Origin of the sequence: Paenibacillus plantiphilus (genome assembly GCF_927798095.1) — a bacterium.
In the GTDB taxonomy this organism is placed as follows: domain Bacteria; phylum Bacillota; class Bacilli; order Paenibacillales; family Paenibacillaceae; genus Paenibacillus_Z; species Paenibacillus_Z plantiphilus.
In genome coordinates this window covers 7,052-122,394 of sequence record NZ_CAKMMF010000006.1, presented here as the reverse complement: position 1 = coordinate 122,394, position 115,343 = coordinate 7,052, and the positions used below count along the sequence as shown (strand labels likewise).

At 48.9% G+C, this 115,343-nt stretch carries 91 protein-coding genes, 1 tRNA gene and 4 pseudogenes (1 of these 96 cut by a window edge); 72 read left to right on the top strand and 24 right to left on the bottom strand.

From position 1 onward, the window contains the following. The 4 genes in view from L6H65_RS07105 to L6H65_RS07090 are tightly spaced (at most 47 nt apart) and all read left to right on the top strand, a layout consistent with a single transcriptional unit that may run on beyond the window. Positions 1-1,905: the 3' portion of a glycoside hydrolase family 3 N-terminal domain-containing protein gene (locus L6H65_RS07105; RefSeq protein ID WP_236339799.1), read on the top strand. 411 nt of this gene lie to the left of the window's left edge; the window shows 1,905 of its 2,316 coding nt (coding positions 412-2,316); the start codon falls outside the window, past its left edge; it ends in the stop codon at positions 1,903-1,905. After that, positions 1,892-5,104: an alpha-mannosidase gene (locus L6H65_RS07100; RefSeq protein ID WP_236339798.1), complete on the top strand. Its 3,213-nt coding sequence runs from the start codon at positions 1,892-1,894 to the stop codon at positions 5,102-5,104. The genes L6H65_RS07105 and L6H65_RS07100 overlap by 14 nt, the downstream gene beginning before the upstream one ends. A gap of 47 nt (positions 5,105-5,151) precedes the next feature. Then, positions 5,152-6,471 carry a glycoside hydrolase family 125 protein gene (locus L6H65_RS07095; protein WP_236339797.1) on the top strand — a complete coding sequence of 440 codons (1,320 nt, stop codon included), beginning with the start codon at positions 5,152-5,154 and terminating at the stop codon, positions 6,469-6,471. Continuing rightward, positions 6,468-9,671 (top strand): alpha-amylase family protein, encoded by a 3,204-nt coding sequence (locus L6H65_RS07090; RefSeq protein ID WP_236339796.1) that lies wholly within the window; start codon positions 6,468-6,470, stop codon positions 9,669-9,671. The genes L6H65_RS07095 and L6H65_RS07090 overlap by 4 nt, the downstream gene beginning before the upstream one ends. A gap of 342 nt (positions 9,672-10,013) precedes the next feature. On the opposite strand, the gene L6H65_RS07085 is transcribed toward L6H65_RS07090, so the two are convergent. After that, positions 10,014-10,595: a hypothetical protein gene (locus L6H65_RS07085; protein WP_236339795.1), complete on the bottom strand. Its 582-nt coding sequence runs from the start codon at positions 10,593-10,595 to the stop codon at positions 10,014-10,016. A 250-nt stretch (positions 10,596-10,845) separates the two neighbouring features. On the opposite strand from L6H65_RS07085, the gene L6H65_RS07080 reads away from it, so the two are divergent. From L6H65_RS07080 to L6H65_RS07065, 3 genes are all read left to right on the top strand, one after another. Then, entirely contained in the window at positions 10,846-11,955 is a 1,110-nt protein-coding gene (locus tag L6H65_RS07080) for an ABC transporter ATP-binding protein (RefSeq protein WP_236339794.1), read from the top strand. Positions 11,956-11,971: 16 nt separating this feature from the next. Further along, entirely contained in the window at positions 11,972-13,540 is a 1,569-nt protein-coding gene (locus tag L6H65_RS26550) for a glycine betaine ABC transporter substrate-binding protein (protein ID WP_290370325.1), read from the top strand. A gap of 291 nt (positions 13,541-13,831) precedes the next feature. Next, positions 13,832-14,407, top strand: coding sequence for a GrpB family protein (locus L6H65_RS07065; RefSeq protein ID WP_236339793.1), 576 nt, complete (start codon positions 13,832-13,834; stop codon positions 14,405-14,407). An 11-nt stretch (positions 14,408-14,418) separates the two neighbouring features. On the opposite strand, the gene L6H65_RS07060 is transcribed toward L6H65_RS07065, so the two are convergent. Then, positions 14,419-15,255: an Rpn family recombination-promoting nuclease/putative transposase gene (locus L6H65_RS07060; RefSeq protein ID WP_236339792.1), complete on the bottom strand. Its 837-nt coding sequence runs from the start codon at positions 15,253-15,255 to the stop codon at positions 14,419-14,421. Between the two features lie 264 nt (positions 15,256-15,519). On the opposite strand from L6H65_RS07060, the gene L6H65_RS07055 reads away from it, so the two are divergent. From L6H65_RS07055 to L6H65_RS07040, 4 genes and pseudogenes are all read left to right on the top strand, one after another. Beyond that, positions 15,520-16,461: an alpha/beta hydrolase gene (locus L6H65_RS07055; RefSeq protein ID WP_236339791.1), complete on the top strand. Its 942-nt coding sequence runs from the start codon at positions 15,520-15,522 to the stop codon at positions 16,459-16,461. Between the two features lie 714 nt (positions 16,462-17,175). Further along, positions 17,176-20,295, top strand: a complete 3,120-nt coding sequence (locus L6H65_RS07050; RefSeq protein ID WP_236339790.1) for an ATP-binding protein — start codon at positions 17,176-17,178, stop codon at positions 20,293-20,295. A 3-nt stretch (positions 20,296-20,298) separates the two neighbouring features. After that, complete coding sequence (locus tag L6H65_RS07045; RefSeq protein WP_236339789.1) at positions 20,299-21,411, top strand: response regulator; 1,113 nt, start codon at positions 20,299-20,301, stop codon at positions 21,409-21,411. A gap of 35 nt (positions 21,412-21,446) precedes the next feature. After that, positions 21,447-21,548, top strand: a pseudogene (locus tag L6H65_RS07040) (VOC family protein); the annotation flags it as partial. Positions 21,549-21,893: 345 nt separating this feature from the next. Here the strand turns inward: L6H65_RS07040 and L6H65_RS07035 are convergent. After that, positions 21,894-22,766, bottom strand: a complete 873-nt coding sequence (locus tag L6H65_RS07035) for a helix-turn-helix domain-containing protein (RefSeq protein ID WP_236339788.1) — start codon at positions 22,764-22,766, stop codon at positions 21,894-21,896. Between the two features lie 124 nt (positions 22,767-22,890). Between L6H65_RS07035 and L6H65_RS07030 the strand changes: the two genes are divergently transcribed. From L6H65_RS07030 to L6H65_RS06985, 10 genes are all read left to right on the top strand, one after another. Beyond that, positions 22,891-23,718 (top strand): phytanoyl-CoA dioxygenase family protein, encoded by an 828-nt coding sequence (locus tag L6H65_RS07030; RefSeq protein WP_236339787.1) that lies wholly within the window; start codon positions 22,891-22,893, stop codon positions 23,716-23,718. Between the two features lie 63 nt (positions 23,719-23,781). Then, positions 23,782-24,588 carry a sugar phosphate isomerase/epimerase gene (locus L6H65_RS07025; protein WP_236339786.1) on the top strand — a complete coding sequence of 269 codons (807 nt, stop codon included), beginning with the start codon at positions 23,782-23,784 and terminating at the stop codon, positions 24,586-24,588. 335 nt (positions 24,589-24,923) lie between these two features. After that, positions 24,924-25,802 (top strand): hypothetical protein, encoded by an 879-nt coding sequence (locus L6H65_RS07020; protein WP_236339785.1) that lies wholly within the window; start codon positions 24,924-24,926, stop codon positions 25,800-25,802. A gap of 165 nt (positions 25,803-25,967) precedes the next feature. Further along, the gene (locus L6H65_RS07015; protein WP_236339784.1) at positions 25,968-26,414 is read left to right on the top strand and encodes a DUF1801 domain-containing protein; all 447 of its coding nucleotides are present in this window, start codon (positions 25,968-25,970) and stop codon (positions 26,412-26,414) included. A 23-nt stretch (positions 26,415-26,437) separates the two neighbouring features. Further along, positions 26,438-27,115, top strand: a complete 678-nt coding sequence (locus L6H65_RS07010; protein ID WP_236339783.1) for a TetR/AcrR family transcriptional regulator — start codon at positions 26,438-26,440, stop codon at positions 27,113-27,115. 183 nt (positions 27,116-27,298) lie between these two features. Next, positions 27,299-28,084 (top strand): ABC transporter ATP-binding protein, encoded by a 786-nt coding sequence (locus L6H65_RS07005; protein ID WP_371877674.1) that lies wholly within the window; start codon positions 27,299-27,301, stop codon positions 28,082-28,084. 110 nt (positions 28,085-28,194) lie between these two features. Then, positions 28,195-29,205: an aliphatic sulfonate ABC transporter substrate-binding protein gene (locus tag L6H65_RS07000; RefSeq protein WP_236339781.1), complete on the top strand. Its 1,011-nt coding sequence runs from the start codon at positions 28,195-28,197 to the stop codon at positions 29,203-29,205. Between the two features lie 39 nt (positions 29,206-29,244). Then, positions 29,245-30,096, top strand: a complete 852-nt coding sequence (locus L6H65_RS06995; RefSeq protein WP_371877673.1) for an ABC transporter permease — start codon at positions 29,245-29,247, stop codon at positions 30,094-30,096. Next, positions 30,093-30,905, top strand: coding sequence for an ABC transporter permease (locus tag L6H65_RS06990; RefSeq protein ID WP_236339780.1), 813 nt, complete (start codon positions 30,093-30,095; stop codon positions 30,903-30,905). Before L6H65_RS06995 ends, L6H65_RS06990 begins: the two co-directional genes overlap by 4 nt. Before the next feature lie 32 nt (positions 30,906-30,937). After that, the gene (locus tag L6H65_RS06985) at positions 30,938-32,272 is read left to right on the top strand and encodes an LLM class flavin-dependent oxidoreductase (protein ID WP_236339779.1); all 1,335 of its coding nucleotides are present in this window, start codon (positions 30,938-30,940) and stop codon (positions 32,270-32,272) included. Between the two features lie 185 nt (positions 32,273-32,457). Here L6H65_RS06985 and L6H65_RS06980 read toward each other — a convergent pair whose 3' ends face one another. Then, positions 32,458-33,174 carry an alpha/beta fold hydrolase gene (locus tag L6H65_RS06980; protein ID WP_236339778.1) on the bottom strand — a complete coding sequence of 239 codons (717 nt, stop codon included), beginning with the start codon at positions 33,172-33,174 and terminating at the stop codon, positions 32,458-32,460. Between the two features lie 88 nt (positions 33,175-33,262). Then, positions 33,263-33,805 carry a PadR family transcriptional regulator gene (locus L6H65_RS06975; protein WP_236339777.1) on the bottom strand — a complete coding sequence of 181 codons (543 nt, stop codon included), beginning with the start codon at positions 33,803-33,805 and terminating at the stop codon, positions 33,263-33,265. A 182-nt stretch (positions 33,806-33,987) separates the two neighbouring features. Here L6H65_RS06975 and L6H65_RS06970 point away from each other — a divergent pair, with 182 nt between their 5' ends. Together L6H65_RS06970 and L6H65_RS06965 are read left to right on the top strand one after the other, a co-directional pair. After that, positions 33,988-35,268 carry a phytoene desaturase family protein gene (locus L6H65_RS06970; RefSeq protein WP_236339776.1) on the top strand — a complete coding sequence of 427 codons (1,281 nt, stop codon included), beginning with the start codon at positions 33,988-33,990 and terminating at the stop codon, positions 35,266-35,268. Between the two features lie 80 nt (positions 35,269-35,348). After that, positions 35,349-36,503, top strand: coding sequence for a sigma-70 family RNA polymerase sigma factor (locus tag L6H65_RS06965; protein WP_236339775.1), 1,155 nt, complete (start codon positions 35,349-35,351; stop codon positions 36,501-36,503). A 1,210-nt stretch (positions 36,504-37,713) separates the two neighbouring features. Here L6H65_RS06965 and L6H65_RS06960 read toward each other — a convergent pair. Continuing rightward, positions 37,714-38,245 (bottom strand): annotated as a pseudogene (locus L6H65_RS06960) (cupin domain-containing protein); the annotation flags it as partial. Positions 38,246-38,552: 307 nt separating this feature from the next. Here L6H65_RS06960 and L6H65_RS06955 point away from each other — a divergent pair. The 7 genes and pseudogenes from L6H65_RS06955 to L6H65_RS06925 form a co-directional block, all read left to right on the top strand. Next, a pseudogene (locus tag L6H65_RS06955) lies at positions 38,553-39,068 on the top strand (TerD family protein); the annotation flags it as partial. Between the two features lie 72 nt (positions 39,069-39,140). Then, positions 39,141-39,812, top strand: a complete 672-nt coding sequence (locus L6H65_RS06950; RefSeq protein WP_236339907.1) for a vWA domain-containing protein — start codon at positions 39,141-39,143, stop codon at positions 39,810-39,812. A 195-nt stretch (positions 39,813-40,007) separates the two neighbouring features. Beyond that, positions 40,008-40,424, top strand: a complete 417-nt coding sequence (locus tag L6H65_RS06945) for a VOC family protein (protein WP_236339774.1) — start codon at positions 40,008-40,010, stop codon at positions 40,422-40,424. A 152-nt stretch (positions 40,425-40,576) separates the two neighbouring features. Beyond that, on the top strand, positions 40,577-40,996 hold the full coding sequence (locus L6H65_RS06940) for a hypothetical protein (protein ID WP_236339773.1): 420 nt from the start codon (positions 40,577-40,579) through the stop codon (positions 40,994-40,996). 17 nt (positions 40,997-41,013) lie between these two features. Next, positions 41,014-41,358 carry a hypothetical protein gene (locus L6H65_RS06935; protein ID WP_236339772.1) on the top strand — a complete coding sequence of 115 codons (345 nt, stop codon included), beginning with the start codon at positions 41,014-41,016 and terminating at the stop codon, positions 41,356-41,358. A 146-nt stretch (positions 41,359-41,504) separates the two neighbouring features. Beyond that, positions 41,505-42,038: an RNA polymerase sigma factor gene (locus L6H65_RS06930; RefSeq protein WP_236339771.1), complete on the top strand. Its 534-nt coding sequence runs from the start codon at positions 41,505-41,507 to the stop codon at positions 42,036-42,038. Beyond that, positions 42,035-43,000 (top strand): hypothetical protein, encoded by a 966-nt coding sequence (locus tag L6H65_RS06925; RefSeq protein WP_236339770.1) that lies wholly within the window; start codon positions 42,035-42,037, stop codon positions 42,998-43,000. Before L6H65_RS06930 ends, L6H65_RS06925 begins: the two co-directional genes overlap by 4 nt. Before the next feature lie 94 nt (positions 43,001-43,094). Here the strand turns inward: L6H65_RS06925 and isdG are convergent, their stop codons facing one another. The 3 genes from isdG to L6H65_RS06905 are packed head-to-tail and all read right to left on the bottom strand — an operon-like array spanning position 43,095 to position 46,187. Then, entirely contained in the window at positions 43,095-44,231 is a 1,137-nt protein-coding gene (isdG, locus tag L6H65_RS26545) for a heme oxygenase (protein WP_290370324.1), read from the bottom strand. Next, positions 44,228-45,226 (bottom strand): FecCD family ABC transporter permease, encoded by a 999-nt coding sequence (locus tag L6H65_RS06910; RefSeq protein ID WP_236339769.1) that lies wholly within the window; start codon positions 45,224-45,226, stop codon positions 44,228-44,230. Before L6H65_RS06910 ends, isdG begins: the two co-directional genes overlap by 4 nt. Positions 45,227-45,236: 10 nt before the next feature. Next, entirely contained in the window at positions 45,237-46,187 is a 951-nt protein-coding gene (locus L6H65_RS06905) for an ABC transporter substrate-binding protein (protein ID WP_236339768.1), read from the bottom strand. A gap of 523 nt (positions 46,188-46,710) precedes the next feature. Here L6H65_RS06905 and isdC point away from each other — a divergent pair. From isdC to L6H65_RS06875, 6 genes are all read left to right on the top strand, one after another. Beyond that, positions 46,711-47,850: a heme uptake protein IsdC gene (gene isdC, locus L6H65_RS06900; protein WP_236339767.1), complete on the top strand. Its 1,140-nt coding sequence runs from the start codon at positions 46,711-46,713 to the stop codon at positions 47,848-47,850. Positions 47,851-47,926: 76 nt separating this feature from the next. Continuing rightward, complete coding sequence (locus L6H65_RS06895; RefSeq protein ID WP_236339766.1) at positions 47,927-52,117, top strand: NEAT domain-containing protein; 4,191 nt, start codon at positions 47,927-47,929, stop codon at positions 52,115-52,117. Between the two features lie 83 nt (positions 52,118-52,200). Next, a complete protein-coding gene (isdE, locus tag L6H65_RS06890; protein WP_236339765.1) occupies positions 52,201-53,142 on the top strand; it encodes a heme ABC transporter substrate-binding protein IsdE in 942 nt (313 codons plus the stop codon). Continuing rightward, the gene (locus tag L6H65_RS06885; protein ID WP_236339764.1) at positions 53,139-54,125 is read left to right on the top strand and encodes a FecCD family ABC transporter permease; all 987 of its coding nucleotides are present in this window, start codon (positions 53,139-53,141) and stop codon (positions 54,123-54,125) included. The genes isdE and L6H65_RS06885 overlap by 4 nt, the downstream gene beginning before the upstream one ends. Further along, positions 54,115-54,894 carry an ABC transporter ATP-binding protein gene (locus L6H65_RS06880; RefSeq protein WP_236339763.1) on the top strand — a complete coding sequence of 260 codons (780 nt, stop codon included), beginning with the start codon at positions 54,115-54,117 and terminating at the stop codon, positions 54,892-54,894. Before L6H65_RS06885 ends, L6H65_RS06880 begins: the two co-directional genes overlap by 11 nt. 212 nt (positions 54,895-55,106) lie before the next feature. Next, positions 55,107-56,192 (top strand): hypothetical protein, encoded by a 1,086-nt coding sequence (locus L6H65_RS06875; protein ID WP_236339762.1) that lies wholly within the window; start codon positions 55,107-55,109, stop codon positions 56,190-56,192. A 212-nt stretch (positions 56,193-56,404) separates the two neighbouring features. On the opposite strand, the gene L6H65_RS06870 is transcribed toward L6H65_RS06875, so the two are convergent. The 3 genes from L6H65_RS06870 to L6H65_RS06860 are packed head-to-tail and all read right to left on the bottom strand — an operon-like array spanning position 56,405 to position 57,435. Further along, positions 56,405-56,659 carry a helix-turn-helix domain-containing protein gene (locus L6H65_RS06870; protein WP_236339761.1) on the bottom strand — a complete coding sequence of 85 codons (255 nt, stop codon included), beginning with the start codon at positions 56,657-56,659 and terminating at the stop codon, positions 56,405-56,407. Continuing rightward, a complete protein-coding gene (locus tag L6H65_RS06865; RefSeq protein ID WP_236339760.1) occupies positions 56,649-56,831 on the bottom strand; it encodes a YvrJ family protein in 183 nt (60 codons plus the stop codon). Before L6H65_RS06865 ends, L6H65_RS06870 begins: the two co-directional genes overlap by 11 nt. Then, positions 56,824-57,435 (bottom strand): sigma-70 family RNA polymerase sigma factor, encoded by a 612-nt coding sequence (locus L6H65_RS06860; RefSeq protein ID WP_236339759.1) that lies wholly within the window; start codon positions 57,433-57,435, stop codon positions 56,824-56,826. The genes L6H65_RS06865 and L6H65_RS06860 overlap by 8 nt, the downstream gene beginning before the upstream one ends. A gap of 452 nt (positions 57,436-57,887) precedes the next feature. Here L6H65_RS06860 and L6H65_RS06855 point away from each other — a divergent pair, with 452 nt between their 5' ends. The 12 genes and pseudogenes from L6H65_RS06855 (at position 57,888) to L6H65_RS06790 (ending at position 76,390) form a co-directional block, all read left to right on the top strand. Beyond that, a complete protein-coding gene (locus L6H65_RS06855; protein WP_236339758.1) occupies positions 57,888-58,340 on the top strand; it encodes a VOC family protein in 453 nt (150 codons plus the stop codon). Between the two features lie 53 nt (positions 58,341-58,393). Next, the gene (locus L6H65_RS06850) at positions 58,394-58,993 is read left to right on the top strand and encodes a TetR/AcrR family transcriptional regulator (protein WP_236339757.1); all 600 of its coding nucleotides are present in this window, start codon (positions 58,394-58,396) and stop codon (positions 58,991-58,993) included. 403 nt (positions 58,994-59,396) lie between these two features. Further along, positions 59,397-64,553 (top strand): carbohydrate binding domain-containing protein, encoded by a 5,157-nt coding sequence (locus L6H65_RS06835; RefSeq protein WP_290370323.1) that lies wholly within the window; start codon positions 59,397-59,399, stop codon positions 64,551-64,553. 316 nt (positions 64,554-64,869) lie between these two features. Beyond that, entirely contained in the window at positions 64,870-66,795 is a 1,926-nt protein-coding gene (locus L6H65_RS06830; RefSeq protein ID WP_236339756.1) for an AAA family ATPase, read from the top strand. After that, positions 66,792-67,799 carry a hypothetical protein gene (locus tag L6H65_RS06825; RefSeq protein WP_236339755.1) on the top strand — a complete coding sequence of 336 codons (1,008 nt, stop codon included), beginning with the start codon at positions 66,792-66,794 and terminating at the stop codon, positions 67,797-67,799. The genes L6H65_RS06830 and L6H65_RS06825 overlap by 4 nt, the downstream gene beginning before the upstream one ends. A 441-nt stretch (positions 67,800-68,240) precedes the next feature. After that, positions 68,241-69,287, top strand: a pseudogene (locus L6H65_RS06820) (IS1595 family transposase). A 35-nt stretch (positions 69,288-69,322) separates the two neighbouring features. Next, positions 69,323-69,856 carry a 2'-5' RNA ligase family protein gene (locus L6H65_RS06815; protein WP_236339754.1) on the top strand — a complete coding sequence of 178 codons (534 nt, stop codon included), beginning with the start codon at positions 69,323-69,325 and terminating at the stop codon, positions 69,854-69,856. A gap of 141 nt (positions 69,857-69,997) precedes the next feature. After that, positions 69,998-70,354, top strand: coding sequence for a helix-turn-helix domain-containing protein (locus L6H65_RS06810; protein WP_236339753.1), 357 nt, complete (start codon positions 69,998-70,000; stop codon positions 70,352-70,354). A 599-nt stretch (positions 70,355-70,953) separates the two neighbouring features. Continuing rightward, a complete protein-coding gene (locus L6H65_RS06805) occupies positions 70,954-71,664 on the top strand; it encodes a response regulator transcription factor (RefSeq protein WP_236339752.1) in 711 nt (236 codons plus the stop codon). A 19-nt stretch (positions 71,665-71,683) separates the two neighbouring features. After that, positions 71,684-73,138 (top strand): sensor histidine kinase, encoded by a 1,455-nt coding sequence (locus L6H65_RS06800; protein WP_236339751.1) that lies wholly within the window; start codon positions 71,684-71,686, stop codon positions 73,136-73,138. A 97-nt stretch (positions 73,139-73,235) separates the two neighbouring features. Continuing rightward, complete coding sequence (locus L6H65_RS06795) at positions 73,236-73,991, top strand: ABC transporter ATP-binding protein (protein ID WP_236339904.1); 756 nt, start codon at positions 73,236-73,238, stop codon at positions 73,989-73,991. A 5-nt stretch (positions 73,992-73,996) separates the two neighbouring features. After that, a complete protein-coding gene (locus L6H65_RS06790) occupies positions 73,997-76,390 on the top strand; it encodes an FtsX-like permease family protein (RefSeq protein ID WP_236339750.1) in 2,394 nt (797 codons plus the stop codon). A gap of 56 nt (positions 76,391-76,446) precedes the next feature. Here L6H65_RS06790 and L6H65_RS06785 read toward each other — a convergent pair whose 3' ends face one another. Together L6H65_RS06785 and L6H65_RS06780 are read right to left on the bottom strand one after the other, a co-directional pair. After that, positions 76,447-77,250 (bottom strand): WYL domain-containing protein, encoded by an 804-nt coding sequence (locus L6H65_RS06785; protein WP_236339749.1) that lies wholly within the window; start codon positions 77,248-77,250, stop codon positions 76,447-76,449. After that, positions 77,225-78,553, bottom strand: coding sequence for a helix-turn-helix transcriptional regulator (locus tag L6H65_RS06780; protein ID WP_236339748.1), 1,329 nt, complete (start codon positions 78,551-78,553; stop codon positions 77,225-77,227). Before L6H65_RS06780 ends, L6H65_RS06785 begins: the two co-directional genes overlap by 26 nt. 169 nt (positions 78,554-78,722) lie before the next feature. Here L6H65_RS06780 and L6H65_RS06775 point away from each other — a divergent pair, with 169 nt between their 5' ends. From L6H65_RS06775 to L6H65_RS06765, 3 genes are all read left to right on the top strand, one after another. Beyond that, entirely contained in the window at positions 78,723-80,138 is a 1,416-nt protein-coding gene (locus L6H65_RS06775; protein ID WP_236339747.1) for an RtcB family protein, read from the top strand. A 176-nt stretch (positions 80,139-80,314) separates the two neighbouring features. Then, positions 80,315-80,401, top strand: a tRNA-Ile gene (locus L6H65_RS06770). A 233-nt stretch (positions 80,402-80,634) separates the two neighbouring features. Further along, a complete protein-coding gene (locus tag L6H65_RS06765; protein ID WP_236339746.1) occupies positions 80,635-81,747 on the top strand; it encodes a slipin family protein in 1,113 nt (370 codons plus the stop codon). A 580-nt stretch (positions 81,748-82,327) separates the two neighbouring features. Here L6H65_RS06765 and L6H65_RS06760 read toward each other — a convergent pair. Next, the gene (locus tag L6H65_RS06760) at positions 82,328-82,891 is read right to left on the bottom strand and encodes a hypothetical protein (protein ID WP_236339745.1); all 564 of its coding nucleotides are present in this window, start codon (positions 82,889-82,891) and stop codon (positions 82,328-82,330) included. Positions 82,892-83,378: 487 nt separating this feature from the next. On the opposite strand from L6H65_RS06760, the gene L6H65_RS06755 reads away from it, so the two are divergent. The 7 genes from L6H65_RS06755 (at position 83,379) to L6H65_RS06725 (ending at position 91,396) form a co-directional block, all read left to right on the top strand. Beyond that, entirely contained in the window at positions 83,379-83,828 is a 450-nt protein-coding gene (locus L6H65_RS06755) for a GNAT family N-acetyltransferase (RefSeq protein WP_236339744.1), read from the top strand. 95 nt (positions 83,829-83,923) lie between these two features. Continuing rightward, positions 83,924-85,066: a cysteine protease StiP family protein gene (locus tag L6H65_RS06750; protein WP_236339743.1), complete on the top strand. Its 1,143-nt coding sequence runs from the start codon at positions 83,924-83,926 to the stop codon at positions 85,064-85,066. After that, positions 85,063-85,878 (top strand): HAD family hydrolase, encoded by an 816-nt coding sequence (locus tag L6H65_RS06745; RefSeq protein WP_236339742.1) that lies wholly within the window; start codon positions 85,063-85,065, stop codon positions 85,876-85,878. Before L6H65_RS06750 ends, L6H65_RS06745 begins: the two co-directional genes overlap by 4 nt. Positions 85,879-85,922: 44 nt before the next feature. Beyond that, positions 85,923-86,954 (top strand): ATP-grasp domain-containing protein, encoded by a 1,032-nt coding sequence (locus L6H65_RS06740; RefSeq protein ID WP_236339741.1) that lies wholly within the window; start codon positions 85,923-85,925, stop codon positions 86,952-86,954. A 166-nt stretch (positions 86,955-87,120) separates the two neighbouring features. Next, complete coding sequence (locus L6H65_RS06735) at positions 87,121-89,238, top strand: MMPL family transporter (protein ID WP_236339740.1); 2,118 nt, start codon at positions 87,121-87,123, stop codon at positions 89,236-89,238. Positions 89,239-89,300: 62 nt separating this feature from the next. Then, positions 89,301-89,972, top strand: a complete 672-nt coding sequence (locus L6H65_RS06730) for a response regulator transcription factor (RefSeq protein ID WP_236339739.1) — start codon at positions 89,301-89,303, stop codon at positions 89,970-89,972. After that, complete coding sequence (locus L6H65_RS06725; protein ID WP_236339738.1) at positions 89,969-91,396, top strand: sensor histidine kinase; 1,428 nt, start codon at positions 89,969-89,971, stop codon at positions 91,394-91,396. The genes L6H65_RS06730 and L6H65_RS06725 overlap by 4 nt, the downstream gene beginning before the upstream one ends. A 77-nt stretch (positions 91,397-91,473) precedes the next feature. Here L6H65_RS06725 and yhbH read toward each other — a convergent pair whose 3' ends face one another. Further along, complete coding sequence (gene yhbH, locus L6H65_RS06720; protein WP_236339903.1) at positions 91,474-92,628, bottom strand: sporulation protein YhbH; 1,155 nt, start codon at positions 92,626-92,628, stop codon at positions 91,474-91,476. A gap of 265 nt (positions 92,629-92,893) precedes the next feature. Then, complete coding sequence (locus L6H65_RS06715; RefSeq protein WP_236339737.1) at positions 92,894-93,343, bottom strand: hypothetical protein; 450 nt, start codon at positions 93,341-93,343, stop codon at positions 92,894-92,896. Between the two features lie 82 nt (positions 93,344-93,425). On the opposite strand from L6H65_RS06715, the gene L6H65_RS06710 reads away from it, so the two are divergent. After that, complete coding sequence (locus tag L6H65_RS06710; RefSeq protein WP_236339736.1) at positions 93,426-93,809, top strand: DUF423 domain-containing protein; 384 nt, start codon at positions 93,426-93,428, stop codon at positions 93,807-93,809. On the opposite strand, the gene L6H65_RS06705 is transcribed toward L6H65_RS06710, so the two are convergent. Then, a complete protein-coding gene (locus tag L6H65_RS06705; protein ID WP_236339735.1) occupies positions 93,806-95,815 on the bottom strand; it encodes a methyl-accepting chemotaxis protein in 2,010 nt (669 codons plus the stop codon). The genes L6H65_RS06710 and L6H65_RS06705 overlap by 4 nt on opposite strands. A gap of 211 nt (positions 95,816-96,026) precedes the next feature. On the opposite strand from L6H65_RS06705, the gene L6H65_RS06700 reads away from it, so the two are divergent. Then, positions 96,027-97,925 carry a putative bifunctional diguanylate cyclase/phosphodiesterase gene (locus L6H65_RS06700; RefSeq protein WP_236339734.1) on the top strand — a complete coding sequence of 633 codons (1,899 nt, stop codon included), beginning with the start codon at positions 96,027-96,029 and terminating at the stop codon, positions 97,923-97,925. Positions 97,926-98,435: 510 nt separating this feature from the next. Here the strand turns inward: L6H65_RS06700 and L6H65_RS06695 are convergent. Further along, positions 98,436-98,966: a hypothetical protein gene (locus L6H65_RS06695; protein WP_236339733.1), complete on the bottom strand. Its 531-nt coding sequence runs from the start codon at positions 98,964-98,966 to the stop codon at positions 98,436-98,438. A 251-nt stretch (positions 98,967-99,217) separates the two neighbouring features. Here L6H65_RS06695 and L6H65_RS06690 point away from each other — a divergent pair, with 251 nt between their 5' ends. Next, a complete protein-coding gene (locus L6H65_RS06690; RefSeq protein ID WP_236339732.1) occupies positions 99,218-99,523 on the top strand; it encodes a YunC family protein in 306 nt (101 codons plus the stop codon). Positions 99,524-99,603: 80 nt separating this feature from the next. Here the strand turns inward: L6H65_RS06690 and mtnA are convergent, their stop codons facing one another. Both mtnA and mtnK read right to left on the bottom strand, forming a co-directional pair. Next, entirely contained in the window at positions 99,604-100,662 is a 1,059-nt protein-coding gene (gene mtnA, locus L6H65_RS06685) for an S-methyl-5-thioribose-1-phosphate isomerase (protein WP_236339731.1), read from the bottom strand. Between the two features lie 17 nt (positions 100,663-100,679). Next, positions 100,680-101,900: an S-methyl-5-thioribose kinase gene (mtnK, locus tag L6H65_RS06680; protein ID WP_236339730.1), complete on the bottom strand. Its 1,221-nt coding sequence runs from the start codon at positions 101,898-101,900 to the stop codon at positions 100,680-100,682. Between the two features lie 214 nt (positions 101,901-102,114). Here mtnK and L6H65_RS06675 point away from each other — a divergent pair, with 214 nt between their 5' ends. From L6H65_RS06675 to map, 8 genes are all read left to right on the top strand, one after another. Beyond that, positions 102,115-102,699, top strand: coding sequence for a DUF1802 family protein (locus L6H65_RS06675; protein WP_236339729.1), 585 nt, complete (start codon positions 102,115-102,117; stop codon positions 102,697-102,699). Between the two features lie 157 nt (positions 102,700-102,856). Next, the gene (gene sufC, locus L6H65_RS06670; RefSeq protein WP_236339728.1) at positions 102,857-103,636 is read left to right on the top strand and encodes a Fe-S cluster assembly ATPase SufC; all 780 of its coding nucleotides are present in this window, start codon (positions 102,857-102,859) and stop codon (positions 103,634-103,636) included. Between the two features lie 20 nt (positions 103,637-103,656). Further along, complete coding sequence (sufD, locus tag L6H65_RS06665; protein ID WP_236339727.1) at positions 103,657-104,964, top strand: Fe-S cluster assembly protein SufD; 1,308 nt, start codon at positions 103,657-103,659, stop codon at positions 104,962-104,964. Beyond that, positions 104,961-106,187, top strand: coding sequence for a cysteine desulfurase (locus L6H65_RS06660; RefSeq protein ID WP_236339726.1), 1,227 nt, complete (start codon positions 104,961-104,963; stop codon positions 106,185-106,187). The genes sufD and L6H65_RS06660 overlap by 4 nt, the downstream gene beginning before the upstream one ends. Then, entirely contained in the window at positions 106,174-106,611 is a 438-nt protein-coding gene (gene sufU, locus L6H65_RS06655; protein ID WP_236339725.1) for a Fe-S cluster assembly sulfur transfer protein SufU, read from the top strand. Before L6H65_RS06660 ends, sufU begins: the two co-directional genes overlap by 14 nt. Before the next feature lie 59 nt (positions 106,612-106,670). Continuing rightward, positions 106,671-108,068: a Fe-S cluster assembly protein SufB gene (gene sufB, locus L6H65_RS06650; protein WP_236339724.1), complete on the top strand. Its 1,398-nt coding sequence runs from the start codon at positions 106,671-106,673 to the stop codon at positions 108,066-108,068. A 471-nt stretch (positions 108,069-108,539) separates the two neighbouring features. Further along, positions 108,540-108,734, top strand: coding sequence for a hypothetical protein (locus tag L6H65_RS06645; protein WP_236339723.1), 195 nt, complete (start codon positions 108,540-108,542; stop codon positions 108,732-108,734). Positions 108,735-108,849: 115 nt separating this feature from the next. Continuing rightward, positions 108,850-109,596 carry a type I methionyl aminopeptidase gene (map, locus tag L6H65_RS06640; protein ID WP_236339722.1) on the top strand — a complete coding sequence of 249 codons (747 nt, stop codon included), beginning with the start codon at positions 108,850-108,852 and terminating at the stop codon, positions 109,594-109,596. Between the two features lie 185 nt (positions 109,597-109,781). Here the strand turns inward: map and L6H65_RS06635 are convergent, their stop codons facing one another. From L6H65_RS06635 to L6H65_RS06625, 3 genes are all read right to left on the bottom strand, one after another. Then, a complete protein-coding gene (locus tag L6H65_RS06635) occupies positions 109,782-110,831 on the bottom strand; it encodes an HD-GYP domain-containing protein (protein ID WP_307728308.1) in 1,050 nt (349 codons plus the stop codon). Positions 110,832-111,066: 235 nt separating this feature from the next. Then, positions 111,067-112,110 carry a ThiF family adenylyltransferase gene (locus tag L6H65_RS06630; protein WP_236339720.1) on the bottom strand — a complete coding sequence of 348 codons (1,044 nt, stop codon included), beginning with the start codon at positions 112,108-112,110 and terminating at the stop codon, positions 111,067-111,069. A gap of 14 nt (positions 112,111-112,124) precedes the next feature. After that, positions 112,125-112,865: a molybdenum cofactor biosynthesis protein gene (locus tag L6H65_RS06625; RefSeq protein ID WP_236339719.1), complete on the bottom strand. Its 741-nt coding sequence runs from the start codon at positions 112,863-112,865 to the stop codon at positions 112,125-112,127. A 103-nt stretch (positions 112,866-112,968) separates the two neighbouring features. On the opposite strand from L6H65_RS06625, the gene moaA reads away from it, so the two are divergent. From moaA to L6H65_RS06610, 3 genes are all read left to right on the top strand, one after another. Then, a complete protein-coding gene (gene moaA / locus L6H65_RS06620; RefSeq protein WP_236339718.1) occupies positions 112,969-113,970 on the top strand; it encodes a GTP 3',8-cyclase MoaA in 1,002 nt (333 codons plus the stop codon). Between the two features lie 31 nt (positions 113,971-114,001). Continuing rightward, positions 114,002-114,472: a hypothetical protein gene (locus L6H65_RS06615; RefSeq protein WP_236339717.1), complete on the top strand. Its 471-nt coding sequence runs from the start codon at positions 114,002-114,004 to the stop codon at positions 114,470-114,472. A 24-nt stretch (positions 114,473-114,496) separates the two neighbouring features. Next, positions 114,497-115,343: bifunctional metallophosphatase/5'-nucleotidase (locus L6H65_RS06610; protein ID WP_236339716.1), on the top strand; the 847-nt coding region annotated here is incomplete at its 3' end.

The window sequence follows — 115,343 nt, the reverse complement described above, 5'->3', positions numbered from 1 at the left end:
AATCCGGAGCTGTTCCGGACCATCTGCCAGGCGATTGCCTTGGAGACAAGAGCACAGGGCGGGGCTGCTACCTATTCGCCGGTACTGGACGTAGTCCGCGATCCGCGCTGGGGCCGGACTGAGGAATGCTTCAGCGAGGACCCTTTCTTGATCGGGGAGATGGGGGTTGCCGCTGTCGAAGGATTACAGGGAGAACGGCTGGATGGAGCGGATAGCGTTATTGCGACCTTGAAGCATTTTGCAGGGTACGGCAGCTCCGAGGGTGGACGCAACGCGGGACCTGTGCACATGGGACTGAGAGAGCTGCATGATATCGAACTGTATCCGTTTAAAAAGGCGGTTGACGCAGGAGCCGCTTCCGTTATGACCGCTTATAACGAGATCGACGGCGTTCCCTGCACCTCCAGCGATTATTTGCTGAGGGAGCTGCTGCGTGAGCAATGGGGCTTCGACGGATTCGTTATTACTGATTGCGGAGCCGTGGATATGCTGGCCTCCGGCCACGATGTGGCGGAGGACGGAGAGGAAGCGGTGGCGCTGGCGCTGCATGCGGGTGTAGACATGGAGATGTCGGGCCTCATGTTCGGCAAGCATCTGGCTGCTGCTCTGGAGCGGGGCGATGTCAGCATGGCGGCAATCGATGAGGCTGTGAAGCGGATTCTGCGGGTGAAATTCCAACTGGGCTTGTTTGATAATCCGTATGTTGATCCAGACCGTGCGGAGGCTGTTATCGGCCGTCAGGAGCATATCGAGCTGGCGCGGCAAGCGGCCCGCGAAGGCATTGTTCTCTTGAAGAATGAGGGCGGGGTACTGCCGCTTGGCAAAGGGACGGGCAAGATTGCCGTTATTGGACCCAATGCAGACAACAGCTATAATCAGCTGGGAGATTATACCTCCCCTCAGCCGCGGGGCAATGTTGTTACAGTGCTGGACGGAATCAGAGGTCTGCTCGGCGGTGACGAGAGTCGTATCTTGTATGCGCCGGGCTGCCGTGTGATTGATCCGTCGAGGGAAGGCTTCGAGCAGGCGCTGCTGTGCGCGGCGGAGGCGGATGTCGTCATTATGGCGATGGGCGGCTCCAGCGCCCGCGATTTCGGGGAAGGCACGATTGATTTGCGAACCGGTGCATCTGTTGTAAGCGGGGATGCGCGTAGCGATATGGAATGCGGCGAAGGCATTGACCGTACAGGTCTCGGGCTGGCAGGCGTGCAGTTGGAGCTGATCCAGGAGGTGCACAAGCTGGGCAAGCCGCTCGTGATCGTCTACATTAACGGCCGTCCAATTGCCGAGCCGTGGGTGGACGAACATGCGGACGCCATTCTTGAAGCGTGGTATCCCGGACAAGAGGGCGGCGGCGCCATTGCCGAAATTATATTCGGCGATGTGAATCCTTCCGGCAGGCTGCCGGTATCCGTGCCTAAGCATGTCGGACAGCTGCCGATCTATTACAACGGCAAGCGGACCAGAGGCCGGAGATATCTGGAGATGGATACGAAGCCGCGTTATCCGTTCGGCTTCGGCCTGAGCTACACAGAATTTACTTACTCGGACCTGCGTGTATCGCCAGAGGAAATAACAGCGGATGGGGAAGCTGTCGTTCAAGTGCGTGTAACGAACACAGGAGCAGTCCGGGGCGCAGAGGTGGCGCAGCTGTATGTCACTGACGTTGCATGCTCGGTCGCAAGGCCGGCGAAGGAGCTGAAGGGCTTCCGCAAAGTGAAATTGAATCCGGGTGACTCAACGGTGGTGTCGTTCAAGATAAGCAAGGAACAGCTGATGTTTATGAATCAGAACTATGTGCAGACAGTGGAAGCCGGAGCTTTCATCATAGGAGTCGGCGGCAATTCCGAGGAGCTGCTGAGCGCCAAGCTATATGTAAAGGAGACTGGCCATGGAACGGATTAATCGCTTGATTCGTGAGCTTTCGGGGCGGCAGTGGCTCGACAGCATCGAGCTGAAGGAATGGGATATCCGAATTGCGGAATATGTGAAGCCTGGCGAATATGTCTATAAAGGCGAGCCTGTAAAGGGTGATGTTACCGATTATTTGACCGGAACGGCAGGCACAACCTATTTCCTCCGGCTGACGCTGGACATTCCTGAAGGCTGGAGCGGCGATCCGGTCGGTCTCATTGTGGAAGCAGGCGGTGAAGGGCTGGTACGGCTTAACGGCATTCCCTATCATGGCCTGGATTCCAATCATACGTATGTTCCCCTGTTTATAGATAAAACAGGTGCCAATCCGGTCGTAGAGATCGAAATGTTCGACCCCATCTCCGAGCCGAAGGACCCGCTGAACCGTCAAGCTACGCTGCGCGATCCGATCCGGGCGATCCGCAGCCGCCTTGTACACGGCAGCCGTCCGCTGCAAAGCCTGATCCTTAGTCTGACGGTCGTCAGGGATATGGTGCTGCTGCAGCCAAGCCAGAATTTGACGAGGATCGGCTTGCTTGAAGCGCTGTATGAGGCTATGGATGCGGTCGAACGGAATTTGCATAATGCGAACGCGGGCTTGGAGTGGCCGATCTCTGTTGAGGAGACATTGACAGGCAAGGTTCGGACGCTGTCTCCTGACCGGGATTCCAACGGGACGATGCATATGGTCGGCCAATCGCATATCGACGTAGCCTGGCTGTGGCCCGTGCGGGAGACAGTCCGCAAGAGCAGCCGGACTTTCTCCACTGTATGCACGCTGATGGATGAGTATCCGGAGTTTCGTTATACGCAGAGCCAGCCTTTGCTCTATGCCTTCGTCAAGGAGCATTATCCGGAGCTGTACGAGAGAGTGAAGGCGCGAATCGCCGAAGGACGCTGGGAATTGGTTGGCGGTATGTGGGTAGAGCCGGATTTGAACCTGCCAAGCGGGGAATCGCTAATTCGCCAGCTGCTGCACGGCCAGCGCTTCTACCGCGAAGAATTCGGGCAGACGTCAACGATTGAGTGGCTGCCCGATACGTTCGGCTACTGCGCATCATTGCCGCAAATAATGAAGCACGCGGGCGTGCAATATTTTATGACGACTAAGCTGAATTGGAATGATACGAACGTCTTCCCGCATGATCTGTTCCAATGGACGGGCATCGACGGTACTTCCATGCTTACCTATCTTAACCATGGTGTTAACGAGCATACCCATCCTAAGGATGTTCACGAGCATTGGGAGTCCTTCCGCCAGAAGGACAGGCATGAGGAGCAGATGCTGCTGTATGGTCATGGAGACGGGGGCGGCGGAGTAACCCGGGAAATGGTGGAGTATGTGAACCGCGCGGAGCTGATGCCGGGTCTGCCTGCGGCACGTTTCAGCACGGCGCTCGATTTCTTCGAGGGCGTCGGCGCGGACCGCACCGATCTGCCAATCTGGCGCGGCGACCTGTATCTGGAGCTGCACAGAGGAACATATACAACACATGCCCGCAACAAGCGATGGAACCGGAAGGCTGAGATTATGTACCGCGAGGCAGAGGTGTGGAATAATCTGGCGTTCCCGTTCGGGTCGCCGGAGATGAGGGATTCCTTCAAAACGGCGATGGAGGAAGGCTGGAAATTGATTATGCTGAATCAATTTCACGACATTATCCCCGGCAGCTCGATAACGGAGGTGTACGAAACCTCGGAGAAGGAGTACGAGACGATATTCGCCATCGGTGGAGATAGTCTGGACAAGGGCCTGGAGTCCATCACGCAGGGAATCGCAGCGGCTGGCGAAGGCCGTCCTTACGCTGTCTTCAATAGCCAGGGCTGGGAGCGGGAAGAAATTGTAAGCATTAAGGGAGGAGCGGAATTGTCTGGCATGGCCGCTTATAATGAAGCGGGACAATTGCTGCTGAGCGACTTGTACACGGACTTTGATACGGAAACAGGGGCGGCGTTCCATGAGCTATCCGTCCTTGTGCCGTCGGTGCCGGCCTTTGGATATACGACGATATGGCTGAGAGAAGCAGACGCGGGTGTGGGTGCAGGTGTTAGTGCGGGTATGAGTGCTGCTGCGATTGCAAATGCAAATGCAAATGCAAATGCAAATGCAAATGTTCAGGCTTCGCCTGCACAGCAATTTGCTTTCGACGGAAATTGGGAGACGGGGCAGTATGTGCTGGCATTCAACGAACGGGGCGAAATTGTACGCTGGTATGACAAGGAGGCAGGCAGAGAGCTGCTGAAGCCAGGAGCGAAGGCGAACGAGCTTCAATTTTTCCATGACAAGCCGACACTATGGGATGCCTGGGATATCGACCCGCGTTATGAGGAGCAGCCCGCCGGGGCATCCGAACTGCTGAGCGAGAAGGTTGTTCTTAGAGGCAGGACGAAGGATGTTCTGCGCTTCGAATGGCGTCTGAATCATTCGCTCATTCAGCAGGACCTGATTCTGTATCATCACGACCGTCGCGTTGATTTCCGTACACGGGTGCGTTGGGAGGAGTCCCACAAGCTGCTGAAGGCCGCATTCCCGCTTGATCTGGTGACGGATAAAGCGACCTACGAAATTCCATTCGGGGCGCTGGAGCGCGTAACGCACCGCAATACAAGCTGGGAGCAGGCGCAGTATGAGGTCTGTGGACACCGCTGGGCGGATATGTCGGAGAACGGCTACGGCGTTGCTTTGTTAAACGATTGCAAGTACGGCTATGACGCCAAGGAAGGGCTGCTCCGTCTGTCGCTGCTGCGCGCGCCTAAGTGGCCTGATCGGGGGGCAGACCAAGGTAGTCATGAGTTTACTTATTCGGTCTATCCCCATCAGGAGGATTGGCGGAATGCCCACACCGTTCGCAAGGCGGCTGAGCTGAACGCTCCCCTTCTTGTGAAGTCGATCCACGAAGGGAAGGCGGATGGCACGTTGCCTCTCCGGTATTCTTTTATTGGATTAGATAGCAAGCATGTCATTCTGGATACGGTCAAGCCTTCCGAGGATGGAGCGGACACCATTCTCCGTCTCTATGAATCATCGGGTGGACGGGAACGGGTCTTCATCAGTTGGCCGTCTCCGATCGGCAAAGTGATGCTGGTCAATGCGCTGGAAGATGAGATCGAGGAACTGGCTTTGGAGAATGGCGGACTGTCACTTGAATTCCGTCCATATGAAATTAAATCTATTAAACTCATTGGTTGATTCCAACCATTACTATATCCCCGTGGGGATGCGGGAGGACATACAAAATGAAGCAATTTCGATTACCGGTCATTTCACTGCCGAAGCTTGCGCTGCCGGCCGCTGTCCAAGCAGTGCTGGAGGAGGCGGATGTGAATCTTGCGCACCGCCCCAAGCTGCTCCGTCTGTTCAATAATTGTTTTCCGAATACGCTGCAAACAGCGGTCAAGCTTATGGATGACGGAACGACATTCATCCTTACCGGCGATATTCCGGCTATGTGGCTGCGCGATTCTGTCGAGCAGGTCATTCATTATGTGCCGTTGGCGAAGAATGACCCTGCTCTTCAGCGGATAATCGGCGGGCTGATCAAACGGCATATGGCCTGTATTCGCATAGATCCGTATGCCAATGCTTTCAATGAGTCGGCCAATGACTGGCACTGGAATGCAGAGGATAAGACGGACATGGGACCATGGGTCTGGGAACGCAAATTCGAGCTGGATTCCATCTGCTTTTCGATTCGGCTGGCTTATATGTATTGGAAGGAAACGGGACTTACTGACATATTCGATGCGGGTTTCAAAGAAACGATGCGCATCATTCTGGATCTGTGGAGAACGGAGCAGCGACACCTTGAGCTGTCGCCGTACAGATTCACCAGGGATATCGAGATTCCAACAGAAACGCTCTACAATGACGGACTGGGGATGCCGGTCAACTACACGGGCATGATCTGGTCCGGATTCCGCCCAAGCGATGATGCCTGCGATTTTCACTACAATATTCCGGCTAATATGTTCGCAGCGGCGGTTCTTGGGCAAATGTGCGAAATTGCCGAGTGGGTGTTCCGCGACCTGGCATTCGTTCAGGAGCTGCGCAAGCTTGAAGCGGATGTCCGTCACGGCATAGAGCTGTATGGCATCTACCGCCATCCGGAATTCGGTCCGATATATGCCTATGAGACAGACGGCTTCGGCAACTACTGCTTGATGGACGATGCCGGAACGCCGGGGCTGCTCTCTATTCCTTATCTGGGCTTCACGTCCAAGGATGATCCGATTTATCAGAATACGCGCCGCTTTGCATTAAGCGCCGCCAATCCATACTATTACGAAGGCAAGGTCGCAAGCGGAATCGGCAGTCCTCATACGCCGCCCCAATATATTTGGCATATGGCGTTGTCGATGCAGGGCTTGACCGCCTCCACGGATGAGGAGAAGCTGGCGATGATCGCGGTGCTGGAGTCGACGGATGGAGATACTGGATTTATGCACGAAGGATTCCATGCGGATGATCCTTCCGTGTATACGAGAGACTGGTTCGTATGGTCGAACAGCTTGTTCGCCCAGCTTGTACACGGAGCAATGAAGGATGGGCTGCTATGAGCGGATATATCGTATTCTATGACAGCTCCTTTCCCGTCGCAGGCAACAAGGAAACGATAGATTCGCTCGCGGCGGCGCTGCGGGAGCAGGGCGGCTTGCCCGGCGAGCCGGGTGTGGGGAACAGGCTGATTGCGGCTGATGCCTCACAGCTTGCCGAAGTGCTGGAAACTATCGCAGCGGATTGCCTGATCAATCTTCATGCGCCGTATTTTCCCAAGGCTGCGTGGCCTGCTATTCTCGCTTTTCTTAGAGGCGGAGGCGGCTTGATCAGTCTTGGCGGCGCACCATTCAAACATCCTGTCCGTCATTCGGACGATGGCGCATGGCATATTGAAGCGGAGCAGACGGCTTATCACCAGCAGCTTCATATACACGAGGCGCTGCGGGTAGATTCGGGACCGGTGGCCTCTTTGCTCGCATCGTCCGACATACCGTTGTTTGCGGGAGCGGAAGCTTTGTTCGAGGTGGCAGATACGTGGAATTTGGTGCCTCATGTGACGAAAAGCAGCGATTTGCCCCATCAGATGGGCTCGTCCGGACCTATGGACACCCGGATCTACCCGCTGTTAAAGGGGATCTCCACTGATAGCCGCGAGGTGGCAGCCCCTGCCGTTCTGTGGGAGAACAACGGAGGTCCGTTTGCCGGCAGCCGCTGGTTGTTTATCAACCAGCCATTGACGGCATCGTTCCTTGCCGGAGGCGGTGCCGAGGCGCTTGCTCAATGGGCGGCCTTCTGCGCGAAGGGCATCACCGAATTGTGGCTGAAGACAAGCTATGCTTCCTATCTTCCTGGCGAGAAAGCCATACTAACGCTGCAACTGCAGCGGATCAGCGGCAGGAAGCGGCGCGCTGCGCAAAGCTGGCGGTTCGCGGTATCGTTAGTTAGCGAGAACGGCAATGACAAACGAGCCAGCAACGAGAGCTCCAGTTCCAGCTTCAGCTCCAGAAATAGCACCAAAGGCGGGCAGATTTGGACAACATCATTCGAGGCCGTGGTCGGCGGCGAGCTGCAGGTGGAACGAATGGTTATTCCACTGGAACTTGATAAAGGGCAGTATCGGGTGGAATGCCGGGCTGAAGCCGCCGATGGCGAGGTGCGTCTACTGCATCAAGGCTTCTGGTGCTTTGATGAACGTCTGCTTGCAGAAGGAAGTCCGGTAGCTTGCGGGCGGGATTATTTCGTCAAGGACGGCAGGCCGCTTCCCGTCGTAGGCATGACATATATGACGTCGGATACGTCGCGCAAGTTTCTGTTTCTCCCCAATGTGAGCGTGTGGGACAGAGATATGGCGCAGATGCATAGAAGTGGAATCAACTGGATTCGGACAGGCATATGGACCGCTTACCGCAACATTATGCAGGTGGATGGACACGCATCAGAGGAGGTTCTGCGTTCTATCGACGCTTTCCTGCTGACGGCAAGCAAATATGGCTTTCAGGTCACCTTTACGTTCTTTTCCTTCACGCCGGAGACGTGGGAAGGGGTCAATCCGTATCTCGACCCGCGCAGCGTCGAAGCCCAGAAACGGTTCATCCGGCTGATCGTCTCGCGCTACCGCAATGCAGCCAACATAGATTGGGACTTGATCAATGAGCCGTCCATGTTCGATCCTAAACGTATTTTCTCCGATGGTCCTCGCAGCTGCGGTGATCCGTTCGAGCGTGCCGCTTATGTGAAATGGCTGAGGAAGAGGCATGGATCTATCGACGTGCTGCAGGAGCGCTGGAATATGTCGCCTGAGCAGTTGAAGGATTTTGAAACGGCAGCGCTGCCAGAGCCTGAAGAGATCAACTTCGATGTGCAGGATATGCATCAGGCCAAAAGAGGGACCCGCTGGCTTGATTATGTGCTGTTCTCTATGGACATGCATAACCGTTGGGCGGCAGAGTTATACGGCACGATTAAGCAATTATGTCCGGATCATCTTGTAACCGTAGGACAGGATGAAGCGCTGGGAGCGCAGCGGCCTTCGCCGTTCTTTTATGCGGAAGCGGTGGACTATACGACTGTCCATTCATGGTGGCTTAACGACCAGCTCGTATGGGATGGAGTATTCGCCAAGACGCCGGATAAGCCCAATCTTGTTCAGGAAACCGGGATTATGTACGTGGAAACGCCAGATGGCCGCGCTAAAAGGTCGGAAGCAGAGCTGCGCAATATACTGGAGAGAAAATATGCCTATGCCTTTGCCACAGGCGGAGCTGGCGCGGTGCAATGGATATGGAATACCAACTTCTATATGGACAATGCCAACGAGTCGCATATCGGAGCGCTGCGTGCGGATGGAACGGAGAAACCGGAGGCAGAAGTATCCCGGGATTTTGGACGGTTTATGGATGAGATTCGGGACCTGTTCCATGATCGTGTGCTGGAGGAGACCGCTGTTATATTCCCGTACTCCAATGATTTCTCCAACCGAAAGCTGGCCTTCGATGCTACAACGAAGGCGGTGCGTGTGCTCGCTTATGAACTGAATCAGCCGTTCCGGGCTGTCGGGGAATATCATCTGGATGCTCTGGAGTCCTCTCCAGCCAAGCTGATTATATTGCCGAGCGCACATAATATCGATGATGCCGCTTTTGAGCGGCTGCTCGATATCGTACGGAAGACGGGAGCGGTTCTGCTCGTCACCGGACCTGCCAGCCTTGATGCCTATTGGCGTCCGAATGGTCGGCTAGCTGAGCTGCTTGGACCAAGAGAGCTTGCCAATGTGCTGCGCGAGGAACAACTCATTGTAGACGGTCGAACACTGCCTGTCTCATTCGGCGCTCGCCGGATTGCGGAGGTGTTCAAGGAAGTAGGCTCAAACGGGAGCCATTCTATCGTTGACGTACCGCTAGGTGCAGGACTGTTGTTATGGTGCCCGCTGCCTGTCGAGCTGAATGAGCGGTCCGAGACGATTGCGGCCTTATACCGATATGCTGCATCAGCGGCAAAATGCTCCTCAGAGATGGAATGGATTAGCGGCGGCGAGCTGCTCGGTATCTATGGCAATAAGCTGACATTCGCTGGCGGCTCGCTTTATGTGTTCGTCTCCGAGTTTGCCAGGGATGCCGAGATTGCCATCAAGGATTCGCGAACAAATAAGATGTATTCCTTCAAGCTGGCGAGTGAACGATCCGTTCTGTTTGCGACCGATGCGGAAGGCTGTATAGCGTCCGTGTACCGCCCGGATGAAGTACGCGTCGTGTGCGTGTAAGTGACATTGACGAACGCTCGTTAACGATTCCAACAACTCCCTTGTCCGCTTACCGCTAAACTGGCCGATTTGGGGAGTTCGATTTGGTGGCAGTAGGTCGCGCCTTGCTCACTTATCCTGAATGGGCAGCCAAGCGAGCCGGGCTTGTCAGCAAACATAATATTAGCCAACTACAAAGAAGAGGAGCCAGTAATAATCAGGCTCCTCTTCTTTGTAGTTGAATGTTGAATCATCTGCAGCAAGCAAGTACCAACTCGCGGCAGACCTTGTCGTACCCGCGTCCTAGTATGGGTTTGAGGTTCCCTTCGGCTGCTAATGATGATTCCAAGCAGCAGTTCTTCCTCAGATGCCCTGCTGTTGCCTTATGTATTCCTTTGCTTTCTTAATACAGGCGGCTCGCTGCTGCTCGGCGTAAAGCTGTGTATTAATCGCCTGTTCATATACATCTGATGGGAATTTCTCTTTGATTGACGACGTGTAGTAGGAGCCATCCGACGCTTCCCAATACTCTGTAAGTGCATAAACTCCGCTATCATCCTTGGAAAAGGTCAGAGAAACGGGGATATGGCTGCCGCTGACCAGCTCAGGTTTTCCCTCTGGAAAATCGTACACGGCATAGTAGGCCATCAAATAGACCATTGTCGTGTTTTCATTCTCAATGGTTTTGAGTGTGACGTGAGATTCAGTTTGGAACGCTCCCTCCTGATAGTAGTCTGCGTTGTGGGCAAGAATTGCTTCCGACACATAGGAATCAAGTGTTGGCGGCAATGCTATGTCATCCTTGATCAGCGATGATTCCGTGGTCAATACCCTATCAAGCTTTCCTTCGGTTCGCAATTGTTGAGGTGCAAGAAGTTTATAGCTTAAAAAGCTGATGACGAATATGAGGAAAAGAAGCCCGATATAATTAATTGGTTTTTTCATTACTGTTCCGCGCCTCCTATTAGTGGGCCTATCTAGCCTAAACACCAAACTGAAAAATATTTTTCATGATGCCAATCCCCCAATTAGATTCGTTTATTCCTTATTTGTAATCGCGATCCACTATTCCATTATAGCACATACTTTGTCATTGATTCCTTCTCGATTGCTTTCCTCCTTCGCATTGTGAATGAAGATGTTGGGTAGAATAACGGATAAATCTATTTTATCCTGACTGACATGAGGTGCTGGATTGATACAGTTTATAAATGTGACGAAACGCTACAATGACGGCATGACTGCGCTGAAAGGCATCGATCTGGAGATCAAGGCGGGAGAGCTGATAACGTTGATTGGACCGAGCGGCTGTGGAAAGACGACGACGATGAAAATGATCAATCGTCTTGTCGAACCAAGCTCTGGTCAAATTCTAATTGACGGCAAGGATATTTCGGGCATTAATCCGGTTGAGCTGCGCAGAAATATCGGCTATGTCATTCAGCATATTGGGCTGTTCCCGCATATGACCATCAAGGATAATGTAGCCGTTGTCCCTAAGCTGAAGGGGATGAATAAGAGCTCCTATGAGCAGAAGATTGATGAGCTGATGGAAATGGTGGGGCTGAATCCCGATGAATACCGGGATCGTTACCCTTCAGAGCTGAGCGGCGGCCAGCAGCAGCGAATCGGAGTTATTCGCGCGCTCGCTGCTGAGCCATCGATTATTCTGATGGATGAGCCCTTCAGCGCACTTGATCCGATCAGTCGGGAGCAGCTGCAGGATGAATTGATCCGGCTGCAGGAGGAAGTGAAGAAGACAATCGTCTTCGTCTCTCACGATATGGATGAGGCGCTGAAGATCGCCGACCGCATCGTTTTGATGCAGGGCGGGGAAATTGTACAGGCGGATACCCCGGATCGTATCCTTCGCCGTCCCAAAAATGATTTTGTGCGAACCTTTATCGGAGGCGGCCGCTTGTACGATTCAGAGCAGCTGACGGTGGATGATGTCATGGTGGCGAATCCTGTGACGGCCTCGATGACGCGAGGGCTGGCTCACGGGGCGAAGCTCATGAAGGTGTATCGTGTAACCAGCCTGCTCGTTATCGACAAGAATCGTATTCTGAAAGGCATTGTGACGAAAGAGATGCTCGAAGAGAAGTTTCGGTATGAGGATTTGACGCTGCAGGATATTATGAACGCCGAAATTACAATTGTTCAAACTGGAACAGGTGTAGCGGAGGCGGTAGAGATAATGAGAGAAAATGGCTTGTACAGCCTGCCTGTCGTTCATCCGAATGGCTTACTGGCCGGATTAGTGACCAATTCCAGTCTAATTGACGCTCTGCTTAAGCAGATTTAACAGGAGGGAGGCAACCGTGAATCTCTGGGATGTAATGATAAGCCGGCAAGAGGACATTTATCGCGCGACAATGGAACATATCGAGCTGTCGTTTATCTCTCTGCTCATTGCGATCGTCATATCGATTCCGACAGGACTGCTGCTGACCCGATTCCCAAGGTTTGCTTCGCCGGTAATTGGCGTGGCATCCTTGTTCCAGACGATTCCGAGCCTGGCTTTGCTGGGGTTCATGATTCCGATACTCGGCATTGGGATGGTCCCGGCTATTGTCGCCCTGACCGTCTATGCTCTGCTGCCGATTCTAAGAAATACATATACAGGCATCATGAACGTGGAGAAGCCGATTAAAGAAGCCGGCATCGGCATGGGCATGACGAGTCTGCAGGTGATGCTGAAGGTGGAGCTGCCGCTTGCTCTTAGTGTCATAATGGCCGGCATTCGGACGGCGACCGTCATGCTGATCGGTGTCGCTACGCTCGCATCGCTTGTCGGAGCGGGCGGGCTGGGCGATCTGATTTTCCGGGGCATCTCGACGGTTAATACAGAATTGATATTGGCAGGTACGATACCGTCGGCGTTATTGGCGGTGATCTTCGACTACTTATTGGGACGTATGGAGAGAGCGGTCACCCCTAAGGGTATGAGGAAAGGCCGCAATGGTCGCAGCTCCAAGCTGCTCCGAGGCTTGCAGATCGGATTGGGCGTCGTTCTCGTTATCGCAATACTTGCGGGCATTGTGGCTCAAGGCAATCCTTTTGGCGGCTCTGATTCTATAGTGGTCGGAGGGAAAAATTTTACCGAGCAGGATATTTTGGCGCATATGATGGCCTCTTTAATAGAGGCGAAGACGGATCTGAAGGTCATCCGCAAGCCTTTTCTCGGTGGATCGCAGGTCACGCACAGTGCGCTTCTGAGCGGTGACATTGATATTTACCCCGAGTATACGGGTACGGGCTGGACCTCTGTCCTGAAGGAGCAGCCGGTCGGAGGCGGACCGGAGGAAACATACAAGCGGGTGAAAGCAGCCTATGAGCAGAAATTCAATGTCGCCTGGCTGCAGCCGATTGGCTTCAACAACACCTACACGCTTGCTATGAGAAGAGATCGAGCCGAGCAGGAGGGAATCGAAACCTTTACTGATTTGGCGCGCAAATCTCCTGAATTGCTGCTTGGTGCGACTCATGAGTTTCTGGAGCGGCCTGACGGTTATATGGGCTTAAAGCAGACATACGGTATGAAATTCAAGGAAGTGAAGGGTTTGGACCCCGGGCTGACCTACAGCGCTGTCAAGGAAGGGACTGCGGATGTGAATGACGCCTTTTCCACGGACGGGCGCATTGAAGCATTCGATCTTAAAGTAATTAAGGACGATAAGCAGTATTTTCCACCCTATTACGCGGTTCCCATCATTCGTATGGAAACCTTGAAGGAGCATCCCGAGCTGGAAGAAGTGCTCAATCTGCTGGCTGGCAAAATCGATGATCGAATGATGTCGGCGCTGAACGGCAAGGTGGATCTGGAAGGCATGCAAGCGCGCGAGGTTGCAGAGCGGTGGTTGAAGGAGGAGGGGCTGATGGGTCCCTAATCGTAAACGGTTGGTGAGAGTACCGCTGAATTAGCCATGCTTGCGGCTGCGCTGCTGCAAAAATGCAGGTAACATCGCGGGAAAGGATCATTTCAACCCCCTCACCTGCAAAAGTACAGAAAAAAATCATAAAAATGCCGAATTCGCCGGGTTCTGACGTCTTTAGATGTATTATCGCAGTTGATCCGGCTGAGAACTGCTATAATGAATGGAGGAGATGTACTTTTGCAGGTATGTGCGGATTGGATGCAGGTCTAGTACACGATGACGGCCATATAAGGGGGATGCAGATTGACCTATGAAGTAACTGTCGTGAATTATAATCCACAGTGGTTCGAGCAATTTGAACAAGAAAAGGAACGAATCCAATTAGCTTTGGGTGACTACGACATTACTGTTGAGCATATCGGCAGCACCTCCATAGTAGAGCTGCCAGCTAAGCCTATTATTGATATCGCTGTTGGGGTTAATGAGCTTTGTCAGGCGGATGTGTTCATTGAACCGTTATCCATAATTGGCTATGAATATGTTCCGAAGGAAGAGTTTCCAGCTCGTCGATTTTTCAGAAAAGGTGAATGGAGAAAGGGTACTCATCATTTGCATGTGTATGAATTAGGCAGTGATGAATGGATGAATAACCTGCTGTTTCGCGATTATTTGACAGAGCATCCAGAGACACGCCGCCAATACGCACAATTAAAGGAACAGCTGGCGAAACGGTATCCTGACGATAGAATCACATACACTAGCTTAAAAGGCCCCTTTATTCAAGCGGTTATTGAAAAGGCGAGAACGCATATTGAAATGAGTATTGAAATGAGTATTGAAATGAGTATTGAAAAAGGCTGCCAAGGAGGATTTCCTTGACAGCCGCTAGATTAGTGAGACTGATTTAATTTCTTTAATTCCTCCATTGGAAGTCCAGTGAACTCCGCAACGGAACCCATGTCCATTCCTTTAGCCAGCATCTTGGCGGCTACTTCAAGCTTGCCTTTTAACTCGCCTTCTTCTCTTGCGCCTTCTCTTAACGAAGCCTCATCATGCAATGCCTTTTGTCTCATTTCATAAAGTCGTCGAGCTTCCGCATTCTGACTTAGGAATTCCAAGGCTGTCATAGCTTTGCCGAGTCCAGGTTCCTGCATTTTAAGCACCTCCCAATTCTCTATATTGTCACTTTTAAGGAAAAGGAGCCAGTTCAATAACCCGCCTGAGTGGCTAGTCTTGTGATCATTCAGTTTGGAGAGCTCAAGAAAGTGAATTTCCAGGTCATCCGTCAATGGGATGCCGCTGTCCTTCTCCCGCAAATGAAACACATTGTGATAGCGTGCATTAGGCAAAATAGTGAAATTAACAATATTGATGGTGACACATTTCTTTAGTTTCTTATAGGACTGTCCTTCTTCAAGCTGGCTGGCATACTGCTTACTCCAATAATACAGCGTGCGCTTCTCGTTATCATAGCGGTTAAATAGCTGCATCTCGATGTTTATAAGCTTGCCTTCTGTTGTCTTAGCTTGAATATCAAAGATTGATTGCTTATCTTGAGGTGAATCTTTATCCGTGTAAGGGTTCATGAGTAAGATCTCAGTAAGCGGCGGTTCTCCGGCTTCATGAAAAGTACAGTTTAGGAAAGCCAACAGCACATCCTTGTTCTCTTCACTACCAAATATGCGTTTAAAGACAAAATCGTTTTTAGGGTCAAGCAGGTCTCTCATGAGAATCAACTCCAATCCTTCTTTTATTATATCATGAACCTTCCTAAGGCTGCATGATATGTCAGCTTTAACAGCTATCAAGCGCCAGGTGTTGATTGGTTACTAAGCATTTTGTTTAATCATTCATAAATGGCGCCGCTTTAGTCGACGAGAATGGCGTGTTCGGGGAGCTTGTCTATTAACAATGGTCAGGATACAAGTAGCGAAGGCTGCCGAGCATCCGATTAATCAATTAACCGATTAACCAATAAGGAGATGTTGCCAATGGAAAAGAAAGTTGTATTGGAAGCAGCGGCTTTGCAGTTCGCAGAGGATACTGCCAATCCCCCTTATCTGTTCCATCATGGCCCGGAAAAGGGACGTGAAGTCGTTGATTCCGTACAGGCAGGCGACGTTCATAAGAAGCCCGTACATATTCAAGAATTGAATATAGTAGGCGGTCCGACAGGACAGGTATCGATCAGACTGCTTCGACCGGAGGACGAAAAAGACACATTGCCAGTCGTTCTCTATATTCACGGTGCGGGTTGGGTATTTGGCAATGCACATACGCATGATCGTCTTGTTCGCGAGCTTGCTGTCGGAGCGCGGGCCTGTGTTGTTTTTCCGAATTATAGTCTGTCTCCTGAAGCCAAGTATCCGATCGCTATTGAAGAAATCTACACGGTGCTGGAATGGCTTGCAGATAACGGTCATGAGCATGGCTTGGATACAGGGCGTCTCTATATAGCGGGGGATAGTGTAGGCGGCAATATGGCTGCTGCTGTCACACTTCTGTCTAAGGAGCGGCAAGGGCCGAGGATACACAAGCAGTTGTTATTTTATCCAGTAATGGATGCGTCATTTGATACGGAATCCTATCGTATGTTTGAAACAGGGTATTTTTTGCGCCGAGATGCCATGAAATGGTTCTGGGATCAATATACGACGGACCCAAGCGAAAGAGCGCAGATTACGGCCTCACCGCTCCGCGCAACCAAAGAGCAGCTCGCGGGCTTGCCGCCTGCTCTGGTGATTACTGCGGAAGCGGATGTGCTGCGGGATGAAGGCGAGGCCTACGCCAATAAGCTCCGAGACGCCGGCGTTGAGGTTACAGCAGCACGTTTTCAAGGCATAATCCATGACTTCGTCATGCTCAATGCTTTGGCAGATACAGCTGCCGCTAGAGGAGCCCTATCATTAGCCAATGCATGGTTGAAGAAGTAAGCCATAGCAAACTAAAGCACGTTCTCCATTTGAGAACGTGCTTTAGTTTGCAGCCATCAGCGGTGTCCATATTGGACCCGGCGCCACGGCATTCACCCGAATTCCGCAGTCTGCTAATTGAAGCGGCAGGGAGACTGGGGCGGAAAAGCGAGCGGTACCTGCTTGCACTTCGTTTCCTGACCATAGTAAGGGTATATCGGTATCATAGAAGAACCTCCATCATCTTATCCCATCGCAAGCTGATACAGGATTTTCACCCATTCGGCTAAAGGTGTGAGAAGAGCTCTGTTCGCACCGCTTGCAGCCCCCAGTATACGGTACGGCGTTGCGTTGCATGGCGGTGAGGAAATTAGTTGAACCGCGCTTCCCTTTCATGTTATTTTGGAACAAGCTGAATAGATGGTTCGTTTGGCGGAAAATATACTATACTGCTCGGGGATGTGGGAATGTGACTGGCTATCAAAAGCTTTGCTGAAGCGACTCTCAATGGCGTCTCGGAAAGTGGGAAGGGGTAACCCCTTCGGCTGTCTGTACGCGCTTCTTCCGTATCTATCTTCCAACGATCCCCGTTATTGCGCCATGCGCCTCGTCCATTGAGCATCCCACGCCTCAGAATAATATAATCGGGTATTTCAGCAGCCGCCTGTTCCCATGCATGCGATAAGAGCCAGAGAGAACCGAATGATTGATCTCATCATGTAAGGAGCGGATATTGTGCTTGGAAGGACCATTGTTATTTGTCTGATCGGCTTGCTGTCATTGTCGTTTATTCCGCTGTCCATCATGCTGGGAAGCGATGAACGAATAGATGATTTGCAGGTTCGGGACGGCGTCATGGACCTCTCCGCTTGGGATTATGGGAACAACCAGAAGAGAATAGCATTGGACGGCGAATGGGAGTTTTACTGGAACCAGCTATTGACCCCTGAGAATTTCAGGCAGGAGGGGGGCGCAGTGCCCGCCTATACAACCTTAATGATGGTCCCCTCCCAGTGGAATGGAACCCTCGTTAATGGAAATCCACTTCCAGCCTATGGCTCAGCCACATATCGGATGGTGCTGAGAAACCTGCCCGTCGGCGGCATGTTTGCCCTGAAGAAGCCGAATATACGTTTTTCGAGCGTCGTTTATATAGATGGGCAACGGCTTCTGGAGGACGGCAAGACTTCTATGGATGAGGCGACTTATGAGCCGGGCAATATCCCGCAAATCGGCTTCTTTTCCTCCGACCAGCGAGATGTCGAAATTATTATTCAAGTTTCCAATTACGACTATATCAATTCGGGTATTCCGGTATCGCTCTATTTCGGACAGCAGGATGCTATGATTGAGCAGCAGCAGAAGAGTATGGTGCGTGAGTTCAGCCCTCTTGTTATTCTCGGGGCGCTTGCGCTTATTTACTTCATCTGCTTTGTGGCGGCGTCCTTATATCGCAAACGGGATTATGCGCTGCTGCTAATTGCTGTTATTTGCTTGCTCTATGCCATTTATCACGGCTTGATCGGGGAACGGGCGCTGCTGTTGTTTTTCCCTGAAATTTCATTCGAAGTGTTATATAAAGCAAAGGATGTCAGCTCCATCGCCTGCTTCATTATACTGGCGTTCTTCTTCCATCAGCTGCAAAAAAGCATTATATCGTCCAGACTCACGCAGGCTGTCGCGATTGTGCTGGGCGGCTTCCTGATTCTAGTTCCATTCCTCTCCATTAGCATTTATATGACCGTTCATGCTTACATTATCGTATTCTATGAATTGCTATTGATATGGCTGCTATTGCGGGCAGCTGCTCTTCATATCAAGAGTGAAGCGGACAGCCGCTTTAAGTCACTTCTGCTGTTCATGGCGATTCTTATGATAAACCTCTACTCGGTAGACACGATTCTGTTTGCGATTGCGATCAAAGACAATCTCTGGCTTGGGCAATCCTATATTATTATATTTAATATCATTATGATCTTTTTTATTGTTCTTCGTTTCTTCGAGGCCTATCGTACTATCGATGAGATGAAGAATCAGCTTCTGAAGCTGGACAAGATCAAGGATGACTTTCTGTCCAATACTTCACATGAGCTGAAGACGCCATTGAATGCCATTGTGAGCATTACCGATTCTCTTCTCAAAGGGGTGGAAGGGCCAGTCACCGAAAGACAAGCGCAGAACCTGGGCATCGTAATGGGAAGCGGAAGAAGATTGACCCATCTGGTTAACGAGCTGCTTGATTATTCCAAAATGAAGCATGGCGATATTACGCTATATAAAAGCGACATGGATTTGAAGGCCGCTGTCGATTCGGTCATCCGGATTCATCTGTTTCTGCTCGGAGACAAACGGGTGACGCTAGTCAACAGCATACCTGAGGAGCTTCCCGCGGTATATGCGGACGGCAACCGTCTGATGCAAATTTTGCACAATCTGATCGGCAATGCAATCAAATTCTCCGATCGGGGCGAGGTGAATATAAGCGCTGAGGTTATCCGTGACAGGATTGAGGTGCGAATACAGGACAGGGGCATCGGAATTGCGGCGCATATGCAGGAGCGCATCTTCATGGCCTTCGAGCAGGGGGCTGCTTCCGAAACGAATCATGATGGCGGAACTGGTCTTGGATTAAGCATAACGAGGAAGCTGGTGGAGCTTCATGGAGGACATATTCATGTGGAATCCATGCCCGGAGAAGGCTCAATCTTTATTTTCACAATTCCGCTGGCTGAAGCCTCTTCGCATAAAATTTTGAGGCAGGCGGAACCGAAGGAACGACCGCGCAAGGAAGCCAGTGTGCCTCATATCGAATATCCCTTCTACGTGAAGGGAGAGCTGGATGAGCCGATTCTGGTGGTGGACGATGATTATGCCAACCTGCAATCGATGATTAACCTGCTCAAGCTGGAAGGGTATTCTATCGTTGTGGTCAATCGCGGGCAGCTTGCGCTGGAGGAGCTAACCCGTAAACGGGATTTCTTCCTGGTCATATTGGATATTACGATCCCGGATATGTCCGGCTATGAAGTGTTGAACGGAATAAGAGAAAGATTCACTCCCTTCGAGCTGCCGGTGCTGATGCTGACGGCGAGGAACAGGGCGGCCGATATGAAGCTGTCGATGGAGAACGGGGCCAACGATTATGTGGCGAAGCCGTTTGAAGCGGAGGAGCTGATGGCGCGTGTCCGAAGCCTGACCAAATTGAAGGCCTCTGTGAAGAATGCCAGAGACGCGGAAATCGCCTTTTTACGTTCCCAGATCAATCCTCACTTCCTATACAACGCTTTGAATGCGATTGCCGAGCTATGTGTGGACGATCCGCAGCAGGCGGAGGAATTGACATTGCAGCTTTCGCAATATTTGCGCGGCAGCTTTGATTTCAAGCAGCTTGAATCACTAACAACCTTGGAGAATGAGCTGGAGCTGGTTCATGCGTATATCCATATTGAAAAAGCGCGTTTCGGCGACCGGCTGGAAGTGGAATACGATGTGGATGCAGATCCGCATCTGCGGATTCCGCCGCTGACTCTGCAGCCATTGGTGGAAAATGCAATCAGACATGGCCTGATGTCCAATTTAAAGGGCGGCATGGTGACAATTTCGGTTAAAGAGAATGAACACGACGAAGTCAGCTTTACAGTAGAGGACAATGGATGCGGAATGAGCCAGCGGAAGCTGGAGGAGATAGGGAAACCCGATGCGGATAAGAAAGGTGTCGGGTTGTGGAATATAAGCCAGCGCATCAAGCTTCTGTACGGGAATAGTATTCGGATTGAAAGCACGGAAGGGAAAGGAACAAAGGTTTCCTTCGACATTCCTGTGGAGCTGGCAGAGGACGAGCGGATTGGAGGCTGAGGCATGCTGAGAGCCATTATTGTGGATGACGAGGAATTATCGATGAAGCGGTTGAAGCGGATATTATCCGAGAGCGGCGAGTTTGGCGTCTGTCATACGTTTCTGAATCCGTTGGAAGCTTATGAATTTATGAAGACTAATCAAGTAGATGTCGCATTTCTGGATATATCGATGCCGGACATTAATGGAATGAAGCTTTCCAACTGCTTGCTTGAACTGGACAGCTCTATCCAGGTCGTCTTTGTTACCGGTTATGACGAATATGCGGTCCAAGCCTTTGAAATGAATGCGCTGGATTATCTGTTGAAGCCCGTAACTGTGGAGCGGGTGAACAAGACGCTGGGCAAAATAAACAAAAAGCAGCGAGCCGCAGCTGTTGCGCCCATTCTGACCGTACTGTTCTTTAACGGATTGAAGATCTATCAGGGGGACCAGAACGAGGCGCCTGTTAAGCTGCGGAGCCCCAAAACCGAAGAGTTGCTTGCCTTTCTTGTCTATAAGGGGGCAGTGAGCCGCGAAGAAATTATCGATACGCTGTGGAACGGGCTGGAGCCCGAAAAAGCAGGAAAAAACTTGAACTCAACCTTATACTACATTCGAAAAGCAATCAGCGCGAGCAAGACAGAGGAATGCATACTGGCAGGCAGAAGTGAAATCCGAATTGACGAGAGCGGCATCCATTGCGATTTGTATGAATTTGAACGATTGCTGAAGGCGATCAGGCTGGCTCCTGCATGCAGGGCAGAGCTGGCAGAGCTGTTCAAGCAGGCGGAAGCGCTGTATGCGGGGCCAATGCTGAAGGGCAAATCATACGATTGGGCAAGTGAAAAGAGACGCCGGATCGAGCAGGATTATATTGAGCTGCTGGAGCTTGCCGCCCGATTCTATCTGGAGGGGCAAGAAGCGCATATATCGCTGCATTATTACAGTGAGATTCTGAAATTGGATGGGCTGAGAGAGGATATTAGCTATAAGCTGATCCGTCTATATGTAGAGCTGGAAAGAACGCATGAGGCAATCAGGGAATACCGCAAGCTGGAGGAGCTGCTTCAGCAGGAGCTTGGAATGAAGCCTGGCCTTCCAATGACAGAGCTGTTCATGAAGCTGAAGCAATAGAAGCAATCGAATGAGATAAGGAGGCTGAATATCATATGAAACCGCGCATTACAGTGCTCACAATAGGTGTCGATGATTTGGACAGGTCGTTGGCCTTCTACCGCGATGGACTGGGGCTGCCGACACAAGGCATTATATTAGCGCATTCTCCACCACACACAAACGAAACGGCAGGGTTGCCTTTATCATATTGTTGAGAAAGTCAATTCAAGCATCCCCTGTAAGGCGGAAATTCCGCGTTATAGCTTGGAAAAGTGGAGCGAGGCGCGCTGTAAGACTGAAAACTCCTCTTACTGATGGACAAAGCATCGTAAAAACGCTTCGACTATCGCTATAAGGTGGAAAAATCGTGTTACAGCAATGAAAAATAAAGCCAGTTGCGCTGTAAGGCTGAAAAACCTCCTAACAGATTTCAAGGCGTCGTAGAATCCGAAGCCCTTTATTCTGGCAGATAATCGAGGCTCGCTTGCTCGTAGCGCGCATCAGGGTTGCAGCCTGTAAGCTCCAGGGGTGCAGCCAATTCTGGCTTTGAAGGCGTTGGAGAAATGGCTGACATCGGAATAGCCGCAGAAATCCGCGATTTGGGCCAGTGTATAGGAAGTAGACAGCAGCAGCTCTTTGGCATGATTCAGCCGAAGCTGAACGAGATATTGGTGCGGGGGCATTCCGAAACGGTTGCGGAATACTTCTCTGAATCTTGAAGGAGATAGATGTGCGCGCTTCGACATATCCTGTATGGACAATGGCTCAGCCAAATGATAGGACATGTAGGAATCAATCCAATCCAGCGTATCTGGAGAACGGTTTGCTAATCCGGATTCACTCGTATGATCACGAATAATTTCATGGACGAGCTCTGTGCCTGCTGCTTGTGCAGCAAGCTTCATTAGAGGGTCTGGAGTGAGCCAGCATTCGATCATTCGGAGCATGAGCCGGCGGTAGAGCTCAGGCTGCCGAGGCTTCAAAACGACTGGGATGTGGATGCCTTCAAAATCATTTAGTCTGGGCTGCATGAGATGTCCATAGTCGCCAAGGTCGATCTGTCCGGGCTTGGTCGGAAAGCTCTTGTCCCGATGGGCCTGATAGAACAAATCCAAATGAGCAAAAGGCGTCTCATTGTAAGCAGCAGCGTGCAAATTATGGACAGTCCCCGGTTGAAGCAAGCAGAACTGATCCTCAACTAATCGGTGCTCAATTTCATCAGCAACAATAGTCAACTCACCCTTGTGCACATAGATCAGCAAGTAATCCAATAGCTTCCGAAAGGGCAAATAACAAGCGTCCCGCTGGGGAATATCGCTCTCCCGAATGAAGGGGACAATCGGATGCTGCTGGGTAAATGCAAATAAATTCATATCATTTCACCTTGGAGTACAGTCGTTTTTTACAATCAAGATCATCATGTCATACAATGACGAGGATGTCAAAATCCCATACAATGTTGTTAAATGATCGTATCTTATTGTAGGGGGAATTACGATGACAGCGTCCAAATATAACGGATTTCCTGAGCTTCGCAGCGAGTATCCACTGTTGCCCGAGCAGATTCAGGCATATGAACGAGATGGCCATTTAATTCTAAGAGGACTTGCGAATGAGGATGAGATCGGCATTTATCGCAATGTGATCAACGAGCTTGTCCAGGAGCACAACAACCAGACCAAGCCGCTGGAGGAGCGCGATACGTATGGCAAAGCCTTTATTCAAATCGGCAATATATGGATGATGAGCGATGCCGTTCGCCAATTCGTGCTCGCTCGCAGATTCGCTAAAGCAGCTGCTGATCTGATGGGGGTGCCATCTGTTCGCATCTATCACGATCAGGCACTGTTCAAGGAGCCGGGAGGCGGCCATACGCCTTGGCATCAAGATCAAATCTACTGGCCGCTGGATACGGACAAGACGATTACGATGTGGATGCCGCTCGTACCGGTTCCGCAGGAAGTGGGATCAATGACTTTTGCCTCAGCTTCGCATAAGCATGGTTATATTTCCAAGCAAGAGATTTCCGATGAATCGCATCGCACTTTGAAGGATTATATCGAAGGAAAAGGGCTTGAAACCGTCGATTACGGTGCTATGGCAGCCGGTGATGCGACGTTCCACGCAGGCTGGACACTGCATAGCGCACCTGGCAATCCGACAGAACGTATGCGGGAAGTGATGACGATTATTTATATCGCGGATGGTCTGACTATTGCCGAGCCGGACAGCAACGCACGCAAAAATGATATGGCGCAATGGTTTCCGGGGCTTCGCCCGGGCGATGCGGCTGCCAGTCCGATCAATCCGATTGTGTATCCCTAGCATCAGGGACAGTTTCAGGCAAGCGAAGAAGAATCACAATCCCGGAGTGAATAGGAGACTTCAATGATGGAACTGGAGCTGTTCAAAGCATTGTGGGGGATGGAAGGGACGTATGAGGAGCAATTCGCCCGTGCGGCAGCGGCAGGATATGCTGGTATTGAAGCGCCTCTGCCAGCGATATCGCAAGAAGGCGAATTCATAGAGCTGCTGAATCGTTATGATTTCCAGTATATCGCCCAAGTATTCACAGGTGGAGATCATATTGCAAGCTTTGAGGAGCAGGTGATGAGTGCAGCCCGATTCAAGCCGATCATGATCGTCTCGCATAGTGCGCGTGATTGCATGACAGAGGGCGAGCAAGACCGATTCTTCGCGGCTGCAATTGAGGCAGAGGAGCGAGTCGCGATCCCCATCGGGCACGAGACGCATCGGCAGCGTGCAATGTTCACCCCCTGGACGACAGCGCGACTGCTGCGGAAGTTCCCCGAGCTGAAAATTACGGCGGATTTCAGCCATTGGGTGAACGTGTGCGAATCGTATCTGGACGATCAGGAGGACAACCTGACCATTGCCATGGAGCGGACGATTCATATTCACGGTCGCATCGGATATCCGGAGGGCCCTCAAGTTCCACATCCCGGAGCGCCGGAATATCGAACAGAGCTGCAGCTGTTTCTTGGCTGGTGGAAAGGAATTCTGCTCTGTCAACTGAAAGCAGGCCGTCCATTCGCTACATTTACCGCCGAATTCGGGCCTCCCGGTTATATGCACACGCTGCCTTTTACAAACACACCCGTCTCGGATCTATGGGAAGTGAACCAGTGGATGACCGAATTCGTATCGGAGAAATTTATGAGCTGGAGAGGGTAGGAGGGCTGTTGGAAACAGACAGATCAGGAGGCCCCCTGTCAATTGTCAGGACGATATACTGCCTAGAAGTTAATATTTGTTTAGTAAACTGCACGACAATTATTTAGCGGCTGTCCTGAAAGTAGGTTACTACTACTGGGACAGCTTGTTTGTACTTAAGAGGAGGACTTAGGTCGCCAGTTTCTTGAAGATAACCCCATGTTCAGTCTGAGCGGGCGTAGTGGAGATCATGATTTCTAAGATAAAGATAATATATCAAATATGGAATTGAACATTCCGATATGAAAAGTAAAGGATTTTGAAGCGGTAATTACTATATTAATTGGAGGTAATAAATGAATATGTTATTAGAGACCCCGGTTATTATTTCAGCAGTAATTGGTGGGGTAATTGCTTTAATTGCATTGATATCTAATTTATTGATGTCTTTATCGAAACATAAGTATGATAAAAGAAACAATTATGAAAAAGCTGTTATCGACAGGCTGGAAAAGGTATATACCCCTTTAATCAGAAAAACGAGAATGAATAGCAATAAGCGATACCTGATTGACGAGGATATTCAATTGCTACTGGAAAAGCAAGGGTATTTACTATCCGACGAGCTGTTTAACGATTTATCATCACTTCACATTGTAGAACAGCAGGGGAGACTGCAAAGTGATCGGTTGCTTATCGAAGAGAAAAACTTAAAAAAGAAAGTGCTTTTAAAGTTGAATAAAGAGTTTAATCAATTGCGAGACTACAATAGTAAAAATTTCATAAGGCATACTAAAAAAATGAATATGTCAATGTATGAAAAAATTATTCGGAGGATCGGCATTTTCTGTATTATTATTACTTCATCCTTTTACATATTTCTAGCGGGATTTTATATTGTATCCAAAATAAATGAAGGTAAAAAAATTGTTGATAATATATACCTTAACTCGATCTTCTTGATCTATATGGTAATCGTACTTGGAACATCTGTAATAATTCTTGTTATTATTACTTTGAATATAATAGAATTTCTAATGAATAGGAGTGGCAGGAAAAAGGGTTTTTTTGCAGCTGATGACTATGTTCCTAAGACAGGAAACTACTATTGCCGCATATGTAATGAAAAAAGATATAAATATCAAAACTCAGAATTTGATTATTGCACAGAGCATTCGCTCCCGCAGATACTTAAATCGCCTTTAATCCTTTTCCCATGGCAAGAAGTAAAATAATAATAGTCTATATAGTAATAAATCAGTAGCTGCGTCCAAGTGAAGGTGGATGGATTCGCCGGATACATGAATGATAGGCGGTCGACCGAACATATTGGATCGTGTCGGGAGCTGTGGAATATGCGTTATGTTCGTGTAAAATGATGTGGTAAAGGAGCTGATGGTATGACTGCCAGCAAGCAACAGTCGGACAAAAAGGGCGGTAAATCGAAGAAGCTGTCCGGTACGGAGCAGGTTGCCCAATATTTAAGCAATCTGGAGCATCCATTGAAGAAGGAAATCGAAGAGGTGCGGAGCATTATTTTACATACGGATGGGCAATTGGAGGAAGGCATTAAGTGGAATGCGCCGAGCTTCAGTTATGCAGGAGAGGACAAGGTGACATTTAATCTGCGTGGCAAAGACTATTTCCTGCTTGTCTTTCACTGCGGGGCCAAGGTAAAGGAAACTAAGGTGCGGACGCCTCTATTCGAGGATGCCACAGGGCTGCTGGAGTGGCTATCGGGTGACAGAGCGACAATTACATTTACGGATATGAATGATGTGAAGGCGAAGGAAGAAGGTCTGGCAGCAGTGGTAGCGAAGTGGATAGAAGCGACGAGTGCTGGCTAAATTGAGCTGTAGGAGGAAGCGAAGTGTCACCGAGAAATGTAGAGAAGGATATGCAGATGAGAGAAGCGCGCATCGAGCATATCTTGACTTCCGCGCTGGAAACGATTGCGAAGCTTGGGATCGATTCAGCTAACATTAAGGATATCGCCCGTGAAGCAGGGCTTAGTGTCGGCAATGTATACAATTATTTCAAGTCCAAGGACGATATATTCAGCGAGGTTCTGCTCCGTGGACAGATCAGCTACGGGAAAGCGATCAGCGGCTTTGCCGGTCTGGATATGGACCCGCGCGAGAAGCTGTATGAAATTAGCCAAGGTTGGCTGTCAACGAAGAGCAACTGGGCGTTCACAATTATGCTGCAGAGCATTCGAACGAATCAGTCTGTCAATCCTGAGATTAAGGAAGCGGCGACGCGGCGGTTCACGGAGAATCTGAGGCCATTGGCCGACATTATGCGGCAGGGGCAGACGAAGGGCGTTATTGTTGGAGGGGACCCGCAGCAGCTGGCGTTTTATTATGTCAGTCTTATTCAGGGTCTTACGCTGCAGCTTGCGCCTGGCTATGAAATTCCAGTACATATTGAGCCGGAGAATATTGTGCGCCTGTTTATGACGCCAGCTTCGACAGCGGCGGAGACCGGCTTTTTTGCAGTGAAACGTGATCATAAGCTGCTTTATAAAAAAATGTTTGACATGACATAAATATGACTGATAAAATAGCGACATAACAAACCGAACCGAATTTCAGTTTGTGGGAATGAATAGAATTAGAGGTAAAAATGTGGCAATGCAGGGGGCTTCCAAGCTGCTAAGACCTGTTAGAGCTCTTTTTTTTACACCTAATACCAAGTAAACAGGTATGTATTATTGTTTTTATCGGAAAGGATGATCACCTTGGCCACAGAAATGCTCACGATCGACAACTTGAACAAAACGTTTGCAGTTCCTTCGGGTGATGTTGTCGCCTTGCATAACATCGGCCTAAAGGTAAAGAAAGGCGAGTTCATTACGATTATCGGCCCTAGCGGCTGCGGCAAGAGCACCTTGCTCAAAATTGTGGCAGGTCTGGACACTGGCTATAGCGGTACCGTTCTGCTGAACGGCAAGGAGATCGAAGGTCCGAGCATTGAGAAGGGATTTATTTTTCAAGAGCCAAGATTGTTTCCGTGGATGACGGTGGAGGGCAACATTGCCGCTAATCTATCGCTTAAAAATCCGGAGGTTCGCAAAAAAGTAGATGAGCTGATCGAGCTTGTTCGATTGAAAGGCTTTGAGAAATCCTATCCTCGCGAGCTGTCGGGCGGTATGGCACAGCGGGTGTCGATTGCCAGGGCGCTGCTCCGCAACCCGGATGTGCTGCTGCTGGATGAACCATTTGGCGCGCTTGACGCCTTCACAAGATCTCATCTGCAGGAGGTGCTGCTCGATATTTGGCAGACCAACAAGACGACGATGCTGTTCGTAACGCATGATCTTGATGAGGCGGTGTTTCTCGGAGAGCGGGTCGTCATTATGAATCCTCGCCCTGGTCATATTCGCAATATACTTCCGATCGATCTGCCGTTTCCGCGAAAAAGGACAGGAAGCGCATTTCAGGAGCTGCGGAGACTGGTGCTGAATGAATTCGAGAAGGTTGAGGAACCGCTGTTCGAGATAGGCGCGGGTATATAGGCATCCAGACTAAGAACATTCCCTAGTGCAGCGGCCCCTTTGTTCATTTCCATCGTTCAATTTATAGAGAGAGAATACACCATTTACTTATTCCGAGGGAGAGATTATCTATGAAACGATTCCATACTGTACTCATTGTTGTTCTGATTCTATCCATATTCGCAACGGCTTGCGCATCCAATGAAAAGGATGAGAGCGGCGGTGGTGCTAACAAATATGAAGGTGCAACGATCAAGATTGGGGTACAGGGCAGCGGAGCCTTGTTTGGCAAAGCGCGCGAGGAGAAATGGTTCGAGCAGGAATTCGAGAAGCTGGGCGTTAAGGTGGAATGGTCGGAGTTCCAAAGCGGACCTCCGATGACCGAGGCAATCGCTTCGAAGAAGCTGGACATAGCAACGCTTGGCAACATGCCGATTATTGCCGGGCAAGCGGCCGGCATTCCATACAAGATTGTATCTCAGGTGCTGGATGGCAAAAACAATGTCGCCATAATCGTGCCGAGCAGCAGCACGGCGCAAACATTGGCGGATTTGAAGGGCAAGAAGATCGCCGTTACGAAAGGTAGCAATGCTTACAACTTCCTGTACCGTGGACTGGTGGAAGCGGGTCTGAAGGATACGGATTTTGAGATTATTCAGCTGCAGCCGGATGAAGCGCAGCCTGCATTCGACTCGGGGGGTGTTGATGCTTGGGCAACCTGGGACCCGTATATTACGATTAATGCGCTGACAGGCAAAGGCAGGGTGCTGACAGACGGCGAGCAATTGAATGTGCTATCCCCGTCATTCTCGATTTCACGCACCGAATTTGCGGAGAAGTATCCTGAGCTTGTTACTTTGTATTTGAAGGTTTACGGCAAGGCATTGGCGTGGGAAACAGAGAACCAGAAGACAGCTGTTGATCGATACGCAGCAGAGCGGAACATACCTGCGGCGGTTATTGAAGGGACATTCGAGCGTGCACGAATGATCAACATCCCGGTAAGCGAGAACATCGTTGCTGAAATGCAGAAGACGGCAGATTTTCAATTGGAGATCAAGAACATTCGCAAGGGGATCGATGTCTCCGCGATAACGGATAATCAATATATCGAAGCAGCGCTGAAGGACCCGTTGAAATAAAGCAATGCAACTATAGAACGGTAGGAATGAGGCGTTAATATGCAAGCGAGTGCGGAAGAGGCTGTAGTCTCGACATTGATGAAGAAGAAGAACCGGGCTAAGAGACGCGGCCTCTCCATACGAGCGACCAATGTGCTGCTGGGAGCGATCCTCCCGCTTACTCTTCTTCTTGTATGGGAGGTCGCTGGAGCGAGGGGGCTGCTCAATCCGATTCTGCTTCCTGCGCCAAGTGAAATATGGGAGGAGCTGGTGGGCTTGACCGCTTCCGGCGAGCTGGCGCAGCATTTGGGCATATCGGTATGGCGTGCGCTGCTTGGCTTTGTTATTGGAGGAGGTCTGGGCTTGGCCGCAGGCATCTGGGTAGGCTTTTCCTACAAAACAGAACGTTTGCTTGATCCGTCGCTGCAAATGCTGCGCATGCTGCCCCATTTGGCGATAGCACCATTGTTTATCCTTTGGTTCGGTTTTGGTGAAACCTCCAAGCTGCTGCTGATCGCAAAAGGCGCTTTCTTCCCCCTGTATGTGAATACGTTCCTGGGTATTCGTTCCGTGGACGGCAAGCTGTTCGATGTGGGAAGAGTGCTGCAATTCAGCAAATGGCAGCTGGTCACCAAGCTTATTGTTCCGGCATCGCTGCCTAATATTTTTCTCGGCATACGGTTGTCTGTCGGCGTTGCCTGGCTTGGCCTCGTCGTTGCGGAGATGATGGGCTCCAGCTCAGGTGTCGGATATTTGATCAATGACGCGCGATCATTCTCGCTGACCACTGTGGTTTTCGTCGGTATTATCGTCTTTGCCGTAGTGGGCAAGCTGTCAGATTCGTTGGTTAAGCTACTGGAAGCAAGGCTGCTCAGATGGCAGGACAGCTATAAGGGGGATGGAATATCATGAGCGAGCAAGCAGTCGGTACGAATAAGGGGCATGACCGTGATTGGTTGAGCCGAATTCCGAAGGGCATTCATGGCTGGCTCGTCCCACTTGCCATTGTCGCGGTGTGGGAGGCTGCCGCAGCTCTTGATCTGATCTCTGCGGCAACATTGCCCGCTCCTTCAATCATTATCGGGCAGTTCTTCTCCTTGATTGCAAGCGGCGAGCTGTTCGAGCATCTGGGCATCAGCGCATACCGTGCAGGACTTGGCTTCCTGCTCGGAGCGGCTGCCGGACTGCTGCTTGGCCTGTCTACCGGCCTCGGGAAGCTGGCGGAGCGCACGCTTGATCCGTCGCTGCAAATGCTGCGGACGATCCCTTTGCTGTCGCTTATACCGCTTTTCATATTATGGTTTGGCGTTGGCGAGTTTTCGAAGATTCTGATGATTGGACTGGGAGCCTTCTTCCCTGTCTATGTGAATACGTTCCTTGGCATACGCAATGTTGACAGCAAGCTGATCGAGGTTTCCCGTATTTTCCAATATTCAAGATGGCAGCTGCTCGGCAAGATGATCATTCCGGCGGCATTGCCGAACATTTTGCTCGGGCTGCGGCTGTCGCTTGGTGTGGCATGGCTTGTGCTCGTCGTTGCGGAGATGATGGGAACAAGCGCAGGCGTCGGTTATATGATTCAGGATGCGAGAGCCTACTCGCAAACGGATAAGGTGTTTGTAGGCATTTCGATCTTTGCTATTGTAGGCAAGCTGTCGGATTCGGCGGTCAGGCTGTTAGAGAAAAGATGGCTTCGTTGGCGCGATACATTCAAAGGGTGACTAACACCGGAAGGCGAAAGGTAGGGTTCAACATGGGAACGAGACAAGAACAGCTGCATCTGGGAGCATTCATTTATTATACAGGTCACCACCATTACGGCTGGCGTCATCCCGAATCGGGCGCTGAAAATATTTTTGATTACAAATTTTATCGCAGATTGGCCCAGACAGCAGAGCGCGGCAAGTTCGATATGATGTTTCTGGCTGATTTGCTATATGTGATGGGAGCGGATCAGGCTGCCTCCGGCATGCTGGACCCGTTGACATTGCTGTCCGCACTTTCGACGGATACGGAGAAGCTCGGACTGACCGCGACCGTATCGACGACCTATAACGAGCCCTACAATGTAGCGCGCAAATTCGCATCGCTTGATCATATTAGCGACGGTCGGGCAGGGTGGAATATCGTTACCTCACAGCTCGATGTTGAAGCCTATAATTACGGGAAGGCTGAACATCCTGAGCATGGACTTCGCTATAAAATGGCGCGGGAATTCGTCGAGGTAGCAACTCTTCTCTGGGACAGCTGGGAGGACGATTCTTTAATCGTCAACCGCGAGGCTGGTCAATTCGCCGATAAGTCGAAGGTGAAGGAAGTGGAATACAAGGGACAGTGGTATTCCACCAAGGGAACGCTGAACGTGCCTCGTTCGCGGCAGGGCTATCCTGTACTCATTCAAGCGGGATCATCAGAGCCGGGACAGGATTTCGCCGCCAGCTTCGGCGAGGTGATCTTCACGGCGCAGCAGTCGTTGGAAGCGGCGAAAGCCTTTTATGAAAGCATCAATTCCAAGCTTGCGAGCTACGGACGCAAACGCGGCAGTGTGAAAATTATGCCGGGCTTGTCGCCAATCATCGGAGCGACCGAAGAGGAGGCGCGGCGCAAATTTCAAGAGCTGCAGGAGCTGATCCCGCCGGCGGCAGTTGTAGGGATGCTGTCTGGCATGCTCAGCTTTGACCTCTCCAGCTACCCTGTAGAAGGACAACTGCCGGATATTCCTGATCCAGTCGAAGCATCCAATGGAATGAAGAGCCGTGTCCAGCTAATTATGGATATGGCTCGCAAGGATAAACTGTCGATTCTTGAATTGGGCCGCCGCCTGCTGGGCGCGCGGGGACATATGCAATTTGTCGGCACCTATGAACAATTGGCTGATCTTATACAGCTATGGTTCGAGGAGTACGGCTGCGATGGCTTCAACATCATGCCTCCCGTGCTTCCAGGCCATCTGGATGAGTTCGTCGATCATGTTGTGCCCATTCTGCAGACGCGTGGATTGTTCCGTACCGAGTATACCGGCAGCACGCTTCGCGAGCATCTTGGCCTGGAACGTCCAGAGGTCCGTCACTTCGAACGATCGAAATGAACAAAGGGGCCGCTGCGCTGGGGGAATGTCCTTGCGAGCGCTGACGCTTCTCCAGAATCATTCCCCCTGCTCCGCTCCGTCTCTCTCGTTCAAGTGATATAGAAAAGATGAGAAAACGACAGATAAAAACGGCAGACATTTGCCGTTTTTTTGTCGTGCGACCCACTATCGTATGATCGCTTGCCTTACTTTATGGCGCAGCTTGACAAGAAATACTCTAGAGTATGGTTGAATGCATCGGGTGTATCGACATTTGCGCAATGACCCGCCCCCGGCAAAACGACTAATTGCGATTGTTTTTCTAATGCATGAAGCTCATTAGCGCCCTCCAGGATAATCTTGAGATCATGTTCTCCAAGGACAATCAATAGCGGGTATGGCATGGGGGTATCTTTTTTAATGAAAAAGGTGTTCATGCCGGACATTGCGGAAAAAGACTTTCTTCTAAAGTGTTGAATCCCTTGCGCGAGCAAAGCACGGCCTGAATCGGTATGGCACGATACCGTTGTAATGTAAGCTCTGAATTTCTTCATTGAAAATAAGAAATACAGCATCCATTTCAGACCTTCTCGTCTCTGCGCCTTCATTATCCGCTCGTTGGCCTTATGTATCGAATAGCCGCCAACGATGCTTACCGACTTTACCCGATCGGGATATCGTTCAGCAAACGCTTGTGCGATCAGTGATCCCATGGAGACACCGAGAAGATGGCAGGCAGCAATGTTGTTGTCGGACAGGATTTGGTCTAAAACGTCAGGTATTTCTTTCATGGTGATTGTGGATGAATGGCTATAGCAGCTTCCATGTCCTGGAAGATCAACGAGAATAATCTGATAGCTATGCTTGAAATGATCCATTTGCTGCTGGAATATGGTATGATCCGCAAATGCTGGATGCAGCATCAGAATCGTCTCTTTGCCCTCATTTGCCATAATGAAATAAGTGAACCGCTCGTTGTTGAATGTCAGTGTTCTCGTTTTTTTCTCCACGTTATCCATTCCGCTCAGCCTCCAGTTCCTTCGCAAGTCTCCCGAACCATTCCAACATCCTTTGGTGATAGAAGAGTCCCAGCTCCAATGTTTTGAATTGATAGACTGCGATTTCATTGAAATGCTCCGGCACTGCCTTCTGCTTGGCTTCGATAAAGGCAGCTTCATATTGTTGAATGGTCGCTTCGAGCAGCGCAATGACTTCATTCATAATGGACAGACGCTCTGCCTGCGTCATAAACCCGAGGAAAAACAATCTTGTAGGTGCGTCCTGCTCTAAACGACTCGGTATGATCGGAGAAAGCATCCAATCCATAAAATGCTGCTTCCCCAGACTGTTAACCGCATAGAGCTTCTTCCGCCGCCCATTCTCAACAACGTCATGACATGCAATATGTCCATTGCGCTCCAGTTTCTTTAATGCTGCTTGTATGCTTCCGAGACTTGCGCTGTAGAAGGGCGATATCTTTTGCTGCAGCACATTCCGGATATCATATTGGGACATATTGCGCAGCAGTAGAAGTCCTAAAATAACAAACTCCATTGTGTTCACTCCTCAAACCTATATGATTATCCAAAGTATAACATACCTATTAGGTATATAAAGCAACTTTTTTACTGTTTCTATTGTAGAAGCTGGACGATTGGAATGTTAACACCGACTTCGTGTCACAAAATAAGACCTCGCCTCGTCACATGCATAAGCAGGAGAAAGGGGAGAATGAGATGAAATGGGATACTGTAATTATTGGCAGCGGACTGAGCGGGCTTATCGCTTCGATTGTTGCAGCACAGGCAGGGCATGCCGTTGTGCTAGTGGAGAGGAATGATAAGCTGGGTGGCCGCGCTTCATCGGAAATGATGAAGGGGAGCGTGCTGAACATGGGGGCGCATGCGCTATATCGATCTGGAGAGGCGGCAGCCATCATACGGGAATTAGGGATCCCCATTGAAGCTGGCAATTTGCCTCTAAGCGGAACTGCCGTATTGGAAGGAAGTTTGTTCCCGTTGCCTATCAACGCGGGTGCGCTGCTGACTTCCAAGTTGCTGACATGGAAAGGGAGAATGAAGCTTGCCAAGCTGCTGCTGCGATTGAAAGCGATAGATTCTTCGGCTTTACGTGATATTTCATGGATGGATTGGGTTGTAAAATATTTTCCGCATGACCGGGGCGCACAGCAATTCATGCTCGCTATGGGGCGATTATGGACCTATTCGAATTGCCCGGAGAAGCTGAGTGCTGGCGCAATTATTAAGCAAGGACAAGTGGCAGTGGACGGTGTATACTATCTGCATGATGGCTGGCAAAGCCTGATCGATGCATTAAAGAAACGCGCTGAGATAGAAGGCGTGGCAATTATTAAGGGCAAGGCGGAAGCAATCCTGATAGACGGGGGAGAAACCGCAGGCGTGGTGCTTGCGAATGAGGAACGATTAGCAGCATCGACAGTAATTGCGGCGGTATCGCCTGAGGAAGCAATCCGGCTGCTGAGTAAGGCAGGCGGGCAATACGGGGATAAGCTAAAGCAGTGGGGGGCAAGAATGACCGCATCCTATGCGAGCTGCCTGGATATTACGGTCCGAAAACTTGCCCAGCCCAAGCGTTCATTCGCCCTTCATATGGAGCGCCCATTGTATTACTCGAACCATTCCAAGGCTGCGAGACTGAATAATGAGGGGCATCAGGTAATTCATTTATTGAAATATCAAGCTAGTGTCGAGCAAATCGACGCCGCACAGGACCGCAAGGAGCTTGAGGCATGGATGAGCATGCTGCAGCCCGGCTGGCGGAATGAGCTGGTATCCGAACGGTTTATACCGAAGGCAGTGGTTGCGAATACGATGCCAATCCTGGGCATGGCGGGCAGGCCAGCCGTAGAGGATACAGGTCTCAGGGGCATGTATGTTTCTGGGGATTGGGTCGGACAGCAGGGCATGCTGGCAGATGCGGCAGTTGCGAGCGCGAAGCAAGCAGCGCATGGTGTTATCCGATTTTTGCGCGGATAGGGTCGACCGCCGTCAAGCAACGCCGCACCGCGCGCTGGAGCTGCGCGCGGTGCGATGAATAGATATGGGAGAGGACAATCATGGAAGCAGGAACATTATACGAAGCGTACAAATCGCTGCTATTTTCATTAGCTTACCGCATGCTCGGCAGCGTTATGGATTCTGAGGACATCGTTCATGATGTCTTCCTGGATTGGGAGCGGAAGCAAACCGCTGAGAAACATATTTCTCGGGAAATAAAGCATGTGAAAGCATATCTGTGCAAAATGGTAACGAACCGCTGCATTGACTATCTGCGCTCAGCCAAGCATCAGCGAGAACAGTATTTCGGCGCATGGCTCCCCGAACCTATGGTGAGGTTTGGCGAGGAAAGAACAGATCATCATGCGGCTGTTGATCGAGAGGGAGTCGATCCCTTGCAGCGGCTGCTGCTGCAGGACTCCTTATCTGTCGCCTATCTGATTATGCTGGAGCAGCTGTCTCCTATTGAAAGGGCAATTTTCTTGCTTCGCGAGGTTTTCGCCTACAGCTTTGAGGAAGCAGCCCAGATGGTCGATAAAAAGCCCGAAAATTGCAGACAAATACTGAGCAGAGCAAAAAAGAAGCTTGCCTCCTATGAGCAATCCAGCATCTATCCGTCCATGCGGATGCAAGAGCTCCATTCTGATCAATCGGAGACGTCCGATTCTGATCGGTCAACAACTAAGAGTGACACAGCAGGCATAACAAACGTAGATGGATTGAATGTAGATAGATTGAACGTAGATAGATTGAACGTAGATAGAATGAATGTAGATAGATTGAATGTAGATAGATTGAATGTAGATAGAATGAATGTAGATAGAACGAATGTAAATAGTTTGAACTATGGTATGGCGAATGAGGCTGTTTTGGCGCAATTTATGCGATATGTAACGGAAGGGAACATCGATGGATTGATGCGCATAGTGGCAGGAAATGCCGTATTTACATCCGATGGCGGCGGCAAGGTTCAAGCGGCGGTACATCCTGTTCTGGGCAGTGATCGCGTTATTCGCTTTGTACTTGGCATTGCGGGCAAGCTGGCTGAAACCGGGCTGACAATCGAATTGGCTGTGGTGAACAGCCAGCCTGGAATTGTTATTTTCGCGGGAGCTGTCCCCTATTGCACCATGGCATTTGCCTATGAGGATGGGAAAGTCGCAGCCATCTACAATACGATGAACCCCGACAAATTGCGCCATGTTCGACGTTGATCACCTTAGTTGCCCTAATCAGCGACAAGCATCTGGCGATCCAACTGGCGCGTCTTACAGCCACAGCATATGAGGATACTGGGGTTTCCTGTGGTCTTTAAGACGATATTTCAGTCTTACAGCGCGCCACGCGTCATTTTTTCGAGCTGTAGCGCGGAATTTCCGTCTTACAGCGACAGCATATGAGGATACTGGGGTTTCATGTGGTCTTTAAGACGATTTTTCAGTCTTACAGCGCGCCACGCGTCATTTTTTTGAGCTGTAGCGCGGAATTTCCGTCTTACAGCGACAGTATATGAGGATACTGGGGTTTTCTGTGGTCTTTAAGACGATTTTCAGTCTTACAGCGCGCCAAGCGTCATTTTTTTGAGCTGTAGCGCGGAATTTCCGTCTTACAGCGACAGCATATGAGGATTCATGGTATTTTCATCTATGAGATGGTTTTTGTGACCATTGTCGAAGAAAGTGGCTGAACACACGATGGAACCTGCTGTTGCTCGCAGTATCCTCTCACAAATAAATGCGGGGTTAAGTAACCAATTGAAGAGTGAATACAGATGCGCTTGTACTGCCCTGCGTTCAAGTGTGATTTAACATCCATCTTCGGTGTATAGAGGATTGTATTCGTCCAGATGATATTGCTTTCACATTTCAGCGAACAAGCTCATCTATCCGGCCTATAACCTTACAATATACAAGTGTATCGGTGATCTTTTACCGTTGGTTGGAGGGTGCGTGCGGTGTTTGTTATCATACTACTGGCGATACTGGTGACAAAATGACTTTCTGAAGCAGGCCGGATCAACATACGCCTGGTTAGCCTGCACTTGGTTGGCATGCGCTGGGCTAGCGAACGCCTGATTAGCGTGCGATTGATTGGCATGCGCTGGGCTAGCGAACGCCTGATTAGCCTGCACTTGGTTGGCATGCGCTGGGCTAGCGAACGCCTGATTAGCCTGCACTTGGTTGGCATGTGCTGATATAGCGTATGGCTGATTAGCCTGCACTTGGTTGGCATGCGCTGGGCTAGCGAACGCCTGGTTAGCCTGCACTTGGTTGGCATGTGCTGATATAGCGTATGCCTGGTTAGCCTGCACTTGGTTAGCATGCGTTGGAATGGCATATGCCTGGCCAGCATGCCTTGGATTGGAATACGTTGGATGCGCATGATGATGTGATGGCGCTGATTGACTCTGGACCTGATGCTTGTTGCAATCGGCAGGGGGACCGATGAAGACGGTTTGGGTAATGGGGGCGAAGGTTGCCTTCACTTGTGCTTCATTGAGACAATACGTATGGGCAAACACACTCGCTGGCGTTAACCGCAAAAGATCGGAGCCGCCTATAAATTCCGGGATCGGTGCATCGAATATCGCCAATACATGCGTATTATCGACAGTAGCAATCTCATAATGCCACCAGCCCTGCGGCACATTCGCTACCTGGCCCGGCTGGATGGGAAAGTTGCGCAGCTCCTTTGTAAACGGGTTGATTAACGAAACAACTAGCGCTCCGGATATACAGTAGACCAGCTCAGATGCATTCTGATGGATATGCGGCTCGATGACATTGCCCCTACTAAGGTGAATATCGAGCAGAGACACATTCCCGAGCGTGTTCAACTGCATGATGGAAAGGGAATTAATATAGTTCTGGGCGTCTTTTTTGAAAAATGGGTTGTTGCTCACATCATAAGTAAATTGTGCGGAGGGTGAAGCGTAGTCCATATACGAAACCGCCATTTCAGTTCCTGCCCTTCATTTGGTAGTAGGCTTTTGCCTTGAGGGGATATCATATGTCGCTTCTCAAATGAAAGTTCGCTGTTTCAATCGACAGCCAATAATCTCATGGCAGACCCTTGCCCAAACATGATGATGAAAGCTTATAGCTCTTGATATCATGAGATGTTTTGTTCATTTAATTGCAATAAGAAGATTTCAGGTTGGAATTATTGATAGAATAGGGACGGGGATGGCAATAGACTGTGCCCATGTAGATTTTCGTATAGAATGATTGTCATTCCAAAGACGGTTCAGAGGAGATGGTCACATGCTGCTGCTGAAAGGGCAAAAGATTGATATTACAAAGGGAAGAAGCTTGTCCAAGCTTGCCTTTCAATTCGGATGGTGGGCAGCCAATGACGCTATGAGCATAGATGCTGCTTGCTTCGTGCTGTCGGAGGGAAACCGGTGCGAACGGGAAGAAGACTTTATTTTCTACGGAAATCCGTCTGCGCAGAGCGGGGCCTTGACTCATGTTTCATTGAATGGAGCCGACAAGGAGGCTGTTAAGCTATCGCTGTCCGCTCTCCCCTCAAGTGCTGCCAAAATTGCGTTCACAGTGACCATTTATGAAGGCGAAAAGCACGGCTACGGCATGAAGGATACTTCGGATATGTATTTGCGGCTTATAAATGAGGAAAACGGCGAAGAACTGTTCCGTTATGAGTACGGCTCGGACCTGTCCAAGGAGACAGCCATCGTAGTTGGCGAGCTGTACAAGCATAACGGGGAATGGAAGTTTAATGCGATTGGCAGCGGCTTCTATGGCGGTCTGGCGGCATTATGCACCAACTTCGGATTGGAAATCGAAGAGGATTCGGCGCAGGAGGCTGCCGCAGCTGTAGAAGAAACGGTCATGTCAACGATCGATTTGCGCAAGAAGATCGTGGGGATTACTTTGGAGAAGAAGGGTATGACCCAGGTAGCAGCCAGAGTGGGTTTGGTGCTCGATATTTCGGGTTCAATGCTGAACCTGTATAAGAATGGTACGGTTCAGGAAGTCGTTGAGCGAATCCTGGCTGTAGCTTGCAAGTTCGATGATGATGGGGTGCTGGATATATGGGTTTACGATAATGAATACAGCCGTCTGCCTTCCGCTACGGAGAAAGACTTCGAGCACTATGTGCTGAATCATATTATGAACAATAAGAAAATACACAAGTTTGGCCGCAATAACGAGCCGCCAGTAATGGAGGATGTTATAAGGAAATACACGCAAGAAGAGGATTCGGCATTACCGGTATTTATTATATTTATCAATGATGGCGGGGTCGCGAAATCGATTAAGAAGGTCATAACCGAGTCTGCTGTGCAGCCTATTTTCTGGCAGTTCGTAGGGATTGGCAATTCTGATTTCGAAGTGCTCAAGCGATTGGACACGATGGAAGGGCGGATTGTGGATAACGCCAATTTCATTCATATCAAGGATGTTTCTGCGGTATCGGATGAAACGCTGTACAGCCAGCTTCTGAACGAATTCCCGCTGTGGCTTAAAGAGGCGACGGATAAAAGAATTATTCGGGCGTAAATAGAGCAATTGACAAGAAATTTGAGCTTCGAACAGGCGCTGTTCGTAAGCGGGAATGATACGGATGCCAAAAACAAAGCCATCGGATACCAGAATAGCAATCGAAGAGAAGCAGGGCCAAAAATTCCATGCTACAATAAAGGCGTGTGAACATATGGACAGCTTCTCAAAAAAAATCATCTGAGGTGATCTGTAGTGGGATTAAGAGCAGACAAAATATTCGTTAATTTGCCAGTTAAGGATCTGGACAAATCCGTTGCGTTTTTTACTGCGATCGGGTTCGAATTCAACGCCCAATTTACAGACGAAACGGCTACTTGCATGATTGTTAGCGATAGTATTTTCGTCATGCTGCTGGTTGAGGATAAGTTTAAATCCTTTATTAGGAAAGAAATTTCGGATGCGCAGACAAGTACGGAGGTCATTGTAGCACTGTCTGCCGACAGTAAGGAGAAGGTGAATGAGATCGTCAACAAGGCGCTGACTGCCGGAGCTGCATCTTCCAAGGAGCCTATAGACCACGGCTTTATGTACGAATGGGGCTTTCAAGATATTGACGGTCATCTATGGGAGTTTATGTATATGGATGAGAGCGCGCTCAGCCAGCAATAGAATTTCAGCTTTTGCTGTGACAGAAGGGGCTTTCTCAAAGGTAACAGCCTTTGGGGAAGTCCCTTGTATCAATTTATATTGAAGTAAAATAGTTTCTACCTTATAATTTAAGATGATTCAAGAATTTGTAAAACATACTGGGGGAGAGCTCGATGTTCGTTGGAAAAGGCGCAGTACGTGAAATGGCGAATGATATCGATAAAGTAGTCAGGGAAATTGATCAGCTCACGCAATCAAAGATTGACCGGGTTGCCGATAAAATTGACTCCGAGCTAAACTCCTGCGGACGTGAATTAACGAATGCAGCAACTACGCTTTCTCAAATCAAGCCACTGATTGACCGACTGGTTGGGCAAGTGGGACAGAACGCTCCTGACCATGTGCAGGTTCTTGTAACATCCATTGCGCAAGAGGTTATGTCTAAAGTTGTTGCTGCGACCGGAAATATTGACGAGGTTCAGAGAAACATTAAAGACGTAGACAAATTGACGAATGAAATTGATAGTTTAACAGATGAAATCGACAAGCTGACGAATAAAATCGATGAGATTACAGATAAATATCAGAAATAATAAGGAGGCTTGTTTTTATGAGCGATTACACACCGCCGGTTGGTCAGTCCAACTATAATTCCGGATGGGGAAACAATCAAGCTAAAGAAACTGCCTTGAAAATTGATCACATCGCTGATAAAGCAAAGTTTGGCATTGAAATGCTCGGTACAGGTTTAATCGGTATTGATGCCATAGAGAAAGAGTTGATCGAGCTGTCGCAAGCGCCTCAGCCACCATCTCAGGTGCAGGTCAGATCTCTTGCCCATCGTCTTGATTCTCATCAAAAGCAGCTTCAGCAAGGTTTGGACCGCATTAAAGAAATGATGAACGAAATCGATAGAGAAACGGATGCTATCCAACGACCGCGTTCGGGCTGGTAGTTCATTCTTATTCCCTGAAATCATAGTCTCTACTATATTTCTTAAAACAGAGAGTCGGCAGCCATTTATCCAATGGTTGCCGGCTTTCTTCATATTTAGGGAACTTATCGATATCGCGTCTTGTCTAATAGGTTGGAGGTGAATAGATGGAATCGGAGTATTTGAAATATGCAGAATGTGTTAGTAGTACGGAGCTGCACATGCTCATGAATGAATATGGAAACGAGGTATGGAGATATGCATATGCAATAACGAAAAATCACGAGCAAGCAAAAGATATTGCACAGGAAGTATTCATCAAGGCTTACTATAACATACATACATTCAGAGGACAGTCATCCTTAAAAACATGGCTTTTCACCATTACCAGAAATCTAGCAATAAATGAGATGCGGTCCAGCTATTTTCGCAAAATATTTTTATTCGAGAATGTAAAATATCGCGAGGCGGCCCAGTCTGCTGAAATTGCTTATATGGAGCAGCAAACAGCATCCGACATATGGGCGATTATTATGCAGCTTTCCAGAAAATTAAGAGAGGTTCTCGTGCTCGATCTGGAGCATGAGCTGAGCATGCAGGAGATGGCACAGCTGCTGAATATATCGGCTGGGACGGTCAAGTCAAGACTCTATCGGGCCCGTAAGGAAGTAGAGCGAAAATGGAGGGAGCAAGAACAATGAATCATGTGAAACCAGAGTGGTATGCGAAAGCCAGGACAGGCTTCATGGAGAAGGAGGGATTCTCCGACGATATGAAACGAGCGGTCATCCGTCGCATTGAGCAGAGACAGCCATCCAAGAAATCAACCCGCTTCAAGCTATCCATCGCCTTGCTGGCTAGTATAACGGTTTGTTCATTCATGATTGTTCTGTATAACAGCAACCCGTCGCTCTTTCCATTTCTGAAATCTGCTACGGACCAGCGTACAGGAGGAGGTTCAGTAGAAAGTGGAGCTGATCAGGAGTGGAAGCTGGACTATCAGAACACCCCTGCTGTATTGGTGAATAATGAAGGTGATGGCAAATATCTCTCTTCGCAGGTGGAGGAGCGAAAAAATAAATCAACCGTTATTATGAAGGAAGAGGTCGCATTTGATGGCATTGGCAAATTTCTTAGTTATGTACATCCGGAGAATGAGCGGCAGGATCTTTACTTCGGTATCGAGGTTGCAGATGATAACGGTTCTGAGGAAAGTTTTTTTTATGAAATCGGACCCGGTTATTTGCGTGATGTTATAATGTTGAGGAGCCACGCTTTCGGTCAATCGAATATTCGAATGTCGGGTGGATGCGGCGGACCTGATATTCATTACGTGTGTACGTTATGGTTAACCATTGAGGACGGAATTCCTGTCATTAGTACCATAATGGGTTCGGATGTCTACGAAGCTGATTTGGATGGGGATGGCATAACAGAGGTGATAGCGGTGACCTCCGTTAAAAAGAACAACACGATCTATATCCATAAAAAAGTCGGTGACCGAATCGAGTGGGTTGATGTCAGCGTCGCTTTGAAAGCTGAACCACAAGATGCTATAAGCTATAACCCTGACAACCAGCAATTTTGGGTTCATTCCAGTGACGGAAACAGAGGCTATCGATATGCATCTGGCGAGGATAAGCTTGTGCGCGTGAGCGATTGACATATTCCGAATTACAACCAAAGCGCCGAACACTTTTGAATGTGTTCGGCGCTTCTTTGAGCATTGGCCCGTTTGTTCTCGGCTCTATAATCGTTTATTGCGCCTGTGCCTTGATTACCGGTGTCTCGTAAGGAATCGGGTTTCGCTTCACCTTCACTTCCTGGAAGATGATTTTGTTGGAAATAATATAGTCCGGGGTTTTGCGTTTGGAGTGGGATTCACGGAAGGCCTCGCTTTTCGTCCAGTTCTGGAAGTCTTCCTTCGAATTCCAGCGGGTAACGACGGACACTTCATCATACTCCGACAGGTTCTGGGTGAAGAGAACCTCCAGACCAAGAAAACCATCCATTCCTTCCACCTTGCCGATCCGATCGAAACGCTCGATAAGCTTGTCGCCATTGCCTTTCGTGATGTGGGACGTGTTCGTAACGATAATCATTGTTGTTTCCTCCTTGTGGTTTCTAGGTATAGGGATAATGACGGGATACTGTTCTTCAAAGCTGACTTTGGCCTCAATCTCGTAGACCTCTCTCAGAAAGCGTGGCGTTATGATACGCTGTGGAATGCCTGCTGCCACAATCTCGCCGTCTTTCATCGCGATCATATGATCGCAGAAGGCAGCCGCCTGCTGAAGGTCATGCAGAACCATGACTACGGTGATGTTGTACGCCCGGTTAATCTCGGTCAGCATCTCCATCACCTCAAGCTGATGAGCTATGTCCAGATACGTTGTCGGCTCATCGAGCAGGATGATGCCGGTTTTTTGAGCCAATGCCATCGCAATTCGCGCCTTTTGCTGTTCACCTCCCGATAAAGTATGGAACATTCGGTCCTCATGTCTGCGTATGCTCATCACTTTCATTGCCCAATCGATAATTTGCTCATCCTCTGTATTCAAGCGCTGCTTGAACAGTCCCTTGTGCGGAGAACGGCCGTAAGCGATTAGCTCGCGCACTGTCAATTCAGGCAGCATATCCTTCGCTTGCGGCAGCATGGACAACATTTTGGCAAATTCCGCCCTGGAATAATCGGCTGCTGGCCGATTCTGGACAACAACACTTCCGCTGTCCGCAGCCAGCAAGCCGGCAATGATCTTGAGCAGCGTGGATTTCCCCGAGCCGTTGGGGCCAACAATGGCGGTCATTTTCCCTTCCGGTACAGCGGCCGATACGTCGAGCAGCTGGAACATGCCCACCTCTAACGCTAGTCCATTTGTTTGGATCGCTGTCATCGCCAATTACTCCGTTTCCTAAGTAGATATAAAAAGAATGGTGCGCCGATGCATGCCAGCAATATTCCGACTGGAAGCTCGATCGGATCAAACCAGGAGCGCGCTATTGTATCCGCGAATATGACAAGGGCTGCGCCGCCTGTAATGGATACCGGCAGCAAATAACGGTAATCATCGCCAATGAGCAGCCGGACAGCATGCGGAACGACAAGTCCGACGAAGCCGATTAAACCGGCGGCGCTGACCGCTGTACCTGCAAGGAGCGAGGAGAGCAGAATAAGCAGCAATCGCTGCAGCTCTACCTTTTGCCCAAGCAATTTGGCTGAATCATCGCCAAGCAGCAGTAAATTCGCCGGTTTGATTGCCAGCATCGCCAGCGCAAGCCCGATAATGGCATAAGGGGTCATGAAGGTCAAATGATGCCAGCTTCGGCCATTCAACCCCCCGGATAACCACGGGAGAATGGCTTGAATTCGGTCGCTGTAAACGACCATAATGCCGTTCATGACAGCTCCGAGCAGGGCGTTGATCGCTACACCGGCCAAGACGATTTTGACTGGCGATGTACCTTTATCCCAAGACAGCGCATAGATGATGATGGAGGTCGCAAAAGCGCCGACAAATGCGGCAGCGGGCAGCAAATAGCTGAACTGCGGCAGCAGCACCATCGTTACAACAGCAGCAAGGCCGCCCCCGGCAGACACGCCGATTATGCCCGGATCTGCCAGAGGGTTGCGCATAACGCCTTGAAGAATAGCGCCGGCTGCGGCAAGACAAGCGCCGGTCAGCAAGCCGACCAACACGCGGGGGAGCCTGAGATCCATAATGATTGTTGCCTGCGCCGATGGTGTATCGGTTGTCAGAATGGTCCATATTTCCTGCAGCGGTATGGATACAGCGCCGCCGGTTAATCCGAATAATACACTTGCCGCCAGAAGCAGCGGCGTAATGACGAGGACAAGCCTTCTTCTCTTCGCACGTTGTTCTTTATTCATGAGCTTCCTTTCAATGCCGGACTGCTGCGAGCTTGTCGTGCATGAACGCGAGCGCATCGACTATGCGAGTCCCCGGATTTGTGCCGAATAAATCGGAGGGCAGCACCTCGACTTTATTTTGCTTCACAGCATCAATGTTGTTCCAAGCGGGATTCGTCTGCATCTCCTTCACGAAGCTTTGTTTCACTTCTTCGGGCTTGCCATGCGTCATTATAAAGACAGCCTGCGGATTCGCCTCGACAATACGCTCTGTGTTCATCTGGGCATATTGCGGGTAGCTTTGCAATCGAGGATAGTCTGCTGCGATATTAAATCCGCCCGCGAGCTCCAGAATATTGCCGCTTAACGAGTTCGGCAGCGCAGCCATGAAGGTGCCTGGAGCACCGTATATGAGCAAAGCTCGCGGTTTGTCAGCGACTGCAAGCTTGCTGTATTCCATTACTTCAGCCTCAATCTGCTTGTTAATTGCCGCTGCTCGTTCTTCCTTCCGCAGCAGCTGTCCAAAAAGGGTGATCTGCCGCTTGATCTCGTCGACTGAGTTGGCGCTTGTCAGAATTACTTTGGAGCCGATCCCCTCAAGGACAGGAATGTCCTTCGTATTCATCGGATCGCTGCCAAGCACGACGTCAGGACGGAGAAGCGTTATTTGCTCCAGATCAACCTCATGAATGCTGCCGATTTGCGTCACCTGCTCGGCGCTCGAATCAGCCAGCGGAGTGGAGGAGGAAGGGCGGCCGACAAGCTGGCCTCCTAGCGCATAGATAATATCTGTCTCGCCGTTCGTTAATGCAATAATATTGTTCGGCCATTCACGAAAGGCCACCTGTCGCCCGGCAAAGTCGGTCACTGTAAGTACGGCATCGCCCGGCCTTGCATCCAAGGAGACTTGCATTGATCCGCCGTCGCAGCCTGCTGCAGCAAGCAGAAGTAAAGCGCAAATAAAGAGAGACGCTTTGTTCATCAAAACTGACTGCTCCTCACGTTAATGTTTGATAGTGATAATCAATATCACTAAAATGATAATCATTCTCAATATGAAAGTCAATGAAAAAGCAGAATAAATATATTTTTATTTTTTTGATTTTTATTTGATTAAATTATGAAAATATTGTATTAATGAAAGGGAATTTCAATAGCTAAATAATGGTTGACGTTCTCAATTAGAATAGAGTAATATCGTCTGGAAAGCTTGATAGCCTAGCAAACAAAGAGGAGAGATGCGATCGGAGTGGCTGATAATGTGATGATGTCAACGCAGAAATCAATGTGAATTCCTTGAATTCACGGTTGGTTAACGTCGGGTTTGACAAGGTGGCGAAGAGCTGGAATCCTTCATACGATGTGAGAAAGTCTTTTTTTTCACATCTAATTGAGAATGATAATCATTTAATAAATTTATTTATCCACTATCGTGATTTACCTATTATATGGTAAAAATAACATTCGCAAAAATGCGTGATTTTATCGGCTTTGGAGGTGAGAAAATGAAGCGGATTTTAGATTTTAAGCTCTGGGTGACCGTAATGGTTGGCGTGACTATGCTTATGACAGCTTCCATCGTTCATGGGCAGACGAAATTGGCAGACGGAACGTATACAGCGGAATATGTTGTGCTTAAGGCGGAAGACGATTCAGTCTCCATGGCGAATGACTATTGGGAAAAGCCTGCCACGGTTATTGTGGACAGGGGCCAGACGACGGTCCAAATGACGCTGAACCACAGCAAATGGGTGACAGAATTCAACGTATCAGCAGGCGGCAATTATGTCGCGACTACAGTCGTCAGCACCGATAAAGCGGCTGATAAGCGGGTCGTTTCGTTCAAGGCGGATGATGTATCGAAGCCGATTACAGCCAAAATTCATGTGACAGTAGAAGACATTGACTACGATCATGACTACACCATTCGTATGGTGTTCCAAATGGATAGCTTCAAGCTGGTGAAGCCGGCTGTCGTCGAGCCGGAAGCGGCTCCGGCTGTCGTGCAGGAGGAGCCAGCGGCAAAGGTGCAAGCTCCAGAAGTGAAGACTGCGCCTGCTGCGGCACAGCCAGCTAAGCCGACAAAGCCCAAAGAAGTTGATGCCAAGCAGACAGAGACAGAGACAGAGACAGAGACAGAGACAGAGAGCAAGAATGCATCCGGTGGCACCAAGACTGCCGGGCAACAGGCGGCTGATAGCCCCACGGTAAAAAGCACAAAGGAAACCGAGGGCGATAAAGCGCCAACAATAGCGGTGGTTGGCACGACGGCAAGCGATGATGGGGCCAAGCAAGCAGCGCCAGCGGCATCGGAAGCGGAGCCAGAGGAGAGTGCGGGAGCTTCAACCGGACAAGCACAAACGGGTTCAACAGTTGCACCGACGACAGATACAGTGAAGGAGACGGCTTCGGTGAACGAAAGCGGGCAGGGTTCAGCAGTTGAGCCGCTGGAGGAGGGCACTGAGGTCGAGGCAAGCGCTGTTGAAGCGGCTGCTGCAGAGGGTTTAGCCGCTGAGCCGGTCGAGACCAAAGCTGCAGCTTCAAACACGGGTGTCTGGCTTATTGTCGGTGCTTGCGCGGCTGCTGCTGTCGGCGGGCTTGGATTCTGGCTTGTACGCAAGCGCAGCACAGGCCGATCCGCATAGCCAGCTAGCTTTTAATAGTTGAGAAGCAAGCTGCCATACCAATACATGACGAGAGAAAAGAGGAGAACAGAAACAAATGACTACAAATCAATGGTTCAAACAAATAGCAGCCTTTCTAGCAGTGCTGGTGCTGCTTGCAAGTGCGCAGATGTACCCGGCCCAAGCGGATGCAGCCTCCGATCTGCCAAGCGACGGCTGGTACGCAGTCGATATGGATGCGCTCAGCTATAATACCGATAAGCTGTCGGCCATGACATCGTTCATGGAGGATCTGTCCTACCTTGAAGTCAAGGACGGCAAGGGGTATGTCTATACACTGCTGAGAAACAGTGATTGGATTAAACAATTTGATATCGGCGCAACTACGGCGAACAAAGCGCCAGTTGTCAATATAACGGAGGATTTGAAGCTCAGAATCAATCCTAAATATGCGGAGACAGCTCCGTTTGTCGGGGCGCCTGAGCCAATCGAGTACAGCACGGATTACAGAATCGTCAAATATCCGATTGAGAATTTGAACCACCTGTACGAAGGCAACATGCATGTGCATATTCCAGATGGCGCTCTGCCGTTCCTTTATAACCATAAATACAATATTCATTTCAAAATGCATAGCTCGTCCGTTACGCAATCCGTCTACAATAGCGATCGTTCAGCGCTGGACGTCCAGATTAGTGCGGCTGAGACGGCATTAAACGACGGGAAGGCCTCCGGCAAGCATACGGACACGACCATCCTCGTGCTGAGCGACCTTATTCTATTCGCTAAACAGATTGAAGAAGATGCGAATTCGAATGAGATCCAGATTGCTGCTGCGAATTTTTTCCTGAGCGAGGGCATCAAGGAATTCCAGCAAGCGGTTCAGCCTGCTGCCTATATTACGATTCATGGGTCCAATGACTACGAGAGTTCCGATGCTTCTCAATATTTGACTTCGTCTGAAATTATTTACGAATATAAAGTGCCGAGCTTTGGCTTCACCGTGGACAGCGGGCTTATTAGCAAGGTACAGTTCTCGACTGATGGAAGCTTCTACCGTGATGCTGCCGTTCAATCGAGTACAGCGAATTCGGTCCGGTACAAAGCCAGCCTTACGAATCTGACTGCGCCCCTCTATCTGAAGCTGTCTGTCACGGAAGCAGGAGGGACTGTCGAGAAAGTTGTACGTGTTCTCTTCAACCCGGACAGCAGCTTGCTTGCAGCCAAAGGGGATTTTGACACCTTTGTTCAATCAGCTGAGAATACGTATGCGACTGCAAGCTATGGCGTATGGAACGGGCAGTATCCGCAGCTGGCCAAGGATACGCTGAGAGATGCGATGGATGCGGCGAAGAAAAAAGGCAGCTGGCTGGCAACGCCGACCTTGATCGGTGAAGCGAAGAATGATTTGACCGCTGCCCTTGCCGTTTTCCAAGGGGCACAAATAACAGATCATGCAACTGCGAAGCCCATTACGATGACTGCCATTCACGCGACAGATAATTTCTCCACCTCGTCGATGAACAAATATTTTGAGCAGCCAGAGGCAGTGCTTGTCAATGGAAATACCTTTGTCAAGCTGACTGTCAATGACAGCGCGGTAGTTACCGGCTTTAAGGTGAAGCAGGGCGGGCAACTGGTGGATACTGAGGTTCTGTCCCTTAACGCGAATAAACGTGTGGTCCAATTCCCGGTAGCGGACCTTTCCGGTGTATTGGATGCGCAGGTGCACATTTCGACTAAGCTGCCGAATGGCGATCCTTATGAAATGGATCATACGATTCGATTGCTGTTTAACCGCACCATTGACAAAACGAATCTAGACGCTCTCGTCAAGTCAGCGCAAACGAAGCACGATAAGACAGCAGTCGGCAATTACTACGGACAGTCCCTGCAGTCCAACAAGACGACTCTGCTGACGGCTATTCAAGCCGCGAAATCGAAAGGAACCTGGTTCGTTTCGCAAGGACCGATTGATCAGGCTTTTACGGAGCTTACAGCTGCACTCGCCCAGTTTGAAAGAACATTGGCAAGTGCGATTCAATTAATCGTTTTGGATGAGAACGAGAGCTTCGCTAAGTCCGCGCTTAGCAGCTACTTCATGGCTTCCAGCGCCAAAATGGTTAGCAATCAGCCTTACGTTGCCGTTACTCTCAAAGAGATGGACAAAATTTCAAGCTTTAAGACCGAGCAAAACGGCCAACTGGTCGAGGCTGAGGTCTTTAGCGAGAATCCTTCTAACAAAAGAAGAGTTATTCAATTTCCAGTCAGTCCTCTGACAACGATCAATGATCTGCATAAAACGGTGAATGCGCAAATAACGATTAATGGCGTACAGCATAACATCCGTCTGCTGCTGCATACCGATATTACGAAAACGTCGCTGGATGCGAATGTGACAGCTGCGGTTAAGCTGAGCGCTGAGGCAGCAATCGGTACAGAACAAGGACAATATCCACAGTCCGCCAAAGACGCGCTGGACAGCGCAATTCAGGCTGTTCGTGTCAAAGGCAGCTGGCTTGCGACACAGGTGCTTGTAGAAGAAGCCAAAGCAGATTTGGCCGCAGCTGTTGCGGCATTTAACAGCTCTGTCAACGGAGAAGGCTCCGGGGGCGGGGTCGTCAATCCTCCTGTGGGGCTGGCAGATGGGAAATATGTGTTGAACTTTAAAATATTGAAGAAGGACACCGCAGAGACCTCTGTAATGGATGGATATACGGTGCATCCAGGCCGATTGCTCGTTGAGAATGGCAATAAGTATGTCATGCTCAACCTGAAGCAAAGCAAGGAAATTACAGGTTTCACCATTGAAGGGGCAGCACCGGAAACCGTTGAGTCAGATATGGCTGCGAATACGAGACGGGTGAAATTCGAAGTATCTGATCTGTCACAGAAGCTTGAGAGCTGGGTGAAGGTAGATTGGCCGGAAGCTAATTACCACCACCAATATGAGGTGCAGATCGAGTTGGGCTCCTATACGAAGGTCGATGAGTGGAGCGCTGATGTGATCGGGCCATCTATAGAGCAGCCGAACCCTGAGGGTGGAAACGGGTCCGAAGGTGGAGAGAATGGCGGCGGCAATGGCGGCAATGGTGGCACAGGAGGCACCGGAGGTACTGGGGGCAATGGCGGAGTTACCCCGCCTGTGGGACTTGCTGACGGCAAGTACGAATTGAACCTCACGATTCTGAAGAAGGGGACCTCGCAAACCTCTGTTATGGATGAATATGTTGCACATCCAGCCCGCTTGCTTGTAGAGAACGGCAATAAATATGTCATGATCAAGCTGAAGCAAAGCAAAGAAATTTCTGGCTTTACGGTAGAAGGCTCGACACCGGCAACAGTGGAGGCGGATGCGACTGACAATACAAGACGGGTGAAATTCCCCGTATCCGATCTGTCGAAGAAGCTGAACGGGTGGGTCAAGGTCGATTGGCCGGCAGTGAATTACCATCATCAATATGATGTTCAGATTGAGCTGGGCTCTTATACGAAGGTTAATGACTGGAGATCGGATTCATTCGGGGCGGTCATAGAACGGCCGAATCCGGAGGAAGGAACAGAACCGATAGTAACACCGGGACCGGGAGCAGGCACAGGCACAGGCACAGGTACAGGGACTGGTACGGACAAGGAAGGGGATAAAGAAACCGGCTCAGAGCAGACAGGAGCTGGCACGAATAACGGTAATGGATCTGGCGGGGAGGCTCCTGTCAACGAATTCAAGGATGCGAAAGCTCACTGGGCGACAACAGCTATTAATCGTGCTGTGCAGCTCGGCATCGTTACCGGTTACGCTGACGGCAGCTTCAAGCCTAATGCTGCTGTCAACCGGGTTGAATTCACTGCAATGATCAGCAGAGCATTGAAGCTGGAAGGCAGTTCAAACAAAGTAGCGTTTATTGATTCTGACAAAATCCAGCCTTGGGCGAGACCGTTCGTTGAACAGGCGGTTGCAGCGGGCATTATCGGCGGCTATGAAGACCAATCATTCCGTCCGGCCAAAGAGGTGTCTCGTACAGAGATCGCAGTCATGATCGTGAGAGCGCTTGGCCTGCCGCTTGAAGACAACGCAGCGCTGGCGTTCGAGGATGCGGGAGAAATTCCGGCCTATGCGAGAGCTTATGTTGCTGCGGCTGTGAAATACGGTCTTATGAACGGACTGGAGAACAACAAGTTCGGCGCAGCGAGCGCTGCAACGAGAGCGCAGGTCGTTACACTTATTCTGCGCGCAGTAGATTACGCGGACACCAAAGCAGCCGAGGCTGCCAAAGCATCAGCGAAATAATCATTCAAGCTGTATGAAATTCAACAGATTGCAGGAGGACACCGCATTGCTGGTGTCCTTTGCACTGTTTCCCGGGAGGCTATATGAAGAGGCTGAATCGATCATTCTGGCTGGCGGCGCTATCCCTTCTGCTGATGTTAGCGGCGGGCTGCTCGGCAGCTGGAGAAGGAGCAAATGGAAGAGGAGCGGAATCCAATCCGCCCTCGTCGAGGGCTGTGCAGCCGGAAGGCAAGAAAGAGTCAACGGAGCAGGAGTACCGCATCGTATCTACTACCGTAGCTATTACACAGATCATGGATGCCCTTGGCATCGATCTGGTCGGCATACCGAAAAGCGCCAAGCAATTGCCTGAACGGTATGAAGGCTTGACGAAGGTCGGCAATCCGATGAGCCCGGATATGGAGATGGTGAAATCGTTAAAGCCGACAGAGGTGCTGTCCGTAACAACACTGAAATATGAGCTGGAGCCAGTATTCAACAATGCCAGCATACCGGCAACATTTCTTGATCTGACCAGCCTGGAAGACATGCAGAGGGAGATCACTCAATTAGGGGCCAAGTATGGGCGTGAGGAGCAGGCGGCTGGGATTGTTGGCGGCTATACGGACAAGCTGGACGAAATTCGTGCAGCGGTTGAAGGAAAGGAGAAGCCGACAGTGCTCATCCTGCTTGGCGTGCCGGGCAGCTATCTGGTTGCGACTGAGCATTCCTACATCGGCGATCTGGTTCGTCTGCTGGGCGGTGTCAACATCGTACAAGGCGAGACCGTCGAATTCCTTGCGTCGAATACGGAATACTTGCAGCAGTCCAATCCCGATGTCATTCTAAGGGCTGCTCACGGCATGCCGGAGGAGGTTGTGAAGATGTTCGACGAGGAGTTCAAGCGGAACGATATCTGGAAGCACTTCAATGCCGTGCAGACAGGCCGCGTCTATGATCTGGAGGAAGCCTTGTTCGGCACAACGGGCAATCTTGCGGTTAATGAAGCGATGGACGCCTTGAAAGCGATGCTGTATCCATCATGAGAAGGAAGCAGTGGATCAGCTATATTTCTGTTGCCGCATTGCTGCTTGGCGTCACGATCTATTCGATGACGACAGGCAGCATTAAGGTCGGGTTTATGGAGCTTGTACAAGGATTGTTCAGCGGGACGAATGAAAATGTGGAGGTTATCCGGGATTTGCGGCTGCCGCGCATTATTGTATCGCTGCTGACGGGAGCAGCGCTGGCGGTGTCCGGGGTGCTGCTGCAGGCAGTCATGCGCAATCCGCTGGCGGATGCGGGGGTGATCGGAATATCATCGGGAGCGGGCTTTATCTCGCTGCTCATGGTTACGATTTTCCCGGCGATGTTCTTCTGGATGCCGTTATTCTCGTTTCTCGGAGGGGCGTTTGCCTGCTTCCTGGTTTATTCGCTTTCCTGGCGGACGGGCCTTAATCCGATGCGGCTTATTCTGGTTGGGGTTGCGATCAATGCGACCTTCACTGGCTTAGGACAATCCTTTAACTATCGCGGCAGCTATGCCGTAACCTCGGTCAATCAAGCGGTTAGCTCTATTTTTACGATGAAAACCTGGTCAGACGTCGAAATATTAGGACTGTACGGCTCGATAGGACTGCTGCTGTCGCTGTTCGTATGCTCGTGGTGCAACATGCTGTCCTTGCAGGACAAGACCGCAGGCAATCTGGGGTTGCGGGTTACACGGGCACGGCTCATCATATCGGTTATTGCCGTATTGCTTGCATCCGTAGCGACAGCCGTCGGCGGCTTGATCGCTTTCGTCGGTTTGCTTGTGCCGCATATTGCGAGGCTGCTCGTAGGCTCGGATCATCGGACATTGATACCTTTCTCCGCATTGGCGGGGGCTCTGCTGATCCTGTCGGCGGATACGCTGGGCAGAACGCTGCTGGCGCCAACTGAAATTCCCGCCTCCATTATAATGACCATTATTGGCGGGCCTTTTCTAGTATTCATGCTAAGAAAGAGTGGTCGCAATTATGGAGCTTAAGGGGATTACATTTTCCTATGATAAAAAACAGGATCAGCTAAAAGGAATATCAGGGACGATTGAGGTCGGCCGGATTACGACGATAATTGGACCGAACGGGAGCGGGAAGTCGACGCTGCTGGGCGTTATGGCCCGCAACTTCGCTCCGCAGAGCGGTGCAGCGGTGCTGGATGGCAAGGCGGTCGCCTCCTATCATCCCAAGGAGCTGGCTCGCAAGCTTGCTGTCGTGCATCAGCAGAATGATGCACCCTCTGACCTGACGGTTGAAGGGCTGACGGCATTTGGGCGGCTGCCGCATCGAAGCATGTGGTCACAGCGGGGGCAAGAGGATGAGGACGCGATTGAGTGGGCGCTCGAAAGCACCAACCTGCTTGGCAAGCGGCGGCAGCGGATTGTTGAGCTGTCCGGCGGCGAGCGGCAGCGAGTATGGCTTGCGATGGCGCTTGCACAGAAGACCCCGATTCTGTTTCTGGATGAGCCGACTACTTTTCTGGATGTGTATCATCAGATTGAAGTGCTGGAGCTGATCAGGAGGCTGAATGTGCGCGACAAATTAACGATAGTCATGGTGCTGCATGATATGAATCAAGCGGTACGCTACAGTGACAAACTGATCGTTATGAAGGACGGTCAGGCGATGCTTGAGGGTGCTCCGCAGCAGATTGTAACGGAGCAGATGATGCGGGAGATTTATGGTGTCGAGGTCGCCATTAAGCATGATGAGCAGACAGGCATGTATATCGTTCCTCTAGGGATCGGGAGGGGGTAGGGGATGCAAAGCGGATAACAACTGAGATTGCGGTTTGTTGGAATATTATAGTAAAATGTATGAGTGTCGACAGTGATAGATTGCTGTAGGGAGAAAGAACCATGCACCTGCTGCAGTCGGCGATCCCCCTATTCGTGAACGGGTGAGTCCAGCGCTGCATTACGACGGCTATGAAAAAAATGGGAGACGGGGAGCGGTGAGGCGGCTTGATTTTGAAACGTTTATTTAGCATCGTCCTGTTATTTATCGTTCTAATTGGCTGCGGCAAGGTAGAGCCAACGATTCCCGGAAGCATCGATCATCCCGCCGAATTCGATCCGTCCTTTGTAAAAGAAGGGGACAGCATAGCCGGATTGAAAGTGAAATCAATTCTAACAGGTGATGATCCTTTGCATCATGTTTTGGTAGAGCTGGAAGGCGAGTTAGAAGTCAGCGGATACTACTATCGTGCAGGGCAGAGCATGGCTTTTCAACCTGATCTTGCCTCCTTGAAGAATGTTCCCCATGTGAAGAATCAGTATGCCCGGCAGTATCGGGATGGAACGAAGGTGTCCCGATTGACAAGATTTATGTTTGATGATCGGGCTTGGCTTGCGCAAATTCCTGCGGATTCAGGGACAGGTCGAGCGACAGTCGTGTTGTCCCATTACAAGGTTCAGTATATTCCAGAAGCGAACACCCAAATGACGGATTCCGTGCTTATTGACGGACAATCCTATCTTAAGCTTGGGGAAGAGCTTGTGCCATTCGGATTCAGGTATGTGGAGGATGCGGCGAAACCGGTTAGAATGATAGACGCAACAAAGTATCACTATTTGAAGCCGCCGAAGGGCGCACAAGCTCTATCCAATGAGCAGAATCAATTCGTGTGGAAGGATCTCAGGGTCAGGCTGGATTTGATGGCGGACTGGAACAGTACGGTTGATAAACCGAATTTTTCAGCGCTAATGGGGAACCATGCCAGTCTGGTTAAGACAGATACGCTGCATATACCCGGTATTGGAACAGCCTATCTAATGGTAGTCGAGCGAGATAGATGGGATATGGAAATTGATTATTACAATGGATTCGAATATGAATATTGGATCATTGCGCTGCGGGAAGATCCGATGGTTCGGATGGCTGGAGATGATTACTTGCATGCTTTCTGTCTTATTGGCGTAACAGATCAGCAAAGCGAAACAGCGGAGATTAATATGCGGGAGCTTGCCTCATTGTGGCAAGTGCCGCCTGAGGATTTTTATAGCAGCGATGAAGGGGAAGGGATTCCTCCCACTGAGGGAAATAGCGCATACTAATGGGGAAGCCGGCTCAGGGCTTATGTTCCTGCGGTTCACAGGAGCATTCGATGATTGCGGCGGCTGTTCCTCATCGCACAATAACGAAAAGCGACTGGCAGGAGTAGTCCCTGATCAGCCGCTTTTTCGTTTATATTATCCACTTCTGTATTCGGTATTGTCCTCTCGGTATTGTCCTCTAGAGATATCGTTCAGGTTGAACCTCGGCCCGTTCAATTGTCCTTATTGTTCAAGCTGCTCAGCCGACGGCAAAATGTTGAAAAGTCCGGTGTTTGGTCCAGATTATAGGACATGATCTTTTTGATCACCGTTTCTACAATCGTTTGCTCCAGATCATCCTGCAGATCCTGCTTCGTATGGCTTCGCGCGCTGCGGATGGCGGGAGAGAACAGGTCGATGACTTGAGACAGGGCATCCTTATCGCCACGTTGGGCTCTCGACACTAAATCATAAAGTTCATTTTCCATGGCAATCATCATCCGATTTTTTATTAATGATTTCCGTTAATTTAAGAATAGTCTCTGTCAGGATTTCCAGCTTCTTCTCGAAACGAAGGAGCAAGTAGCCAGTGAGCACGATAGGAAATCCAATCTGGCTAATAGCGGTTAGGAAATAAGCGAGAGGCTGTGAGTTATCCACTGTAATCCCTCCTCTCCGGAAAGGCAACGCGCAGCTTCTGGAGGGCATGATTTCTCATTTTACACACGGCTTGAGGTGAAACGCCAAGTAGTGTGGCGATTTCATTATCACGATAACACATACCATATCCTAGTGTTGCAATTGTTTTTTGTTTTTGAGTTAATTGGGCGAAGGCCTCCGCAAGGAGCTCGTTTGTAATGGAGGATTGAAATTCCTCTGGATCAGAGGTGTTTGCTTCGGAAGGCTCCGGATTATTCGTATTGGCGAGAAGCTCTCCAATTGTGGAAGCGCTTCCTTCTTTTAAGGCAGGGTGATCAAAAATAAGCGGGTTTCGGAGACTGTTTCTTTGGTAGGTTCGCATTTGGTCGATTGCGCAAAACTTGATCGTTGATACGAGATACTTAATAAATCGAACTCGAAAATAATGCTTACGGAACGCATTCTCTAATTGCTGCTGACTCTCGAAGCTGCCGTCAAGAACTTGAAGCAGCAGTTGGACATGGTCATCGCTTTGGAAAAAATCTTTCACGACACGGTCGGCACAAATGGACGGGTTATTGTTGCAGTAGTCCTGAAATCTCCGGTTTTGTTCTTCTGATATCATCTAAATCACTCCCAACATCCCCTTTTCTTGTCATGTAAAGCGAACTGAATGTTCGAAATAACAACCTTAAAGGAAAATAATTGTTCGATCTAGATTTCGATGGTGCGAATAAAAAGGTTTGCTGATCTTGTGGTGGATTCGTAGGAAATACGTCCACGTCATCTATAAAGAGAGAAGCGTCTTCAAGAATAATAGTATCACATGAATTGAAAATTTAAAGAAAAATTTCTTGAAATATACAATTTATTCACTGTTCCATTGGTAACGTCGGGACTAAGACGGGCATTCCCGATATGCCTGCCTAGTTTTCGTTACAGTCTCTAAAGTGCTTCGATTGGACAAAAAAACAACCTATCGTGTTGGATAAATAGAGGCGCAGCAATTATTATTTTACATACATACTGTATGTATGTTAAAATCAATCTATCTTACGAGCCAAAGGAGTTTTAGCGATGAAAGTAAACAGTTTTTATCCCGTCCTCTTGACGGAACAGGTTTCGGCCAGTGCGGCATTTTACGTTGAGCATTTTGGGTTCGAGCCGGTTTTTGAGGCAGATTGGTACGTAAGCCTGAGAATGTCGGGCAGCAAGCATGCCTATGAGCTGGCCATCATGGATGCTGCTCACCCCACCATACCGACTCCGTTCCGTTCACGAGTACAAGGATTGATTCTGAACTTTGAAGTGGACGATGTGGACGCAGAATATGAACGGCTCATTCGGTCGGCCAAGCTGCCATTAGAACTGGATATTCGCGATGAAGAATTCGGTCAGAGACATTTCATAACCGCAGATCCTAACGGGGTTCTCATCGATGTCATCAAGATCATTCCGCCTACGGAAGCCTTCAGCAGCCAATACGCCGAGCAAATATGGTCTGGAGTGGAAGCGGACAAGGAGGTATAATGGCTTCGTGAGTATGGAAGCACCAAGAACGGGAAACAGGAGAAGCTGCGTGTATGAAAAAAAGTAAAGCGGAAGCTAATGAAACGATTCGCAGACTGATAGAGGTTGCCAGAGCGCATTTTACAGAGCATGGCTATGCGGATGCAGCGCTCGAAACGATCGTTGCAGAGGCACAGTTGACACGGGGAGCGCTCTACCATCACTTTGGCAATAAAAAAGGGCTTTTCCGCATCGTGCTTGAATCCGTACAGCAGGAAGTCGCAGCGCGAGTGGAGGAAGGAGCGTCCAAGGGAGAAGATCTATGGGAGCAGCTTTATCTTGGATGCCGCGCTTTCGTCACCGCTGCGGTAGAGCCTGCCAATAAACGCATCATGCTGATCGATGGACCCTCCGTGCTGGGGTGGTCGGCATGGCGGGAGATGGACGCGAACAATTCCATGCGTCTGCTGCGCGGGCAGCTTCAGATGATGAAGCAGCAAGGCTATCTCAGTCCAGTGTCCATCGATGCGATGACCCACTTTCTCTCCGGGGCCTTGAATGAAATCACGCTTTGGAATGCGCAACAGCTGGATCATCAACAGGCTATGGATGAAACAATGAAAGTGATGTCCTTGTTTCTGGATGGGTTCAAGCGCAGAGCGGCGGAGGAATAAGATGTCGCTCACCTATATGATTCTCCAGCTTGCGAGAGGGGTTGTCCCAAGGTCATTGACCTTTGGGGCAACCCCTTCGTTGTCTCGCTTCCTGTTAAAAGGTTGGCGGCTGAATGCGATTCCTTTATGTTAATTTTCCATTATTATGGAATGAGATACATATTTTATAAATCTCGAATCTCGCAGGGCTAAATGGCATAAAAAAGTTGCAAATATTAAATATTTTTTAATATTTCAGCGAGAAACTTCAAATAGACTTTAACTTAAGTTGATACTATTAATGCTGATCGTGAAAACGTTTGCATTTGAAAGGAGGTCATTTCTGATATAGGAATGCCAAAGAGAACCAGCAGACAGCAAGGAAGGTTCTTAGAGTGAATTGAATAGAGGAGGAATATGGTTCATGGTAAAGAAGTGGATTAGCGGTGCTTTAAGTCTTATCATCTGTTTGTCAATGTTATTGACAATTACCCCAGTGCTCATTAGTGCTGAAGCTGGCGGTACAGCAACGGTGTATTATTATACGCCTTATAAGAATTGGGGCACGGTCAATATGCATCACAGCGGCAGCGGCGAATGGACGACGCTGCCGGGAACGGCAATGGAGACTGCTTGTACGAATTGGACGAGCAAAACAATCAGCTTGGGCAGCAATGCTAATTTCCAGATGGTCTTTAACAACGGATCAGGGAGCTGGGACAATAATGGCGGCAACAATTATACCGCAAGCTCCGGCATTCATCAGGTGAAGAATGGTCAGCTGTTGGCGGGCGCAGGCAATCCTTGCGGCGAGCAGCCGGACGGAAACAAAACGACTGTGTACTACAAAGCGAACACAAGCTGGACGAATGTGAACATTCACTATTCACCAAGTGGCGGCACATGGACGACGCCTCCTGGTGTTGCAATGGAGCAGGCTTGTGTAGGCTGGAAGAAGAAGACTGTCGATATCGGCACGGCTACTGGCCTTGTCGCGGCCTTCAACAACGGCTCCTCATGGGACAATAACGGCAACAAAAACTATACGCTCGGTACCGGCGATGTTAAGATCGAGAACGGCGTCATCTCTGCGGGCAGCCCTTGCGGCGACTCGACACCTCCGAGCGTACCAACTGGCTTAACCTTGGGAACGGTTACGAGCACATCAGCAGCCATCACATGGACGGCTTCAACGGATAATGTGGGCGTAACGGGGTATGACATCTATCGCAATGGCACGTTGGTCAAAGCGGATGCAACAGCTACCTCTTATACGGATACAGGGCTGACGGAATCCACGACATACAACTACACTGTACTGGCGAAGGATGCTGCCGGCAACAAATCGGCACAGTCAACGGCGCTGCCGGCAACTACAACTGCAGGCGTGGATACGATTGCTCCGAGCGTACCAGCAGGCGTGACCAAAGGTGCTGTTACGACCACTTCAGTAGCCATTACCTGGACGGCATCTACAGACAATGTGGGTGTAACGGGCTATGACATCTACAAGGGCACTGAATTGGCTGGCAGCGTAGCCGGAACCGTTACGAGTTACAACGCAACTGGCTTAACGCCGAACACGGCCTACAGCTTCACAGTTAAAGCGAAGGATGCGGCTGGCAATGTATCGGATGCGAGCGAAGCACTCAGCGCGACGACGCTTAACATTGTTGAGAGCAGCAATCTGCTTATCAACCCAGGATTCGAAACGTATACAGGAACGACAGGCATTGCGAACAATTGGACGAAATCCGTAACCTCAGGCGTAACCTCCACATTCGAAGTGGTGACAACGTCTGTGTCTGAAGGAAGCAAGGCACAGCAAATTGCTGGCTCCAGCCTGGCTAACGGAAACGTAGCTATGCTGTATCAGTATGTACCATTTGCAGCGAACGCTTCTTATACCGCAAGCGGTCAATTTAAAGTCAACAGCCTGACTAATGCAAGAGTTCAGCTGTATCTCGACTTTTACAATGGCAGCACAATTATTAGCTCCAAGAAGCTGGATCACACGCAAACTACAAGCGGCTTTATTCCGCTTCAGCTGAGCGGTACAACACCAGCAGGAACAACTAGAGTTAAGGTCTACGCGATTCTTCGCGGCTCCGCAGCAGGCGGCGCAGGCAGCTTTATTGTGGATGATATGAAATTCCTTAGCGGAGACGGCCCTGGCGATGACACACAAGCGCCAAGCATTCCTGCGAACCTTGCTTCTAATGGCAAGACCGAGACAACAGTAAGTCTGTCATGGACGGCATCGACAGATAATGTTGGTGTAACAGGCTATGACATTTTCCGCAATGGCACGAAGGTTGGCACATCCGCAACAACGAGCTATACGGATACAGGCTTAACGGCAGCAACGTCGTACAAATACACGGTTAAAGCCTATGACGCAGCGGGCAACCGTTCGGCAGTCAGCAATGAAGCAACGGTAGTTACTTCAGAAGGCACGGATACACAGGCGCCAACTGCTCCGGCAGCTCTTGCTTCGACTGGCAAAACAGCAACAACAGTAAGCCTGTCATGGACAGCGTCGACGGATAATGTTGGTGTAACAGGCTATGACATTTTCCGTAATGGCACGAAGGTCGGCACATCCGCAACGACGAGCTACACGGATACAGGCTTAACGGCAGCAACGTCATACAAATATACGGTTAAAGCCTATGACGCGGCGGGCAACCGCTCGGCAGTCAGCAATGAAGCAACGGTAGTGACCTCGACAGGCCCTGATACACTGGCGCCAAGCGTGCCGGCAGATCTTGCTTCGACTGGTAAAACTGCAACAACGGTAAGCCTGTCATGGACAGCTTCAACAGATAATGTTGGTGTAACAGGCTACGAGGTATATCGCGGTACTGCGCTGGTAGGAACAACGGCAGCGACAACCTATACGGATACAGGTCTGACAGCAGCAACTGCATACAGCTACTCGGTATTGGCGAAGGATGCTGCTGACAACAAATCTGCGAAATCCCCGGCGCTTGAGGTAACGACTTCCACGGGCGGAACCGGCAACATTGCAGAGGTTTATTATTACTCCAAGACACGCAACTGGAGCCAAGTCAATATCCACTACAGACCTACGGGCGGCGCATGGACGCCAGTACCTGGCGTGGCGATGAGTGAAACAGCTTGTACGGATTGGACGAAAAAGACGATCAATCTGGGCACAGCTACAGGTATGAACGCAGTCTTCAATAACGGCTCTTCATGGGATAACAACGGCGGAGCTGACTATAATCTCGGATTTGGCATCATTACGGTGAAGGATGGCGTTATAACAGCTAATGCACCTAGTCCTTGTGCCCCGCTGCCAGTAGACGAGACAGCACCATCGGTTCCGCAAAATCTTCAAGCTGTTGCAACGAATATTAATATCGCAATCAGTTGGACTGCTTCGACTGATAATGCAGGCGGCCGCGGTCTTGCCGGATACGAGGTTACACGTACTGGCGGCACACAAGGCACGAAAGTATTCACAACGGCGAATAATTTCTACAACGATTCCAAATTGGATGCGCAGACGACGTATACGTATACAGTCAAGGCGTACGACAAAGCTGTTCCAGTGAACACGTCGGCGAGCAGCCTGCCTGCATCAGCCAAGACAGGCGATGCGCCTCAGCAGCCGGTCGGCGGTACGCCGCTTGGAACGGATATTCGTGAGGATTCCATCTATTTCGTAATGACAGCGCGTTTCTTTGACGGTGATTCCTCAAACAACCAAGGCGGCAGCGAGCATGTCAAGAGCGGAAATGCAGCAAACAACGATCCAATGTTCCGTGGCGACTTCAAGGGTCTCATCGATAAGCTGGATTACATCAAAGCACTTGGTTTCTCCGCTATCTGGATTACACCAGTAGTATTGAACCGTTCTGATTATGATTTCCATGGCTATCATGGCTATGACTTCTTCAGAATCGATCCGCGTCTGGAATCCCCTGGTGCTACTTATCAGGATCTGATCAACGCGGCGCATAACAAAGACATCAAAATTGTTCAGGATGTTGTGTACAATCACTCCAGCCGTTGGGGTGCCAAAGGTTTATTCACACCGAAAGTATTTGGTATTCGCGATAGCCAGTGGAGCAGCTACTACGATGAGCCGCAAGCTGGTCTTGAGTATGATGGGGTAACTGCAGATGCCAATGGCAAGCCATATAATGGCGACTTGTGGTCTACAGAAGAGCCAGCAGACAATACTTGCCGCAATTGGGGTGTTCAGCAGAGTACAAACCCTCAAGGCAAGAAAGTTTACAACTGTCAGTGGCCGGGAGCGACAACAGGCATGTTCCCGAGCGAATTCTACCATCCTTGCTGGATCGGCAACTGGGAAGGCGAAGATGGCCGCAGCTGTTGGATTCATGAGGATCTTGCAGATTTCAACACAGAGTCAGCAGTTGTACAGGAATATTTGAAAGAGGCGCATCGCAGGTTTATTGATATGGGTGTTGATTCCTTCCGTATCGATACGGCTGTTCACGTACCTCGCGTCATGTGGAATCGCCACTTCCTTCCAGATGCTCAGAATTATGCGATAGAGAAGTTCGGCGAGAAGGGCAAGAACTTCTTCATGTTCGGTGAAGTAGGCGCGTTCGTGCATGACAAGTGGAATCGTGGTTCAGTTAACCACTCGGCTCAATTCTTCACATGGAAAGAGCGCAAAGAGTACAGCTCGAATGATACAACAGCTTCTTTGGAGCAGTACAACTATGAGAACGGCATGGGGATCAGCAACCAGCCGACATCGACGAATGCTTTCTTGAACGGCAATAATTATCACACGCCTGATCACAGTAAATATTCGGGCATGAGCGTTATTGATATGCGTATGCACATGAACTTCGGTGAAGCGAATAATGCATTCCATAACGGCAAGGACTCGGATGACAGCTACAATGATGCGACCTATAACGTCGTCTACGTTGATAGCCATGACTACGGTCCTAACAAAGCGAAGAACCGTTTTGCAGGAGGTACAGATGCATGGGCTGAGAACATGAACCTCATGTGGACCTTCCGCGGCATTCCGACGCTGTACTACGGCTCCGAGATCGAATTCAAGGCTGGCGCTCCAACCGACTGTGGAGCAAGCTGTCCACTGGAGACTACGGGACGCGCTTACTTCGGCAACCATATCGAGGGCTCCGTTGTTGCTAGTGAATTCGGCAAGGCTGATTCCGCGACTGGCGCAGTCGCAGCTACACTGAATCACCCGTTGGTGAAGCATGTACAACGCTTGAATCAGATTCGCCGCAAAGTTCCGGCATTGCAGAAGGGCCAGTACTCGACGGACAAAATCAATGGCAATATGTCATTCAAACGTCGTTACACGGATGCAGCAAAAGGTGTTGACAGCTTCGTGCTCGTAACGATTAGCGGATCGGCTACCTTTAATGACATTCCGAATGGAACCTATAAGGATGCAATTACCGGCGACACGAAGGTCGTTAATAACAATTCTTTGACGGCATCCGTATCTGGCAAAGGCAACATGAGAGTTTATGTGCTGGATCTGCCGGGCAACCCTGCTCCAGGCAAGATCGGTGTAGATGGAACTTTTCTGAAGTAGAATGATGGATAAGTAATCAAGTAATAAGATTTGAACATCTATTGAATCACCCTATTGTCGCGGGACCACTTCTTCGGAAGTGGTCCTTCGTGCGTTTGGCGAGCTATTGATACGCTCTAGGTTAACCATTCTCTCTTTTCCATTTTCGCACCGCGCGCAGCTCCCAGCGCGTGGTGTTTCGCTGCATGATGGCGGTCGGTCGACCTTGCCTGGATACGTTGAAGGATTCTTCTGGAAATTGTCGAATATTGTCTAACGACTATGGCTTAAGTCATGCTTAAAACCAAATAATACGGCAGCTGGGAGTGGAGCGTTCGTGGAGCTTTTGTACCTTTATATCGATCAATATAGGAATACGTTTAAGGAGCAGGAGTTTAATTTCAGCAGCGAGCTGCGGTTCAAATATAATAAATCAATTCATGAATTCAGAGTTGAGCGCAATGAGATGTATATTCCTCATTTTTTTCGGCATTCGCAAGCGCAAAAGTCCAGTGCAGGGACGATCAACAATATTACCGGAATCATTGGCAAGAATGGGGCGGGAAAAACGACCATTCTTGATTTTATCAAGGATAACTTTGTTGAAGGCGCTGGGGGCTTGGTCGAGCATGCGATCGTTGTAACTAGAGATCATAACGGTCAGGGTTATATCCATTGCTACAAGGAGCTGAAGATTGAGAGCGGGAATTGGGATGATGCAAGCTTCAGGCTGCAAGCTCCGATCTATTACACTGAATTGGGAAATATCCATTCTATGCCGATGAGCCATATCATGCCTGATACGTCAGTTATCTTCTTCTCGACGATATTCGATGCCAAGCAGGAGAGGGAATGGAGCGGGATGCGGAACATCTCCACCAACTATTTGGTGAAGGATGCAATGCGTAGGCTGGCTGATACGGAGGTGATGGGACCAGGGCACAGTGAAACGGAATTATATCGCAGAGCTGAAATTAAGCGGCAGCTTCACTTTATTCGCCGGAATCAGAAATACGGCTATGAGCTGCCGTTTCAAATGCCTGAGCGTGCAATCGTCATTGCGAGGCCGATCGATGCTTTTCAGGCTGTTGGGGATAGATATAAGAATAAAGTTATCTATTCTTTCAATAAGCTGCTGAACAAAATCAATACCTGGCTAAGAGATATGAAGGCGAAAGCCAATGGAACGGATAGCGTGAAAATCTATTTTTTCTCTACGGTTGTGTATGCATTTTTTCATGAGTTGATGACTTATTATATGGATTGGATACCAGAGGAAGAGATGTCTATCGATTTGGAAAAGCTCAATGAAAACAACCCTGATCATCATGTTAAAATATTGAATCTCCTGACATTGATCCACTCCAATTTAGTAATACAAGAATACAAGAATGGTGATCTCTTGCTGTGGATGGAGAGGATCAAAGAGCTTGTAGAGCTGCTGAATATATGCATCAGACCGGATAATATCGTGGGCGACACCTTTCATCTCCCCGTGCTTCCGAATGATACTACGTCCACGATTACTATTTTGGATATATTAAATGCCCATCTGAAGGCGACCGTGTTCACTTCTTTTCTCGATTTCGATTGGCGGGACCTGAGCTCAGGGCAGAAAGCATTGCTAAGCACCTATGCCAGATTCTATTCCATAACAGATGAGCAGTCTATGGCCAACAACCTGCATCTGGAGAAGAATATTCTCATCCTGATCGATGAGGGGGAGCTGTATCTGCATCCCGAATGGCAGAAGCGGTATTTAAACAGCCTTATCGAATATTTGCCGCAAATATATACCAATCGAAATATACAAATTATTATGACGTCCAACTCGCCGGTCATTATCTCTGATTTGCCGAAGTCGCATTTGATATTTATCGATAAAACAGATAAAGGCTGCCAAGTAATCGACGGTCTGCTGGAGAATAAGCAAACGTTCGCCGCTAATATTCATACGCTGTTCTCTGACGCCTTCTTTATGGATACCGGACTTATCGGCGAATTTGCCAACCAGAAGATTCTTGCGCTAATCAATCAAATTAATTCGCTGCCATCGGAAGCCTTGTACAAGCAAAGCTCGGACATTGAGATTCTGATCGGCCAGATTGGCGAGCCTGTCTTGCGAAGCAAGCTGAGCAGCATGCTCAAGGATAAGATCGGGCCTTATCAAGAGAGAGAGCAGCATAATCAACAGCTGATAGATATCATTTTGAAGATGCAGCTCGAAATTCAAGAATTGAAAAAAAGGATTCCGCCACAATGATCATCATTAATGCAGACAACAAGGTGAATATAACCCAAGTCGAACAGGAGCATCTGGCATATTTTAAGCAAACGTTAGAGGATGAGCTTGACCACTATATGACCAGCGCCAAGTCGCCCTATAAGAAGGTTTACAGCTATTTGAAGGATCATATCGATGATATCCTGATCGGGCAGCCTAATGCTTTGAAGGGGATCATCGAGCATGTGACGACACAACTGAAGCTTGCTCTGGGCAAGAAAAGCAAGACGCCGACTCTGGATAAGAACCTGCGGGCAATATTCAATTACAAGAGTAAATTTGTAGGAAGCTATCCGCCGAAAAAATGGGGAGCCTACCAATTCGTCACCATGCTGAACGTTAAAGTGTGTCCTTACTGCAATCGTCAGTACATATTCACAATCTGTGAGGAAAGCGGCAAGACGCGGGGCAAGCTCGATCATTTCTACGACAAGGCGACTTACCCTTATCTGGCGTTATCCATGTACAATCTGATTCCTTGCTGCAGCATTTGCAATTCGGATCTTAAAGGCTCCGAGGCATTTACGATCGATACTCATTTGAACCCGTATATTGAGGATTTCGGCGGATTGTTCAAGTTCAGCGTTGCGATGAAGAGCGGAGATGAACTAAGACCAGGGGATACGAGTGGGATTGACTATTTGCTGGGTGTTGGAGATGAGTTTGATATCGTAATCAAGGACAGCTGCCTTGACCTGCAATTGAAGCAGAGGGTAGAGAATAATTTGGAGATTTTCAAGCTCAGAGAGCTCTATAATATGCACAAGGATTATGTTGTGGATCTCATCAAGAAGCGGGTCATCTATTCCGATACACAGATCGATGAGCTCTTCAAAAAATACGGGGGCAAGCTATTCTCAAGCCGCGAGGATGTCATCGCAACGATCATTTCCAACTATGCAACCGATCAGAATCTGGACAAGCGAGTGTTGTCCAAGCTGGCTAAAGATATTAGTGATGAGCTGAATTTGAATCTCGTATGAGTGGGGGAGAAAGATAGCGATTCCTTTTTGATTTGTTCCAAAACTTTCAATTCATGATGTAATAGCTTGACCTTTGATTCTGATATTGGGATGGAGACAAAAAAATCAAGTTCACGCAAATAGCATGCCCAATCTTCTACTTTTTGTAAGGCTTGATATTCTCCATCAAATGTTAGAAACCGTAAGTTTCCATCACCATTCGTCTGTAAGTATAGGATATCTTCACTCAGCTTTAAAATTTTATGGTTGCCATAAGAAGATTTTAAGGGTAGATGCATATACTCTTCTACTAATCTCCAATCTATGAGGGAATTGAATGTTCTTTATACAATTATAAAACTTATAAGTTTTATAATTGGCTATGTTAAACCTTAATGTTGATATTTACGAACAAATGTTCTATATTAGAGGTAATATCACTTGTTCGGAGATGATTTACCTATGGATTTAAAGGAACTGAAGAAAATTGCCGATACTTTGGACGATAACGGTAAGCGGGAGCTTATCTACTTCTTGCAATCCCGAACCAAGGGCATGTCGGCTCCAGTTCGAGCAATTGATGAAATTCAAGAGCAGAAGCACAAGGATGGACTTGTGTGTCCGCATTGCCAAACCCATTCTGTCGTGCGTTTTGGGAAGTATGCTGTAACAACACGTGCTGGCATGGTCAAACGGCAGCGTTACCGTTGTAAATCCTGCCTTCAAACGTTTAATGACCTCACAAACACCCCTCTTCAGCGCACACGTAGACCTCATCTTTGAGTTCGTTTCATTGAATTCATGATTGAAGGTTATTCGCTAAGGAAATGTGCCGAAGAGTTGCTTGGTGAAGTTACACATGTCACCTTGTTTTACTGGCGGCACAAAATACTCGCCGCGCTGAAGCAAATACCAACTGAAGAGTTCCAAGGTATCGTCGAAATGGACGAAACCTATTTCCTGTTCTCTGAAGAAGGCAAGCGGAATCTCGTTGAACGAAAGCCTCGAAAACGCGGCGGCAAATCCAAATACCGTGGAATAAGCAACGACCAGGTTTGCGTCCTCGTAGCCCGTGACCGTCAGAAGATGACCTACTCTGGCGTTCTTGGACGTGGGCGTATTAAGACAACGAAGTTGGATGAAGCGATTGGCGGACATCTATCCGACTCAAACGTGCTCTGCACGGATTCGTGGAGGGCATTCAGCTCTTATGCGAATTCAAAAGGTTTGGCTCATTACCGTTTCAAGTCCGATGGAAAACAGCGTGTCAAAGGCGTATACCACATCCAAAACGTAAACAGCTATCACAGCCGCTTGAAGAAATGGATGGACCGCTTCAATGGTGTTGCAACTAAATATTTGCAACATTATTTGGCATGGTTTCGCTTTATAGACAGCAAGGAATATGAAAACACCTCATCGAACAAGAAAAATATGTTAGTATTATCATGTCTATTTGCTGTAAAGGAGACAAACGTTCATCTCCGTCAAGCATCGTATTCTTGCTAAATTGAAACTCAAATTCTTAGAAAGATGGTGCGAAAGTGCAATATTTTCTTGGTATTGTTCCCCCTGATGAGTACAAAGAACAAATAGCATTATTTCGTAATCGTTGGGATAGCAATCGGCTTAGGGAAGTTGTCGAGCCTCACATCACTGTGAAGGCTCAAGGTGGACTTACCGAAGATATGATATGGCTTGATAAAGTGCGAGAAGCTTGCTCATCCGTGCAAAGTTTCCAATTGTCGCTTACAGAGCCTGCAACGTTCGGAACTGCGGTTGTATTCCTGGGCGTTCAATCGAAAGAGATTTACGAATTGCACAAACTGCTGGTAGAAACGGTATCACCCTCGCCTGAGCTTATCAAACGTTATTTTGAGTTGGATAACTATCATTCTCATTTGACTTTAGGTCAGACTTACTGGGGTATGAAAGAATCGGAAATTAAAGAAATGGAATTCGCATCGAGAAATGCATTAGCACCTTTTCCGACCTTTAATGTAACTTACGTTCGGGTGTATAAAGAAATTGAACCTAACAAATACGTACCATTTGAAGATATCCAACTCGCTATTTGACCGCCTTATTGAAGGCGGTTTTTACTTGGTCAGTAATCAACAATTAGATTTAACATAGCCTTATAATTAATAAATAAATCTAATGGGAGGCTTATAATTTTTGATCAAATTACCTACGCTCATTATATTGAGGTGGGATAAATGACAGTTCTGCGAAAATTAATTGGAGAGAAAGTTCGTTTCATTCGTAAACAGCAGGGCCTGACTCAGGAAGAATTAGCTGAGAAAGCACAGCTCATGTATCAGTATATCGGAGCTGTTGAGAGAGGAACGCGTAATATCTCCATCGATTCACTGGAGAAAATCATAGCTGCCCTCGGGGTGGACTACAATCAATTCATCAATTTTGATGAATTTGGACTTCCTGGAATCCGAGAGGATGAGGTGGATAAACAATATATCCTCACTATTCATAATGAAGCATTGAGAAATAGATCTCTGGAAGAGATTAAGGCTGTACATCGTATAACAGCAGAGATTCTAAATTCATTTCGATAAGTCTCTAACAATGAAAGTGAAGCATCCATCCGGATGGTTCTCAGACTGTCGAGAAAGCCCGATGGACAATGCGCCTGAAATTCCAATTACACCTACTATCATTCTGCATATAACTGCAAAAGTACCTCTCTTGCATCCAATATAGCTGCCCAGAGCCGAAGTAACGGCAATTATACATCAACGATCACCGGAAACCAGCATATACCGTATTTTTTTGATTTTTTACTGTACTTTTGCAGGTAAGTGGCTTGAAATGGCCACCTTTGGCCATGTTAACTGTATTTTTGCAGTAACGCAGATGCAAGCAACGGTTGGAGCAGCTTACCGACGGGGAACCGTCTCGTAGACTTTTTCAACAGCCTGAGAACCATCCAACCGGATGGTTCTCTTTCATGTCTGGACATGCCAATCAGACAAAATCCTTTTATAAGAGACTGGCACGGGGGCTTGGAACAAAAAAAGGAAATGCATGCTGCCTCACGAATTCATTATGGAGATAGAAAAGCGGTTACTATGCGTGTATGTAGAAGAATTGCTCCAGAGAGTATGAAGGTATAGATAGACGATATAAAATAATTCAACCTAACGGAGAATGAGCGATGAATCGAGCTAGAAGGATACTCATCATCGAGGATGAGAAGGATATTTCACGCATTTTGATGGATTATTTGCTGGTCAACGGCTATGAGCCTCATACTGCTGAGTCGGGCGAGGAAGGACTCCGTATGATTGAGCGTTTACAGCCGGATTTTATCATTCTGGACATTATGCTCCCTGACGCTGATGGCATCGACCTGTGTCGTCAAATTCGAGAGCGGCATGAGACGCCTATTCTAATTCTTAGCGCGAGAGGGAGCGATACGGACAAAGTTCTCGGACTTGGCTTTGGCGCGGATGATTATATGACGAAGCCCTTCTCGCTAAGTGAGCTGGTTGCAAGAGTCAATGCCAATTTGCGCAGAACAGACGGCATAGGCAGCATGACGAATAAGAAGAAGGAGGAAGAGGGGATTGTGCGCGCAGGAGCTATCGTGATGGACAAGAGGGCATACAAGGTAGCGGTAGAGGACAAGGAGGTTTCACTCTCAGCAAAGGAATATGAGCTGCTGTTCTTCCTGGCGGAGCATAAGAATCAGGTGTTCTCCAAGAGCCAGCTTCTGGATGCCATATGGGGATTCCAATCCTACGGCGATGAGAATACAATTACCGTCTATATTCGCAGACTGCGGGAGAAGCTGGAAGCCGATCCGTCCAATCCTGTTCACATTCGAACCGTGTGGGGCGTAGGCTACAAGTTCAGCGCGGAATGAGAGGAAGCGGGGGATAGCGATGACTTCAAGCAGCTGGTTTAGACGGGGAATCACAGCTATTCTGATCGGACTGCTAATCATTGCAGGCTGCGGAATCTATCTGTACGGGAATAGCAGCAGTGGGAACGATGAGACACAGCCCCACTATGCAATCAATCAAGCGCGGCTGATCGTGAGCGACATGATGCTCTATCTTGAGCGTTATCATGGCGCTATTCAGCATGACAGCGCGGTGCGGGAGACGCTGCAACGGATGAGCGGCGACAAAGGCATTCAACTGATTGTTGCGGGGCTGGATGGCGGTATTGTATACGATTCGTCGTCCGCAGCGGACAAGGACAAGCGGTCCGTGGAGCGACTGGACCCCAGAACGTCGCTTCACTATGATCTTTATGCGGCAAGAGTAGACAAGGATACGTATAGGGTCGCTTTTCCAGTGGTGGATGAAGCAGCCTCGGCACAGGTTGGGAATGCAGTCTTCACTCTGCCTGCCAGTGCGATCGTCATAGAGCCGCAATCCAAGCTCTCGCTGCTGCCGTATCTCTTAATGGCGCTCTCCATCATTGCCGTGCTCCTGCTTCTGCTCATGATGAGACGCAGAATGAACCGGGATATTATACAGCCCATTTATAAGCTGAAGGACTATTCGGAAGCGATTCTGAGAGGGGATTATGGGCAAAAGACCGAGTATGGCAGAATGGATGAGATCGGCGAGGTCTATGCCATGTTCGACCAGATGAGAATGGAAATTATGACGCTTCACAACCGAAGGAATGAGCAGGACAAGGCGCAAAAAGAGCTGATCACGAACATTTCGCATGATATTAAGACACCGCTGACTACATTAAAAGCCTATATCGAGGCGATAAGGGACGGTGTATGTCCCGATATGCCTGCAGTTATGACCTATATCGCAATTATGGAGAGCAATACGGACAAGATGACGAGACTTGTAGAAGATCTCCTGATCCATGCGCTCAAAGAATTGGGACAGATTTCGGTCCATCCGGCAGAGCAATATAGCAGAAGCGTTATACAGGCGATTATTGAGCCGATTGCCCATTATGTCCGTACGACGGGTGTTGCATTCCAGGAACCGGCGGATATTCCGAACGTGCTGATTGCTGTGGACGCCAATCGGCTGGAGCAGGTCATCTCGAATTTGGTTGCCAATGCATTGAAGCACACCTCAGCCAGCGATACGATCAGCATGAATGCAGAGCTGGAACGGGAAGAGCTGCGGGTCACCATTGCCGATACGGGCGGAGGCATTCTTCCTCAGGATATGCCGTTTATATTTGAACGATATTATCAAGGGAAAGGGAATGCTGATTCTGCTAAACCCGGAAGTGAAGGGACAGGGCTTGGATTGTCTATTTGCAAGCATATTGTTGAAGCTCATGGGGGGACGATTTCCTTTAAGAGCGTGAAAGGGCAGGGGACAGTCTTTTATTTCACGATTCCTTTACTATAAAGCAGCGTCTGTAAGGATTTATTAATAAGTTGATAACGATTCTTTAAGATCGGCCCTTTAGAATGATGTCAGAACTAGATTTCGGGAGGGCTTGATGATGCCGAAGAGAACAATTATTCGCGCAGTGAACCTGTGCAAGACCTATTCAACGGGAAGCGAGCAATACCATGCGATCAGAAATATCGATCTGGACATTTATGAAGGGGATTTCACTGTCATTATGGGGAATTCCGGCTCGGGAAAGTCCACCCTGCTTTATTTGTTGAGCGGGCTGGATCGTGTAACTGCGGGCGAGGTGTATTTTCGCGAGCAGCGTACAGATAATTTCAATGAGAAGAGGCTGGCAGATTTCAGGGCGAAGAGGATTGGCTATATCTATCAGAGCATCAATCTGGCCCCTGACCTGACGATCTACGAGAATATTGCGCTGCCTGGCTATGTTGCCGGTCAATCCAGGCATGAGGTGCAGAGCAGGGCGCTTTCACTTATGAATGAGCTGGACATTGCGGGACAGCAGCATCGCTTGCCATCGCAAACATCAGGCGGTCAGCAGCAGAGAGCGGCTATCGCCAGAGCGCTGATCAATGCGCCGGACGTTATTTTCGCAGATGAACCGACAGGGAGCTTGAATTACGATCATGGGGTCGCCGTTCTTAATATTCTGACAGACATGAACCGCAAGGGGCAGACTGTTGTCATGGTTACACATGATATGAAGGCAGCTTGTCGTGCTGACAGGCTCATCTACATTCGGGATGGCAAAATCGGCGGTGTGCTGGAGTTCGACAAGTTCCAGCAGGATACTCAAGAACGCGAGAGCATCATCTTCTCGTTCGTTGCGGGAAGGGAGTAGACGCTATGTTAGCTGTTTGGACTCTCTCGCGGGCCTATCTGAGAAAGAAGAAGCTGCAGAACGGGCTGATCGCCCTGCTTATTCTGCTGTCAACGCTGCTCCTTGCGACCTCGTCAGCTGTCATCTCCAATACGTCGAATATTTTCACAGATAGACATAACGCAGAGAACGGCTCTCATCAGCTGCTCCTGCTTGGAGCTGGATTGCATGACCCGCAATTCGTCCATGATTGGTGGAAGAAGCAGGAAGGGGTAACTGCATCCGAGCTGATGCCTTATCGCAGTTTATCAGGCATTAATTATCAAGGCAAAGAGACTGCGAATATGTATTTGTACATGATGGATACGCAAGGGACTCCTCCCCGAGTAGACAATCTGGCAGTCGCGCAGGGCGCAAAGAGCGAGCAGCCAGAGCAAGGGACGGTCTGGGTTCCGACCTCGCTCGCTTCCTCCCATGGGCTTCATGCAGGCGATACGATAGAATTCAATACGGGTAATCATCGATTCGAGCTGACAATATCAGCCGTTGTGATCGATATCCCTTTTGGAGGACCATTCGCTACGAGTGCGCGCATCTGGATGAATAATGAGGATTACAAGGAACAGCTTCAAGAGATGCCGGGTACTGACAAGTACATGCTGGCGCTTCGATTCGAAGACTATGAGGAACAGGGAGGCTACTGGGAGAGATTCGAACAGGCTCTTGGCAGCCCATATCTGGAATCCAAAATGGAATTCGAAGAGATTGCTTCCTTCTATCTTATTATTAACCAAGTGATTGGTTTCATTATGGTTTTTCTAGGCATTGTGATGATGCTGGTAGCTCTGTACACGATTGGCTTCACAATCTCCGACGCCATTCTATCCCAATACAGAACGATTGGCGTGCTGAAGACGATTGGTCTGACAGCGAACAAAATCATTGCGGCCTATGTTCTTCAATATGCTTGTCTGGCCAGCATTGCTGTCATTCCCGGACTAATGGCTAGCAACTGGATCTCCCGCTTGATTGTGGCGAGCTCGCTCTCGGTATTGCGAACAGAGCATAATGACATCAGTTTGCAAGGGACGGCCGAAGCCATCGTTATTGGCGCTGCCATGTTCCTGCTGGTCATTATATGTGTGCTGTTTCATACGAATAAAGCTCGCTCCGTACAGCCTGTACAGGCGATCAGATACGGCATGTCCGAGGAGGAGAGCAGCAAATTGACAGGGCGGCTGCTTGCAGGAGGAGCTGAGAGCAGAGGCAGGGGCTTCGGCAGATTCCCGGTTGCTGCTGTGCTGGGCTTCAGACATATTCAAAAGCATCGGAAGGGTTCGCTTCTTATGTTGATTCTGGCGACGGTTACAACTGCTGTGCTAGTGCTGGGTTTCATTCTGATGAACAGTATATTTTCAATCAAGCAGACCGCATCATTATGGGGCTACGATTCCTCTGATATCGCTGTAACCATCGTGAACAAAGCGGCCTTTTCCCGTGAGAAGTTCGAGCAGGAGCTGCTGGCTGATTCCAGAATTAAAAATATCGGATGGATCGGGTATGCCAACAGCGTAATTCCATATGCGGATGCTCGTTCATTGAACATCAATACGTCAGTAGTTGACGGCAGCTATGAGGAGATGGGCTATACCGTATTAAAAGGGCATAACCCTCGCAATAAGAATGAAATAGCGATAGGCGTCAATGTCTCGCGGGAGCTTGGAAAGGAGATCGGCGATGTGGTGGAGGTGTATGTACAGGGGCACAAGTACAACCTTGCAGTGACCGGTATCTACCAAGCAATTGCGAACATGTCTTATTCAGCTAGAATGACCGCTGACACAATAAGGATGCACAATGCTGATTATAACGATATGGAGATCAGCTTGATCAATCTTCATGATAGTGAACAGTCGGATGCGTTTGTTAAAGCGCTGAATGCGAAGCAAGGGGAATCCGTATCGGCTGTAACGCAGCAGACATTATTGGACGCTGTTTATAAGGAGGCGGTATCTGTACTTATCGTCCCGATGAGCTTAATGGGATTGCTGTTTCTATTCGTTACCTTCATTATCATCTATACGACCTGCCGGATCAGTATCAGAAAAGAGGGCAAAACCTACGGCATCTATAAATCCATCGGAATGACCGCTAACAAAATTCGTATTTCAGTGACGTTGGGAATTGTGGCGGTTGCTGCCTTGGGAACTGCTTTGGGCGTATTCATCGGCGTCTATGTGCTGCCGTTCATGCTGGGAAGCGTGCTCGTGAATTACGGCCTCGTTGAGCTGCCTCTAATTCTAAGCTGGGGAGGCATAGTTGCAATGGCTGCAACGAGTTTGATCGCGGCTTTCCTTGGCTCATGGCTGTCTTCGAGGGTGATCAAGGGGACTTCGCCGCGCATACTAGTCGAAGAATGAGTGGCCTGCGCTCTAGCGTGATGGTGCAATCGTATTCATTGGCTAAACGGTTGAGTTCATTCTGTCGCTCCATACAGCTGCAGCGCTTTGGTTGCTGATTCATACATTCGGCGCTGCAGCAGCTTGCCGTCCACAATCTTGACCCGTTTGCCGAGGAAGCGGATTTTGGACAGCACATATTCGCTTTCATTATTGGCGAAGCGCAATGCAATCGTATAGCAATCGGTATCGGCATGGTAGTCGACGTCCTTTTCGAAGCAGGAGAAAGCATACAGAATACGTGACAGCTCACGGTTGTATTCCTGCATCACTTGTATCTTCGCGCTCGCCATGCGTTTATGCAGCTTCGCTTGGATATCGGCCAACAATCGCTCCGCGTGATCAGCAGCCAGCGGAAGCTCTGCAATCGCGGCGATCTTCGCCAGCCTCGTGCTCATCATGGAGCCATTCCTCATGTGATACCAGAGCAAATACCATTCTCGCTTCACCATGGAATATTCAAGCTTATAGGGGAGTCCCTCTTGCTCTTGATGGGCTTGCCCGCTCTTGACGGTATAACCGAGACGGATGCCGCTTCGGTTCACTATGATCCGGCGGAGGGTTCGCAGGTGGGGATGGTATACCTGCCGCTCCATGCTGCGGGCTTTCTCGATCAGATCCTCTTCAATAATGAACGGCTGTTCCTGCTCCAGAATCGAAGCCAGCTTCTTCAACGTCTCAGGTGCAAAAGCATCAGGAGCTGCCGGATGCAGCAGCATCGTCTTCAGCCAGCCCCGTTCATGAGCTGTGACCATAAAAGTGCCTGAGTCCTCCAGCCGCGAGAGGATGCCATGGTTAAAAATTTTCTCGAACAGATTCATAATACGTCTGCAGCTCCTTCCACTCCTCAATCATTTCCTTACGTAAAAAAGCAGGCTCAACCACCTCGCAGCTGGAACCGAAGCTGCGCAGCCAAGGCTTAATCTCGAACGTCCCGTTCACAATGATCTCATAAATAAAGGAATGCTCGTCTTCATCCATAATGACGCCCCATTGTCCTTGCAGCAGCACACGTTCCTTAATGAAATTGGGCTGCGAATGTCCCGGATTATAGAAGCGGGCTCGAACTGTTATAGGACGGCCGGTATCGATAAGCCAGCTGTACTTGATTCTCGCATCCAATTCCTCGCGTTTCTTCAGAAAATCCTCTTCAGCTGCCGCTTTCTCTTCGACCTCCATTTGTGTCATGCCTTCCATCCGATACTTCTTGATTCCTTGTCTGGAATCATAGGAGAGCAAATACCAGCGCCCATATTGATGGTCATAGACAACTTGAAGCGGAAGAGTCCGTTCCTGGCTGCCCTCTGCTTCGCGCTCGAACAACGGATTCGTGTTCTTGGAGGCGTAGCTTTTCGGTTTCTTCGGCGAGAAGTAGAGGAAGCTTATATAGCGGCGCTTGCGAATACAGTCCAGCAGTGTGAATAGATTCGCTTCATCAAGAATTCGCGAATAATAGTGATATTTGTATAGGAACGGCTCTGCCGCTCCAAGAGCCTCCTGCTGCCGATAAAGCTGCTTCTTCAAGCCGTCCCGCAGCAAGTACCCTTGAACAGATGGAATTTGCGTATTGGACATCACGTCAACGAAATGATACAGGTCAAGCAGCTCGTCCTGTGTGAGTTCAGTGACCAGATCATTATTAATGCGATAACGGAATGGACGAGGGCCGGGCTCGCGCGCAATGACGCCCACCTCTTCCAGGTATTTGAGATCCGAACGTATCGTCTTCTCGTCAGGCATCGGAAGCTCCGCTGGCAGGGTGCTGCAGCAGGCGTCCAATAGCTCCATCGTCGTTAGCGAGCTGTCCTGCATGGCGGCGAGCAGCAGCGAGATTCGCTGGCTTTCCGATTCTTTAAGAGACTTGGCGCGATAGAGAAACAGCAGCATCGGATCAGTCGAATCGTAGTAGCTGTAGCGAATCGTCTCTGCCAGCTCCTTGCCCTTGCTCTGCGGCAAGTTCTGTTGAACGGAGCTGACGATGTCCTTCAGTCGTTTGATCGTTTTATCAAACGTATGGACGGAGATGCCTAGCCGCTCGGCAAACTGCCCTCTGCTGTATGCGCCGCTCGTGAGGACTAGCATGCGTAGAAACTGTATTTCCTTATCGAAGCTTTCCTTGGCCACCCGCTGTACCTCCGCTCTGAGATGAAATACTTCCATTCATTGTATCAGGTGATAGATAAGAAGAAAAAGAGGCAATATTCGTCTCGTAATACTTTCGCCATGTTCGGAAGTCAAATAATAAGCGATGATAAAACCCAGCAAAGCGAACAAGAGGAGGTCACAATCACTCATGCAACATATCAATCATGGAAACAACCATCATGAAATGAAGCTGGAGCATGGCAAGCTGCATGTCTTCGCTAACGAGGAGATTTTTCAATCCTTCGAATCCAAGGTATATGAGATGGCGAATAACAATCTGCGAATTCCGCGGAATGTATATATGAGCTACACACCCGATGCGCATGTAGGCGTTGGAACCTGTATTGGAACAACAGCAGTATGGAGAATGAAGGACGGCTGTGTATCGCCATCGATTGTAGGCGTTGATATCGGCTGCGGCATGCGTGTTCACACAACACCGCTGCATCGCAACGATATTCAGGATAAAGGGGTTCGCAGAGCGTTGATCTCGGCCATTGAGAAATATGTTCCGACGAATGAGCGCACGAATTCGCATTATGCGGATATTGACCTGCTGAATATCGTAAAGCATGGACTACTTGGTCTGCCTGAGAAATATGTGCCTGACAACCAATGGATGACACATGTAGAGCAATCTTCTTTCCAGTTCGATCACGCTTACCTGGAGAATCATCTGCCGCCTCGCATTCAGAAGAATGCTCACGGGCAGCTGGGAACGCTTGGGGGCGGCAATCATTTTATTGAAATTCAATACTTGGAAATTAATGAGGAGCAGCGGGAGTTGGCTGCCAAGTGGGGACTGTTCGAGGGGCAAGTGGTCGTTATGATTCATTCTGGATCACGAGCCTGGGGAGCCATGCTTGGAAGAGAATATACGCGATCGCTCAAGGAAGCGATGGAGCTATGGGGAGTCCAGAATCCTGATCCCAATCTCATTTATGCGCCAATTGCGAGTCAGGAGGGCGGGGCTTACTTGAACCTCATGTACTCCGCGCTGAACTTTGCGGTCACCAACAGACATATGATCGCCTTTGGCGTTCGTGAAGCGTTTAGAGAAGTATTCGGTTCAGCATTGGAGCTGCCTGTCCTGTATGACCTGATGCATAATTATGCGCTTAAGGAATTCCACGACAACAAGCCGATGCTCGTTCATCGCAAGGGAGCTACGAGAGCATTGCCTCCCCAACACTTTCTGAACACGCCGGCCTACAGGGCAACAGGACATCCGGCGCTTATCCCAGGCTCAATGGGGACCTCCTCCTACATTATGATCGGACGGGAAGAAGGGAGCAAGAACTTCTATTCCATCTGTCATGGCGCAGGAAGAGCTAGATCCCGCCGGGCGACCAAGGAACTGGTCACTATTGATCAGTTTCAGCAGTCGCTGCGGATTGGAACAGAGGATGAGGTGCTGGTGAATCACCGCTCACTGGAGACGATTCTCGATGAATGTCCGCAAGCTTATAAGGATGTGGATGCCATTATCGATAGTATCGTTGGCGCATCCTTGGCGGATGTAGTCGCCAAATGCAAGCCTATGGCTGCTATCAAAGGTATTTAATTGTGCTATTAAAGATTGTATCAATAATAGATCGGGTTACATGATGAGGTGACTATACTTCGCAGGGATTTCAGAACGGTCCCGCAGTGCCCGCGCATGTTGTGCGCAGGTATGCTGTATAGCTTTCACCGTCATTAATCCTCCAACTGTCAAGGGTTCGAATCCCTTATCGCTACAAAGCGATTAGCTCAGTGGTAGAGCGCTCGACTTATAATCGAGACTACGATGAAACAGTAAACCTATAAGGGAGGAATTCTCGCGCTGGCATTGCCGCAGCACTGAAGCTTGACTATGCAATGGGCGGATACCGATAGGAGGAACCGTATGCCAGAAGCTTTGAACGGAAATGAACGGGTTAGAGGTTGAAGTTGAGCCGCTGACCGAATCATGGACATTCATAGCGGACGGATTCGTTTCCACCTGTCTCAAGCTCCATTCCGTCCCAGCCTCAGGGAGAATTCCTGACTTACAGGATGACAAAGGAGTGTGACAACGAATGTTCAAAAAAATAATTATAAAAGCGGATGAACGAGGACTGCTGTTCAAGCGGGGCAGCTACGTGAAGCATCTGCAGCCAGGCATTCACAGGTTCTCCTCGTTCACTGATGATACAGTCATTGTGCAAAATGTGCTGAGACCGTTCGCGCCTGTGGACAAAGAGCTTGATGTCTTCCTGCAGGATGCGGAGCTTATGCGGGAGCTCGCAATCGCAGATGTTCAAGACAATGAATATGTGCTGCATTACGTGGACGGCAAATTTGTATCGCTGCTAACATCGGGCACGTATGCATTCTGGAATGTGATGAAGAGACATACCTTCGTAACGGTTGATATTCTGAGTCCGGAATTTACGCAGGAGGTGAAGCTGACGATTCTGCCCAAGCTGCACGGCTACTTTCAGATGTTCGAGGTGGCTGGACATGAATCAGGCATCCTGTATTACAACAACGTCATTCAGAGAGAGCTGCAGCCCGGCAAATATTACTTCTGGAAGGGACCTGTGTCCGTAGCGGTGAAGACATTGGATCTGCGCCAGCAGCAACTGGATATGACGGGACAGGAGATTATGACAGAGGACAAGGTGACGCTGCGGCTTAACTTTGTATGTCAATATAAAATAGTGAATTCGCTCAAGTCGCTCGAAATCAAGTCGTTCGAGGATCAAGTATACATCCTGCTGCAGCTTATACTGCGCGAATATGTGGGAACGTTGAAGCTGGATGATCTGCTGCGAATGAAGCAGGAGATCGGGGAGTTCGTTCTGTCACGGCTGAATGACAAGAGCGAGAGCTATGGCGTGCAGTTTATTTCGGCGGGGGTTAAGGATATTATTCTGCCAGGCGATATCAAGGACATTCTGAATACAGTGCTGCTTGCAGAGAAGAAGGCGCAAGCCAACATTATCACTCGTCGTGAAGAAACGGCTTCAACCCGAAGCCTCATGAACACAGCCAAGCTGATGGATGAGAACGGTACCTTGTACCGACTGAAGGAGCTGGAGTTTCTAGAGAAGATTTGCGAGAAGATTGGCACAATCTCGCTAACGGGCGGAGACAATCTGCTGGAGCAGTTGAATTCATTGCTTAGTGTCAGAAGCACGGAAAAGTAAAAATCTAGGCTGTTGAGAAAGTCCATGGGACGTTACCCGTCGGTACATTGGGTCGGTACGCCCTATGTCGCTCCAACCGTTGCTTGCATCTGCATTACTGCAAAAATACAGTTAACATGGCCAGAATGGACCATTTCAAGCCCCTTACCTGCAAAAGTGCAGTGAAAAAACAAAAAAGTACAGGATATGCTCGTTTCTGGTGATCGTTGATGTATTTTTGCATTTACTCTGGCTCTGGGCAGCTATATGGGATACAGGAGAGGTACTTTTGCAGTTATATAATGCCGATTGATCATATAGTCGGTGTAATTGGTATTGCAAGCACATTTCCCACATAGGGCTTTCTCAACAGTCTGAAGGGGCTGTCTAGAAAGTCGCTTAATGATTTCAGAGCCCCCACTAAGCCCCCCCATATAGGATAAAAAAGATGCTTCCAGCCCCACTTTTTATAGTGGTTTTGGAGGCATCTTTTCACATCATTTGGGACGGACTCATTGGATATTTGACTTTCTAGATAGCCCGTTTTTTTTGCTGATTCTTTAGTGTGCTGCGGTAACAGCCATTCCGGCTGTGCGGCTAATCAGGCTGGCTCGGAATGAGCAACTGGAGGCCATTGGCCTGCCATATATCCTTGCAGACTTCCTCGATATACCTGGTTAAGCGCTTTCGCTTGTTCAATATCGGAAGGCGTAACCAGATCGGAGGGCTTGGAGCTGACTAAGACGCCATTCTCCTCCAATATCGAAGCTACGAATTGTGTGCAGAAGTATGCGTTCTTGCGAACGATGCGTTTATTTATCAATACACCGAACAGTCCAAGCAGATTGTATTTGTACCGATGCTCATTTCTCTCTATCTCTTCGATGTGCATGCGGATTTTATCATACGTCTTCTTACTAACGCTGCAATAGTAGAGGGCGCATGTAGCGCGGTCGAACATCTCGCTTGTCATATCTTCTCTCACGAAACCGCCAATTAGCGGATTCCGCTGGTTTTTGCGGCCAAAGCTGTACACTTCCTTCAACTCCCGATCCAATGCGATAGAGGCGTGATTCAGAGGAGCCTTCGTAAACATGCGAATCAGTCTAGTGAAAAGTGTTCCTGTATCTGTTAGAAGGACATAGATGTGGCATGTTTCTTTCATTATTACCATCCCCCGTGATGTGCTCTCGATTCGTCTATTGCCTAATATTATATTGCAGAGACCTTCATTAAGAATCGCACCTGAGGTGGGTTTCGAACCCGACTTAAGTCGGAGTATCATTTGTGATCGCATTATTGCAATTTCTGTTTCAAGATTTGAACATACTTGATATCCAGTTCTGTAATTTTAGAGACCAGCTCAGGATCAAGCCCTTCCTTTAATGCTTTCTTCGCGATTCTTAAACTATATTTGGGCTTATAGAGAATGAAAATAATTCATGGTAAGTACTCTTGCACTCCTTTCTCCAAATATTGAACCAATTCCAGAACCCTTCCAGAGTACGGTTCGCAGCATTGTGCTGCTGTTCCCATTCCAACAACCGGCTTGTGTCCATTGAACCGTTCACCTTGCCTTACTATTCTTCCTTCTTTTATGCTACCATAATAGGAATTGTTTATCATTACTAAAATGGGGGACTGTATCAGAAATGTCTCAGGCCAATGCGCGATTTGTTCGTCAATTCGAACTGGAGGAGCTTCTTGGGCTTTATAAGCATCTGCATAAGGATGATCCCGAGCTGGATGGCAATGAAATTAGCGGTCTATGGAATGAAATAATGAATGATCCTTATATGAAAATCATTGTAGTCGAGAAGGATGGAATTGTTGCAGCCTCCTGCGTCATTACGATCATCAAAAATTTGACGAGAGGCGCGCGGCCGTATGGTCTTATCGAGAATGTCGTCACGCACAGCGCATATAGGAAGCAAGGCTTTGGGAGGATGGCGCTGGACAAGGCGATTGAATACGCGAAGGACTATCATTGCTATAAGGTGATGCTGCTGACAGGAGCCAAGCGCGAAGGAATTCATCAATTTTACGAAAGCTGTGGATTTCTGAAAGGGTTGAAAACTGGGTTTATAAAGAAGTTCGATTAATGCGAATCAACTTCTATATTTCGAGCATGAAAAAGATGCAATAATAAAGTAGAATTGAATAAGCAAGTCTGTAAATAAATGAAGCGGAGGACTAGATGGCCAATACAATAAGGAACAGCAGCTTAGCGGATCCTACGCCTATGGGGAGTTATAAACAAGAGGATGTAATCTTTCTTCTGAAAGACCTGAGCGATGTGAATTTGGAGAGAAATAACGAGGACAGGGAAGTTGCAATTCAGACAGGAGTTCATTACTCTGAAATGCTGCCGGTTGAATATCAGCCGACGCCGGAATACTTGCAGTTGTTTCACGACACGCTTCGCGAATCAGCCAAGAGAATTGCATATGCCGTTGGCATTGTATCGGAAATTATCGTGAAGAAAAAGGGGACCCGAATTACGCTGGCTTCGCTAGCGAGAGCCGGGACTCCGATTGGCGTGCTAATAAAGCGTTATGTGAAGGCGATGCATGGGGTGGAGCTGCCTCATTACAGCATTTCGATCATTCGAGGAAAAGGAATCGATCAGAATGCGCTTCAATATATGCTTCAGCATCATCCAGATTATGATATTCAGTTTGTAGACGGGTGGACAGGCAAGGGCGCAATACGCAAGGTGCTCATCGAGGCTTGTCAGGAGATGAAGTCCAAGTACGGTATCCAGTTGGATGACGATCTTGCTGTGCTTGCAGACCCCGGCTACTGCGCGGGCACGTATGGGACGAGAGAGGACTATCTCATTCCCAGCGCTTGTCTCAACTCAACGGTATCCGGTCTTATGAGCCGCACCGTTCTGCGGGATGATCTGATCGGTCCGAATGATTATCACGGGGCTAAATTTTATAAGGAATGGCTGGATTCGGATGTGTCCAATCTGTTCGTAGATACGGTAGAAGCTCACTTCAAGGAGATAGAGTCTGATGCCAAGATTGAGGCGGACAGGCTGCTCTCAAGCCCCCAGGAAACAGCGGTCACTTGGAGCGGGATGAAGGATATCGAGCGGATTCAGCGCGAATTCGGAATAACGGATGTCAATCTTGTTAAACCGGGAGTAGGCGAAACGACACGAGTGCTGCTGCGAAGAGTGCCATGGAAGATTCTTGTGGATCGGCTTGATAATCCGAATCTGAAGCATATTCTTCTACTAGCTAAGGACCGTCAAGTTCCGGTAGAGGAATATCCAGATTTGACGTTCTCATGCTGCGGAATTATTAAACCCCTTAGGGAGGCAGAGCAATGATTTTTGCCAGTGATCTGGATCAGACATTGATTTATTCGGAGAGGTCGAAAGGGAATGTGCCTGCCGAAGAGATGGAGCCGGTTGAGCTTTATGAAGGAAGACATATATCGTTTATGACCAAGAGAGCGATAGAGAAGCTGCAGCAGCTCGTCACTTTGACACAGTTCATTCCTGTCACGACTCGAACACCGGAGCAGTATCATCGCGTCTTCGGCATTACGGACACTTTTCGACCTCTATACGCAATCGTCAGCAATGGGGGGACCATTCTGGAGAATGGGCAGCCCGACCAGGAATGGAACAGCATTGTTCGCCAAGCGGTCAAGACACATTGCGCTGAGCAGGCGGAGATATTCAGTCTATTCGATGCGATTGCCGCTCCTCATTGGGTGAAATCCTCCCGTCTATGCGACGAGTTGTTCTACTCCATCGTAGTTGAGAGAGAGCAGCTGCCGATAGATGCGATAGAAGAGCTGAAGAAGCAGATTGCGCCGCTGGGATGGAGCTATTCGCTTCAGGGACGCAAGATCTACCTTGTGCCGGAGAAAGTGAGCAAAGGCGCCGCCATCCAGTATGTGAAGGAGAAGCTGCAATCTGGCTATGTATTCGCAGCGGGAGACAGCTTGCTGGACGAAAGTTTGCTGCTGGCAGCTGATTATGCCATTGCACCTGCTCATGGAGAGCTAGGCCGATTGAAGGACGCTAATCCGCATATCTCTTTCACCAAGCTTACGGGGGCTTCGGCTTCCGAAGAGCTGCTGGATATTATTATTGAACAAGCGGGCAAACGCATAGCAGCAGGAATCGTATAGGATGGGAATGGCACTTTAGCTGCAATCCAGGAAGGAAAGTTCAAATGACGCGAATTTATATGAATCGCTGGTTTTCGGTTGCTTATCATTATATCCATATGATTCGTAATAACTCTGATGGTGAGAAGTTTATATTTTATGGCACACATCCTGATATTCAGCATATGTCGCTGCTGGCAGCAGATCATGCGGAGACGGAGCCCGCTGTCACAGGGTTGGAATATGTGAACTTCTGTGTGGCGTTCTGTGCCAGGCATGAGATCGACATCTTCATACCTCGGCTGCATATGGAAGAGATCGCACGGCATATCCATCTGTTCGATGAGATCGGTACGAAGGTGATGGTGTGCAGAGATATTGAGCTGCTTGAGGCGATGATGGAGAAGGACAGGTTCTACGAAATGCTGGGAGGCAAGGACCTTGTTGCAATCCCGGAATACAGAGTCGTTAACACGGCGGCTGATTTCAAGAAGGCGTACGAGCAATTATCGGCGCAAGATATGAAGGTTTGCTTCAAGCCAACGAAGGCCGAGGGCGGCAATGGCTTTCGCATGATCGACAATGATCTGGATTCACTTGGCGAGCTGTTTAGTTATGTTACGGTATCTACTACGTTCCAGCGGGCATATGATACATTGGCGCTGACAGAGCAGTTCGAGGATTTGATGGTGATGGAGCTGCTGGAGGGACCGGAATATAGCATTGACTGCATCTCAACAGCTAAAGGTGAGCTTATAACGGCTATTCCTCGGAGAAAGTCGGAAGGAAGATTGTATTTGCTTGAGGATGTTCCTGAGCTTCAAGCCATCTCCGAGCGAATTGCGGAGGCGTTGCGTATCCCTTATGCTTTCAACATTCAGGTGCGCTATAACCAAGGCATACCGAAGCTGCTGGAAATTAATCCGCGCATGTCCGGCGGTTTGTATATTACCTGCCTGTCGGGTGTGAACATGCCGTATTTGGCGGTTCGCTCCATTATGGGCAAGCCGATTGAGCCGCCTGAGCCGCAGCTCGGCATTACGGCCAGCTTTGTCGAGCAGGCTTTAATTATGGAGGCTAGACAGTTTGCGAAATAAACATGCCGCGTTTTATCCATAAGCCGGTATGCATAGATGGAATTCGCCACACCGCGCGCGGTGTGGCTTTTGCATGAACGCTGCAATAAATAGTTGATATTCAGTTTATGTTGATTTGATATGATGACTCCGGTAGATACCTTATAGAGAAAAAGGAGAGCAGATCATGCATAAATTGTTGTCCCCAATTACGGATTGGGTTTCGACTAAACGGGGAATGTGGATTACGCTTATCGTTTGGTTAGTGTTAGTTGGTGGTCTTAGTGCAGGTCCAAAGTTAAATGATTACAAAGTGACCGATTTTCAATCGTTGCCAGATGAGGCGCAATCTATCGTTGCCGAAAATGAGCTGGAAAAATATTTTCCGAACGAGCAGGGGATGCCTGGCATTCTAGTTTTCCATAATGAGAATGGAAAGATTGACATAACTGAAGTACAACAGATTATGGACGGTATTCTAGCTGCTGATATTAAAGGGATCGATGCTATTGTCAATTTGGCTGATTTACCGCCAGTGGCAGCAGAGGAGTTTATTTCAGACAACCAATCAACCTTGATCATCCCAATGAGCTTGGAAAAGGGACTTGGAAATAATGAATACGCCGAAATAAACGATAAGGCTACCGAAATTGGCAATAAGATTGCTGATTCATTAAAAAGCACTAGCTTCTATATTACAGGACCGGCAGGTATAGCAGGAGATACGATAAAGTTGTTTGAAAGTGCAGACTTCGTTCTTCTTCTTGCAACAATTGTAATTATATTGCTTTTATTGATTGTTATTTACCGCTCCCCGTTACTGGCGTTTATTCCATTGCTAGCGACAATCATTGTTTATCAGGTTTCCAATCAGACCATTGCGCTGATGGGTGCGGCAGGTTTAGAGATTAACAACTCTACAACTTCCATAATGAGCATCCTATTATTCGCGGCTGTTATCGATTACTCCCTATTCGTTTTCTCAAGATATCGTGAAGAGTTGAACCATCACCAAAGCAAGAACGAAGCGATGAAGCATGCAATGCGTGCAACGGGAGAGCCGGTCTTCTTTGCTGGCGGTACCGTTCTTGCGGCGATGCTCATCTTGTTTTTTGCTGACTTCCGAGACTATGCTAACTTTGCTCCAGTGTTCGGGATGTCCATTTTCATTATCATGTTAGCCTCCATAACGTTAGTACCGGCATTGTTTGTGTTATTTGGACGCAAGGCGTTTTGGCCTAAAGTTCCAACGTTCGGAGCAGCAAAGGAACTGAAGCATGGCATATGGGGACCTGTAGCAAAGTTTGTCGTCAATAAGCCGTTTATTTCCGGCGGAGCCGTTGCCATTATTATGATTGTAACGATGTTCAATGTATTCAATCTCAATTTTGAGTTCAATACTGTTAAATCTTTTCCAGAAGATTTGCCCTCTCGCGTAGGATATGAGATTGTGGAAGAAAATTTTGATAAAGGTGAACTAGCGCCTTCATCCTTATTGGTTGTAAGTAAACAAGCGATTTCAGAGCAATCCATAGAACAGCTGGCAAAAGCGCTCGCTTCCTATGATGAGATAGCCTCTACGCGACTCTCAGGTCAGTCAGAGGATAAACAGGCCATAAAATACAGTGTTGCTCTTTCGTTAAATCCTTACTCTGTAGAAGCAATTGACTTTATGGAGGATTTGCGGGATCAAAGTGAAGGGCTGCTAAGCGATGCCTCCCTTACAGGGGAAGCTCATTTTGCAGGTGTGACAGCCAAATTAGTTGATGAGCGTAATGTGAACAACCGAGATATAGTAACAATTGTGGTGCTTGAAACGCTTCTTATTCTTGGTCTTCTGTTCTTCTTGACACGATCATGGAAAATGCCGATCTATATGATGGCAACGATCCTTCTCTCTTATGTTTCGGCATTAGGGATTGGAATTTTCCTTGTTGACGCGCTCTTTGGATATGAAGCGATAAGTACGCGCGTTCCGGTGTATGCGTTCATTTTCTTAGTGGCATTAGGAATCGACTATAATATCATTTTGGTTTCCAGATTTATGGAAGAACGTAAAAAGCACCGTGTTAAGGAAGCTTTAGAAATTGCAATTCGCAATACAGGAGGGGTCATCTCATCTGCAGGGGTCATTTTGGCCGCAACCTTCGCAGCCCTCATGACGATGCCGATCGCTGATTTATTCGTATTTGGCTTCATGGTAGCGATCGGTATTCTGATTGATACGTTCTTAGTCCGAGGAATACTTTTACCAGCTCTTATTCTTTTCTTTGAAAAGGATAAAAAAGTAGAAACAAGTTCATAATGATTTAGTGAGCACAGAGATTTCTATTTCTGTGCTCACTCTCCATATAAGGAGGAAAAAGCATGGAAATTCTTGTTGTAGACGACGATCCCTATATACAACAACTCGTATCCATTCACTTAACAAGAGCAGGATATAAAGTGCTGCAAGCAGACGATGCCAAGCAAGCCTTGCAATTGTTGGAAAGTAAACTCGTTGATTTAGCTATTATAGATGTCATGATGCCAGGTATGGACGGTTATGCATTAACAAGAGTACTTACCCAAGATTTGCTCATCCCTGTTATATTATTAACCGCCAAAGGACAACTAGAGGATAAAGAAAAAGGTTTTCTTTCAGGGACAGAGGATTATATTGTTAAGCCATTCGAGCCCAAAGAACTGCTCTTTCGGGTAGCGGTGATACTAAGAAGATTTGAACGCTCCATTCGCGATAACTTGCAAATTAGCAATCTTTCGATTAATCGGAACGACTTTGAAGTAACGATCGAGCAAGAGACTTTGCTCATGCCTCTGAAAGAATTTGAAATTCTTTCTCTCTTGGTTTCTCGTGCGAGCAAGGTGACGTCACGCAGTTTGTTAATCGAACATGTGTGGGGGGCGGATTTTGAAGGAAATGAATCGACGTTAAATACACATATTAACCGAATCCGTGATCGATTAAAGCGCCATGATGCAAAAGTAGAAATTCAGACTGTACGAGGCATCGGGTATAAATTAGAGGAATTAACATGACGACATTGTACAGACAGTTTATTGCGGCTGCTCTTTTCATTTTAATGGTCAGCACCATAATTGGTTTAATTATTGCAAACTTTTTTTATCTGAATGTTACCAAAGAAAATACAGACAAGCATCAAGTTGCGATTGCGCAAGAGACAGTGAACGTTTTGCAGCAAGTGCATCAATCGAATTCCGGCTTCAATAGCTACTTGCATTCTGTTGCAAAGCTCGGTTACCAAATCTATGTCATCAACGAAAACGGTGAACAATTTTTTTTCGGCGAGCCTTTTGAAGATGCAACACTTCCGGAAGAGGCGCTTCGAGTTATTACCCACGGTGAAATTTACCATGGCATTAACAATTTTTCGAACAATACCTTTATGATGGGGCATTTTGCAAATGAACTAAAAAATACGGTAGGAGTTCCTTTTTCCTATGAACAGCAGCAATATGGCTTATTTATCCGTCCGGATATTAAATTAATTTCAACAGATATCCATACTGTGTTAATTGTCTTTATTTTAGTGATAGCTATAGTGAATGTTTTAGGTATGCTGTGGCTTGCGAAGAAAATAACCCGCCCTATTACACAACTGACTGAAGCAACTAAACAAATAGCAAAAGAAAATTACAGCTATCCGCTAAACATCAAAAGAAAAGATGAAATCGGTCAATTATCTGCCAGTTTCAATCTTATGCAAACCCAGTTAGCGCATAATGATTTAGCTAGAATAACATTTATTAATAATGTATCGCATGATTTTCAATCTCCTTTGATGAACATTCAGGGATACGCAGAGCTATTAAAGTCCGCTTCAATTAAAGAGGAGGAACGTTATGAATTTGCAGGCATTATTGAAAAAGAGACAAAACGTCTATCAAATTTAACGAAACAGCTTCTTATACTGACCTCCTTAGATCAAGCCGCTTATCCGATGAAGTACAAAAATTTTCATCTGGATGCTCAATTAAAAGAAGTGATAAAGAAATATAGATGGCGCATTGAAGAGGGGAATTTAGAAATTTCGTATAAGCTGCCCGCTACTACTATTCGTGGAGATGAGGAGCTTCTTGCAATTGTTTGGGATAACCTCCTAACGAATGCGATTAAATACAATCATGCTGGCGGCAATATAGAAATCAGCCTATTGTCGGAAGGCAATTGTATTGGGGTCGTATTTAAAGATACAGGAATAGGAATTGAGCCTGACAACATGCCTCAATTATTTGATAAATTTTTTCGAGTGGATTCATCGCGGACAAAAGAAGGGACAGGACTGGGGTTATCCATTGTGCAGCAAATTGTACATTTGCATCATGGACAAATAGATATAGCGAGTACGAGCGGCAAGGGCAGCATATTTACTATTATATTGCCTAGACCCAATAACGATACTGCAGCTTTGCAATCAAGCTCCAATCAAAATATGCGATAAGTGTTGCAGGAACAGCTTATCGCATATTACTTGTTCCATGGAGCCCATATATGCCTCGGCTGTGAGAAAATCGGCTGCTACCCAGGCACCACTTCACGTTTGCGGAAGAATGACTTCAGCGCGTTATAGACCTCGCTTTTCTCGCGAATGACATAGTGCATAAAGGTAGGGGTGCTAATGTTTTTATAGGCTGACATAAGCGTGCTGGAGCGGTTGTATTGATTGACTTCACCGTAGCCGAACAGATTGGAGCGCTTGAGCAGCTCGCCGATAAGCTTGACGCAGCGTTCATTATCAGATGTCAGATTGTCGCCGTCAGAGAAGTGAAAGGGATATATATTGTGCAATTCAGGCGGAAATCGACTGTCTATAATATCAAGGGCCTTCAAATAAGCCGATGAGCAGATGGTGCCGCCGCTCTCGCCACGGGTGAAGAACTCATCCTCGGTCACTTCTTTGGCCTCGGTATGATGCGCGATGAATACGATGTCCACCTTCTCATACTGATGTCTGAGGAAACGAGTCATCCAGAAGAAGAAGCTGCGCGCGACGTATTTCTCGAAGCTGCCCATGCTGCCTGAGGTATCCATCATAGCCATAATGACGGCGTTGGAATGCGGCTTGATGATCTCCTCCCATGTCTTGTAGCGCAGGTCATTCGGCGAGATGCCGTGAATGCCTGGATTGCCGCTGGTGGCATTGCGGCGCAGGTTCTCAAGAATCGTCCGCTTCTTATCGATGTTGGACATAATTCCCTTCTTGCGGATATCATTGAATCGGACCTCTGATGTTTCCAGCTGATCCTTGTCTTTCTGCTTCAGGAAGGGGAGTTCGAGCTCCTCGAAGAGCATCGTTTCGAGCTCTGCCAGGCTGATCTCGGCTTCAACGACATCGTCACCCGGCTGATCGCCGGCGCCATCTCCTTTGCCGCCCTTCTTCGCGGAAGCCGGGTCCGCGCCCAGCACATCGCCCACTTGACTATCGCCGTCACCTTGACCGACATGCTTGTTTTTATTGAAATTGTACACGAAACGAAATTCGTCAAGGCTCCGAATCGGAACCTTAATCACCTGCTTCCCGTCGGACATTACAATATTCTCCTCGGAGACAAGATCAGGCAAGTTTTGTTTGATTGCCTCCCGAACCTTCTGCTGATGTCTCTCCTGATCCTGATAGCCCTTGCGATGAAGCGACCAATCCTCGCGCGAAACTGTGTACAGCGAATCATCCATTGCGTCCATATCGTTGCACCTCCTTGTCGTTAAAGTCTCGTTGTTATTCATTGTATTCAAGTCTCTGCACGTTATGTGAGCCAAATACCGCCCGAATCTATGAATCTCATTCCTCCGAAATGAGGGTCAGTTGGTCTGAAACGGAGGATTGGACTTCACCATCACTTTTCCGTACAATAATAATTGCAAACAACAAAAAATCTGCCAGGGGCAGCATGCACCGGCAGATTGTTTATTGCAGCATAGTTTCATTCGTATATTTGGTTCAAATGCCATCTACTACTTGCGAGAACGTGCCAAGAATAAGGGACATGAGGAAGCCGACAAAGAGCAAGGCATTCAGTACGATACCGATAATGGAGAATGCTTTGCGGGTATGCTTCATGCATGCTCCAGTGATGCCGAGAATGAGTCCTACAATGCTTGCAACGACAAAGAAAAGCATGAACAGGACTGGGAAAATCATTGATTCAACGATAACCTCGGGATCTTCTATCGCCATGACGGATTCTTCTGTAGGGAATTCTCCAATAATGTCAACCATATTCACGTAGAGTATGATGATGGAGATAATAAAGCCGATAATGCTTACAATTCCCAGAATAAAGGAAGCGATTCCGAGCTTGGATTGTTTTGCGATTATTTCTGTTTCGGGTACCGGATTGAAGCTTGGTGAAGGCGGGTAGGAATCTTTGTTGAATTGTTGATCGCTCATTTCGTAAGTCTCCTTTATGTGTGGCTATGTCATGAAATATTGTAACCCATTTGTAAACCATTGGAAAGGATGAAGATGGATAATGTTATCGAAGTTCGGTTTTTTTGGCGCGATTCACGCGCTGCTTGCCGTCGCACTGGGGGCATTCGGAGCACATGCTCTCAAGGAGAGGCTTGATGCCGATATGCTGGCCGTGTTTGAAACGGGTGTTCGCTATCATATGTACCATGCGATCGGATTAGTTCTGATTGCGCTACTGGCAGATCGTCTTGGAGCGAAGCCTGCGCTGCAATGGGCAGGCAGGCTTATGCATATCGGTATTTTCTTGTTCTCCGGCAGTCTCTATGTGCTCAGTATGAGCGGAATTAAGGTGTTAGGGGCAATTACTCCGCTCGGAGGAGTGGCTTTCATAACAGCTTGGGCTTTAGCTGCTTATTGTCTGTGGAAGGCTGGCCGCCGAAGCTAGCGATAACGGCTTACGACTGATGCGAGCTCTCTAATCTGCTGCTGGAGCTTGCTCATCTCGGAGGTGATACGGCTTACGGATGCGAATTGTGAATCTGCGATGCCGGTCACCTCATTGATTTGCTGGGCAGCATGTCTGGATACAGTCTCTGTCTGCTCTACCATGGCGCTCACTTCCTCGCTGCCGGCAGACATCTCTTCAGTAGCGGCAGCCATGCCCTGCAGCTGGCTGTTCATCGTTGCTACTGACTCCGTAATTCTGGCGAAAGCATGCTCTGCAGATTGTGCCAGACTGGCTCCGCGATTGACTTCAACACTGCCAGAATGAATGCTTTCGGCCGCCAGCGAAATATGCTTGCGTACTGTGGTAACACGTTCATGAACCCTGCTTGCAGCCAGATTGGATTGCTGTGCAAGCTTGCGGACTTCCTCCGCAACGACTGCGAAGCCTCTGCCATGCTGGCCTGCGCGGGAAGCTTCTATATTCGCATTGAGCGCCAGAACATTCGTCTGTGAGGCGATCTTGCCCATCCACTCCACAATTTCCATAATTTCTTCTGAATGCTGATTCAAGTCATCCATCTGTCGAACGATCTGTTTGACGGATTCACTGGCTTGACTGATTTGCTCAACTGCCTGCTGAATGGCAATCTGCCCTTCTTCCGCATACTGGGCAGCTTCCTCCGTTTGCTGAGATACGGTGTATGTGCGGTCGTGAATATGATGAATTCCGGCTGCAATATCATTCATCGCACGCGCTCCGCTTGTCGTTCCTTGCATCTGTGCTTCCGCGCCGGCCGAGAGCGTTCTCATGGATTGAACAATCTGTTCAATGCCTGTTCTAGTCGCCTCCGTCTCACCGGACAGTATGTTTGCTGCTGACATCGTTCCTCCAGATGTGACTTCAATTTGCTTCACAATATTATGAAGGGAGGTGACAGTGGAGTGGAGCGTGTTTGTTATATAACCGATCTCATCCCTTCTGCGAAGCTCTCTGGCAGGGGCGGCAGCAGATAGAACGCCTCCGGCGACCTGCTTCATGTATACAGTTATTCTCTTCAGCGGCGCAACAATTCGCCGTTCAATAAGGATGGCGATTAACAGGATCAGAACAAGGGCTGCAGCACCCGCAAGCAGGCTTAGCCGCTGCAGCTCAGAAGAAACCTCAGAGCTTACGCTCAGCTCGCGCGCGATAGAGAGCAGGCCAATCGGCTCGCCAGCCCAACCAAGAACAGGCGTCATTAATACACTATAGGATCGCCCCTTGAGCTGTATGTTATTCTGATGAGCGACCTCAGATTTACTGTCCATCGCCTTCGCATAGATGGTTGAGACTGCCTGCTCATCCTTAGGGAAATCTTCTGCAGGCTGTACCCAGCCCTTATGTTCTCCAAGCTCTGTATAGAATCCGACGCCGACGCCAACGGTTCCCGAGATTGTGGACATCGCGAGCTCATCAAGAAGCCGTCCAAAGATGAGCACACCCGTAGAAGGAAGCGTATTGTCTTCATCCGTTACCTTGGAAGCTGCAATAAAGGCAACTCCTTTGGAGGTAGGGAGCAGGCCAGTGAAATCACCCTTGCTGCTCGTATATTCAATGATGCCGGTATTCGCAATGGATTCCTTGAACTCGCTGAAATCTCCGCTGTGGCCAAGGACCTTGCCCTTATTGTCAGCTGTTATGACGAAATCGATATTCGGCACAATATCTACGGCTGAGCTTATATTTTCTGCGATCCAATCCGTGTTCTGCTGCTCAATTGCTTCGCGATAATCCTCCCAGCGGGAATTGGTGATTGTAACGTCCATCACATGAGAGGATAGAATGGAAAGCATGCCATGAGCCGCTGTAGAGGCGTCTTGGGTAGCTTTATCATCAAGCGTAGTCATCCGATCGCTGATCGTAGTGAAATAATAGATCCCGATCCCGCAAATAGGTGCAAGAAGAACAAGAATGATGATGGCAATAAGCTGTGTGCGTATGGCTGACAAGGGATTTAGTCGCATTTGTGGAGTGACACCTCTCATATTATAGTATCAAATACCCAGATTATCCTCTCATTTTGACAGTTTATGACGATATTTTCAATGACAATATTGAGCTGCGTATAGATAATAAACAAATAATAAACAAAATCATATATCCATATTTGGCCAGTATCGTTTATAATAGATACACATGTGGGTTTAGACTTGAGTAAGGGAAGGAAGATGACGCGTGGCTGTAAATGCAGCGATATCTCCGAATGGTCAAGAGCAAAAAAAAGATGAAAGCGTTCTCAAATTGTGGATAGCTGCTTTTTTTCTTGGGTTTTCGGCAGTATTATGGGTGGGAATTTCCCACTGGTGGCTTTCTTCTACTGTCTATTGGTGGAATGCTACGATAACGATATTGGTTGCATTGGTTACTATTCTCGGTTTTATTGTTCCTTCTATTGTTCGTTCCAGTCGTGCTGTTTCAAGGGACATACATACTCCTATCGTAGAGGCGCTGATTCGATATAATCCGATTGCGCTGACCGTGCTCAACCGGTCTGGTCAAATTATCGACATTAATGATTCTGCAAGCCAAATGCTGGGGTATGAGCGCACTCAGTTAATCGGCGAGTCCTTTCTTCCGTTGGTGGAGGCAGAATCCCGTCAAGGAATCTTTCAGAAACTCGAACAAACCTTGCAAGGGGAGAAGCAGGATGCAACGCTGCAGGTGCTGCACCGATCCGGTTATTCTTTTGACATCCAGATCGTATCGGCGCCGCTTTACCAGAATCATGAGATGATTGGCGCAATGCTGATCAGCAATGACATGAGCGACCGCAAACGCAATTTGGAACGAATTCGCTATATGGCTTATTACGATGATATGACGGGTCTTCCAAATCGCAGGTCGTTCATGATGCATTTGAGTGAAAGTTTGGAGAGCTCTCAAGTGAACGGCAACATCATCGCAGTGCTCTACGTGGATGTGGATCGATTCAAGCTTATCAATGCTTCCTTCGGGAGAGAATTCGGAGACATGCTCCTCCTGCAGCTTGCAGAACGGTTAACGCGCGGCTTGGCAGAGCATGATGTTGTCGCTCGAATGGAAGGCGATGAATTCGCGCTGTTGTATCGCAACGGGGGCTCTGAGAGTGAAGTGTTGTCCAAGACGAAGAAAATTCTAAGTATTCTGGAGGACCCCTTCGAGCTGCAGGGTGTTCCGCTGCATGTGACGGTCAGTATTGGCGTTTCGATAAATAATGTGCCCAGTGATGATGCCGGTATTTTGATTAAGAAAGCGGATATGGCGCTCGGCAAGGTAAAGGATAGCGGCAAGAATGATTGCCTGCTCTATTCTGAATCGTGGGACAACAGCTCGCTGGAACGGTTGACGCTCCAGCATGAATTGAAGCGTGCTATTCAGCGGGATGAATTCGTACTTCATTACCAGCCGCAATATCATTTGGGAACTGGGGAAATTGTTGGAGTCGAAGCGCTAATAAGATGGCAGCATCCTGAACGCGGACTCGTGCCTCCAGGGCTTTTTATTCCTCAGGCCGAAGAGAGCGGCATTATTATGCAGATCGGAGATTGGGTGCTGGAGGAGGCTTGCCGCCAGAATAAGGCTTGGCAGGAGGCGGGGCTTCGTCATATCCCTGTTTCCGTAAACCTGTCGATTCGGCAATTCCTTCAACAGAATTTAACGGAAAAGGTATCAGATATTCTTAATCGCACCGGACTGAAGGCAGAATATTTGGATCTGGAAATAACTGAAACGATGACGATGGATGTCAAGCACGCTTCAAGGTGCTTGCTTGAACTGACGAAGCTTGGCATCAATATTAGCATTGATGATTTCGGAACGGGATACAGCTCATTCCACTATTTGAAGACACTTCCGATTGGACGATTGAAGATCGACCGTTCTTTCGTGAGAGACATTCAGCAGGATCCTGGCGATGCCGCGATTGTAGCAGCTATTATTGCAATGGCTCATAATCTCAATCTTCAGGTCATTGCGGAAGGTGTGGAGAATGAAGTGCAGATGCAATTTCTGCAGAAGCATCTGTGCGACGAAATGCAGGGCTATCTCTGGAGTCCCCCTGTAACGGGAGGCAAGATTTCAGCTTTGCTCCAATAGAGGTTATGGAACCATTGCAGCATGAAAAAGTGGCTGAACAGGGAGTCGTTTAATGATTTTAGAGCCCTCACTAAGCCCCCTATATGAGATGAAAAAGATGCTTCCAACCCCACTTCTATCTTCTATAGTGGTTTTGGCGGCATCTTTTCAGTTGTCATGATATGTATGGAGTGCGGGTCGTCGAAGCTGGAGACTGTTGTAAGCGGAAAAATCCTGCTTACAGCTAGCAAAAAGTGCGCGATCCTTCGTATAAGCAGGAAAAATCGTTTTACAGCGCGAGCGAGCGAATGAAACGGGCTTCGATAGAGACGATAAGCAGACAAAAACCGCTTACAGCTAGCAAAAAAGTGCGCGATCCTTCGTATAAGCGGAAAAATCGGCTTACAGCGCGAACGAGCGAGTGAAACGGGCTTCGGTAGGATCCGCTTTAAACGACAAGGCTGTCCCCGTATTAGTAGAAATCTACTTTTAGTAGAAATCTACTTTCGGGGACAGCCTCATTTGTTGCTGCTAATTAAGCAGAAGATCATCGATCTCATTAAGTGTGAACGTATAGACCTGCTTCTCATCCACATGATAGACAGTCAGCATTCCATTCTTGTCTTCAAAGTTAATAACGCGGCAAGGGATGCTAAGCTTGATCCCGAAGCCTTTGTTGACCGTCAGTCGTATTAACCGGTTCTCAGCAATACAGAGTTTAATGCTATCTGTAATAAGAGGGGGTTCAATTGCAGGAGCAGCGGCTGCTTTAGCCTTAGCAACTGCAGCAGGCACGGAAGGCTTGTCAGCCGAGAGAATCTCATCCTTCTTTGCGGTGCGAGGCTTGTCTGCAGACGGTTTCACGGTTGCTTGTGTCTCTTCTAAAGCAGTAATAAGCTGGCCCAGCTGAACGCCCGAAATAATTCGGAAGTCAGCTAATTGACATTGATTCAACGCATGAAGCAAACGCTCCAATGCAATTGCATTGGATTCGCCATGAACAAGCAGGTCGACGTTGAATAAGAAAGCTGGTTGTTCATTGCTGTCTTTATCTGTTCTCATAATGCCTCCGTCACAAACTAAATATATATTTATCATACCATTAATGGAGCGAATAATGTAGTGCTTTTGGTCTAAAAAGCGCAGAATTTCGCGAATGGTGTCGTGCGGCGCAAGTAACCGTTGCAGCCATTCGGCATATAGTGAATAAGCGATTGCTGGCGTCAGCTGCTTACTGGCGTCAGTGGTAATGTAAGCCTATATACAAATCCTGATATCGGTCTTTTGCTTCATGTAAAAGGAGGTGGTCCTAGATGATGCGAATGGTCCCCATATTGCTGTGCGGAGGCATAACGGTACTGGGTGTCGAGGTCAAGCTGCCTAAGACGACACTGCTTGCAATATCAACGGATAGAGGCTATATTATGTGCGGCGCTCTGGATGTGGCTCTATTGAATGAGCGGCTTAAAGACAGGGGAATCGTGGCAGCCCGTGCTGTAGGGGTGCGCACATTGGAGGAACTGATGGAGGCGCCGATGGAATCAGTTACTGGAGCAGCTGAAACGCTTGGCATAACAATTGGCATGAAAGGCACAGATGCGCTTCGCCTGATGCTATAGAACGATAAACAGATTGAAGGTTTGACGGCATGGGCACTTGTTGAAGCTGCCCATGCCGTCAAACCCTTGTTGTGTTAACATTACAAATCAAACAGTTTCTTCAGGTTGGCATTGAAAGGCGGATAGATAACGCCTTTCTCGGTAATTATTGCAGTTACATATTCATTCGGCGTAACATCGAAGGCCGGATTATATACTTTGACGCCTTTAGGGGCTGTTCGTTTGCCAAAGCCCTCGGTAATTTCCTCGGCATCCCGTTCTTCGATCGGAATTTGATCGCCGTCAGGGGTGTTCAGATCGATGGTGGACATCGGACAAGCGACATAGAAGGGAATGTGATGCGCCTTTGCCAGGACCGCTACACTGTAGGTGCCGATTTTGTTGGCTACGTCCCCGTTAGCCGCTACTCGGTCCGTTCCGACGATTACGGCATTGACCCAGCCCTTATTCATGACCGCGCCAGCCATATTATCGCAAATAAGCGTTACATCAACGCCAGCCTGCTGAAGCTCGAAGGCGGTAAGCCGTGCGCCTTGAAGCACAGGCCGCGTTTCGTCGGCAAATACGCGAAGGGATATCCCGCGTTCCTGAGCCAAATAGAATGGCGCTAATGCCGTGCCGTATTTGGCTGTAGCAAGGCCGCCTGCGTTGCAATGGGTAAGGACGCCCATTCCATCCTCGAACAAGGTAAGCGCATGCTCTCCGATCAGGCGGCAGGTTTCTTCATCCTCGCTCTGAATCGCGATGGCTTCATTCAGCAGCGCTTGCTTGCAGCCCGAATGTGACAGACCGTCAGCTGCGAATTGCGCACCGCGTGCTTTCATCCGATCAAGCGCCCAGAACAGATTAACCGCTGTAGGACGCGAGGTAGCCAATCGTTCAGCCGATTCATTAACGGCCTCAAGCCACTGCTCCACGTCGCTCTCCACATTGCGGCTTCCCAGCACAACGCCATAGGCGGCGGCAATGCCTATTGCCGGAGCGCCTCTGACCTTGAGATGGCGAATTGCCTCCCAGACGTCTTCGACCGTTACGAGCGGCAAGTAGACGATCTGTTCCGGCAAGAGACGCTGATCGAGCAGATCTAGCTGCTCGCCAGCCCAAATGACTGATTGTAGTCCTTTATGTTCATTCGACATAATAGTTATTCCTCTCGTTATTTCTTCGCTGAAGCTGTCGTTGTCTTCACAGTGTCAATTAGTTGATGAATAGACTGGGCATTTCGGTTCAGCTTAATAAGCGACTTGCCGATTGCGAGAGTCAGACGCTGCGCGCGTTCACGAGCCGCAGTATCCGGAATGCTGTCTATCTCTGCTACATGCGCCAGTCCAACAATGCGGCGAATCATCTTGCAGCCTGTATAACCTATCGTATCCTGCAGCAGGCGGCGCAAATAATCATCCTTGTATCCAGGCGCAGCAGAAGCAAGTCTGTCAACGCCATGCTGGTCCCATAGAGCACGGAATTTGGCTTCGAATTGCGTCCATATTTCCGCTATCGTTGACAGCAGATACGCTCTAAACGCTTCTCTCGCCGGTTCATCGGCATCCCAATGGATGCGGCTGGCGAAACTGGTCAGCAGATTGGCAATGATCGCGCCAATATCAAAGCCCATTGGTCCAAAGTATGCGAACTCGGGGTCGATGACTTTGGTTGATTCCGGAGTAATGAAGATGCTCCCTGTGTGCAGATCGCCATGAAGCAATGCTTGCGCATGTGTCAAAAACTTCTCGCGCAGCAGCGCTACTTCTAGCTGGAGAGCGCCATCGCTCCATAGTGCTTCCGCCTCGTCGCGAATCGCTTCGTCGAAGCTGTTCGTATCTGCATCGGTGTAGGGATGATCGAAGATGAGATCCTCCGTTATTTTGCAGAGCTCAGGATTAATGAAATCACGCAGGCGAATTTTTTTGTCCTGCTGGTTCATGCCCAGATCAGAGGTGAAGAATAGTGATTGTGCAAGGAAGGTGGAGATATGCCCGGCAAACAGTGGATAACGGCCGCCCTCTATAAGCCCGCGGCGCATGATGACATGGTCGCTCAGATCCTCCATAATCGTCAGTGCAAGGCTCGGATCGTAGCTGTAAACGTTTGGAACTAACCCTGGGGCAAGCTTGCCCTCCTGAATGAGCGCTTCGCTTTCAATACGCGCGCGATCAAGGGTAAGCGGCCATGATTCGCCGACTACTTTCGCATAAGGCAGGGCTTGCTTCATAATGATGCTGCTGCCGCTGACAGAATCCGAAATATGAAAAACAAGATTCAAGTTGCCATCGCCGATTTCACGGCAGTTAAGCTCTGCACCCGCCGGGAAGACATTCTTCATAGTGCGGGCGATTTCAATTGCTTCTGTTTCGTTTAATGGATGATAAGCAGACATAACTTGTCCACCTCCGAGTTTTATATTAAGAAGGCCCTTTATTCGCATAGTCGAACCACAAATAAGTATAGCGAATATTTTTTCGCGTTGGAATACCTACATTTGTTATAATAGAGGGAGTGATTGCAGAGAGAACCTGCAGACTTCTTCTAACCAGGGTTATCCCCAAGGCGGAAGAGTCTTCAAGATAGAGATTATTAAGGAGGCTGAGCCTATGGAGGATTCTAATTATTCACTGCCAGTGGCGCTCAAGGAGTGGGCGGTAGCTGTTAAAGCGCTGTCTGAGGGAAAGCAGATCATGGTGCTGCGCAAAGGCGGCATTGCTGAGGAAACTCGCGACTTCCAGCTTCTGAGCCCGAGCTTCTATCTGCTGCCTGCTTTCGAGCATCAGAAGCCGGAGCTTCTGAAGGAGGCTTATCGGAGCGGCGTTGAAGAGACGATTGCGCAATGGAGGCAGCATTCCGATACGGTCCGCATAAGCGCATATGCAGAGGTGGCTGAGGATATTGAGATTCGTGATCAGGAGACGCTCGACAGCCTTCGTGATTACCATATCTGGACAGACAGCTTTGCCGAGGAACGACTGAAATGGAAACGGACGAAACCTCTTCATCTGCTGCTGCTGCGCGTCTTTCTGCTGGATGAGCCAGTGAATATTCCGATGCGCGATGCCTATATGGGCTGCAAGTCATGGGTGACGCTTGAGGGCGTCCCGCAGGAAGCGCCATCCAAGCCAGTACTTGAAGACATGGCGTTTAACGAGCAAATCCTGCTAATTAAAGAGAAAATTGGCCTTTAAGAGGGCTGTAGGGCGGTCAAATGCCTCTTGCATTGTTGATTTATAAAAGGACTTATAATAAAATGATTATTGAGAATCAATGAGAATCATTTTAGAATAAATATAAATGAGAGTACGCCGCTTACAGGCATCTCACTATTGGAGGGATATGTTCACAATGGCAACACAGTTTAAGATCGACGGCCTGAAGGCTACGATAGAAGGCAAAGAAATTCTGAAGGGCATCAACCTTGAAATTAAGGGCGGGGAAATCCATGCCATCATGGGACCTAACGGTACAGGTAAAAGTACGCTAGCATCTGCGCTCATGGGGCATCCTAAATATGAAGTAACAGCTGGCGAAGTGACGCTGGACGGCGAAGATGTGCTGGATATGGCTGTCGATGAGCGCGCGCGCGCGGGCCTGTTCCTTGCTATGCAGTATCCGAGTGAAATTACAGGCGTTACGAATTCCGACTTTCTGCGCAGCGCGATCAACGCTCGCCGCGAAGAAGGCAGCGAAATCTCGCTGATCAAGTTCATTCGCCAAATGGAGAGCAAGATGAAAGAGCTTGAGATGAACCCTGAATTTGCTCACCGCTATTTGAATGAAGGCTTCTCCGGCGGCGAGAAGAAGCGGAACGAAATTCTTCAAATGATGATGATCGATCCTAAGGTTGTCGTACTTGACGAGATTGACTCCGGTCTTGATATCGATGCACTCAAAATCGTTGCTAACGGTGTGAACAGCATGCGTTCCGAGGACCGCGGCTTCCTGATTATTACTCACTATCAACGGCTGCTTGATTACGTTAAGCCAGACTTCGTGCATGTTATGATGCAAGGACGCATCGTGAAATCCGGCGGTCCTGAGCTGGCTGAGCGTCTGGAGAGCGAAGGGTATGATTGGGTTAAAGAAGAACTGGGCATCGTAGACGAGACGGTCGGCCAGGCTTGAGCGGAGGAGGAGTATCGAATATGACGACACAATTATCGACTCCGGTGAACCGCCAGACGACCGAGGCTCTATCCCTGACCAAGGGCGAGCCGACCTGGTTGGCCGCACTGAGAGCTAAAGGCGCAGATCTGGCTGAGACGCTGGAATGGCCCAAACCGGAGAAAGTACGTATTGACCGCTGGAATTTGACGGCACTGGGCAGCAGCAAGCCTCAGCAGGAGATTCAATCGATTGCTGAACTGCCGGAAGCGCTTCGTGAACTGTCAGGCGATGCGCCTGCAGGATTTGTAGTACAGCGCAACTCTGCAGCGGTGTTCAAGCAATTGTCGCCTGAGCTGCAGGCGAAGGGCGTGATCTTCACTGATCTGGAGACGGCTGCCCGCGAGCATGCTGATCTGGTTCAGAAGTATCTGTTCCAGGCCGTTGCGCAGGATGAGAACAAGCTCACTGCGATTCATTCCGCGATCTGGAACGGAGGAGTATTCCTATACGTTCCTCGGAACGTGGAGGTGGAGCTGCCGCTTCAAGCCCTGTTCTACAGTGATGATGCATCGGCAACCTTCGCGCCTCGTGTGCTTGTTGTCGCTGACAACAATAGCCGAGTAACGTATGTGGATAATGTTGTTACTGCTTATGGAGAGACAGGACAGCCTCTAGCGAAGCAGTCTATTGTTGAAGTTATTGTGAAGCCGGGCGCAACAGTTCGTTATGCAACTGTACATCATATGGCTGACAACATTATCGACCTTTCAATTCGCCGTGCCATCATTGAGAATGATGGTCGAATGGAGTGGATTGTCGGCGATCTGACGGATGGTCATGTGCTGTCCGACACGCAATCCTATCTCAAAGGCAACGGGTCGAATTCCGATGCCAAGGCGATCAGCATCGGCAGGAACGCTCAGCAAATGAGCTTGACGACTGGCGCGGTGCATTTCGGACGCAGCTCTGAGAGCAACATGGTAACCCGTGCAGTAATGAAGGATTCAGCAACAGCGATCATTAACGGCATTACCAAAATCGAGAAGGGCGCAACCAAAGCGAACGGCGTGCAGGTGGAGAAAGTGCTTATGCTCAGTCCGAAGTCGCGCGGAGACGCCAACCCGATTCTCCTTATAGATGAAGACGATGTGAAAGCCGGTCATGCGGCTAGCGTTGGACAAGTGAATCCTGATCAGGTTTACTACCTGATGTCTCGGGGTATCTCTAAGCAGGACGCGGAGCGATTGATTATTCACGGGTTCTTGGCACCAGTCGTATCGGAAATTCCGATTGAGGCTGTGCAGCAACAACTTCAGCGTCTGCTTGAAAGGAAGCTGGAAGGATGAACATGCAGTTAATCAGGGAGCAATTCCCGATACTGCATCAAGATATTAATGGGCATCCGCTCATTTATTTGGACAGCGCGGCGACTTCCCAGAAGCCGCGCTCCGTCATTGATGCGGTGAAACGATATTATGAGTGGGACAATGCCAATGTACACCGCGGCGTACACACGCTCGGTTCCCGCGCCACTGACGCATACGAGGGCGCTCGGGAGAAGGTAGCCAAGTTTATTCATGCGGCTAGCACGCAAGAGATCATTTTCACACGAGGGACTACAGCCTCGCTTAATCTTGTAGCAAGCAGCTATGCGCGAGCAGTATGCGGCGAGGGTGATGAGATCGTCATTACGCCGATGGAGCATCACGCTAATCTAATACCGTGGCAGCAGGTCGTCAAGGCGACCGGCGCGACACTGAAATACATCCCGATGCAGCCAGATGGCACAATTACGATTGAGGATGTTGAGAAGACGATTACGAATCGTACAAAGATCGTATCTGTCACGCATGTCTCCAATGTTCTGGGTACTATCAATCCGATTAAGGAGATTACGGCAATCGCTCATCGCCACGGTGCTGTCATGGTAGTGGACGGTGCGCAGAGCGCTCCGCATATGAAGGTTGATGTGCAGGATCTTGATTGTGATTTCTATGCGTTCTCAGGTCATAAAATGTGCGCTCCGACAGGAATTGGCGTTCTGTATGGCAAGAAAGCGCTGCTGGAGTCCATGGAGCCTATTGAATTCGGCGGGGAAATGATTGATCATGTTGATCTGACCGATGCGACATGGAAGGAGCTTCCCTGGAAGTTCGAAGGCGGAACGCCGATTATTGCAGGTGCTGTAGGTCTTGGCGCAGCGATAGATTTTCTGACGGAGATCGGTCTGGATGTCATCGAGGAGCATGAGCACAAGCTGTCAGCCTATGCTTATGACCGATTGCTCACGCTGGATGATATTACGATCTATGGACCTGTACAGAATCGTTCAGGGCTCGTAACCTTCAATCTCGGTGATGTTCATCCGCATGATGTGGCAACGGTTCTGGATACGAAGGGAGTTGCTGTTCGTGCCGGACATCATTGCTGCCAGCCGCTGATGCGCTGGTTGAATGTAAGCTCCACGGCACGCGCCAGCTTCTATCTCTACAATACCGAAGAGGACGTTGATCGTCTTGTTGACGCCCTCAAGCAGACAGGGGAGTTCTTCGGTCATGCAATTGGATGATTTGTACCGCAGAGTTATAATGGATCATTATAAGAACCCGCGCAATCAAGGAACGCTTGATGAAGAGGCGGTAACCGTCAACCTGAACAATCCGACTTGCGGAGACCGCATTCAACTGCAAATGCAGTTGGAGGACGGAATCGTGAAGCAAGCGAAGTTCTCAGGTGAAGGCTGTTCCATCAGCCTGTCGTCGGCTTCCATGATGACTGAAGCAGTGAAGGGCAAATCTTACGATGAGGCACTCGCACTTGCTGATAAGTTCTCCGAATTCATCAAGGGAGAAGATGTGGAGTTCGAGGAGTTAGAGGATATTGAGGCGTTGTCAGGGGTAAGCAAATTCCCAGCACGCATTAAATGTGCTACACTTGCTTGGAATGCACTGCGCAAGGGCATTGAGCACGACAACAACAATAATAACAAGTAACCTTTCTTATAGAATGTTGAAGCGCGTCACGACGCGTATTATGATGGGAGGCTTATACAATGGCTAAGGAAATGCCCGATTTAGAAGATTACAAATATGGCTTTCGCGATGAGCATAAGGCGATATTCCAATCCGGCAAAGGTTTGACGGAGGAGATCGTTCGTACGATATCCGAAATGAAGAATGAGCCGGAATGGATGCTTAACTTCCGTTTGAAGTCGTTGGAGCAGTTCAGAAAAATGCCGATGCCTCGCTGGGGCGGCAACATGGACGATCTGGATTTCGAGGACATTCAGTATTATGTGAAACCGTCCGAGGGACAAGGAAAGACGTGGGAGGAAGTGCCTGCGGAGATTAAGGAAACCTTCGATAAGCTCGGTATTCCAGAAGCAGAGCAGAAGTTCCTTGCAGGCGTCTCGGCGCAGTATGAATCCGAGGTTGTCTACCACAGCATGCAGGAGGATCTGGAGAAGCAGGGCGTTATCTTCACGGATACGGATACTGCGCTTCGCGAGCATCCTGAAATTTTTAAAGAGTATTTCGGCACGATCATTCCGCCTGCGGACAACAAGTTCGCTGCACTGAACAGTGCTGTATGGTCGGGAGGAAGCTTTATCTATGTTCCTAAAGGTGTGAAGTGCGAAATTCCGCTGCAAGCCTATTTCCGCATTAACTCCGAGAACATGGGACAATTTGAGCGTACGCTCATTATCGCTGACGAGGACAGCTTCGTACACTACGTAGAAGGCTGCACAGCGCCGATCTACAGCACGAACTCGCTGCATAGCGCAGTCGTTGAGATACTGTGTAAGAAGAACGCTCGCGTTCGTTACACGACGATTCAGAACTGGGCGCCGAATATTTACAACCTCGTGACGAAGCGTGCTGTTGCTGAAGAGAACGCGACGATGGAGTGGGTTGACGGCAATATCGGCTCCAAGCTGACGATGAAGTACCCAGCGGTTGTATTGAAGGGCCGCGGCGCCAAAGGCATGGTGTTGTCCATCGCAGTTGCAGGCAAAGGACAGCATCAGGATGCAGGGGCCAAAATGATTCACCTTGCGCCGGATACAACCTCGACGATCGTATCGAAATCGATCAGCAAGCATGGCGGCAAAGTAACCTATCGCGGTCTGGCTTCCTTCGGCCGTAATTCCGAAGGCTCCAAAGCGAATATCAAATGTGATACACTCATTCTTGATAATCAATCGACTTCGGATACGATTCCGTATAATGAAATTATGAACGACAATATTACGCTTGAGCATGAAGCTACTGTATCCAAGGTGTCCGAGGATCAGCTCTTCTATCTGATGAGCCGTGGTCTGACAGAGGCCGAAGCGACGCAAATGATCGTAATGGGCTTCATCGAGCCATTCACGAAGGAGCTTCCAATGGAATATGCCGTTGAGATGAACCGCCTCATTAAGTTCGAAATGGAAGGCAGTATCGGTTAATAGTTAATTCAGATGATGCGTGTCCGAGTTTTCGGACACGCATTTTTGACATATTGGAGAGTGTGAATGCCATATGAGGGATTGTGCGGTGCTGAGACGTTAAGCGTTCAAAACCCGCTTACAGCTGCTGGAATGCGTGGGAATTGTCCGTGTAAGCGTGAAAAATCGTCTTACAATGCGAGCGAGCGTGTGAAAGTGGCGAAGATGGAGGCTTTAAGCGTTCAAAACCCGCTTACAGCTGCTGGAATGCGTGGGAATCGTCGTGTAAGCGTGAAAAATCGTCTTACAGTTCGAACGAGCGCGTAAAAGTGGAGAAGATGGAGACACCCGCTTGCAGCTGCCGGAAGTGGAGAGCTGCGGATTGCATACGGATTGTATTGCAGCGCTGTGTACGGGCGTGCAAGCTTAAAATTGCAGATATATAACGGTTTCGTGATCGGGTCGTCTGCGAGAAATGGTGGAGGGAGCATAATGAAAAAGGCACTCCCAGTAATTGTGATGGTTATGATAACTGTAATCTTGCATCTGGTCTTTTATGATTTCTTCGTCGGGCAAGGATTGTCCAGAAAAGCGGCAACTCTAATTCCTGTGCTGCCGTTAGCGGGCTATCTTTGCGGTTATTTTGTTGGGCGGCTGCGCTATTTTCAAACAAAGGATAAGGGATAGTGTCAGAAAGAATAAAGTTCTAGACTGACGATGCTTCATTAAGCTAAACGGGCAGAATAATGGAATATTCAATATTGCGTTATAATAAATCATTTTGGAATATGGAGGAGCTTTTATGACAGTAGGATCACAGAACGATATTGATGGTCTGAAGGAAATTGGCAAAATCGTTGCATTGACGATTAATGAAATGAAAAGTCACGCACGTGTCGGAATTACGACAAAGGAATTAGATGATATTGGAGGACAGTTTTTGAAAAGGCATGGGGCTGTGCCTGCACCTAAGTCAATTTACAATTTCCCCGGCAACACTTGTATTAGTGTTAACCAAGAAGTTGCCCACGGAATACCCGGAAATCGAATCATTCAACCGGGCGATTTGGTAAATATCGATGTTTCGGCAGAACTGGGAGGCTATTATGCGGACGCGGGGCATTCTTTTCCGATATATCCATACAAGCCATCATTAATGCGTCTGTGTCAATACACTCACAATACGATGATGAAAGTAATCTCATCACTTAAGCATGGAGTAAAATTGAATGAAGTCGGAAGGATTATTGAAAGCGAGGCTAAAAAAGGCGGCTATAATGTCATTAAGAATCTGTGCAGCCACGGTGTTGGGAAATCCCTGCATGAGGCCCCGACAGAGATTCTACCGGTTTATAACAAGCACGATAAGCGGGTATTGAAAGAGGGTGTGGTCATTACAATTGAGCCCTTTTTATCTACTGGCGCAGGGTATGTCGTTGATCCAACTGACGGATGGACTTTATGTGTACCCGATAATAGCTTTGTGGCACAGCATGAGCACACCATTATCATTACAAAGAATCAGCCAATTATCGTGACCGCAGTTTAGAGCATCATCAGAATGAATCCGTGCTATCGGAGCACGTAAGTTCAATAAAGCAGCGACAGTTATGATTTTATTTTTTCGTCCTGGGCTGTCGGATATCGGGACGGGGACGGGACCAATACTGTTCATATGGCAAGAACAAAGAAACTCCGAAATCGGACTCGTAAGAGCCGGTTCCGGAGTTTTTCTCACATGTAGACGTGTTTGACTTCGAGCGAGCGATCCACAGCCAGATCAATGAACTCATCGTTGATCTGGACAAGCGGTCTGAAAAACTCTGAAGGATGTGTCATAATGATGATTCCTGATTCGCCAGACTGCAGCTCGACCTGCTTGCCAATAAAATTGGGAATCATATGCTTGATGAATGTATGGGTTGTAAAAGGATCAAGCTCATTGAAGCTCATCCGATGCAGCTCCTTGAGTACGAACAATAAATCGCGTTTCTCCTGGTAGACCCGGGAGGAAATCATGGCACTGTAAACGTCGGCCACGGCTACAATTTTGGACACCGGATGCATCTGCTCGCCATTGATGCTGTGCGGATAGCCGGTTCCATCGATTCGCTCGTGATGCTGAAGGGCAACAGTTGCCTGAATGGAATCGCCAAAGGAGCGTTTAATAATTTCATAGCCGAAGATGGTGTGCTGCTTGATTAGTCCGAATTCCTCTTCGGATAATCGCTCCGGCTTGTTCAGAATGTCATCTTCGATCTGGCATTTGCCAATGTCATGCAGGAAGCCGGCTTGACCTATCACTATAGCCTGCTTCTCGTCATAACCAAGCCAAGTGGCTAAGTAATAGGACAGCATTCCGACCTGAACAGAGTGCTGGTAGGTATAATCATCCTTCGTATTCAATAGAAGCAGCATGGATACAACGTCGCGTTCCATTCGAAAGTTATCTACGAGCGGCTGAAAGGTTTCCACTACATCATCCATAACAACGCTTCCATTTTGCAGCGCATCAATAAATAATTGCTCGCAGCCCTTGACCGCTGCATCGTAAATCGGTTCTACCGTTGGAAGCCATTTGGGACTTAAGCCGGATTCCAATGTTCGAGCGGCTGTAGCAGCAGTCATTTCTACTCTGTCATCAATATCAATATAATCGATCTGATGCTGATATAATTTTGAAATTTCTCTGGAATAAAGCTCTGTTCCTTCGGAAAGGACGTGTAGGCCGTATGAGTTGAATGCATCCTTGCTCAATCGATCGCCATCTCTTAATTCGGTCACATGTACCCTCATAATTCACCTCAAAGTAACTTTTTTCCTATATTAATATTAAGCTTATGGTAGCAACAAAAGTGAAAATTGGCAATAAGGGCATATTGAAAAACCGAATAAAAACGATTTATTCTAATTTAATAGGCAAAAAGACCTATACGATTGGCGAAGTTATGGGATGTCGCCATTGTTTTTTACTTTGTGACACTTATTTTGTAAGGGAGTGGTAAGAGGGATCTGCCAGTCATATTCCGTAAATTTCATTATAAATGCGTTTGGCGAGCATGAGATCCTCTGTCCCTTGAATGAGCGCTCTGCCATCGGGAAATAAGACGACTACTGTATTGTTATCGCGATGAAATCGAAGCAGGAAAGGGTTGCGCTGCACTTCACCGATCGAAGACAACCGGACAGCAAGCTCATCCAAGGAAACATGTGTCGCCTGTCCTCGGGAGATCTGAATGGTCTGGCGTCCGCATAAGGAGGCAGCAACGAGCTCCTGCTCGTCTTGCTCCAGATAGGCATAGGTGGAGCCTTCGCCGCATGCCGGACAATGGGCGCGCTTCGATTGGCCAATCTTTAGGGGTGTCCACTGGTGATTCCACAGATCAATCTGCAGCAGTGTCCGATGCAAGGCATCGATGTTGCCGCTCAGCAGCTTCAGCGCTTCAGTCGCTTGAATGGAAGCGACGAGATCGACAGCTGGAGCAATAACGCCAGCTGTCTCGCAGGTATCGGCAGCTCCTGCTTCCATGGAAGCAGGGAACAGACAGCGGAAGCAGGGCGTACGATGTGGCAGGATCGTCATTGTCATGCCAGAAGCGCCTACAACACCGCCATATATCCAAGGGATATTCAGCTTTAGGCTGGTGTCGTTAATTAAATAGCGGACCATAAAATTGTCGGAGCCGTCAATAATGAGATCGGCATCGCCAAGCAGAGCTTCGGCATTCGATGATGACAGCTCGGCGACAACAGGCTCTATCGTAATGGAGCTGTTGATGCTGCCCAGATGCGCGGCAGCGGCAGCAGCCTTGGGAAGGGTGAGGCGCACATCCTCTTCGGTATAGAGCACCTGTCGCTGGAGGTTGCTCCACTCCAGTACATCACGATCGATAAGGCGAAGCCTGCCAACCCCCGCACGGGCGAGATGCTGCGCGGAGACGGAGCCAAGCGCTCCCATGCCTACAATAGCGACGCTGCTGCCGATAAGCTTCTCTTGTCCGGTCATGCCGATTGGCGCGAATCGGATCTGCCGTGAATAACGTTCTTTGTCCTTATCTTTCATGTCGCAGCTTCCTTTCACTGGGCAGGCGGAGCTACCGGATTCCATGGTCCTTGCTGATGGCCCTTCCATTCCGAGCCGTCCTCCCATATTTCCTTCTTCCATATAGGAACGATTTGTTTGAGACGTTCAATTGCGTAGCGGCTGGCTTCATAGCAAGCATCGCGATGCGGGGCAGAGACGGCTATGACGACGCTGATCTCTGCAATATCAACCTGACCGATGCGATGCGCAATCGCACAAAGCGCGCCAGGCCATCGCTCTGCTATTTCGTCGCCGATCTGCTGCAGCGTCTTGAGAGCCATCGGGACATAGGCTTCGTAGTCCAGCCGTACGGTTCGCTGATTATGCGTCCATTCCCTCGTCGTCCCGGTAAAGGTAAGCGCAGCTCCATGCTCGGCCACAATAACATTGGCGGTAACTGCCTCCACAGACAGCGGCTCTGCTGTGATCATGTATCGAGCGCCAGCGGCTGGCGCCGTATGGCGCTCTTCTGAGGCTTCCTCGCCGCCGGACACGGGCGGCAGCAGGGCAAGCTCATCGCTGGCCGACACGTTATCCTCGTCAGAGGCGTAGGTTTGATTGCAGGCGACGAAGGATACGCTAATTAACGCCTCGTGAGCGGGATAGGCGGCGATCAGCTCTTTTTTGAGGGAGGAAACGGTCATATGGTCATGCTCGGTTTCCAAAATTATGGAAGCGGTATTGAACCTCTCTGCAAGGCCAGCGAACAATTCAATATTCCATTGTATGGTCATGTTAGAAAACCTCTCATATCTTCGTGATTATCGTCTATATAGAATACCATAAACGATGTAAAAATGTTATGCTAGATGGATAGAGGGAAGGGAGCGAGGAACCATGTCAGTTTTAACGGATCGATTCGGGCGTGTACATGATTATTTGCGAATTTCCGTCACGGATCGCTGCAACCTAAGATGCTTGTATTGTATGCCTGAAGAAGGCGTTGAATTTGCTCCATCTTCCGATTTGCTAAGCTATGACCATATAGTTGAGGTTGTTTCCGTCGCCGCTTCGCTAGGCATTACGAAGCTCCGCATTACGGGGGGAGAGCCGCTTGTTCGTCCGAATTTGGACATGCTGATCAAGCGTTTGGCGGCTATTGACGGCATTCAAGATATAGCGCTGACAACGAATGGCGTGCTTCTGGCTGCTCAGGCGGAGGCGCTTCGCGCAGCAGGCGTCAATCGGGTCAATATCAGTTTGGACACGCTGGACCCGACCCGCTTCCGTTTCATTGCGAGACGGGGCGATCTCAATCGGGTTATGGAGGGGATTGAGGCTGCGGCCCGTGTCGGATTTGCGCCGATCAAGCTTAATTGTGTACTATTAAAAGGTGTGAACGAGGACGAGATTGCGTCATTTCTGCAAATGGCGAAGGATCAGCCGCTCCACGTTCGTTTTATTGAATATATGCCGATCGGCCATGCGGATGAGAATTGGCGAAATCATTACTTGCCCTTGTCGCGCGTGCTGGAAATCGCGGAGGAGCAGAAGCTGCAATTTATACGCAAGGACGGTATAATCGGCAATGGCCCGTCTGAGGATTATATGATTACGGACGGTGTCGGCTCATTCGGATTGATTCACCCGATAAGCGATCATTTCTGCCAGCAATGCAATCGGCTTCGACTGACGGCTGATGGCGGGCTGAAGCCTTGTCTCTATTGGGTGGATGAATTGAACGTCAAGTCCTCGCTGAACGATCCTGCGGCATTGCGGGAGCTGTTTATGAGAGCGATGGATATAAAGCCGCTCAATCATGAGATGGCGGCCAAGCTTGCGAATACGGAGCTGAGCCACGAGCCGACCGCCAGACGGATGTCTCAAATCGGCGGATAGTTTGTTTGTATCGGGAGGAGCGGTCACCGCTATGTTGCCAAACGCAATTATGATTCACCATTATGGGATGGAGCCAATAGAAACAACACCAGAGGAGATGGCCGCAATTGCTGGCCGTCTGTTTCCTCTCTCTGAGGTCATACAGGATGGGGCAGGAGAGGCATTTGATCTCCTTGCCTGGTATTCGGCTTGGCGCAACAGGAATGGAATCGGCGACGAGGTTCCGCTGCCGAGCCATCTTCAGGTGGAGGCTGCGGATACGTTCGAGGCTGTTATTCCGTGGGAGCAGCTTGGGGATAGCGCAGTCCAATACCGGGTAGACGATGCGCCGCTTGCAAAGAACGGCCCCATTCGTTTGTATGTGCCCAATGGGTCGAGCGACTGCTTGAATGTGAAGCGTGTGATCGCCTGTCGCTTTGTTAATAAGGAAGAGAACCGCGGCGAAGCTTCGTATGGATTCAAGAATACTTTCTCTCCGCAAGAAATGCGCTTAAAGCGTTAATCCCTCATAACCGTGGAGGCTAAGATGATAGAAAAGTCTATGGGGGCTCCTGAAGTCGTATTGCTTCACAGCAACGATATTCATAGCCGCCTGGAGCAGGCGGCAAGAATGGCAACCTATATTGCAGAAACGCGGCGCACGTACGGCGGCGATCATGTACTGACTGTGGATATAGGCGATCATATGGACCGGATGCGGATCGAGACGGAAGGCAGTGACGGCCTCGTTAATGTCGAGCTGCTTAACGCTGCCGGTTACGAGGTTGTCACGATCGGCAATAACGAAGGACTGACCTTTACACCGCAGCAGCTGTGTGAGGCTTACAAGCGCGCCTCCTTCGCAACGGTGTGCGCCAATATGCTTCAAGCAGACGAGGGAGAATTGCCCCCTTGGCTGCTGGCTCATCAGGTTATTCGCAAAGGACGACTTCGCATCGCTCTAATCGGCGTGACCGCTGCCTTTGCAGAATTCTACAGGCTGCTCGGCTGGGACGTGCGCGACCCTCTTGCGACCGTAGCGGAGCAAGTAAAGCTCCTTCGGCCGCTTGCGGACGTGATTGTTGTCATGTCGCATCTTGGTATTGTGCTGGACCGGAGAATGGCGGGAGAGATTGACGGCATTGATCTTATTCTTGGCGGGCATACCCATCATCTGCTGATGGAGCCCGAGGTTATTGGCACAACGCATATTTGCGCAGCAGGGAAGTTCGGGGACTATATCGGGCGCGTGGAGATCCGCATGGATGAGAGCGCCGCGCGCCCGTTGTTCGCTGTCTCATGCGTGCCTATGGCCGCCTATGAGGAGCAGCCCGAAGCCGCCGCGATTATCAGCGGCTTCAAGGAGGCGGCGCAGCGCCGCCTCAGCCGGGTGG

What these genes read in the sequence shown, in the direction of transcription:
- L6H65_RS06850 (WP_236339757.1), top strand. Translation starts at nt 58,394, where the DNA reads ATGAAAAAAAGTAAAGCGGAAGCTAATGAAACGATTCGCAGACTGATA.
- L6H65_RS06760 (WP_236339745.1), bottom strand. Translation starts at nt 82,891, where the DNA reads ATGAAAGAAACATGCCACATCTATGTCCTTCTAACAGATACAGGAACA.
- L6H65_RS06860 (WP_236339759.1), bottom strand. Translation starts at nt 57,435, where the DNA reads ATGATATCAGAAGAACAAAACCGGAGATTTCAGGACTACTGCAACAAT.
- L6H65_RS06630 (WP_236339720.1), bottom strand. Translation starts at nt 112,110, where the DNA reads ATGAAAGATAAGGACAAAGAACGTTATTCACGGCAGATCCGATTCGCG.
- L6H65_RS06935 (WP_236339772.1), top strand. Translation starts at nt 41,014, where the DNA reads ATGAGCGATTACACACCGCCGGTTGGTCAGTCCAACTATAATTCCGGA.
- L6H65_RS06725 (WP_236339738.1), top strand. Translation starts at nt 89,969, where the DNA reads ATGACGACATTGTACAGACAGTTTATTGCGGCTGCTCTTTTCATTTTA.
- L6H65_RS06775 (WP_236339747.1), top strand. Translation starts at nt 78,723, where the DNA reads ATGCAACATATCAATCATGGAAACAACCATCATGAAATGAAGCTGGAG.
- L6H65_RS07005 (WP_371877674.1), top strand. Translation starts at nt 27,299, where the DNA reads ATGATCACCTTGGCCACAGAAATGCTCACGATCGACAACTTGAACAAA.
- L6H65_RS07000 (WP_236339781.1), top strand. Translation starts at nt 28,195, where the DNA reads ATGAAACGATTCCATACTGTACTCATTGTTGTTCTGATTCTATCCATA.
- L6H65_RS06790 (WP_236339750.1), top strand. Translation starts at nt 73,997, where the DNA reads ATGTTAGCTGTTTGGACTCTCTCGCGGGCCTATCTGAGAAAGAAGAAG.
- L6H65_RS06715 (WP_236339737.1), bottom strand. Translation starts at nt 93,343, where the DNA reads ATGAGCGATCAACAATTCAACAAAGATTCCTACCCGCCTTCACCAAGC.
- L6H65_RS06905 (WP_236339768.1), bottom strand. Translation starts at nt 46,187, where the DNA reads ATGAACAAAGCGTCTCTCTTTATTTGCGCTTTACTTCTGCTTGCTGCA.
- map (WP_236339722.1), top strand. Translation starts at nt 108,850, where the DNA reads ATGACAGTAGGATCACAGAACGATATTGATGGTCTGAAGGAAATTGGC.
- L6H65_RS07020 (WP_236339785.1), top strand. Translation starts at nt 24,924, where the DNA reads ATGAATATGTTATTAGAGACCCCGGTTATTATTTCAGCAGTAATTGGT.
- L6H65_RS06800 (WP_236339751.1), top strand. Translation starts at nt 71,684, where the DNA reads ATGACTTCAAGCAGCTGGTTTAGACGGGGAATCACAGCTATTCTGATC.
- L6H65_RS06880 (WP_236339763.1), top strand. Translation starts at nt 54,115, where the DNA reads ATGGAGCTTAAGGGGATTACATTTTCCTATGATAAAAAACAGGATCAG.
- L6H65_RS06985 (WP_236339779.1), top strand. Translation starts at nt 30,938, where the DNA reads ATGGGAACGAGACAAGAACAGCTGCATCTGGGAGCATTCATTTATTAT.
- L6H65_RS06965 (WP_236339775.1), top strand. Translation starts at nt 35,349, where the DNA reads ATGGAAGCAGGAACATTATACGAAGCGTACAAATCGCTGCTATTTTCA.
- L6H65_RS06755 (WP_236339744.1), top strand. Translation starts at nt 83,379, where the DNA reads ATGTCTCAGGCCAATGCGCGATTTGTTCGTCAATTCGAACTGGAGGAG.
- mtnA (WP_236339731.1), bottom strand. Translation starts at nt 100,662, where the DNA reads ATGTCGAATGAACATAAAGGACTACAATCAGTCATTTGGGCTGGCGAG.
- L6H65_RS06730 (WP_236339739.1), top strand. Translation starts at nt 89,301, where the DNA reads ATGGAAATTCTTGTTGTAGACGACGATCCCTATATACAACAACTCGTA.
- L6H65_RS07090 (WP_236339796.1), top strand. Translation starts at nt 6,468, where the DNA reads ATGAGCGGATATATCGTATTCTATGACAGCTCCTTTCCCGTCGCAGGC.
- L6H65_RS06625 (WP_236339719.1), bottom strand. Translation starts at nt 112,865, where the DNA reads ATGACCATACAATGGAATATTGAATTGTTCGCTGGCCTTGCAGAGAGG.
- L6H65_RS06660 (WP_236339726.1), top strand. Translation starts at nt 104,961, where the DNA reads ATGAACATGCAGTTAATCAGGGAGCAATTCCCGATACTGCATCAAGAT.
- L6H65_RS07025 (WP_236339786.1), top strand. Translation starts at nt 23,782, where the DNA reads ATGATGGAACTGGAGCTGTTCAAAGCATTGTGGGGGATGGAAGGGACG.
- L6H65_RS07015 (WP_236339784.1), top strand. Translation starts at nt 25,968, where the DNA reads ATGACTGCCAGCAAGCAACAGTCGGACAAAAAGGGCGGTAAATCGAAG.
- yhbH (WP_236339903.1), bottom strand. Translation starts at nt 92,628, where the DNA reads ATGGATGATTCGCTGTACACAGTTTCGCGCGAGGATTGGTCGCTTCAT.
- L6H65_RS06835 (WP_290370323.1), top strand. Translation starts at nt 59,397, where the DNA reads ATGGTAAAGAAGTGGATTAGCGGTGCTTTAAGTCTTATCATCTGTTTG.
- L6H65_RS07030 (WP_236339787.1), top strand. Translation starts at nt 22,891, where the DNA reads ATGACAGCGTCCAAATATAACGGATTTCCTGAGCTTCGCAGCGAGTAT.
- sufU (WP_236339725.1), top strand. Translation starts at nt 106,174, where the DNA reads ATGCAATTGGATGATTTGTACCGCAGAGTTATAATGGATCATTATAAG.
- L6H65_RS06695 (WP_236339733.1), bottom strand. Translation starts at nt 98,966, where the DNA reads ATGAGAACAGATAAAGACAGCAATGAACAACCAGCTTTCTTATTCAAC.
- L6H65_RS06735 (WP_236339740.1), top strand. Translation starts at nt 87,121, where the DNA reads ATGCATAAATTGTTGTCCCCAATTACGGATTGGGTTTCGACTAAACGG.
- L6H65_RS06765 (WP_236339746.1), top strand. Translation starts at nt 80,635, where the DNA reads ATGTTCAAAAAAATAATTATAAAAGCGGATGAACGAGGACTGCTGTTC.
- L6H65_RS07045 (WP_236339789.1), top strand. Translation starts at nt 20,299, where the DNA reads ATGCTGAGAGCCATTATTGTGGATGACGAGGAATTATCGATGAAGCGG.
- sufB (WP_236339724.1), top strand. Translation starts at nt 106,671, where the DNA reads ATGGCTAAGGAAATGCCCGATTTAGAAGATTACAAATATGGCTTTCGC.
- L6H65_RS07085 (WP_236339795.1), bottom strand. Translation starts at nt 10,595, where the DNA reads ATGAAAAAACCAATTAATTATATCGGGCTTCTTTTCCTCATATTCGTC.
- L6H65_RS06710 (WP_236339736.1), top strand. Translation starts at nt 93,426, where the DNA reads ATGTTATCGAAGTTCGGTTTTTTTGGCGCGATTCACGCGCTGCTTGCC.
- L6H65_RS06885 (WP_236339764.1), top strand. Translation starts at nt 53,139, where the DNA reads ATGAGAAGGAAGCAGTGGATCAGCTATATTTCTGTTGCCGCATTGCTG.
- L6H65_RS06970 (WP_236339776.1), top strand. Translation starts at nt 33,988, where the DNA reads ATGAAATGGGATACTGTAATTATTGGCAGCGGACTGAGCGGGCTTATC.
- L6H65_RS07035 (WP_236339788.1), bottom strand. Translation starts at nt 22,766, where the DNA reads ATGAATTTATTTGCATTTACCCAGCAGCATCCGATTGTCCCCTTCATT.
- L6H65_RS06810 (WP_236339753.1), top strand. Translation starts at nt 69,998, where the DNA reads ATGACAGTTCTGCGAAAATTAATTGGAGAGAAAGTTCGTTTCATTCGT.
- L6H65_RS06910 (WP_236339769.1), bottom strand. Translation starts at nt 45,226, where the DNA reads ATGAATAAAGAACAACGTGCGAAGAGAAGAAGGCTTGTCCTCGTCATT.
- L6H65_RS06705 (WP_236339735.1), bottom strand. Translation starts at nt 95,815, where the DNA reads ATGCGACTAAATCCCTTGTCAGCCATACGCACACAGCTTATTGCCATC.
- L6H65_RS06745 (WP_236339742.1), top strand. Translation starts at nt 85,063, where the DNA reads ATGATTTTTGCCAGTGATCTGGATCAGACATTGATTTATTCGGAGAGG.
- L6H65_RS06895 (WP_236339766.1), top strand. Translation starts at nt 47,927, where the DNA reads ATGACTACAAATCAATGGTTCAAACAAATAGCAGCCTTTCTAGCAGTG.
- L6H65_RS06940 (WP_236339773.1), top strand. Translation starts at nt 40,577, where the DNA reads ATGTTCGTTGGAAAAGGCGCAGTACGTGAAATGGCGAATGATATCGAT.
- L6H65_RS07100 (WP_236339798.1), top strand. Translation starts at nt 1,892, where the DNA reads ATGGAACGGATTAATCGCTTGATTCGTGAGCTTTCGGGGCGGCAGTGG.
- L6H65_RS06930 (WP_236339771.1), top strand. Translation starts at nt 41,505, where the DNA reads ATGGAATCGGAGTATTTGAAATATGCAGAATGTGTTAGTAGTACGGAG.
- isdG (WP_290370324.1), bottom strand. Translation starts at nt 44,231, where the DNA reads ATGACAGCGATCCAAACAAATGGACTAGCGTTAGAGGTGGGCATGTTC.
- L6H65_RS06690 (WP_236339732.1), top strand. Translation starts at nt 99,218, where the DNA reads ATGATGCGAATGGTCCCCATATTGCTGTGCGGAGGCATAACGGTACTG.
- L6H65_RS06950 (WP_236339907.1), top strand. Translation starts at nt 39,141, where the DNA reads ATGTCAACGATCGATTTGCGCAAGAAGATCGTGGGGATTACTTTGGAG.
- L6H65_RS06980 (WP_236339778.1), bottom strand. Translation starts at nt 33,174, where the DNA reads ATGCTGCATCCAGCATTTGCGGATCATACCATATTCCAGCAGCAAATG.
- L6H65_RS06925 (WP_236339770.1), top strand. Translation starts at nt 42,035, where the DNA reads ATGAATCATGTGAAACCAGAGTGGTATGCGAAAGCCAGGACAGGCTTC.
- L6H65_RS06675 (WP_236339729.1), top strand. Translation starts at nt 102,115, where the DNA reads ATGGAGGATTCTAATTATTCACTGCCAGTGGCGCTCAAGGAGTGGGCG.
- L6H65_RS06990 (WP_236339780.1), top strand. Translation starts at nt 30,093, where the DNA reads ATGAGCGAGCAAGCAGTCGGTACGAATAAGGGGCATGACCGTGATTGG.
- L6H65_RS07095 (WP_236339797.1), top strand. Translation starts at nt 5,152, where the DNA reads ATGAAGCAATTTCGATTACCGGTCATTTCACTGCCGAAGCTTGCGCTG.
- isdC (WP_236339767.1), top strand. Translation starts at nt 46,711, where the DNA reads ATGAAGCGGATTTTAGATTTTAAGCTCTGGGTGACCGTAATGGTTGGC.
- L6H65_RS06740 (WP_236339741.1), top strand. Translation starts at nt 85,923, where the DNA reads ATGACGCGAATTTATATGAATCGCTGGTTTTCGGTTGCTTATCATTAT.
- L6H65_RS06785 (WP_236339749.1), bottom strand. Translation starts at nt 77,250, where the DNA reads ATGAATCTGTTCGAGAAAATTTTTAACCATGGCATCCTCTCGCGGCTG.
- L6H65_RS06825 (WP_236339755.1), top strand. Translation starts at nt 66,792, where the DNA reads ATGATCATCATTAATGCAGACAACAAGGTGAATATAACCCAAGTCGAA.
- L6H65_RS06615 (WP_236339717.1), top strand. Translation starts at nt 114,002, where the DNA reads ATGTTGCCAAACGCAATTATGATTCACCATTATGGGATGGAGCCAATA.
- sufC (WP_236339728.1), top strand. Translation starts at nt 102,857, where the DNA reads ATGGCAACACAGTTTAAGATCGACGGCCTGAAGGCTACGATAGAAGGC.
- sufD (WP_236339727.1), top strand. Translation starts at nt 103,657, where the DNA reads ATGACGACACAATTATCGACTCCGGTGAACCGCCAGACGACCGAGGCT.
- L6H65_RS06795 (WP_236339904.1), top strand. Translation starts at nt 73,236, where the DNA reads ATGCCGAAGAGAACAATTATTCGCGCAGTGAACCTGTGCAAGACCTAT.
- L6H65_RS06855 (WP_236339758.1), top strand. Translation starts at nt 57,888, where the DNA reads ATGAAAGTAAACAGTTTTTATCCCGTCCTCTTGACGGAACAGGTTTCG.
- L6H65_RS06750 (WP_236339743.1), top strand. Translation starts at nt 83,924, where the DNA reads ATGGCCAATACAATAAGGAACAGCAGCTTAGCGGATCCTACGCCTATG.
- mtnK (WP_236339730.1), bottom strand. Translation starts at nt 101,900, where the DNA reads ATGTCTGCTTATCATCCATTAAACGAAACAGAAGCAATTGAAATCGCC.
- L6H65_RS06995 (WP_371877673.1), top strand. Translation starts at nt 29,245, where the DNA reads ATGCAAGCGAGTGCGGAAGAGGCTGTAGTCTCGACATTGATGAAGAAG.
- L6H65_RS07060 (WP_236339792.1), bottom strand. Translation starts at nt 15,255, where the DNA reads ATGAGAGACCTGCTTGACCCTAAAAACGATTTTGTCTTTAAACGCATA.
- moaA (WP_236339718.1), top strand. Translation starts at nt 112,969, where the DNA reads ATGTCAGTTTTAACGGATCGATTCGGGCGTGTACATGATTATTTGCGA.
- L6H65_RS06975 (WP_236339777.1), bottom strand. Translation starts at nt 33,805, where the DNA reads ATGGAGTTTGTTATTTTAGGACTTCTACTGCTGCGCAATATGTCCCAA.
- L6H65_RS06870 (WP_236339761.1), bottom strand. Translation starts at nt 56,659, where the DNA reads ATGGAAAATGAACTTTATGATTTAGTGTCGAGAGCCCAACGTGGCGAT.
- L6H65_RS06645 (WP_236339723.1), top strand. Translation starts at nt 108,540, where the DNA reads ATGAAAAAGGCACTCCCAGTAATTGTGATGGTTATGATAACTGTAATC.
- L6H65_RS07055 (WP_236339791.1), top strand. Translation starts at nt 15,520, where the DNA reads ATGGAAAAGAAAGTTGTATTGGAAGCAGCGGCTTTGCAGTTCGCAGAG.
- isdE (WP_236339765.1), top strand. Translation starts at nt 52,201, where the DNA reads ATGAAGAGGCTGAATCGATCATTCTGGCTGGCGGCGCTATCCCTTCTG.
- L6H65_RS06805 (WP_236339752.1), top strand. Translation starts at nt 70,954, where the DNA reads ATGAATCGAGCTAGAAGGATACTCATCATCGAGGATGAGAAGGATATT.